At 66.8% G+C, this 101,738-nt stretch carries 94 protein-coding genes; 31 read left to right on the top strand and 63 right to left on the bottom strand.

All coding sequences use genetic code 11. The features are described from left to right. Window positions 1-273: 273 nt before the first annotated feature. Window positions 274-1,146 carry a 3-hydroxybutyryl-CoA dehydrogenase gene (locus tag ABZS43_RS27940; protein ID WP_355038950.1) on the top strand — a complete coding sequence of 291 codons (873 nt, stop codon included), beginning with the start codon at window positions 274-276 and terminating at the stop codon, window positions 1,144-1,146. 90 nt (window positions 1,147-1,236) lie between these two features. Further along, on the top strand, window positions 1,237-3,540 hold the full coding sequence (gene metE, locus ABZS43_RS27935; protein ID WP_355038949.1) for a 5-methyltetrahydropteroyltriglutamate--homocysteine S-methyltransferase: 2,304 nt from the start codon (window positions 1,237-1,239) through the stop codon (window positions 3,538-3,540). A gap of 70 nt (window positions 3,541-3,610) precedes the next feature. On the opposite strand, the gene ABZS43_RS27930 is transcribed toward metE, so the two are convergent. Beyond that, complete coding sequence (locus ABZS43_RS27930) at window positions 3,611-4,834, bottom strand: AI-2E family transporter (protein WP_355038948.1); 1,224 nt, start codon at window positions 4,832-4,834, stop codon at window positions 3,611-3,613. A 78-nt stretch (window positions 4,835-4,912) separates the two neighbouring features. After that, entirely contained in the window at window positions 4,913-5,965 is a 1,053-nt protein-coding gene (locus ABZS43_RS27925; protein WP_355038947.1) for an NAD(P)-dependent alcohol dehydrogenase, read from the bottom strand. Window positions 5,966-6,093: 128 nt separating this feature from the next. On the opposite strand from ABZS43_RS27925, the gene ABZS43_RS27920 reads away from it, so the two are divergent. Further along, complete coding sequence (locus tag ABZS43_RS27920) at window positions 6,094-7,224, top strand: trypsin-like peptidase domain-containing protein (protein ID WP_355038946.1); 1,131 nt, start codon at window positions 6,094-6,096, stop codon at window positions 7,222-7,224. Between the two features lie 6 nt (window positions 7,225-7,230). Here ABZS43_RS27920 and ABZS43_RS27915 read toward each other — a convergent pair whose 3' ends face one another. The 4 genes from ABZS43_RS27915 to ABZS43_RS27900 all read right to left on the bottom strand — a co-directional run bounded on the left by ABZS43_RS27915 (window position 7,231) and on the right by ABZS43_RS27900 (window position 9,915). Then, window positions 7,231-7,797: a vitamin K epoxide reductase family protein gene (locus ABZS43_RS27915; protein ID WP_355038945.1), complete on the bottom strand. Its 567-nt coding sequence runs from the start codon at window positions 7,795-7,797 to the stop codon at window positions 7,231-7,233. After that, window positions 7,794-8,552, bottom strand: coding sequence for a thioredoxin domain-containing protein (locus tag ABZS43_RS27910; protein WP_355038944.1), 759 nt, complete (start codon window positions 8,550-8,552; stop codon window positions 7,794-7,796). Before ABZS43_RS27910 ends, ABZS43_RS27915 begins: the two co-directional genes overlap by 4 nt. Before the next feature lie 300 nt (window positions 8,553-8,852). Then, window positions 8,853-9,077, bottom strand: a complete 225-nt coding sequence (locus ABZS43_RS27905) for a hypothetical protein (protein WP_355038943.1) — start codon at window positions 9,075-9,077, stop codon at window positions 8,853-8,855. A 106-nt stretch (window positions 9,078-9,183) separates the two neighbouring features. Then, complete coding sequence (locus tag ABZS43_RS27900) at window positions 9,184-9,915, bottom strand: GntR family transcriptional regulator (RefSeq protein WP_355038942.1); 732 nt, start codon at window positions 9,913-9,915, stop codon at window positions 9,184-9,186. Window positions 9,916-10,153: 238 nt separating this feature from the next. Here ABZS43_RS27900 and ABZS43_RS27895 point away from each other — a divergent pair, with 238 nt between their 5' ends. Genes ABZS43_RS27895 through ABZS43_RS27885 form a run of 3 tightly spaced genes read left to right on the top strand, consistent with a single transcriptional unit; the run spans window position 10,154 to window position 12,186 of the window. Beyond that, on the top strand, window positions 10,154-10,543 hold the full coding sequence (locus tag ABZS43_RS27895) for a hypothetical protein (protein WP_355038941.1): 390 nt from the start codon (window positions 10,154-10,156) through the stop codon (window positions 10,541-10,543). A gap of 50 nt (window positions 10,544-10,593) precedes the next feature. Further along, the gene (locus ABZS43_RS27890; protein ID WP_355038940.1) at window positions 10,594-11,319 is read left to right on the top strand and encodes an ESX secretion-associated protein EspG; all 726 of its coding nucleotides are present in this window, start codon (window positions 10,594-10,596) and stop codon (window positions 11,317-11,319) included. Between the two features lie 21 nt (window positions 11,320-11,340). Next, window positions 11,341-12,186, top strand: a complete 846-nt coding sequence (locus tag ABZS43_RS27885) for a PPK2 family polyphosphate kinase (RefSeq protein WP_355038939.1) — start codon at window positions 11,341-11,343, stop codon at window positions 12,184-12,186. Window positions 12,187-12,192: 6 nt separating this feature from the next. Here the strand turns inward: ABZS43_RS27885 and ABZS43_RS27880 are convergent, their stop codons facing one another. The 4 genes from ABZS43_RS27880 to ABZS43_RS27865 form a co-directional block, all read right to left on the bottom strand. After that, window positions 12,193-12,825, bottom strand: a complete 633-nt coding sequence (locus ABZS43_RS27880; protein ID WP_355038938.1) for a class I SAM-dependent methyltransferase — start codon at window positions 12,823-12,825, stop codon at window positions 12,193-12,195. A gap of 10 nt (window positions 12,826-12,835) precedes the next feature. Beyond that, window positions 12,836-14,086: a saccharopine dehydrogenase NADP-binding domain-containing protein gene (locus tag ABZS43_RS27875; RefSeq protein WP_355038937.1), complete on the bottom strand. Its 1,251-nt coding sequence runs from the start codon at window positions 14,084-14,086 to the stop codon at window positions 12,836-12,838. 37 nt (window positions 14,087-14,123) lie between these two features. Then, the gene (locus tag ABZS43_RS27870) at window positions 14,124-15,590 is read right to left on the bottom strand and encodes an AarF/ABC1/UbiB kinase family protein (protein ID WP_355038936.1); all 1,467 of its coding nucleotides are present in this window, start codon (window positions 15,588-15,590) and stop codon (window positions 14,124-14,126) included. 234 nt (window positions 15,591-15,824) lie between these two features. Then, the gene (locus ABZS43_RS27865) at window positions 15,825-16,388 is read right to left on the bottom strand and encodes a TetR/AcrR family transcriptional regulator (protein ID WP_355038935.1); all 564 of its coding nucleotides are present in this window, start codon (window positions 16,386-16,388) and stop codon (window positions 15,825-15,827) included. A 405-nt stretch (window positions 16,389-16,793) separates the two neighbouring features. On the opposite strand from ABZS43_RS27865, the gene ABZS43_RS27860 reads away from it, so the two are divergent. The 5 genes from ABZS43_RS27860 to ABZS43_RS27840 all read left to right on the top strand — a co-directional run bounded on the left by ABZS43_RS27860 (window position 16,794) and on the right by ABZS43_RS27840 (window position 21,129). Further along, window positions 16,794-18,161 (top strand): DUF445 family protein, encoded by a 1,368-nt coding sequence (locus ABZS43_RS27860; protein WP_355038934.1) that lies wholly within the window; start codon window positions 16,794-16,796, stop codon window positions 18,159-18,161. A 177-nt stretch (window positions 18,162-18,338) separates the two neighbouring features. Next, entirely contained in the window at window positions 18,339-18,839 is a 501-nt protein-coding gene (locus tag ABZS43_RS27855; protein WP_355038933.1) for a helix-turn-helix transcriptional regulator, read from the top strand. Beyond that, window positions 18,836-19,519 (top strand): heparin-binding hemagglutinin, encoded by a 684-nt coding sequence (locus ABZS43_RS27850; protein ID WP_355038932.1) that lies wholly within the window; start codon window positions 18,836-18,838, stop codon window positions 19,517-19,519. The genes ABZS43_RS27855 and ABZS43_RS27850 overlap by 4 nt, the downstream gene beginning before the upstream one ends. Window positions 19,520-19,588: 69 nt before the next feature. Further along, window positions 19,589-19,885, top strand: a complete 297-nt coding sequence (locus ABZS43_RS27845) for a DUF2516 family protein (protein ID WP_355038931.1) — start codon at window positions 19,589-19,591, stop codon at window positions 19,883-19,885. A 203-nt stretch (window positions 19,886-20,088) separates the two neighbouring features. Beyond that, the gene (locus tag ABZS43_RS27840) at window positions 20,089-21,129 is read left to right on the top strand and encodes an alpha/beta fold hydrolase (protein WP_355038930.1); all 1,041 of its coding nucleotides are present in this window, start codon (window positions 20,089-20,091) and stop codon (window positions 21,127-21,129) included. Window positions 21,130-21,185: 56 nt separating this feature from the next. Here the strand turns inward: ABZS43_RS27840 and purU are convergent, their stop codons facing one another. Further along, window positions 21,186-22,067, bottom strand: a complete 882-nt coding sequence (gene purU / locus ABZS43_RS27835) for a formyltetrahydrofolate deformylase (protein WP_355038929.1) — start codon at window positions 22,065-22,067, stop codon at window positions 21,186-21,188. 338 nt (window positions 22,068-22,405) lie between these two features. After that, complete coding sequence (locus tag ABZS43_RS27830; RefSeq protein WP_355038928.1) at window positions 22,406-22,951, bottom strand: N-acetyltransferase; 546 nt, start codon at window positions 22,949-22,951, stop codon at window positions 22,406-22,408. A gap of 156 nt (window positions 22,952-23,107) precedes the next feature. On the opposite strand from ABZS43_RS27830, the gene deoC reads away from it, so the two are divergent. Next, window positions 23,108-23,779, top strand: coding sequence for a deoxyribose-phosphate aldolase (gene deoC, locus ABZS43_RS27825; protein ID WP_355038927.1), 672 nt, complete (start codon window positions 23,108-23,110; stop codon window positions 23,777-23,779). Between the two features lie 69 nt (window positions 23,780-23,848). Here the strand turns inward: deoC and ABZS43_RS27820 are convergent, their stop codons facing one another. From ABZS43_RS27820 to ABZS43_RS27795, 6 genes are read right to left on the bottom strand one after another with little or no spacing between them, the layout of a single operon-like run. Then, on the bottom strand, window positions 23,849-25,084 hold the full coding sequence (locus tag ABZS43_RS27820) for an allantoate amidohydrolase (RefSeq protein WP_355038926.1): 1,236 nt from the start codon (window positions 25,082-25,084) through the stop codon (window positions 23,849-23,851). A 36-nt stretch (window positions 25,085-25,120) separates the two neighbouring features. Then, on the bottom strand, window positions 25,121-26,437 hold the full coding sequence (locus ABZS43_RS27815) for an FMN-binding glutamate synthase family protein (protein ID WP_355038925.1): 1,317 nt from the start codon (window positions 26,435-26,437) through the stop codon (window positions 25,121-25,123). Window positions 26,438-26,446: 9 nt separating this feature from the next. Beyond that, on the bottom strand, window positions 26,447-27,148 hold the full coding sequence (locus ABZS43_RS27810; RefSeq protein ID WP_355038924.1) for a protein glxC: 702 nt from the start codon (window positions 27,146-27,148) through the stop codon (window positions 26,447-26,449). Beyond that, the gene (locus tag ABZS43_RS27805; protein ID WP_355038923.1) at window positions 27,133-28,032 is read right to left on the bottom strand and encodes a glutamine amidotransferase family protein; all 900 of its coding nucleotides are present in this window, start codon (window positions 28,030-28,032) and stop codon (window positions 27,133-27,135) included. Before ABZS43_RS27805 ends, ABZS43_RS27810 begins: the two co-directional genes overlap by 16 nt. 55 nt (window positions 28,033-28,087) lie before the next feature. Then, complete coding sequence (gene glnT, locus ABZS43_RS27800) at window positions 28,088-29,443, bottom strand: type III glutamate--ammonia ligase (protein ID WP_355038922.1); 1,356 nt, start codon at window positions 29,441-29,443, stop codon at window positions 28,088-28,090. A gap of 46 nt (window positions 29,444-29,489) precedes the next feature. After that, window positions 29,490-30,680 carry an FAD-dependent oxidoreductase gene (locus ABZS43_RS27795; RefSeq protein ID WP_355038921.1) on the bottom strand — a complete coding sequence of 397 codons (1,191 nt, stop codon included), beginning with the start codon at window positions 30,678-30,680 and terminating at the stop codon, window positions 29,490-29,492. 489 nt (window positions 30,681-31,169) lie between these two features. On the opposite strand from ABZS43_RS27795, the gene ABZS43_RS27790 reads away from it, so the two are divergent. Beyond that, the gene (locus ABZS43_RS27790; RefSeq protein WP_355038920.1) at window positions 31,170-32,525 is read left to right on the top strand and encodes an ammonium transporter; all 1,356 of its coding nucleotides are present in this window, start codon (window positions 31,170-31,172) and stop codon (window positions 32,523-32,525) included. 69 nt (window positions 32,526-32,594) lie between these two features. On the opposite strand, the gene ABZS43_RS27785 is transcribed toward ABZS43_RS27790, so the two are convergent. Together ABZS43_RS27785 and ABZS43_RS27780 are read right to left on the bottom strand one after the other, a co-directional pair. Then, window positions 32,595-33,209, bottom strand: a complete 615-nt coding sequence (locus ABZS43_RS27785; protein ID WP_355038953.1) for an XRE family transcriptional regulator — start codon at window positions 33,207-33,209, stop codon at window positions 32,595-32,597. 108 nt (window positions 33,210-33,317) lie between these two features. Next, on the bottom strand, window positions 33,318-34,040 hold the full coding sequence (locus ABZS43_RS27780; protein WP_355038919.1) for a DUF2993 domain-containing protein: 723 nt from the start codon (window positions 34,038-34,040) through the stop codon (window positions 33,318-33,320). Between the two features lie 98 nt (window positions 34,041-34,138). Here ABZS43_RS27780 and ABZS43_RS27775 point away from each other — a divergent pair, with 98 nt between their 5' ends. Next, window positions 34,139-34,747: a hypothetical protein gene (locus tag ABZS43_RS27775; protein WP_355038918.1), complete on the top strand. Its 609-nt coding sequence runs from the start codon at window positions 34,139-34,141 to the stop codon at window positions 34,745-34,747. Window positions 34,748-34,756: 9 nt separating this feature from the next. Here ABZS43_RS27775 and ABZS43_RS27770 read toward each other — a convergent pair whose 3' ends face one another. From ABZS43_RS27770 to ABZS43_RS27760, 3 genes are all read right to left on the bottom strand, one after another. Beyond that, the gene (locus tag ABZS43_RS27770) at window positions 34,757-35,569 is read right to left on the bottom strand and encodes a class I SAM-dependent methyltransferase (protein WP_355038917.1); all 813 of its coding nucleotides are present in this window, start codon (window positions 35,567-35,569) and stop codon (window positions 34,757-34,759) included. Beyond that, on the bottom strand, window positions 35,539-36,060 hold the full coding sequence (locus ABZS43_RS27765) for a DUF2505 domain-containing protein (protein WP_355038916.1): 522 nt from the start codon (window positions 36,058-36,060) through the stop codon (window positions 35,539-35,541). The genes ABZS43_RS27770 and ABZS43_RS27765 overlap by 31 nt, the downstream gene beginning before the upstream one ends. 80 nt (window positions 36,061-36,140) lie before the next feature. Then, window positions 36,141-36,629 carry a DUF2505 domain-containing protein gene (locus ABZS43_RS27760; RefSeq protein WP_355038915.1) on the bottom strand — a complete coding sequence of 163 codons (489 nt, stop codon included), beginning with the start codon at window positions 36,627-36,629 and terminating at the stop codon, window positions 36,141-36,143. On the opposite strand from ABZS43_RS27760, the gene ABZS43_RS27755 reads away from it, so the two are divergent. Both ABZS43_RS27755 and ABZS43_RS27750 read left to right on the top strand, forming a co-directional pair. Then, window positions 36,628-37,761 carry a UDP-N-acetylmuramate dehydrogenase gene (locus ABZS43_RS27755; protein WP_355038914.1) on the top strand — a complete coding sequence of 378 codons (1,134 nt, stop codon included), beginning with the start codon at window positions 36,628-36,630 and terminating at the stop codon, window positions 37,759-37,761. The genes ABZS43_RS27760 and ABZS43_RS27755 overlap by 2 nt on opposite strands. Window positions 37,762-37,862: 101 nt before the next feature. Then, the gene (locus ABZS43_RS27750; RefSeq protein ID WP_355038913.1) at window positions 37,863-39,089 is read left to right on the top strand and encodes an Ig-like domain-containing protein; all 1,227 of its coding nucleotides are present in this window, start codon (window positions 37,863-37,865) and stop codon (window positions 39,087-39,089) included. A 5-nt stretch (window positions 39,090-39,094) separates the two neighbouring features. Here ABZS43_RS27750 and mscL read toward each other — a convergent pair whose 3' ends face one another. Together mscL and ABZS43_RS27740 are read right to left on the bottom strand one after the other, a co-directional pair. Beyond that, entirely contained in the window at window positions 39,095-39,640 is a 546-nt protein-coding gene (mscL, locus tag ABZS43_RS27745; protein WP_355038912.1) for a large conductance mechanosensitive channel protein MscL, read from the bottom strand. Between the two features lie 298 nt (window positions 39,641-39,938). Continuing rightward, on the bottom strand, window positions 39,939-40,418 hold the full coding sequence (locus ABZS43_RS27740) for a gamma-glutamylcyclotransferase (protein ID WP_355038911.1): 480 nt from the start codon (window positions 40,416-40,418) through the stop codon (window positions 39,939-39,941). A 196-nt stretch (window positions 40,419-40,614) separates the two neighbouring features. On the opposite strand from ABZS43_RS27740, the gene ABZS43_RS27735 reads away from it, so the two are divergent. The 4 genes from ABZS43_RS27735 (at window position 40,615) to ABZS43_RS27720 (ending at window position 45,987) form a co-directional block, all read left to right on the top strand. Further along, a complete protein-coding gene (locus ABZS43_RS27735; protein WP_355038910.1) occupies window positions 40,615-42,021 on the top strand; it encodes an NAD(P)H-quinone dehydrogenase in 1,407 nt (468 codons plus the stop codon). Between the two features lie 300 nt (window positions 42,022-42,321). Further along, the gene (locus ABZS43_RS27730) at window positions 42,322-43,335 is read left to right on the top strand and encodes a hypothetical protein (RefSeq protein ID WP_355038909.1); all 1,014 of its coding nucleotides are present in this window, start codon (window positions 42,322-42,324) and stop codon (window positions 43,333-43,335) included. A gap of 73 nt (window positions 43,336-43,408) precedes the next feature. After that, window positions 43,409-44,629 carry a hypothetical protein gene (locus ABZS43_RS27725; RefSeq protein WP_355038908.1) on the top strand — a complete coding sequence of 407 codons (1,221 nt, stop codon included), beginning with the start codon at window positions 43,409-43,411 and terminating at the stop codon, window positions 44,627-44,629. A gap of 143 nt (window positions 44,630-44,772) precedes the next feature. Next, window positions 44,773-45,987, top strand: coding sequence for a PLP-dependent aminotransferase family protein (locus ABZS43_RS27720; protein ID WP_355038907.1), 1,215 nt, complete (start codon window positions 44,773-44,775; stop codon window positions 45,985-45,987). On the opposite strand, the gene glpK is transcribed toward ABZS43_RS27720, so the two are convergent. Next, the gene (glpK, locus tag ABZS43_RS27715) at window positions 45,969-47,468 is read right to left on the bottom strand and encodes a glycerol kinase GlpK (protein WP_355038906.1); all 1,500 of its coding nucleotides are present in this window, start codon (window positions 47,466-47,468) and stop codon (window positions 45,969-45,971) included. The genes ABZS43_RS27720 and glpK overlap by 19 nt on opposite strands. A gap of 290 nt (window positions 47,469-47,758) precedes the next feature. On the opposite strand from glpK, the gene ABZS43_RS27710 reads away from it, so the two are divergent. Further along, window positions 47,759-49,492 carry a glycerol-3-phosphate dehydrogenase/oxidase gene (locus ABZS43_RS27710; RefSeq protein ID WP_355038905.1) on the top strand — a complete coding sequence of 578 codons (1,734 nt, stop codon included), beginning with the start codon at window positions 47,759-47,761 and terminating at the stop codon, window positions 49,490-49,492. Between the two features lie 7 nt (window positions 49,493-49,499). Here the strand turns inward: ABZS43_RS27710 and ABZS43_RS27705 are convergent, their stop codons facing one another. From ABZS43_RS27705 to ABZS43_RS27690, 4 genes are all read right to left on the bottom strand, one after another. Beyond that, a complete protein-coding gene (locus tag ABZS43_RS27705) occupies window positions 49,500-50,195 on the bottom strand; it encodes a TetR family transcriptional regulator (protein WP_355038952.1) in 696 nt (231 codons plus the stop codon). A 95-nt stretch (window positions 50,196-50,290) separates the two neighbouring features. After that, window positions 50,291-51,652 carry a hydroxysqualene dehydroxylase HpnE gene (gene hpnE / locus ABZS43_RS27700; RefSeq protein ID WP_355038904.1) on the bottom strand — a complete coding sequence of 454 codons (1,362 nt, stop codon included), beginning with the start codon at window positions 51,650-51,652 and terminating at the stop codon, window positions 50,291-50,293. A 72-nt stretch (window positions 51,653-51,724) separates the two neighbouring features. After that, window positions 51,725-52,558: an MBL fold metallo-hydrolase gene (locus tag ABZS43_RS27695; RefSeq protein WP_355038903.1), complete on the bottom strand. Its 834-nt coding sequence runs from the start codon at window positions 52,556-52,558 to the stop codon at window positions 51,725-51,727. Then, entirely contained in the window at window positions 52,558-53,121 is a 564-nt protein-coding gene (locus tag ABZS43_RS27690; RefSeq protein ID WP_355038902.1) for a TetR/AcrR family transcriptional regulator, read from the bottom strand. The genes ABZS43_RS27695 and ABZS43_RS27690 overlap by 1 nt, the downstream gene beginning before the upstream one ends. Window positions 53,122-53,205: 84 nt before the next feature. Here ABZS43_RS27690 and ABZS43_RS27685 point away from each other — a divergent pair, with 84 nt between their 5' ends. Beyond that, on the top strand, window positions 53,206-53,622 hold the full coding sequence (locus tag ABZS43_RS27685) for an SRPBCC family protein (protein ID WP_355038901.1): 417 nt from the start codon (window positions 53,206-53,208) through the stop codon (window positions 53,620-53,622). A gap of 24 nt (window positions 53,623-53,646) precedes the next feature. Here the strand turns inward: ABZS43_RS27685 and ABZS43_RS27680 are convergent, their stop codons facing one another. Together ABZS43_RS27680 and ABZS43_RS27675 are read right to left on the bottom strand one after the other, a co-directional pair. Beyond that, complete coding sequence (locus ABZS43_RS27680; RefSeq protein ID WP_355038900.1) at window positions 53,647-54,426, bottom strand: DNA-formamidopyrimidine glycosylase family protein; 780 nt, start codon at window positions 54,424-54,426, stop codon at window positions 53,647-53,649. 18 nt (window positions 54,427-54,444) lie between these two features. After that, complete coding sequence (locus ABZS43_RS27675) at window positions 54,445-59,160, bottom strand: ATP-dependent helicase (protein ID WP_355038951.1); 4,716 nt, start codon at window positions 59,158-59,160, stop codon at window positions 54,445-54,447. Between the two features lie 205 nt (window positions 59,161-59,365). Between ABZS43_RS27675 and ABZS43_RS27670 the strand changes: the two genes are divergently transcribed. The 4 genes from ABZS43_RS27670 to ABZS43_RS27655 all read left to right on the top strand — a co-directional run bounded on the left by ABZS43_RS27670 (window position 59,366) and on the right by ABZS43_RS27655 (window position 65,740). Further along, window positions 59,366-59,911 carry a histidine phosphatase family protein gene (locus ABZS43_RS27670; protein WP_355038899.1) on the top strand — a complete coding sequence of 182 codons (546 nt, stop codon included), beginning with the start codon at window positions 59,366-59,368 and terminating at the stop codon, window positions 59,909-59,911. A 240-nt stretch (window positions 59,912-60,151) separates the two neighbouring features. Further along, window positions 60,152-62,251, top strand: coding sequence for a glycosyltransferase family 39 protein (locus ABZS43_RS27665; RefSeq protein ID WP_355038898.1), 2,100 nt, complete (start codon window positions 60,152-60,154; stop codon window positions 62,249-62,251). Between the two features lie 96 nt (window positions 62,252-62,347). Beyond that, a complete protein-coding gene (locus tag ABZS43_RS27660) occupies window positions 62,348-63,583 on the top strand; it encodes a bifunctional glycosyltransferase family 2/GtrA family protein (RefSeq protein ID WP_355038897.1) in 1,236 nt (411 codons plus the stop codon). Window positions 63,584-63,787: 204 nt separating this feature from the next. Then, a complete protein-coding gene (locus ABZS43_RS27655; protein ID WP_355038896.1) occupies window positions 63,788-65,740 on the top strand; it encodes a GMC family oxidoreductase N-terminal domain-containing protein in 1,953 nt (650 codons plus the stop codon). A 39-nt stretch (window positions 65,741-65,779) separates the two neighbouring features. Here ABZS43_RS27655 and ABZS43_RS27650 read toward each other — a convergent pair whose 3' ends face one another. From ABZS43_RS27650 to ABZS43_RS27600, 11 genes are all read right to left on the bottom strand, one after another. Continuing rightward, entirely contained in the window at window positions 65,780-66,181 is a 402-nt protein-coding gene (locus ABZS43_RS27650; protein ID WP_355038895.1) for a DUF742 domain-containing protein, read from the bottom strand. Then, window positions 66,178-66,600: a roadblock/LC7 domain-containing protein gene (locus ABZS43_RS27645; RefSeq protein ID WP_355038894.1), complete on the bottom strand. Its 423-nt coding sequence runs from the start codon at window positions 66,598-66,600 to the stop codon at window positions 66,178-66,180. Before ABZS43_RS27645 ends, ABZS43_RS27650 begins: the two co-directional genes overlap by 4 nt. Further along, a complete protein-coding gene (locus ABZS43_RS27640) occupies window positions 66,578-68,977 on the bottom strand; it encodes a nitrate- and nitrite sensing domain-containing protein (RefSeq protein ID WP_355038893.1) in 2,400 nt (799 codons plus the stop codon). The genes ABZS43_RS27645 and ABZS43_RS27640 overlap by 23 nt, the downstream gene beginning before the upstream one ends. Window positions 68,978-69,256: 279 nt before the next feature. Next, window positions 69,257-71,347 carry a nitrate- and nitrite sensing domain-containing protein gene (locus ABZS43_RS27635; protein ID WP_355038892.1) on the bottom strand — a complete coding sequence of 697 codons (2,091 nt, stop codon included), beginning with the start codon at window positions 71,345-71,347 and terminating at the stop codon, window positions 69,257-69,259. Window positions 71,348-71,967: 620 nt separating this feature from the next. Then, complete coding sequence (locus ABZS43_RS27630; RefSeq protein WP_355038891.1) at window positions 71,968-74,298, bottom strand: N-6 DNA methylase; 2,331 nt, start codon at window positions 74,296-74,298, stop codon at window positions 71,968-71,970. Window positions 74,299-74,962: 664 nt separating this feature from the next. Continuing rightward, on the bottom strand, window positions 74,963-75,289 hold the full coding sequence (locus tag ABZS43_RS27625) for a hypothetical protein (protein WP_355038890.1): 327 nt from the start codon (window positions 75,287-75,289) through the stop codon (window positions 74,963-74,965). A gap of 55 nt (window positions 75,290-75,344) precedes the next feature. Continuing rightward, window positions 75,345-76,268 (bottom strand): MBL fold metallo-hydrolase, encoded by a 924-nt coding sequence (locus tag ABZS43_RS27620; RefSeq protein WP_355038889.1) that lies wholly within the window; start codon window positions 76,266-76,268, stop codon window positions 75,345-75,347. A gap of 65 nt (window positions 76,269-76,333) precedes the next feature. Next, window positions 76,334-77,131, bottom strand: a complete 798-nt coding sequence (locus ABZS43_RS27615; RefSeq protein WP_355038888.1) for a hypothetical protein — start codon at window positions 77,129-77,131, stop codon at window positions 76,334-76,336. Beyond that, entirely contained in the window at window positions 77,128-77,424 is a 297-nt protein-coding gene (locus ABZS43_RS27610; protein ID WP_355038887.1) for a hypothetical protein, read from the bottom strand. The genes ABZS43_RS27615 and ABZS43_RS27610 overlap by 4 nt, the downstream gene beginning before the upstream one ends. Next, window positions 77,421-78,818, bottom strand: a complete 1,398-nt coding sequence (locus tag ABZS43_RS27605; RefSeq protein WP_355038886.1) for a peptidoglycan DD-metalloendopeptidase family protein — start codon at window positions 78,816-78,818, stop codon at window positions 77,421-77,423. The genes ABZS43_RS27610 and ABZS43_RS27605 overlap by 4 nt, the downstream gene beginning before the upstream one ends. A 28-nt stretch (window positions 78,819-78,846) precedes the next feature. Beyond that, window positions 78,847-79,455, bottom strand: coding sequence for a DUF2744 domain-containing protein (locus tag ABZS43_RS27600; protein WP_355038885.1), 609 nt, complete (start codon window positions 79,453-79,455; stop codon window positions 78,847-78,849). Between the two features lie 255 nt (window positions 79,456-79,710). On the opposite strand from ABZS43_RS27600, the gene ABZS43_RS27595 reads away from it, so the two are divergent. Next, a complete protein-coding gene (locus tag ABZS43_RS27595; RefSeq protein WP_355038884.1) occupies window positions 79,711-80,373 on the top strand; it encodes a hypothetical protein in 663 nt (220 codons plus the stop codon). A gap of 47 nt (window positions 80,374-80,420) precedes the next feature. On the opposite strand, the gene ABZS43_RS27590 is transcribed toward ABZS43_RS27595, so the two are convergent. The 7 genes from ABZS43_RS27590 to ABZS43_RS27560 are packed head-to-tail and all read right to left on the bottom strand — an operon-like array spanning window position 80,421 to window position 88,238. After that, window positions 80,421-80,948, bottom strand: coding sequence for a hypothetical protein (locus tag ABZS43_RS27590; RefSeq protein WP_355038883.1), 528 nt, complete (start codon window positions 80,946-80,948; stop codon window positions 80,421-80,423). Beyond that, complete coding sequence (locus ABZS43_RS27585) at window positions 80,887-82,182, bottom strand: hypothetical protein (protein ID WP_355038882.1); 1,296 nt, start codon at window positions 82,180-82,182, stop codon at window positions 80,887-80,889. Before ABZS43_RS27585 ends, ABZS43_RS27590 begins: the two co-directional genes overlap by 62 nt. Beyond that, window positions 82,179-83,111, bottom strand: a complete 933-nt coding sequence (locus ABZS43_RS27580; protein WP_355038881.1) for a hypothetical protein — start codon at window positions 83,109-83,111, stop codon at window positions 82,179-82,181. Before ABZS43_RS27580 ends, ABZS43_RS27585 begins: the two co-directional genes overlap by 4 nt. Then, window positions 83,108-86,677 (bottom strand): hypothetical protein, encoded by a 3,570-nt coding sequence (locus tag ABZS43_RS27575; protein ID WP_355038880.1) that lies wholly within the window; start codon window positions 86,675-86,677, stop codon window positions 83,108-83,110. Before ABZS43_RS27575 ends, ABZS43_RS27580 begins: the two co-directional genes overlap by 4 nt. A 22-nt stretch (window positions 86,678-86,699) precedes the next feature. Next, the gene (locus ABZS43_RS27570; RefSeq protein ID WP_355038879.1) at window positions 86,700-87,143 is read right to left on the bottom strand and encodes a hypothetical protein; all 444 of its coding nucleotides are present in this window, start codon (window positions 87,141-87,143) and stop codon (window positions 86,700-86,702) included. An 8-nt stretch (window positions 87,144-87,151) separates the two neighbouring features. After that, the gene (locus ABZS43_RS27565) at window positions 87,152-87,559 is read right to left on the bottom strand and encodes a hypothetical protein (protein WP_355038878.1); all 408 of its coding nucleotides are present in this window, start codon (window positions 87,557-87,559) and stop codon (window positions 87,152-87,154) included. A gap of 1 nt (window position 87,560) precedes the next feature. Then, the gene (locus tag ABZS43_RS27560; RefSeq protein ID WP_355038877.1) at window positions 87,561-88,238 is read right to left on the bottom strand and encodes a hypothetical protein; all 678 of its coding nucleotides are present in this window, start codon (window positions 88,236-88,238) and stop codon (window positions 87,561-87,563) included. Window positions 88,239-88,557: 319 nt separating this feature from the next. Between ABZS43_RS27560 and ABZS43_RS27555 the strand changes: the two genes are divergently transcribed. Further along, complete coding sequence (locus tag ABZS43_RS27555) at window positions 88,558-89,373, top strand: hypothetical protein (RefSeq protein WP_355038876.1); 816 nt, start codon at window positions 88,558-88,560, stop codon at window positions 89,371-89,373. On the opposite strand, the gene ABZS43_RS27550 is transcribed toward ABZS43_RS27555, so the two are convergent. Next, window positions 89,363-90,193 carry a DNA adenine methylase gene (locus ABZS43_RS27550; RefSeq protein ID WP_355038875.1) on the bottom strand — a complete coding sequence of 277 codons (831 nt, stop codon included), beginning with the start codon at window positions 90,191-90,193 and terminating at the stop codon, window positions 89,363-89,365. The genes ABZS43_RS27555 and ABZS43_RS27550 overlap by 11 nt on opposite strands. A gap of 196 nt (window positions 90,194-90,389) precedes the next feature. Between ABZS43_RS27550 and ABZS43_RS27545 the strand changes: the two genes are divergently transcribed. Further along, the gene (locus tag ABZS43_RS27545) at window positions 90,390-90,623 is read left to right on the top strand and encodes a hypothetical protein (protein ID WP_355038874.1); all 234 of its coding nucleotides are present in this window, start codon (window positions 90,390-90,392) and stop codon (window positions 90,621-90,623) included. 94 nt (window positions 90,624-90,717) lie between these two features. Here ABZS43_RS27545 and ABZS43_RS27540 read toward each other — a convergent pair whose 3' ends face one another. The 12 genes from ABZS43_RS27540 to ABZS43_RS27485 form a co-directional block, all read right to left on the bottom strand. Further along, on the bottom strand, window positions 90,718-91,083 hold the full coding sequence (locus ABZS43_RS27540) for a hypothetical protein (RefSeq protein ID WP_355038873.1): 366 nt from the start codon (window positions 91,081-91,083) through the stop codon (window positions 90,718-90,720). Continuing rightward, on the bottom strand, window positions 91,083-91,382 hold the full coding sequence (locus ABZS43_RS27535; protein WP_355038872.1) for a hypothetical protein: 300 nt from the start codon (window positions 91,380-91,382) through the stop codon (window positions 91,083-91,085). The genes ABZS43_RS27540 and ABZS43_RS27535 overlap by 1 nt, the downstream gene beginning before the upstream one ends. Window positions 91,383-91,401: 19 nt before the next feature. Beyond that, window positions 91,402-91,761 carry a hypothetical protein gene (locus ABZS43_RS27530; RefSeq protein ID WP_355038871.1) on the bottom strand — a complete coding sequence of 120 codons (360 nt, stop codon included), beginning with the start codon at window positions 91,759-91,761 and terminating at the stop codon, window positions 91,402-91,404. After that, window positions 91,761-92,165, bottom strand: coding sequence for a hypothetical protein (locus ABZS43_RS27525; RefSeq protein ID WP_355038870.1), 405 nt, complete (start codon window positions 92,163-92,165; stop codon window positions 91,761-91,763). Before ABZS43_RS27525 ends, ABZS43_RS27530 begins: the two co-directional genes overlap by 1 nt. Next, window positions 92,162-93,196 carry a P22 phage major capsid protein family protein gene (locus tag ABZS43_RS27520; RefSeq protein WP_355038869.1) on the bottom strand — a complete coding sequence of 345 codons (1,035 nt, stop codon included), beginning with the start codon at window positions 93,194-93,196 and terminating at the stop codon, window positions 92,162-92,164. The genes ABZS43_RS27525 and ABZS43_RS27520 overlap by 4 nt, the downstream gene beginning before the upstream one ends. Window positions 93,197-93,226: 30 nt before the next feature. Next, window positions 93,227-93,919 (bottom strand): hypothetical protein, encoded by a 693-nt coding sequence (locus tag ABZS43_RS27515; protein ID WP_355038868.1) that lies wholly within the window; start codon window positions 93,917-93,919, stop codon window positions 93,227-93,229. A 64-nt stretch (window positions 93,920-93,983) separates the two neighbouring features. Then, entirely contained in the window at window positions 93,984-95,549 is a 1,566-nt protein-coding gene (locus ABZS43_RS27510; protein WP_355038867.1) for a phage portal protein, read from the bottom strand. Next, window positions 95,539-96,846 carry a PBSX family phage terminase large subunit gene (locus ABZS43_RS27505; protein ID WP_355038866.1) on the bottom strand — a complete coding sequence of 436 codons (1,308 nt, stop codon included), beginning with the start codon at window positions 96,844-96,846 and terminating at the stop codon, window positions 95,539-95,541. The genes ABZS43_RS27510 and ABZS43_RS27505 overlap by 11 nt, the downstream gene beginning before the upstream one ends. Next, window positions 96,843-97,466 carry a hypothetical protein gene (locus ABZS43_RS27500; RefSeq protein WP_355038865.1) on the bottom strand — a complete coding sequence of 208 codons (624 nt, stop codon included), beginning with the start codon at window positions 97,464-97,466 and terminating at the stop codon, window positions 96,843-96,845. Before ABZS43_RS27500 ends, ABZS43_RS27505 begins: the two co-directional genes overlap by 4 nt. A gap of 5 nt (window positions 97,467-97,471) precedes the next feature. After that, on the bottom strand, window positions 97,472-97,810 hold the full coding sequence (locus ABZS43_RS27495) for a P27 family phage terminase small subunit (RefSeq protein ID WP_355038864.1): 339 nt from the start codon (window positions 97,808-97,810) through the stop codon (window positions 97,472-97,474). 303 nt (window positions 97,811-98,113) lie between these two features. Then, window positions 98,114-98,500 carry a hypothetical protein gene (locus tag ABZS43_RS27490; RefSeq protein WP_355038863.1) on the bottom strand — a complete coding sequence of 129 codons (387 nt, stop codon included), beginning with the start codon at window positions 98,498-98,500 and terminating at the stop codon, window positions 98,114-98,116. Next, window positions 98,484-99,197, bottom strand: coding sequence for a hypothetical protein (locus ABZS43_RS27485; RefSeq protein ID WP_355038862.1), 714 nt, complete (start codon window positions 99,195-99,197; stop codon window positions 98,484-98,486). Before ABZS43_RS27485 ends, ABZS43_RS27490 begins: the two co-directional genes overlap by 17 nt. 625 nt (window positions 99,198-99,822) lie before the next feature. On the opposite strand from ABZS43_RS27485, the gene ABZS43_RS27480 reads away from it, so the two are divergent. Continuing rightward, window positions 99,823-100,692, top strand: a complete 870-nt coding sequence (locus tag ABZS43_RS27480) for a hypothetical protein (protein WP_355038861.1) — start codon at window positions 99,823-99,825, stop codon at window positions 100,690-100,692. Between the two features lie 104 nt (window positions 100,693-100,796). Further along, on the top strand, window positions 100,797-101,528 hold the full coding sequence (locus ABZS43_RS27475) for a DUF2786 domain-containing protein (protein WP_355038860.1): 732 nt from the start codon (window positions 100,797-100,799) through the stop codon (window positions 101,526-101,528). Window positions 101,529-101,738 lie beyond the last annotated feature (210 nt).

Raw genomic sequence — 101,738 nt, 5'->3', positions numbered from 1 at the left:
TGGTCGAGACTCGCGCCTTCGGCGCATGCGCTTCGACCACTCGGACGCGAGACGGGCCGCGAACGGGTCGCTCGTCGGGCTCACGCCGATAAGGCGAGAGTCGACGAGCGCACAATCCTCTACTCCGGTAGGGGTGTACTGCCCTCCCCGCTGAACAGCCCCGGCGGGGAGGGCATCCTTATACCTTTGACCATCGAAGGCGATGCTTCTACACCGAGCGCCCTTCACCACAAGCCAACCCGACTAGCCAGACCAAACCAGCAGGAGCGGGACGTGAGCAGCGAGAAGATTCAGCGCGTCGGCATCATCGGCGCCGGACAAATGGGTGCCGGAATCGCGGAGGTGTGCGCCCGTGCGCATGTCGACGTGCTCGTCTACGAACAGACCAGGGAACTAGCCGCCGCGGGTCGCGCTCGCATCCTGCGCTCGCTCGATCGCGGCGTCTCCAGCGGCAAGATCACCGAGCGGGAGCGGGAGCAGGCGGCCTGGCGGCTGCGGTTCACCTCCGACCTCGGCGATTTCGCCGACCGCCAGTTGGTCGTCGAAGCGGTGCTGGAGAGCGAAGAGGTCAAGACCTCGATCTTCGCCGCACTGGACAAGGTCGTCACCGACCCCGATGCCGTGCTCGCCTCCAACACCTCCTCCATCCCGATCATGAAGATCGCGGTCGCCACCGCCAATCCCGAGCGCGTGGTCGGCATGCACTTCTTCAACCCGGTGCCGGTGCTGCCGCTGGTCGAGCTGGTCACCACCCTCAAGACCAGTGAATCGGTCGCCAAGCGCGCCGAGGCCTTCGCGGGCGACGTGCTGGGCAAGCAGGTCGTGCGTTCGGCCGATCGTTCCGGTTTCGTCGTGAACGCGCTGCTGGTGCCGTATCTGCTCTCGTCCATCCGGATGGTCGAATCCGGTTTCGCCACCAAGGAAGACGTCGACAAGGCCATGGTGCTCGGCTGCGCCCACCCGATGGGCCCGCTGGCGCTGACCGACCTCGTCGGTCTCGACACCGTGAAGTCGATCGCCGATTCCATGTACGCCGAATTCAAGGAGCCGCTGTACTCGGCCCCGCCGCTGCTGATGCGTATGGTCGAAGCCGGGTTGCTCGGCAAGAAGACAGGCGCGGGCTTCTACCAGTACAACCGGGCCTGAGGGTCCGCCACAGCGAACCAGGCGCAATTATGTGCGGCGTCCATTCTCGGTAGTGGGCGCCGCGCAGGCATCGAAGGGAGCGGCGCGCTCATGGTGAATGTGACCGACGGCTACGGGTCGAGCATTCTCGGGTATCCGAGGATCGGCCCGCACCGAGAACTCAAGCGGGCACTCGAGGCCTACTGGCGCGGTGGGATCACCCGTGACGAACTCCTCGAGGTCGGCCGCGATATCCAGGATCGCCAGTTCAGCGAGCTGGCCGCCACCGGCCTGACCCAGGTACCCGGTAACACCTTCTCCTTCTACGACCACGTCCTCGACAACGCGCTGCTGTTCGGCGCCGTGCCCGAGCGTTTCCAGGAATTCCGCGATGCGATGGATCCGCTGGATTTCTATTTCCTGATGGCGCGCGGTCGGCCGGATCTGCCCCCGCTCGAGCTGGTTCGCTATTTCAGCACCAATTACCACTACCGTCAGCCCGAACTCGACGCCGACACCGAATTCTCGCTGCATCCCGAGGCGCTGCTGGACGAGTTCGACCGCGCCATGGCGCGCGATATCGAACTGCGCCCGGTGGTGCTCGGCCCGGTGTCGCTGTTGCTGCTCTCGAAAGCGGGACAGGTGCCGGGGCAGACCGAATTCGACACCATCGGGCTGCTGGACAAACTGCTCCCGGTGTACGAGGAGCTGTTCGAGATCCTGGCCAAACGTGGCGCGACCTGCGTGCAGCTGGACGAGCCCGCGTTCACCAGCGAGCGCAGTCCGGCCGAGTTGGCCGCGTTCGAGGCGGCCTACCAGCGACTATCGAAGGCGCCGCTGCGTCCGCGGATCCTGGTGACGGGTCAATACGGCGATTTCGGTGAGGCGCTGACGATTCTGGCCGCGTCCAATGTCGAGGCCATCGGCCTCGATCTCGCGAGCCACCGCATCAGCCCCGATGATCTCGCCCGGATTCCCGGCATCCGGCGTAAACGTCTGTACGCCGGTGTCATCAACGGTCGCAATGTGTGGCGCGCCGATCGTTTCGTGACGCTCGAGTACCTGAACGCGCTCGCGAAGGTGTGCCCGGATCTGGTGGTCTCCACCGGAACCACGCTGCTGCACGTGCCCTACGACGTGCTCACCGAATACGATATCGACGGTAATGTCGCCGACCGCCTCGCCTTCGCGAAACAGAAGGTGGGCGAAGTGGTCGCGCTCGCCAAGGCGTTGACCGACGGACCCTCCGACACCTGGCGCAAGCGGCCGACCGAGGTGCATTTCAAGCAGAAGCACGCGGTGCGGCAACGGGTGTACGCGGTCACGCCGGATATGCGTGAACGCGAGCCGTACGAGGTCCGCAGGCAGGCGCAGCAGGCGAAGCTGAACCTGCCGCTTGTGCCCGCGACGACCCTCGGCTCCTTCCCGCAGACCGACCGGATCCGCCAGGCCCGTTACGAATTGGGCGAAGGCCGGTTGTCCTACGAGGAGTACCGCAAGCGGATCGAGGCCGAGATCGAGGCCACCATCCGGTTGCAGGAGGACATCGGACTCGACGTGTTCGTGCACGGCGAGCACGAGCGCAACGACATGATCCAGTACTTCGCCGAACTGCTCGACGGTTTCGCGACGACGCGTTTCGGCTGGGTCCAGGTGTACGGATCCCGTTGTGTGCGACCACCGATCCTCTACGGCGACGTGTCGCGTCCCGCCCCGATGTCGGTGGAGTGGATCACCTACGCCCAGTCGCTGACCGATAAGCCGGTCAAAGGGATGGTCACCGGTCCGGTCACCATGATCGCGCGTTCCTTCGTGCGCCAGGATCAGCCGTTGCACGAAACCGCCGACCAGGTGGCGCTTGCCATTCGCGACGAGGTGGTCGATCTGGAGAAGGCGGGTATCGCCATCATCCAGGTCGACGAACCCGCCCTGCGCGAACTGTTGCCCGCTCGTCCGCTCGGTCGCGCCGAATACCTGCGGTGGGCGGTGGCCGCGTTCCGCCTCGCCACCTCCGGTGTCTCGGCCTCGACCCAGATCCATACCCATATCGGCTATTCCGGCCGCGCCGAGGTGGTTGAGGCGATCGAGGAACTCGACGCCGATGTCACCGCGATCGTGGCGACCCGGTCCATCGAGTGGGTGCTCAAGGCGCTGACCGAGGATTACGCCTCCGGTCACGGACTCAGTCACGGCGTCGGCCCCGGCGTGTACGAAAGTCGTTCGGCGCGCATCCCCGATATCGATGAACTCGACGAATTGCTCACCGCCGCCGCCGAAGCCGTAACCCCGCAGCGGCTGTGGGCGAATCCGGACGGCGGACTGAAGACCCGCCACTACTGGCAGTTGGAGCCGTCGCTGCGCAATCTCGTCGCGGCGGCGCGCCGCGTGCGTCGCCGCGCGACAGCCGCCGAATAGCCCGATACCCGAAGGCCGCCTCGACATCTCAGCGATCGCGGGGCGGCCTTCGCGGTGCCCGGTGCCGCGCCTAGTGCCCCTGATCGACGGGAGGATCGCTCGAACCGGTGCGACGCGCGGTCAGTCGGCGGATCCACTTTCCGGTTCGATTCTTCGGGGGATCCTGGGCCGTGCTGTTCGGATCCACCTCGTAGCGGCGGATATACGCGCCCGCGAAGGCCTGCATCGTCGCGGTGACCGGGATGGCGAGCAGTGCGCCGGTCGCGCCGAGTAACGCCGCGCCCGCGATGACCGCGCCGAAGGCGACCGCGGGATGCATATCCAGTGTGGTCGCGGTGATACGCGGTTGCAGCACGTAGTTCTCGAATTGCTGGTACAGGACGATGAATCCGAGAATCCACAGCGCGGGGACCGGACTGTCCACCAGGGCGACGATCACCGGAAGCGCACCCGCCAGATAGGTGCCGACGGTGGGGATGAACTGGGACACCACGCCCACCCAGAGTGCGAGCGCGAACGCCGAGGGCACACCGAGCACGCGCAACGCGGCATAATGCGCGACGGTCGAACACAGCGCGAGCAGACCGCGCGAATAGATATATCCGCCGGTCTTGTCCACCGCGATATCCCACGCGCGCAACACATGTCGCTGTTTGCTCGGCGGCAGCAGCGAACAGACGGCATTGCGGAAACGCGGGCCGTCGGCCGCGAAGTAGTAGGTGAACAGCAGCACGCCGAGTGCCTGGAACAGCGCGCCGACCGCGGCGGTGCCGATGCCCCAGGCGTTTCCGGCCAACCCGACCAGATAACCCTCGAGTTTGTCGCTCCACTCGGTCGCGTATTTCTGGATGTCGGTGCCCGAAATATCTTGGTTGAACGTCTGATTGAACCAGTCCACGACGTGATCGACGTATTCCGGCGCGTTCTGCACCAGGGTCGTGACCTGGTCGACCAGTAGCGCGCCCAACGTCCACACGAACGCGACCATGATGAGCAGCAGACCGAGGAACACCACGCCGGTGGCCGGTCCGCGCCGCATACCGCGCGCGGCGAGCCAGTTCACCGCCGGTTCGATCGCGAAGGCGAGGAACAGCGAAACCAGCAGCACGGTCAGCAATCCCTGCAACCGTTGCAGGATCCAGAATCCGGCGACCAGCCCCGCGACCGTGGCCGCCGCGAGCAGGAACGCGCGCAGCAGCCACGGCGGTGGACCCGACGTCAGGTCGGCTGTATGGGTCGACGTCGTCGGCTCGGTAGATCCGGCGGGCGGTGGGAGGTCTTCTTCCGCGGGCACACGGCCAAACTACCCATCCCCGAACTCGATTGCTCGCACGGTTCCCGGCTTGCCCAGCGCCCCGACGGCGCGGGTCGCTCAGATCGTCGCGGCGTCGATGACGAAGCGATACCGCACGTCGCTGGCGACGACCCGGTCGTAGGCGCTGTCGATCTCGTCCGCCGAGATCAATTCGATTTCCGCGCCGATCCCGTGCTGGGCGCAGAAATCGAGCATCTCCTGGGTCTGGGCGATCCCGCCGATCATCGATCCGGACAGCGAGCGCCGGTAACTCGCGAGCGAGAACGGTCGGACATTCAGCGGATTCTCGGGCAGGCCGAGGATGACCAGGGTGCCGTCGAGTTTCAGCAGGCGCATGTATATGTCGATCGGCAGATCGGCCGAGACCGTATTGATGATGAGATCGAAATGCCCGCGCAGGTCGCGGAAGGTCTGCTTATCGCCTGTCGCGAAATAGTGGTCCGCGCCGAAACGCCTGCCGTCCTCCTGCTTGCTCAGCGAATGGCTGAGGACGGTGACCTCCGCGCCCATCGCCGAGGCGATTTTCACCGCCACATGTCCGAGTCCGCCCATGCCGATGATCGCCACGCGTTTACCGGGGCCCGCGTTCCAGTGTCGCAACGGTGAGAACACCGTGATGCCCGCGCACAGCAGCGGCGCCGCGATATCGAGTCCGATACCTTCCGGGATCGACACCACGAAATTCTCGGTCACCACGACCTGGGTCGAATAACCGCCCATCGTGTAGCCCTCCGGCTGTACCGACGGGTCGACCGTCGTGTTGTAGGTCATGACGCTGCCCTTGGCGCAGTACTGCTCCTCGTCGGCCAGGCAGGGCCCGCAGACGCCGCAGGAATCGACCATGCAGCCGACGCCGACCCGGTCTCCGACCCGATGCCTGGTCACCGCACTGCCGACGGCGGCGACCAGGCCCGCGATCTCGTGCCCCGGCACGCAGGGGTATGCCGTGCCGCCCCATTCGTCGCGGGCGGTGTGGATATCGGAATGGCAGATACCCGCGTATTTGACGTCGATCAGCACATCGTGCGGGCCGAGTTCCCTGCGTGCGATGGTGACTTTCTCGAAGGCTCCGTCGGGCGAAGAGACGGCGTACGCGGCGGCATTACTCATGGGTCAATGCCTACCGTCGTGCGACCGGGTTTGCCAATCGGTCCGCTGGGGGATGACTGAATCAGTCAGATTCCGGCCACAATGGAATGGTCAGGGGAATGGTCAGGCCAGTCGACGGTGGGAGAGCGATGGACGACGAACGGCGCAGCCCGGCCGGCCACCGCCGGTCCGAAACCTCCCGTGGTGGTGGACGTGTGCTGGCCCTGATCGTGGCCGTGGTGCTCGCCGCGACGGGCTTCCTCGGATATCGCGGCGAACTGCCGGGCTGGACGCCGTTCTCCGAGTCGGGTGACGCCGTCGTATCGATGAGCAGACAACGGCTGCCGCTCGATCCGATCGCGGTCGCGTGGGCGGTCGAGCCCGCGCTGGTGAATATCAGCACCACGTCGCATCCGATGGGGCTGGGTGCGGCCGGCACCGGCATCGTGCTGAGCGCGGAAGGCCAGGTACTGACCAGCCACCACGTGGTGAAAGGCGCGGATACGGTGACGGTCACCGATGTGGGCAATGGCGAGGTGTACAACGCCACCGTGCTCGGTTACGACTCGAACGCCGATATCGCGTTGCTCGCGCTCGACGGCGCGGCCGATCTCGCGGTGGCCCGCGTCGGCAGTTCGTCCACGGTGCGCATACGTGACGAGGTGCTCGCCATCGGTAACGCGGGCGGCGTCGGCGGCACCCCGACCGCCATCGCGGGCAGTATCACCGACGTGGACAGCACCATCGTCGCTCTCAACGCGGCCGACCTGTCGCGTAAGTCGTTGTCGGGAATGCTCGAGGTCGCCGCGGCGGTGAGTTCGGGCCAGTCCGGCGGCGCCCTGGCGGATCGGTGGGGCGCGGTGATCGGCGTGGTCACCGCGGCGTCGGGGGAGCCGCCCGCCGACGAGGGCCTGCAGCCGAACGGTTACGCGGTGCCGATCGATACCGCGATGCGGGTCGTCGCGCAGATACGTTCGGGAACTCCGACCGAAACCGTGCATATCGGGCCGACCGCGACCCTGGGGGTGCTGATCTCGGATGCGAAACCGAGCGGTGCGCGCATCGACATGGCGATCTACGGCATGCCCGCCCGCGCCGTCGGCCTGGCCGAGGGCGAGGTGATCACCGCACTCGACGGCGACGTCATCACCACGGCGCGAGCCCTGCGAGCGGCCATCAACGTCCGCAAACCCCGGGAGATCGTGCGTCTCGGCGTCACCGGCGTCGACGGGGATCAGCGCACCGTCGACGTGGCGCTGGCACTCGGCACCCCGAATTAGCCCGAATCAGACGAGCGAGAGCCAGTAGTCCTGGAACCGCAGGAATACGAGCAGCAACACCACCGCGTAGAACAGCGCGACGATCGTCCACCGCCATTCGGCCAGTATGCCGAGAGGTCCGCTTCTCCCGCCCCACAATTGCTCGGTGCAGACCGCGAGCAGCGGGGTGATGATGGCCCAGACCACCATGCAGTACGGGCACAGTGCGTTGATCCGGTAGAGGCTCTGGAAGATGAGCCAGCAGATGAACACGGTCCCGAGCAGGCAGCCCAGCCACAATCCGACCCAGATCCAGCGCGGAAAACCGACTGCCGCGACGCTGAGCACGCCGAGGGTGACCACCACCGAGAAGCCGACGACGCCGATGAGCGGATTGGGGAATCCGAAGATCGCGGCCTGGTGGGTCACCATCACCGATCCGCAGGACAGGATCGGGTTGATACTGCACGTAGGCCGGTAGCCGGGGTCGGTGAACAGTTTGATCCGCTCGACGGTCAACGCTCCCGAGGCCAGCCAGCCCGCCAAGCCGCCGAGCAGGACCAGCCAGGCCGCCCGGGGGGATGTGGTGATCATCGGCCCGCTGCGGTGTTGATCGCCTGGGCGAGACCGCTGGGGTTGACCTGCTGACCGTTGACGAAGACCGACGGGGTCGACTGGATACCGCCGTCGAAGGCTTCCTGGGTCTTGGCCTTGACGAATTTGTCGTACGTGCGGTCGTTGACGCAACCGGCCACGTCGCCGGTGTAGCCGACGGATTTCGCGATCTCGATCAGCTGGTCGTTGCTGAGACCGGAACTGCCCTCCGCGGGTTGCTGTTCGTACATGGTGGACAACCAGGTCTGGTATTTGGCCGGATCGGCCTCGGCGACGCAGTAGGAGGCGTTGGCCGCGCGGCTGGAGTATTCGGCGCCGGAGGAGGCGCGGTCGAGGAAGGAGATGATGTTGTATTCGACCGCGGCGGTGCCGCTGTTCACAGCGTCCTCGAGCACCTGGCCGTTGGCCGCCTCGAAGGCCTTGCAGGCCGGGCACTGCAGGTCGGCGACGACGCGCACGGTGACCTTGGCGTCGGGTTTGCCGACGCGAATCGAACCGTTGTCGGTGATGCTGCCGGTGATGCCGTTCGGGCTCGCGGTCGCCGCGATCGTCGGTGTGGCGCCCGGATCGTCCTTATCGGCCTTCTTGACCGCGATACCGATTCCGATCGCCGCGATCAGCCCGATCAGGACTACGGCCACGCCCACCTGGATCAGGATATTGCGGTTCCGATCGGCGTTCTGCGCCTTCGTCAGCGCACTGGGGGTTTTACGTCCAGCCGGGTTCTTGCTCACCGTGCGTTCACCACGCCTTTCGTTCGCCTGCCGGTTTCTTCCGCCGCCACGATGGTAGTTCCGAGTCCGGGCAGGTCGGGCACGGCCCACATCATCCTGGGTGAACCTGAGAGATTCCGAACATCACCGCGGCAATAGCACCACCCCAATGTCGCCACCCCAATATCGCCACCACAATGTCGCCTCGGCGCGATAGGTGGGGATCCGCCGGGAGCGCCTCACCTCGATCAGCCTCGGTTCGTCGCCACCCCCTGCCGAGGGGTGGGCGGTGCACGGGGCATCCTACGGTGGCAGTGCGTTTCACCGTCCCCGCTGATCCGACGCGGGCGCGGGCTGTGCGCCGAGTTCAACCATTTTGCGCAGCATGGCGGGAGTCATGGCGATTTCGAATTCGATTCCGCCGCTTTCGAATATGAAGGTCAGATAGTCGTCTCGGCGGAGCGGGGCGCGGCGGACCGAGCAGTGCTCGCCGATGATCACCCAACTCCCGATGGTCAATTGATCGAACACCGCATGATCGAACATCGCACCTCCCACCCTGTGGCCTATGCCATTCCGATAAGTGGACTATGCCACTCGCTGGATGCGCTGTCAACGGAGATCGAGATCGGCGCCCGAGCCGCGACACGGGTCAGGCTCTGAGCGAGTACTCCTGCTGAAATGTCCAGTGGCCCGAGGGATATACGAGTTCGTCGAATTGCAGCGCGGTGTGGTCGGCCGCGTGCAACGTGAGGTGGTAGACGAGCACCGCGGCCGGACGTGCCACCCCGAGCAGTCGTCGCTCCTGCGCCGACGCCAGTCGCGCGCCGACCCGTTCACGCGCGTACGCGACTTCGGCCCCCGTCGTCCGCTCGACGTATTCGGCGACGCCGCCGGGGATCCGCCTGGTGACCAGCAGGAGTTGCGCCGCGGTGGCGAATTCGCCGGGAAACCAGGAGGTCGATATCTCGGCGATACCGGAGTCGGTGGTGACCAGTCGCTTTCGCGCGATGACAGGGGCGCCGTGCGGCAGATCCAGTGCGGCGGTGACCTCTTCCGGTCCGGCGACGATCTCGGCGGAAACTATCGTCACGGATTCGTGCTCGGCATAGCGCGCCCCGTATCGCCGCGACTCGCGCATCCTGGCGGGCGCTCGCGTGTCGGTGACGTAGGTTCCCGAACCTCGTCGCGATTCCACCAACCCTTGCTGCCGCAACGTATTCAGCGCTTTGGCTGCGGTCGGTCTGGCGACTTTCCAGCTCGCGGCCAATTCCCGCTCCGACGGCACCTCGGCACCCGGGGCGAGTTCGCCGCGATGGATCAGGTCACGGATGTATCCCGAAATCTGCAGGTATTTCGGTAATACCTCTTCTATTTCGGGCACCGAGGGCCTTTCCGTTCGCGCGACCGCCATAGACCACTGGCCAGTGTAGCAATCGGCGCGCATCCGGAAATGTGGGGCCGTTCGGCGTTCGGATGCGGACTTTTGCGATGTTGCGAATCCAATCGTGCGCCACATCACAGCGTTGCGCGGAGGTGAAGCGGGGTGGAATAGACGTTACCTACCGGTAGAGTGCCGACCAGTATGGCGGTGGGTGGACCGAGCAGAGGGGATTACCCAGATGGCGGTACCCGATACCGGGCAGGGGATGGCCCGCCAGCTGTACGCGGCGGCCACCGGGGTCGGCGATGGTCGATTCGAACTGGCCGAAGAGGTCGCCGAGAAACTGGCCGCGGCATGTGATCGGCTGGTCGAGGATCTGCAAAAGGCCGTTGCCGCCGGATATCTCGTCACCGATGTGTCCGGATTCCCCGATCTGCCCTCGGGACACGGCCTCGCGGAGGGTTTCGCGGCGAAGGGGTATCAGTATCTCGACACCTTGACGGCGTTCCAGGAGACGGCGCTGCTGTTCAAGGCGGCGTATCTGGCCGCAGGCCAGCGACTTTCGGACGCAGAGGCCGCCAATCACGCGGCGTTGCGACTGGTCGCCGCATATCTGGAGCCGCGATGACCGCCGGTACTTCCGACGCCGCCCGCCTCGACCGGCGGGAGTAACGCACGGTGAGATGGGTTTTCACTCCCGACGAATTCACCCACGTCTGGGAGAGCGAGACGAGCCTGGACCGGCGACCGTATCCGATCAATATGATGCCCGCCGCCACCGCGCGCACCGAAACCGAATACGCGGCACTACGTCTGCCTCAGCGTTTCGCCCGGCAGGCCGATCCGGACCTGTCCGCCGCGCTCACGCTCTGCGCGCGCGGCGACGCCACCACCATCACGATCTCGGGTGAGCGCAGCAAGTCCGCGGGGGCGCGAGCCGGTTCGAACGATCACCGCATCCTCGCGTTCGCCGCGGTGGTGCACAATCACGCCGGCGTCCTCGTCGCCACGCCCGACCGGGTGATCGTCCAGATATGCCATGCCCGCGGCGTCGGTCAGCGACTGGTCCAGATCATCGGCCCCGGTAAGCCGGGCCGGCTCGGCGCCATGCGGGAACCGCATACCGAGGTGCTGAACCCCGACGCCGACGCGGCCTCGGCCAACGGCCACGGCGGTGCGACCCGCTTCCGGAATACGCTGCGCAAGCCGGTCGACTGCCGTGGCTTCATCACGGTCACCGTGGAACCGGACAATCCGATGTCCCCGCCGACCAGGCACCGGACCTGGCTGGATTTCACCGGCGACGGCCGCTACCTGCTCACCACCGCGCACGATCTGATCCTCACCCCGATCTCCGACGACGATTTCGCCGCACAGCTGCTTCGTCTGGCCCAGATCCGCTGAAGACCGTGGTAGGCATGGGGGATGGCAATGAAATGGTCTATTCCGGCCGTCGAGGCCTTGAAAGCCGATGGGTTGCGGATCACCGATCTGGACACCTCCGGCACCCCCGGCTTCACCGGCGACAAGTCCGAGGGGCTGGTATCGCTGGCCGAACGCGCCACGGTGCTCTCGGGGTTGCAGGAAAAGCTCTATGCCAACGGACGATCCGGTGACAAGCGCAGCGTGCTGCTTGTCCTGCAAGGGATGGATACCGCGGGCAAGGGCGGAATAGTCCGGTATGTCATCGGCTCGGTCGATCCGCAGGGCGTCGACCACGCCGCCTTCGGGGTGCCGACCGAGAAGGAACTCCGCCACCATTTCCTGTGGCGTATCCGCAGGGAACTGCCGGGCGGCGGACAACTCGGCGTATTCGATCGTTCGCATTACGAGGATGTGCTGGTGGTACGGGTGCACGATCTCGTTCCCCCCGAGGAATGGGAACCGCGCTACGACGAGATCAACGCCTTCGAGGAGGAGTTGGTCTACGAGGGCACGACACTGGTGAAGGTCGCGATGTTCGTCTCGCTCGACGAGCAGAAGAGGCGGCTGAGCGAACGCCTCGAACGTCGGGACAAACACTGGAAGTTCAATCCCGCCGATATCGATGAGCGCGCGCACTGGCCCGCTTACCAGCAGGCTTACCAGGCCATGCTGGATCGCACCTCCTCCGGGCACGCGCCGTGGTACGTGATTCCGGCCGATCGCAAATGGTTCGCGCGACTGGCTGTCACGGAATTACTGATCGACGCGCTGGAGCGACTGGAGCTGGACTGGCCGCCGCCGCAATTCGATATCGAGGAGCAGAAACGCAGGCTGGCCCAGATCTGACGCGGCCTACGCCGGACGGGTGGCGCTGACGTATTGCAGCAGGCGGTGCACCCGCTGATCGATGTCGACGAGACCCAACTCGGTGAAAAGGTCCGGGAAAGTGTCGTCATCGAAAACCCGCAGGCCACTCCAGCCGCCGACAACGCGGCTGGCGTGACCGAACAGGGTGTCCGCGCGGTGACTCGTCGTGATGGCGATGCGCCCGCCGGGGGCGAGTACCCGCACCATCTCCGCGGTGGCGACGAGCGGATCGGGAATCAGATAGAGCGCGCCGAAACAGCAGACCGCGTCGAAAGTTCCGTCCGCGAAGGGCAGTCGCCTGGCGTCGCCGCGGACGTAGCCGACTCGCGGCCCGGCATTGTCGACCACGGCGCGCGCGAGCATCGGTTCGGAATAGTCCACGCCGACCACACGGCCGGAGCCGGTGAGCCGCTTACTCAGGTAGCGCGTGAAATTACCTGGTCCGCAGGCGATGTCGAGCACCTTCTGCGCACCGCCGAGGCGTAGCGCGGCGACCGCGTAGCGGCGGTCGGCCGCGGTGGTGCGCCCGCTGGCGAGGTAGAACAGCGTCGGGCGCCAGGCCCGTTCGTAGACCGCGGCGAGCGCGGGGGCATTCATCGCCCGCCGAGCGAGATTCATCCGGCCGACCTCACCCGCGTTCGACGTCGATGGTCATCCCGGCTGCCCGCAGCCGGGCGGTGAGCGCGTCGCCCATGGCCGCGGCCGGCGTGAGAATGCCCGCCGCCTCCGGCTGTTGATCGGTGTCGAAGGCCAGCGACAATCCGCTCTCGCCGAGCAGTACCGCCGTCGCCTGATAGCCGGGGTCGCCCTGACCGGCGAAGGTCGCCACATATCTCGCGCCGGAGGTGGTGCGGGTGTAGGTCTTCATCGTGAACCACCCGTTGGCGCGGGTCTGTTCGCTCGGTCCGGTACCCGGTTCGGGAAGCACCCGATCCAGCAGTTTGCGCCCGGCCGAGACGCGGGACAGGAGCGCGCCCGTCGCCACCGCCGCGACAACGCCGCCCGCGATACCCGCCGCGACCACCGGCGCGAACGCCGATCTGCCCGCGCTCATCACCTCGCGGTAGCGGAAGTTCTTGCCGTACACCCAGCCGAGCAGGCCGTTGCTGCGCCGCACGATCTTCGTATTGTGGGCGGCCATGACGAAGGTGCTCACCCAGCCGTCCAGGCTGGGGTCGATGGCGCTTGCCCGCTGCCATGCCTGATCGGATTGGCGTCCGACATCGGGATCCATCGACTTGTCCGGGCTCAGCGAATACGGGTGCGACAGCACCGCGCCCTTGGAGGAATCGGCGGCGATGGCCTCCATCATGGCCCGCCCGGAATCGATGGTTCCGCCGCTCACGCCGCCCTTGAAGGCGGCGATCAGCGTGGTGTCGGTGAGTTCGCCGGTATTGTCCTCGACCGAGCGCCGGTACAGCTGGTACACGCTCAAATCGGACGGAACCGAGTCGAAGCCACAGGAATTCACGATTTTCGCGCCGGTCGCGACAGCCCGGTCGTGATAGCGGTCGATGGCTTCGCGGATGAACAACGCCTCGCCGGTGAGGTCGGCGTAGTGGGTGCCCGCCTCGGCGCAGGCCGCGACGAGGGGCAGACCGTAGCGCAGGTACGGACCGACCGTGGTGACGATCACCTTCGTCCGCGCGGCCAGTTCATCCAACGTCGTCTGGTCCGTCGAGTCCGCCACGATCAGGGCCCAATCCGCGGCCTCGGGACCGAGGTCGGTACGCACCGAGGTCAATTTGTCGAGCGAACGTCCGGCCAGCGCGATGCGGGCATCCGCGGGCGCGGCGCCGAGCAAATATTGCGCGGTGAGTTTGCCGACGAATCCGGTCGCGCCGAACAGGACGAGGTCGAATTCTCGATTATTTACCATGGGCTATCTTCCGTTCGTCGAATAGTGCTCGGCGTGTTCAGGATTCGCTGGGTATGCCACGGGCGCTACGCGCGGCCTTCTCGGGGGCCGCTCTGCGCGCGTTGGTCTTCGGCGCCGGTTTCGCGATGACGGGGGGATTGTCGGCGAGCCACCCGTGGTGGATCTTGCCGAGTTCGGTGACCGGCGGCTCGTCATAGATCCATTCCCGAGCGATCCGGTGCCAGTTCGCGGTGACGTCGAGTTGGCCGAGCATGCCGAAGGTGAGGAAATCGGCGCGGCGCGAGAACAGGTGCTCGGGCGGCAGATTCTGCTGCTTCATCCCGGCGAATTCGCTCGCCCTCGGATCGACGGCGAGCAGGAAGGCGCCGCTGGCCAGTTCGGGGGTGATGGTCAGTTCCTCATCGATCAGACACCATTCCGAGGCGGCCAGGACATATTCGAGGCATTCCTCGGCGCCGATCTCCTCGGGCGAATCGATCACCCCGCGCTGGATCATCAACTCCCGCAGGTCTTCCGCGCGATCCTCCGCGGCCGCGCGCAGACAGATCGTCTCGAAACGCACATGGTCGGCATCCATCCGGTTGAACAGACCGAAATCCAGGAAGCCCACCTTCCCGTCCTCGGCGAGCAGCACGTTGCCCGGATGCGGATCGCCGCAGAATTCGTGGAAGGTGAACAGCGATCCGACGTAGAAGCGGTAGATGATCTCGCCGATCCGAGCGCGTTCGGCCTGCGGCAACTGCCGGATCTCCTCGAAACCCTTGCCCGGCAGATATTCGCTGACCAGCACCCTGGTGGTGGAGAGTTCGGGCAGCGAGCGCGGCACCGCGATGAACGGATGACCCGCGTAGAGTTCGGCGATCTGCGACTGGGTGGCGGCCTCGGCGTGGTAGTCGAGTTCGCTTTCCATGTTCAGCCGCAGTTCGTCGAGTACGGCCGGTGTCACCCACGGCATCGCCGACTGCAACACCTTGCGAAACATGTTGAGGTTCTTCAGATCCGCGCGCACCGCCGCGTCGATGCCGGGGTACTGGACCTTCACCGCGACGACACGACCGTCACGCAGCCGGGCCCGGTACACCTGCCCGATCGATGCCGCGGCGATCGGCTCCGGTTCGAATTCGGCGAAGACCTCATCGAGCGGTCTGCCGAAATCCTCCTCGATCACCCGGCGCATGGATTCGAACGACACCGTCGGCGCGGCATTGCGCAGCACGGCCAGCCGCTTCTGGAAACGTTCGCGATGCGCGTCCGGCACCAGATCCAGATCGAGTACCGACATCATCTGACCCAACTTCATGGCCACGCCCTTCATGGTGCCGAGCACCATGACCACCTGTTCGGTGGTGCGGATCATGGATTCCTCGGCCATCTTCGCGCGGACCGCTTCCGACCTGCCCCGCATCGAGAGCCTGGTGCGCTGGGTCCGCAGCACCGAACCGGCTGCCACCGCCCCCAGCTTGGTGCCACGAGCAAGCCGGGACGTCGGCATTTGCTTCGCCATCGAGGTACCTCCGTTGGTGCCGCGCTCGGAGCGGCGGGTGCGCGGGCGCGGGCCCACGAAACCGCATTGCGTTTCGCGCGGACGACCAGCGGTCACCGCGCGGGCAGTGACCTGCCCCACTGTGGCGGCACCGCTCGGTTTCAGACTAACAACGCGCCGGCGGTGTCGAGTCGGCCGTCACATCCCGGCGGACGGCCCACCCGGATGAGCCGCGTCACGAGAGCTGAGGCCCGGTCAGGCGAAGGTACCGTCGGATTTCGGGTCCGGCAGGACATGCGATCGGGCGTTGAAGATCTCCCTGGAGCCGCCCGCCCGCATCATGCCTTCGATGGCGCTCCACGCCATCATGGTCAGGTAGTCGATGACTTCCTCGCGCGACATCGTCTTATCGGTGGTCCACCAGTGGGTGGCCAGCTGGATGCCGCCGACCAGCACATAGGACCAGAGCATCGCGCCCTCGGTCTTCGCGCCGCGCTCACGGCCCTTGTCGACGATGACCGTGGAGACGACCTCGGCGAACAGCTTCTCGAATTCCGCCAGCGAGGACTGGCCGGAGCCGTTGCCCATGATGAACCGGTAGACCTCGGGATCCTCGTCGACGGTGCCGACGTAGGCGGCCATGGCCGAGCGCACCAGCTCGTATTCCGCCGCGTCCAAGCTGATCGCCTCGTACACCCTCGGCATCAGGGTGAGTTCGATGAAGCGCTGCATGGTGGCGCGGATCAGGTCGTTCTTATCGGAGAAATACCGGTAGAGCACGGTTTTGGAGACGCCGATCTCCGCGGCGATCTCATCCATGCCCGCGTTCGAACCGCGACTGCGGACGGCGGCAAGGGTGCCGTCGACCAGTTCTTCGCGGCGATCGATCTTGTGCTGGCGCCACCGGCGTTTGCGACCGTCCGTGCGCCCGGTGCGGACCGCCGCCGGTCGCTCGTCGACGTCGACCGTGTTCGATGCGCGGCCGTCGCGGGGTTCTACCTGGTCACGCTCTGCTACCGCCTCCGGGCAGACTCGTGCCGCAAGGTCTTCGGTGGACAGCGTGGGCTCCCTCGTTAGTAAGTGGTGTGCTGTCCTCCCAGCTTAGGTGCAGCCTGCCTCGCATCGTCGCGTTTGGGTCGCCGATGCGGCAGGAACCACACTTCTGTGCCCGGATGGGCGGCGCGAGAGCCTGGCATGTGCTCGCGGCACAGCAGAATGGAAGGTATGGAGATAGCTCCCGGCAACACAGCGGCGCCCCAGCGAGAACTCGGCAGGCGCTCCCGATCCGTCGCGGCGGTACTCGACGCGCCCACCCCGGCGGGGCCGAACGGTTTCTTCGTCGACGAGGCGAGCAAACGGCGGGATCTTTTCCGGATGAAGGCGCTGGCCACCGGGTTGCTTGCTTTCGCGACCCTGGTCTATCTGTTCTGCCGCTGGCTCGAATCGCGTGGGCAGGGCGGCGAGTGGATCGGCTATCTGCGCGCGGCCTCGGAGGCGGGCATGGTCGGCGCGCTGGCGGACTGGTTCGCGGTGACCGCGCTGTTCCGGCATCCGCTCGGCCTGCCCATTCCGCATACCGCGATCATCCGCAAGAAGAAGGATCAACTCGGCGCGAGTCTCGGCAGTTTCGTCGGGACCAACTTCCTCGCGCCCGATGTGGTGTCGGCCAAGGTCGCCTCCGCGCAGGTCTCCCTTCGGGTCGGCCGCTGGATGGCCGACCAGGGGCATGCCGCGCGGGTGGCCGAGGAGAGTTCGACGCTGCTGCGCGCGGTCGTCGGGGTGCTGCGTGACGAGGACGTCGAGCAGATCATCGACAACACCATCGTCAAGCGGATCGCCGAGCCGCTGTGGGGGCCGCCGATCGGCCGGGTGCTAGCGGAGCTGCTAGCGGACAACCGCCAGCTGGCGCTGCTGGATATGTTGGCCGAGCGTGCGCACCAGTGGGCGCTCGGCAGTCAGGAGACAATCGACAGGATCGTTTTGCGCGACGCACCGCAATGGGCGCCGAAATTCGCGAATATTCTGCTGTCGGAAAAGATCTACCGTGAACTCGTCGAGTTCACCTGGAAGGTGCGATCCAATCCGGAGCACGAGGTCAGGCTGGCTGCGAATCGTTTTCTGGAGGAATTCGCCTACGATTTGCAGTACGACGACGCCATGATCAAGAAAGCCGAGCGGATCAAGACCCAGGTGATGGGTCGCGACGAGATCACCGGTATGGCCGAGGCCACGTGGCGGGCGGCCAAACGGCTGATTCTGGAGTCGGCCGACGATCCGAACAGTACGCTGCGGCGCAAGGTGGCCGAGAATGTGCGACAACTCGGGGAGCGGCTTCGTGACGACGACGAGATGCGGGGCAGGGTCGACAACTGGATCGACCGCGGCGCGCGATATCTCGTGGGGAACTACGCGGGGGAGATCACCACATTGGTCACCGATACGGTTGCCAAGTGGGATGCCGAGGAGGCGAGTAAGAAGATCGAATTGCAGGTCGGGCGTGACCTGCAATTCATTCGCATCAATGGAACGGTGGTCGGTTCGCTCGCCGGACTGGCGATCTACTCGATTTCGCAGTTGCTGTTCCACGGCTGAACAACTCGACAGAATTGTCCGGTTCAACGACATATCGTTGTTTCCGCACGTAGAGCTAGGAACATCGCGATCAAACGTAGAACGCCACATGTTTGCTGAAAGAGTGCTAACAGAGTGCTTGCAAGAGTTAGCACCCTGGCCTACTATTGAACCCGTACAACCGCCAGAAGGTGAGTGATGGCAGACCAGCCCGAGGTTTCCGCCGAGTACGCCGACAATCGACCCGAACATTCGGACGAAGTCGGAGAACGAGGGGGGCGTGTTGCCACCGCGGCACACGATATCGGTGGTTTCATCAGGTCACAGCGAGAAGCTGCGCAAGTCTCGCTGCGTCAACTCGCCGCATTGGCGGGGGTGAGCAATCCGTATCTCAGCCAGATCGAGCGCGGGTTGCGCAATCCCTCCGCCGAAGTGCTCGCGCAGATCGCCAAGGCGCTGCGGGTGTCCTCGGAGGTGTTGTACGTCAAGGCCGGCTATCTGGAGCAGCGGCCGCACAGCCCGCTCCGGGATGCCCTGCTCGCCGATACGTCGATCAGCGAACGGCAGAAGCAGGTGCTTCTGGAGATATACGAGTCGTTTCGCCGCGAAAACGGAGGGAACGAGCCAGGGGGGGAGTGGGACAGCGACGTTCCGCGCACGACAACCGACACTCCGCGACGCCAGGAGAACGAAGAATGACCGAAAAGAACGCCACCGTCACCAAGCCCCTTTTCGCCGCGGTCGGCGCCGGGGACGCCGTCTACGCCGCCGCGCTGGATGTCGTCACCCAGGTGCGTGAGCGCGCGACCTCGACCGATGTCACCGGCCGGGTGGAGGGGGCGCGCGAGCGCTTCGCCAACGTGCCCGCCGATGTGCAGGCTCAGTTCGAGACGCTGCGCGAGCGCCTGTCCGGACTGCCCTCGGAACTGCCGGAGGACCTCGCCGAGTTGCGCGAGAAGTTCACCGCGGAGGAATTGCGCACCCTCGCCGAGAAGTACTACAGGCAGGTTCTCGACGTCTACGCCGACCTGGCCGTTCGCGGTGAGGAAACCGTCGACCGGCTGCGCGCCAACCATCTGGTCGAGGATCAGATCGAGCGCGTCGAAGGTCTGTACAAGGACGCGGCCGTGCGCGCCGAGGATGTGCTCGATCGGGTGAACGGCCTGCTCGGTCGTCCGGCCAAGGATGAGGACGAGATCGCCGAGCCGGTCGTCGCCGCTGTCGTGGATCCGGTCGTCGAAGCCGAGATCGTCGCCATCTCCACCGAGACCGAGCCGGTCGCCGATGATATCGCTCCGGCGAAGCCCGCCCCGGCGAAGAAGGCGCCCGCCGCGAAGAAGGCTCCCGCCAAGAAGGTCACCGCGCCGAAGAAGATCTGACCTTCCGGCAACCAGCACGCGGCCCCCGTACACCCCGGTGTACGGGGGCCGCGCTCGTATGATGGTGGCGTGAACACCGTGAACGGGTTGACCGGAATCATCATGCTGGTGCTGTGGCTCGCGGCGCTCGGTGCGACGATCTTCTCGCTGATTCATGCCATCAGGCAGCGGCCCGACGCGTTTACCGCCGTGGATAAGCAGACCAAGACGATCTGGCTGGCCATCCTCGGTGTCGCATTGCTGCTCCTGCTGCTCTTTCCCGCCGGACTTGGGCTCCTGTCCTTCATCGCCATCATCGCGACGGGTGTCTATCTGGCCGATGTGCGGCCGAAGGTGGACGAGATCCAGCGCGGTCCGCGCTGGTAGCGACCGATAGGCCGTTTCGCGGCCGGTGAGAATCATGGCCGAGTCATCGGGGTCGCCCGGAGTCCGGCCATCGCCGTCTCCGGAGGTGTTCCGGGTCGGAACGCCTGCGGTCCGACGGCCGCGCGTCGCGAATCGGTGGCGTGCACTGGCGGATGGACGTGATCGGAGTTACTGTATCAACCAGTAACACAAAGGAGTGTCCGATGCGTGCCAAGCGGAGGGTGGGCCTCTCGGCAAAGATTCGGGGGCGGCTCGACAGACACCGCGCCAACCTGCGGTCGCGCACTTACGCGACCACGGCCGTGAATCCGCCGACAGCGCCGCGCAGCGACCACGTGGTGACCGCCGTGGACGGGGCCCGGCTGCGAGTCCACAGCTATGGGCCCGCCGACGCGACGGCGATCGTGCTCGTCCACGGCTGGACCTGCGCCATCGAATACTGGAACGCGCAGATCAACGCCTTCGCTGGCGAATATCGCGTGATCGCCTACGACCAGCGCGGACACGGTCAGAGTGAAGTCGGCACCGCCGCGCTCACGATGGATCTGCTCGCCGACGATCTGGTCGCGGTACTCGACGCCACCCTTTCCCCGAGGGAACGCGCCGTGCTGGTCGGCCACAGCCTCGGCGGCATGACCCTGCAGGCGTGGGCGGGCCGCTACCCGGAGCAGGTGGCCACGCGCGCCCACGCGGTCCTGCTGACCAATACCGCGGCGGACAGGCTGGTCGCCGAAACCACGGTCGTCCCCTTCTTCAACCGTCCGCTCGCGTTCCTGCGAGGCCGGGCGATCCCGCTGCCCTTCTTCATCGGCAGACTCGGACTCGGCACCCCGATCTTCTTCCCGCCGCTGGCTCCGGTGCGATGGCTGTTCGCCCGCCAGATCATGAGTCTGGCGGCCCGTCGCGACCTGGTCGACCACAGCATGGCGATCGTCCGTTCCTGCCGGGCCTGGGTGCGCGCGCGATTCGGATTCGTGCTGGCGGATATGAACCTCGGTGACGCGGCGAAGAATCTGGTGGTTCCCACCACCATCCTGTCCGGTTCCGCCGACGATATGACACCGCCGGTGCATTCGGAGCGCATCGCCGCGATGCTGGCCGAGACCGGCGCCCTGGTGCGCCACGAGGTGCTCGCCACCGGCCACCTCGGCAATATCGAAATGTACGAGCGGTTCAACGAAGAACTCGCCCGTGTGCTCGATGCCGTGGCAGCCACCGAAGAACCCGTAAAAGCCGTCGGCTGAGACCGGGCCCGCCGAGAGGCCGCACCGCCACCCGGTGCGGCCTCACCGGGTCGGAATCAGGAGAAGACCACTGTGCGGCGGCCGTGCACGAGGACGCGACCCTCCAGGTGCCAGCGCAGACCTCGTGCCAGCACGACCCGTTCGATATCGCGGCCCTGGCGGACCATATCGCGCACGTCGTCGGCGTGGTCGATTCGGCTGACGTCCTGCTCGATGATCGGGCCCGCGTCCAATTCCGCCGTTACGTAATGGCAGGTCGCGCCGATCAATTTGACGCCACGGGCGAATGCCTGGTGGTACGGGCGGGCGCCGACGAACGACGGCAGGAAGCTGTGGTGGATATTGATCGCCCGGCCCGCCCAGTGCGCGCACAACTCGGGCGGCAGCACCTGCATGAAACGCGCCAGCACCACCGCGTGCGGGTCATGCGCGTCGACGAGGGCCCTGACCTCTTCGAAAGCGGGGCCACGCTCGGCCGGATCCTTCGGGAACGGCACGTAGTGGAATTTCACCCCGTGCGCCTCGGTCATCGCCGCGAGATCAGGATGGTTGCCGATCACCGCCTCGATCGTCGCGGGCAGTTCGCCGCTCACCGTCCTGCCCAGCAGATCGTGCAGGCAGTGCCCATCCCGGCTGACCAGCAGCACCGCGCGCCTGCGCGCCCCCGAATCGTGCACCCGCCACTCCGTCTCCGGTCCCAGATCCTCCGCGACCCCCGAGAACCGGTCACGCAACTCGTCCAACTCGAACGGCACCGTCGAGGCCGCGATGGCCTGACGAGTGAAGAACCAGCCGGTATCGGGATCGGAGTGGTAACCGGCCTCGACGATGGAACCGCCGAACTCGGCGATGAACGAGGTGATCCGGGCGATGATGCCGGGGCGGTCCGGGCAGCCCAGAGTCAGCACGTAGCGGCGATCGTACGAGGTGGAACCCATAAGGTGATCGTAGATATCGGCCGCGCCCGCGACGCGAACCGGTCGGTCGTAAGACTCGCCGGGACACAATGGCGCGGCGCGGATGACGGATGGATTCGGTGAGCGCAGTCCCGTTTCCGGTCCCACACCCGAACGAGTCCGACGAGCGAGGTTCGTCCCCGACCCGACCCACCAGGGCGCAACCCCGACGAGCGAGGTACATCCGACCCGACCCCCAGGGCGCAACCCCGACGAGCGACGTTCATCCTCGACGGACCCCAACGGAGCGAGTCCGACGAGCGACCCGTTCGCGGCGAGACATAAGGGCCGCGAACACGCCGCGCCCGCGCGGCCGAATTTCAGTAAAATGGTTCCGCGTAATGGAATTCGCCGGTGATCTGGGATTCGTAGGCGGTGAGGGGCCGGACCTGGAAATGGGCGATCCAGGACGGGTTGTCGGGGGTGATGCCGACGCGAGTGGCGGGGACGAAGCCGAAGCGCGGGTAGTAGTCGAGGCTGCCGGCCAGGGCTACCAGGGGTTCGTCCAGGGCGTCGGCGGCGCCGATGGCCGCGTGCATGAGGGCGGAGCCGACGCCGCGGCCCTGGTGTTCGGCGAGGACGCCGAGCGGGCCGAGGCCGAGTACGGGGAAGGGGCCTACCGAGGCGCGGGTGAGGCAGACGTGGCCTATGACGGCGTCGAATTCCATAGCGACCAGGGAGAGGGTCGGGATCCAGCCCGCGTCGCCGCGCAGCCGTGCCACCAGATCGACCTCGGGTGGGTCGGCGTCGTCGTCGATGCCGTTCGTGGCTTCGGCACCGGTGTCCGCGTGACGCGGGGCGAACGCACTGCGGTGCACCGCGGCGACAGCGGCGGCGTCATCGGCGCGTTCGCGACGGATCAGCACGGTGTGGTCTCCTCCCGAACCGATGTGACATCCGCATACCCCCGTATCCGGCGGGCCGGGCACCGGGTGCCCGTCGTGCGCCGATATCTACGAGTGTGCGGGAAGCGGCGGAGGCGCGCAATGGAATTCGCCGAGGATATGCCAGACTCTCACCTCATGGCAGACTCCGCGCCACCTACCAGAGCCGATGTGGCGGCACTCATCGATCACACGCTGCTCGCGCCGGAAGCGACATCTGCCGACGTGGACGCGTTGGTGACCGAGGCGCGCGCCCTCGGGGTGTACGCGATCTGCGTATCGCCGTCGATGCTCCCGGTACGGGCGCCGGGTTTGGTGGTCGCCACGGTTGCCGGTTTCCCGTCCGGCAAACACCATTCGCTGGTGAAGGGGGCCGAGGCCAGGCTCGCGGTGGATCAGGGTGCGGCGGAGGTCGATATGGTGATCGACGTGGGGGCGGCGGTGGCGGGGGAGTACTCCGCCGTGCTGTCCGATATCGTCACCGTCCGCGAAGCCGTCGCCGATCGCGCGGTCCTCAAGGTGATCATCGAATCGGCCGTGCTCTCGGACGAGGCGATCGTGCAGGTCTGCCTGGCGGCCGAGCGCGCGGGCGCTGATTTCGTCAAGACTTCCACCGGTTTTCACCCGGCGGGCGGTGCGAGCGTGCACGCGGTCCGGTTGATGGCGGAGGCGGTCGGCGGGCGACTCGGGGTCAAGGCCAGCGGCGGGATCCGCACCGCGCAGGCCGCCGCGGATCTGCTCGCCGCGGGAGCGACGCGACTCGGATTGTCCAAGTCGCGCGCGGTGCTCGACGGTTTTCCGGACGCCTGACCGCGCCGCCTTTCGGTCGTGCCCCTTTCGGTCGTGCCCCTTTCGGTCGTGCCGCCGCGACGATCGGCCTCAGGTGTATTCGGGTGAGGTGACCCACTCGGCCATGACGTCGGCGAGCGCCTCGGCTCCGGCGCGGCAGTCGTCCGGCAGTGCGAATTCGGCCGGGGAATGTGAGACGCCGGTCGGGTTGCGCACGAACAGCATTGCGGTGGGCACGACGGCCGAGAGGATTCCGGCGTCGTGGCCCGCGGCGGTCGGCAGTACGGGAATATCGCCGAGATGTCCGAGCGCGCGGGCGATGCGATCACGTGGTCCAGGAGGGAATTCCACGATGGGGGTGAGGGATTCGGCCTCGATCCGCAGTCCTACCCCCTCGCAGGCGGCGTGATGACCGGCGTCCGCGCTGATCCGGTCGACAAGTCTGGTCAGGGTGTCCTCGTCGGCGGCGCGGGCGTCGAGCCAGGCCACTATCTCCGAGGGAATCGCGTTGGCTCCGTTGGGTAGTACTCGGATCTTGCCGAATGTGGCGACCGCTTCGTGTAATTCGGCCGCGTGACGGGCGGTGTGCACCGACGAGGCGTAGGCGAGCATCGGGTCGCGGCGGTCCACCAACCGGGTCGCTCCCGCGTGGTTGGCCTCACCGGTGAAGGTGAACAGCCAGCGCCCGTGCGGCCAGATGGACGACGCCACGGCCAGCGGCTTGTCGACCAGATCGAGGGCACGCCCCTGTTCGACGTGCAGTTCGACGTACACGCCGACACGGTCGGTGAGCGCGGGATCGGGACCCAGATGCCGGGGGTCGCGTCCCGCTTTCGTCATGGCTTCGCCGAGGGCGATGCCATCGCCGTCGCGCAGCGCGAGCGCACGTTCGGGTTTCAGCGCGCCTGTACTGAGTTGCGAACCGACACAGGCGACTCCGAAGCGGGCGCCTTCCTCGTCGGAGAACGCCGCGACCGCGATCGGCCGGTTCGGGACGATGCCGCGCGCCCGCACCGCGTCGACCGCCGCGAAGGCGGAGACCACCCCGAGCGGTCCGTCGTAGGCGCCGCCGTCGGGCACCGAATCCAGATGGGATCCGGTGACGAAGGCGTCCTCGGGGTCTCCCGACCATCCCGGTGGCATCCACCAGGCCCACAGGTTGCCGTTGCGGTCTTCTTCGACGGTCATACCGCGTTGCTCGGCGCAGCCGGTGAACCATTCGCGCAGGGTCAGGTCGGCGTCGTTCCAGGCGAATCGACGGTAGCCGCCGGTGCCGGCTTCGCGGCCGACGTCGAGGATCGAATCCCACAGGGCGTCGAAGGTCATGGGTGGAATGTCCTGACTCGTGAGAAGGGCGGCGGCTCAGTACCGTCCTGGAATCCAATTCGTTCCGGCCAGCGGCACCCTGGCCATGGCCGATGCCTCGACCGTCAGCGCGACCAGATCCTCCGGTTCGAGATTGCGCAGATGCGATTTGCCGCAGGCGCGGGCCAGGGTCTGGGCCTCCATGGTCAGCACCCGCAGGTAGTTCGCCAGCCGCCGTCCTGCGGCCACCGGGTCGAGGTTACGTGCCAATTCCGGGTCCTGGGTGGTGATTCCGGCCGGGTCGCGGCCTTCCTGAAAATCGTCGTAGAACCCGGCGGCCGATCCGAGCGCCCTGTACTGCTCGGCATAACGCGGGCTGTTGTCGCCGAGCGCGATCAGGGCGGCGGTGCCGATGGCGACGGCGTCGGCGCCGAGCGCCATGGCCTTGGCCACATCCGCTCCGCTGCGAATGCCGCCGGAGACGATGAGCTGCACCTTGCGGTGTACACCGAGTTCCTGGAGCGCCTGCACGGCCTGGGGGATGGCGGCGAGGGTGGGGATGCCGACATGTTCGATGAAAACCTCCTGGGTGGCGGCGGTACCGCCCTGCATGCCGTCAACCACGACCACATCCGCGCCCGCCTTGACGGCCAGTTTGACGTCGTAATAGGTGCGGGTGGCGCCGACCTTGATGTAGATCGGCTTGTCCCAGTCGGTGATCTCGCGCAGCTCGATGATCTTGATCGCCAGATCGTCCGGGCCGGTCCAGTCCGGATGCCGGCATGCCGAGCGCTGGTCGACACCCTGCGGGAGGGTGCGCATCCGCGCCACCCGCTCGGTGATCTTCTGCCCGAGCAGCATGCCGCCGCCGCCGGGTTTCGCGCCCTGCCCGAGCACGATCTCGATGGCGTCGGCCTTGCGCAGATCATCCGGATTCATCCCATAGCGGGACGGAAGATACTGGTAGACCAAATTCTTGGACTGCCCGCGCTCCTCGGAGGTCATACCGCCGTCGCCGGTGGTCGTCGATGTGCCGACCTCGCTCGCGCCGCGTCCGAGCGCCTCCTTGGCCGGTCCGGACAGCGCGCCGAAGCTCATCCCGGCGATGGTGATCGGAATATCCAGGTGCAGGGGGAATTTCGCGTGCCGATCGCCGAGAATCACATCGGTATCGCAGCGTTCCCGGTAACCCTCCAGCGGATACCTGGACATCGACGCGCCGAGGAACAGTAGATCATCGAAATGCGGGAGCGCGCGTTTGGCGCCCCAGCCGCGGATGTCGTAGATACCTGTCTCGGCGGCCCGCTGGATCTCGGCGATGACACCGCGGGGGAAGGTCGCCGATTCGCGGAGTACGGGATCGGTGGTGTGCACGGTGGCCTCCTAGTAGGCGCCGACATTGTCGACGTGGAAGTTGTAGAGTTCGCGGGCCGAGCCGTAGCGGGTGAATTCGGCCGGGTCGGCGTCGAATCCGGCCGCCGACAGCAGTTCCGCGAGTTCGGCGAGATGTTCGGCGCGCATAGGCTTGGCGACGCAATCCGCGCCGAGGGACGCGACCGTTCCACGCACGTAGATCCGCGCCTCGTACAGTGAATCGCCCAGTGCCTCACCGGCATCGCCGCAGACCACCAGGCGTCCCGCCTGCCCCATGAAGGCGCTCATATGCCCGATATCGCCGCCGACGACGATATCGACGCCCTTCATCGAAATACCGCAGCGCGCCGCGGCATTGCCTTCGACCACCAGCAGTCCGCCGTGCGCGGTCGCCCCCGCCGACTGCGAGGCGTCCCCGGTGATCCGCACCGTGCCCGACATCATGTTCTCCGCGACCCCGACCCCGGCATTGCCGCGCACGGTCACGGTGGCGCGCTGGTTCATTCCGGCGCAGTAGTAGCCGACGTGGCCTTCGATGACGACGTCGAGATCGTCGTCGAGGCCGCAGGCGAGCGCGTGCGCGCCGCGCGGATCGGTGAGGGTGACCCGCCGCGGAGCGCCGGGGGCGTGCAGCAGCGCGTTGACCTCGCGAACGCTGTGTTCGCGCAGATCGAGATGAACGGTTTCCACGGTGGTCACTGCCGATGCCATACGTACACCTCTTCCGGTTCGGGTTCGAAGATTCGGGCGTCCGCCACACCGGGCAGATTCGCCAGCGCGCGGTATTCGGAGGCCATCGCGACCCAGCGCGGGGTTTCGGCGATGACGGCCGGTTTGCAGGCGATCGGATCACGTACCACCGCGAAGGATTCCCGGTTGGCGACCAGCAGGGTGTAGAAGCCGTCGAATCGTTCGTTGAGCAGCAGCAGCGCCTTCTCCAGATCGACGCCGTCGGCCAGCTGTCCGGCGATGAACCGCGCGCCGACCTCGGTGTCGTTCTCACTGTCGAACACCACGCCGTCGCGTTCCAGTTCGTGTTTGACGCTCATATGGTTGGAGAACGATCCGTTGTGCACCAGGCATTGATCGGGGCCCACCGAGAACGGGTGGGAGCCGGCCGCGGTCACCGCGGACTCGGTCGCCATTCTGGTGTGCGCGACGCCCTGCCAGCCCGAGGCCGCGGGCAGTCCGAAGCGATGCGCCAGTTCGGTCGGATTGCCGATGCCCTTGATGACGGCCAGGTCCTCGCCGAAACCGATGACGCGCGCCCCCGGTGCGATCCGGCGCACGGCGGCGACGAGTTCGCCGGTCGCGACGGACGCGTGCAGCACCGTGGTCGGCGTCAGATCGATGGCGGTCACCTCGACGGCGAGATCGGCGCTCAGTCGCGCGCCGAGCTCGTCGGCGGGGACCTCGGCGTCCAGGAGCGAGACGGTCGATTCACCCGCGGGTGACCAGACCGGATCGCCGTAGACGGCCATACCCGCCGAATCCGGACCTCGGTCGCAGAGTTGGTCGAGCATATCGGTGAGTAGCGATCCGAGCTGCGGATACAGCGCGGGATCGCGCAGGTGCAGCCCGACAATTCCGCACATGGGAACTCCTTCGGGAATGTGAGGGCCAGGGGTGGGGTCTCGTGGTCGGACGCCGTCAGAACGCCGTCAGGTACTGGTCGATCTCCCAGGCGGAGACCGTGTTGTGCCAGGCGAAGAATTCGTCGCGTTTGAGGCGGGTGAAGTACTCGCTGACGCCGGGGCCCGCGGTATCGAGCGCGCCGGTGAGGACAGGATCGGCTTCCAGCGCGTCCATGGCGTGCAGCAGGGTCATCGGGAGCATGTCGCCGCGACGTTGCGCGCTGCCAGGCGCGCCCGGATCGAGGGCGCGTTCGATGCCGTCGAGTCCGGCGGCGACCGTCGCGGCGATGGCGAGGTAGGGGTTGGCCGACCCGTCGCCGCCGCGCAATTCCACCCGGTGCTGGTCGGGCACCCGCAGGTAGTGGGTGCGGTCGTTACCGCCGTAGGTGGCGTAGCGCGGTGACCAGGTTGCGCCGCTGCTGGTCGAGGTCGCGCCGATCCGCTTGTAGGAGTTGACCGTCGGCGCGATCACGCCCTGTAGCGCGCAGGCGTGTTCCAGGATGCCCGCGATGAAGGAGTAGGCGGTGGGGGAGAGTCCGAGTCCGCGTTCGTCGTCGGTGTCGGGGAAGGCGGAGCCCTCGGAATTCCACAGCGACAGGTGCAGGTGCATGCCCGAACCGGTCCGGTCGGCGAAGGGTTTGGGCATAAAGGTGGCGCGCATGCCGCGCTTCTCGGCGATCACCGAGAGCAGGTAGCGCGCGGTGATGACCCGGTCCGCGGTGGTCATGGCCTCGGCGTAGGCGAAGTTCTGTTCGAACTGGCCGTTGGCGTCCTCGTGATCGCTGGCGTAATTGCCCCAGCCGAGGGTGTTCATGGCCGAGGAGATCTCGGTGAGATGGTCATACATCCGGGTGACGTCGCGCGCGTCGTAACACGGTTGCCTGCTGGTGTCGGCGGCGTCCGCGGTACGAAGAGCCCCATCCGGATCGCGGTTGACCAGGAAGTATTCGATCTCCGCTCCGACATTGACGGTGAGTCCGGCCGCCGCGGCCTTGCGCAGTGTGCCCGCCAGGATGTTGCGCGGCGCGAACGGCCACGGCCTGCCCTCGACGTGCGGATCACAGTGCACCAGCGCCAATCCCGGCCGCACGAACGGGATCGGGGTGAACGAGGCCGGGTCGGGGACGGCGATGAGGTCGGGATCCTTCGGCTGCTGTCCCATGGTGCCCGCGGCGTAACCGGCGAAACCCGCGCCGCCGGAGACCAATTGGTCGACGGCCTCGACCGGCACGAGTTTCGCGCACGGTTTTCCCGACAGCGTGACGAATAGCGCGAGAATGTAGCGGGTGCCGGTGGCCTGCGCCATCGCGGCGAGATCACGGGGGGCGGCGGTGGTGTCGGGGACGGACGCGGCGGCGGTGTCTATGGCCATGGCGGGCTCCAGAGTCGGTCGATCGGTAAACGGAAGAGATAGGGATTCAACGCATTTCAGCCGCGCCGTGATAGGGATGCGGGCTGACGAGCGGATCGCCCTCGGCGAAGCGGGAGTAGCGGAAATCGTGGGGATCGACATTGGGCATATCGGTTTTGCCGTCGGTGACCAGATCGGCGACGAGTCGGCCGACGGCGGGGGAGATCTTGTAGCCGTGCCCGGAGAATCCGGCCGCGAGGAAGAGTCCGTCGACAGGGGCCGGGCCGATCACCGGGTTGAAATCGGGGGTGACGTCGTAGGCCCCGACGTAGGAACCGGTGATGCGCGGATCGGGCATATCGGGTAGCCGGTGTCCGAGTTTGCGGATCGCGGTGTCGACGGTGCCTTCATCGGCCCGGTTCACGTAATTGTCGGGGTCGATGTACTGCGGTGCGCTGTGGTCGGAATTGCCGAACAGCATCTCGCCGTTCGGTTCGCGGCACAGGTAGGACAGCCCGGCCAGATCCGAGAGGACCGGGACGACGGGGGTCGGCTCGCCCTGATCCACCAGCACCAATTGGGCGCGCTGGGCCCGGATGTCGAGGTCGACGCCGACTCCAGCGGCCAGCGCGGACGTCCACGGGCCTGCGGCGAGAATGACGGTACTGGCGTGTATTTCGGAGCCGTCGGCCAGTTCGACGCCGTAGACGACATCGCCCGCCCGTCGCAGCAGCGCGCGCACCGGGGTGGATTGGCGGATCCGGACGCCGAGGGTGCGCGCCGAGGCCGCGAAGGCCATGCCCGCCAGGTACGCTTCTCCGCGCCCGCCCAGCGGCTCGTAGGCGAAAGCGGCGAAATCGTCGAGATACAGTCCCGGCCACAGCGAGCCCATCGCGTCGTGGTCGATGAGCCGCACGTCGATGCCGAGGTCGCGCATCATCGCCACATTGGCGTGCAGCGGTTCGAGATTGTCCGCCCCGACCCCGACCACGTAGCCGCACTGCTGGAAACCCATATCGTCGCCGAAGATCTCGGCGGCCCGCGTGAAGATGTCGACGCCGTACCACGCCATAGCGGCCAGGGAGGGTACGCCGTAGTGGCAGCGCACCACGCCGCTGGATTTGCCGGTCATTCCGGAACAGAGGGTGTCGCGCTCCAGGACGACGATATCGGTCTCGCCCCGGTCGGCCAGGGACCAGGCGATGGCCAGGCCCTCCAGTCCGCCGCCGACGATCACATAACTGTGGGTTTCGATCACGTGCCGTCCTCGCTGCGGTGTTTCATGAGGTGATTCAAAGTCATTTCTCATGAAACGCGCGCGATATGACGCGGGAGTTACGCGCGGGTCAGCGCTCGATGACGTGAACTTCTGGATTACCGCCTGTGGAGCCGGTGTATGGGCGAGTGATCGCCCGGTCGGGCGTGTCCGGGGTCGATCTGTGCGTAACCCAGCCCGTTGTTTCCTGGCGTTATCCTCCGTTTCATATCGAGCGCGACGCTGCTGGGACGTCGTTGCTGTTCATCCTGTGGGAGTTGGTCGCCGACCATCCCGGATGGATGCGGAGTTCCTGGAGATATCCGGTCCCGTCCCGCGAATCCCTCGGGAGCGGTATCGGGTCCTTCGGCCTTAACAGAAATGTCACCGGCTGACCGCTATCGGCAACTTGGCGAGTCCTTTACTTGTATCCAGCCGTTCACTATCAAGAGACATCGATTCTCGACGGCAGACACAACGATGAGGGAAGCTATGACTGAAGCGATCGCCGCGGCGAATACCGCGTGGATATTGGCGGCCTTCGCCGCCGTGAGCCTGATGGTGCCGGGTCTGGCCATGTTCTACGGCGGCATGGTCAGCATCAAGAACACCCTGAATATGGCGATGATGACCTTCGGCGCTTTCGCCGTGGTCGGCGTGCTGTGGATCATCTTCGGATACTCGGCCGTACTCGGTGATTCGCTGGGCGGAAAGGGTCTGCTCGGCGATCCGCTCGAATTCTTCGGATCGAGTCAACTGCTCACCGCGCCTGCCGAACCGGCGCTGCCACCCGCGCTGGTTTCCGGATTCCAGATGCTGTTCGCGTGTATCACGGTGGCGCTCATCTCCGGCGCCGTAGCGGACCGGATGAAATTCGGCGCGTGGATGCTGTTCGCCGGGGTGTGGGGCACGCTGGTGTACTTCCCGGTCGCGCACTGGGTCTTCGCGTTCGACTCCGCCGACGGATCGGTCACGGGCGGTTGGATCGCCAATACCCTGAAGGCCATCGACTTCGCGGGCGGCACGGCGGTGCATATCAACGCGGGTATCGCGGCGCTGGCCCTGGTGTTGGTCCTCGGCAAACGCTCCACCTTCCCGAATGTCCCGCGTCCGCACAATCTTCCGCTCACCGTGCTCGGCTCGGGCATTCTGCTGTTCGGCTGGTTCGGATTCAACGGCGGTTCGGCGCTCGCGGCCAACAACAGCGCCTCGGTCGTCATCCTCAACACCGTCGCCGCGGCCTGCGCCGGTATCTGCGGTTGGCTGATCGTGGAGAAGATCCGCGAGGGCCGCGCCACCTCGCTCGGCGCGAGTTCGGGTCTTATCGCCGCCCTTGTCGGCATCACCCCCGCCTGCGGTGCGGTCGCGCCGATCGGCGCGCTGATCATCGGGGTGGTGTGCGGCGCGGTCTGCTGCTTCGCGGTGTCGCTGAAATACCGCTTCGGCGTGGATGATTCGCTCGATGTGGTCGGCATCCACCTGGTCGGCGGCATCCTCGGCACCGTGCTGATCGGTTTCCTCGCCGATCCGGACGCGCCCAACGGGGTGGCCGGACTGTTCTACGGCGGCGGTGTCGACTCGCTGTGGCGCCAGGTGGTCGCGGTGCTGGCCGTACTCACCTACACCTTCGTGCTGACACTGGTGATCGCGAAGGTCATCGACAAGGTCATGGGACTGCGGGTCACCGAGGAACACGAGTCGACCGGCCTCGACGCCGCGACCCACGGTGAGACCGCCTACGTCATGGAGATGATCACGGTGACGGGTCCCGTCGCCGACATCGCGGAGGCCGTCGAGGCCGCGGAGACCATCACCGCAGACGCGGCGCGTGCCGGAGTCGCCGAATAACGCTGCGGGACCGATGGAAGGGCCGGCCGACCGGGACGCCACCCCCGGTCGGCCGGCTTTGTCGCGTCCTCAGTGCTCGTCGTGATTGTCGGGGTACGCGGTGACCGCGAGGAATCGGATGGGCAGTCGCACCAGCTCGTTCGGACCGTGGATCCCCTCGCCGTCCAGCAGCAGCGAATCGCCGGGCCGCAGCGTGTATTCCGCGTCACCGTGCCCGTAGACCATGACGCCCTCCAGCATGTACAGCAATTCGGTGCCCGCGTGCTGGAACCGGGGGAACACCTCGCTGGCGTTGGTCAGCGTGACGAGCACCGGTTCGAGCCGTTTATGTTGTCCGCGAAGCGAACCAAGCAGTTCGTAGTGATGTCCTACCCGAGTGCCACGCCCCACGATGACCGCGCCGTTGCCCGCGGGCACGTACACCGCCTCGCGCGCGGTATCGGCGCCGCGGAACAGCGACGTCACCGGAACATCCAGTCCAGCGGCAAGTCTGGCCAGGGTGGAGAGGCTGCACGAGGTCTGCGCGTTCTCGATCTTGGACAACATGGCCTTGGAGATGCCGACCCTGGTGGCCATCTCGCCGACAGAGAGCCCGCTGGCCCGGCGCAGTGTGCGCACCTGGCGGGCGATGGCCGCCTCGAGATCACCCGCGGTCGGCGGTTCTCCGATCACCTCGCGCTGCACCGGCGCGGGATCGCCGGTGTCGCGGTGGATCTGCGGGGCGGCGGGTACGGAATCGGGCACTGCCCGATTCTAGCCGGTGTTTCCTGTCAGTAGACATCGCGCGGCGTGTCAGCAGCTGACGTCCTTGGTGCCGCTCGCGGGCAATTCGGTGCGTCCGCCCGCGAGCCGCACATCGATTCCGTTATCGGTCACCGTGATCGCGGTCGGCTTCAGGCCCATGGGGTAGCTCTGCAGACTCTGGGAGAAGATGTCGACGATGCCCTGGACGAGATCGGTCGGCATACCGACCCCGAGCAGCCGGGCGGATTTGGTTTCCACCTCGACCACGCCGTTGCGTACCTGCGGCTGAACCTGCAACTGCGCCAATCCACCGAGGACGTCGAGGGTCAGCATGTGAGTCGAGGACGAGGAGCGTACACCGGTGACCAAATCACCGAGCGTTTCCCGAATGCCCGCGTTACTCCAGGTGACATCGGCCGACGAACTGCCGACCGTGCCGCCGCCGCGACCGTTGTCGGTGACCTCGAGATCGTGGAATTTCGCGTGCACGACCATGCCGACGGCAGGACCGAACTTATCGCCCTCGCTGTCGACGGTGACCGTGGACAGATTGCCGTCGATCCAGCTGACGAGCAGGGGTTTGAATCCGAAGCCGACATCGATCTTCGAACCCATCTCCTGTTCGAACTGTGTGCTGATGCAGCCGGCCAGCTGATGTCTGGCGTATGCCTCGCCCCCGACGAGGACCGCGGCGAGCAGGGTCACTACCAGGGTGATCGCTATCACCAGGGTTCGGCGGCTGACGCTCGCGAAGGCGGAAGGCTTACTCATGGGGTCGATTCTTCCCGATATTCCTGTGTCTGCTCTGTGGGCTCGATGAGGGCATCATTTGTGATATGAGACACATGATCGGGGCGTAGCCTGATCTCATGGCTGGCGATGCGGCGGGCCGCGCACCCGAAACCGTTGACCACGGTTGGCGCGTGCTGCGGCGGCTGGCCGGGCGCCACGCCGGATTCTTCACCACAAGACAAGTGCTGCGCACCGGATGCGAGACGCGGGTCCGCCACGGCCTCGGTGACGGGACGGTGACCAGGGCCGGTGTCGGCCTGCTGCGCCTGTCGGAATGGCCCCGGGGACCGCTCGACGAATACGCCATGTGGGCGGCCTGGTTCGACGGCGCCGCGGCCGTCTCCCATCAGAGCGCCGCGGAATTACACGGCGTCGGCCGACTACGTCCGCGTTTCCTGCACCTGTCGGTTGGCAAGGGGCGTCCGCCGGTGACGCCTCGACTCGTCGTGCTGCGCAGGCCGCTGGCCGGTATCGATGTGGAATCCGCCGGTCCCTTTCTCGTGACGACCCCGGTGCGGACCGTCCTGGATCTGGCCGAGGCCGATATCGGGCAAGCCGCGCTGGACGAGGTGGTCGGCGACGCCATGGCCATTCACCGCTGTGACCGCGACGAAATCCGCTCCGCCAGTGTGCGGTTGTCGCCGAGGGCGTCCGCGCGGGTGCGTCGCGCGCTCACCGGTGTGTAAAGCATCCCGCTACCGTGCCGAGGACGAATCCGGGGCGACGGTCGACCAGGGGACCGACAGGACGCAGTCGCGCATCCGCCTGCGGTATAGGCGAATCGGATAACCCTGTGCGCGTAGGTATTCCGTCGCGGTGCGCCACCTGACGCGCGGGCCGAACGGGGCAAGGGGAGCGGCGCGGGCCCATGCGTGGTCCGCGGCGCTCAGCAGCGAGTGGATCGGCTCGCCCGCGATATTGCGATGGATCAACACCTTGGGAAGACGTTCGGCGATATCCGACGGGCGTTCGACGGTGAAGGGATCCCACGCCAGCGTCAGCGACAGCGGCCCCGTGCGATCGAGCAGAACCCAGGCACACCGGCGGCCCAATTCATCGCACGTGCCGTCGACCAGCAGGCCGTCGGGCGCGAGGCCGGAGCGGATCGTCGCCCACGCCTCGGCGACGGCGGATTCCGGATACTGCCGCAGCACATTGAAGGCGCGCACGAGAACCGGTCGAAGCCCGGCCAATTCGAAGCCGCCGCGTGCGAAGGTGACGCCGTCGCGGCCGGGAACCACGCGCTGCGGGTCGATCTCGAGTCCGACCACCCGAACGTCGGCGCGCACGGCGCGTAGCCGGGTGGCCAACTCGAACGTGGTCCACGGACTCGCCCCGTAACCGAGGTCGACGACGAGTGGGTCGGGGGCTTCGCGCAGCCGCGTGCGCACCAGATCGTCGTGGACGAGCCACCGATCACTGCGGCGCAACCGGTTGACTCCGGTCGTCCCACGGGTAATCGCGCCGACCGGTTTGGTCAGCTGGTCGGGTTTCGCGCTTCCAGCCACTTCGTCGTCTCTTCGGCCTCCGCACGGAACAGATCGACCAGGTTCACCAGCATGAGCTGTTCCAGGCGCGGGCCGACCATCGGGATGTACACCTTCGCCTCGGGGGAGAAACGCATGGTGCATCCGGTTTCGGTGGGGAACAGCCGTATGGTGCCGCCGAGGCTGCCCGGCCCGGCTGGAATGGAGGCGGCGAATTTGCCGACGATTTCCTTCTCGTCGAACGGGCCCCAGCTCTCCTTGCGGGTGATGATCATGTCCTTACGCATCACCGTCTGCGCGATCTCCGGCAGCATCTCCCTTGGCAGGGTGTGGCTCAGCAGGACCTCGATGCCGGAATCGTCGACGTCGACGCTCACCACTTCATTGCCCGGGGTGTATTTGCTCATCTCGGCGACCCGGGCCTCCCAATACTTCCGAGTCGACAGCGCCTCGTACAGCTCCTCGATGGTGTGGAGCGGGTAGCGGGCGGAGTAGTCCAATCGGCGTGCCATGGCGAACAGATTACTGGGGCATCGCCCGCGCGGGCGATGCGTGGTTCGGGGCCGATTTCGCTAGCGGCCCCGGGGGCCGACTATCCCTTGGCCGCGAGCCAGTTGTTGGAGAATTCTTCTTCCGACTGGAACAGCTCGGTCAGGCGTTCCTGGATCGCGGCTTCGATCTTGCCGCCGAAAAGGGGGATCTTGACCTCGATGGTGCCCTGGACGATGGCGGTCGCGGCGGTATCGTCGCCGGTCAGCTCGACGGTGCCGCGAACCTCGGCGGGGGCGCCGTCGACGCGGGCCTCGAAGGTGGCGGAATAGCCGGTCCAGCTCTCCACGCGCGGGATGATCAGGTCACCGGGGCGCACCGAGGTGATCGCCGATGGCAGCAATTCGGCGGCGATGGCCTGTACCATTTCGACGCGCACCCGATCGACCTCGACGATGATCGAATCCAGTCGTGCGTTGGGACCACCGACCTCGGCGATGCGGTCCATCCAGTACTGCTCTTCGGCGATAGCCGCGCGCACCGTACTGACCGGATAGGGGTATCGGGCCGTGTACGCCAAGGGTGTAGCCATGTTCGGACACGCTACCGTCTGGGGCGTGCGAACTTCTCGGGTGGTGTCGTCGGACATCCTGCGTGAATTGCTGGTCGATACCGGTGCGCGTGTACGTGCTGCCGTGCCCCTGGCCGAGCTGACCACATTGCGGGTCGGCGGTCCGGCGACGGTCGCCGAATGCGCGTCGACCGACTCACTGGTGGCGACGGTGCGCGCGCTGGACGCCGCGGGTGTTCCCGTGCTGCTGATCGCGGGTGGTTCCAACCTGTTGATCAGCGACGACGGATTCGACGGCGTGGCAGTGCACGTGGCGAACGGCGGTATCGACCTCGGTGTGGACGGGGTGGTCGCCGAGGCGGGCGCCTCGTGGGACGCGGTGGTCGAGGCCACGGTGGCGGCCGGATCGGGCGGTCTCGAATGCCTGTCGGGCATCCCGGGGTCCGCGGGCGCGACGCCGGTGCAGAATGTCGGCGCCTACGGCGTCGAGGTGGCGAATCTGCTGCGCCGGGTGCGATTGCTCGATCGCGCGAGCGGCGATATTCGCTGGGCCGAACCGGCCGAACTCGGATTCGGCTACCGGACGAGTGTGCTCAAACATCGCGATGATGCCGTGGTGCTCGCGGTCGAATTCGCGCTCGATCCTTCCGGGCTCAGCGCGCCCCTGCGTTACGGAGAACTCGCGAAGGTCCTCGGGGCCGTCGAGGGGGAATCCCGCCCGGTCGAGGAGGTGCGCGTGGCGGTGCTGCGATTGCGCGCCGGTAAGGGCATGGTGCTCGACCCCGACGATCACGACACCTGGAGCGCGGGATCGTTCTTCACCAACCCGGTGGTCGCGCCGGACCGGGAGGCCGAGGTTCGCGCCGCGATCGCCGCCCATGTGGGTGATGTCACGGTCCCCACCTATCCGGCGGCGGACGGGATCAAATTCTCCGCGGGCTGGCTCATCGAACGCGCGGGTTTCGTCAAGGGGTTCCCCGGGGCGGACGCTCCCGCGAGGCTGTCGACGAAACATACGTTGGCGCTGACGAACCGGGGCGCGGCCACCGCCGCGGATCTGGTGGCGCTGGCTCGGACGGTGCGTGACGGCGTGGCCGAGCGCTTCGGCATCGTGCTGGAACCGGAACCGGTGACCGTCGGCGTCACCGTATAGCCGAATTCGCGGCCGATCCGGGCGAAAGGGACGACACGGACTTCGCCACTGCCCGCACCGATTTCGTAACGCGTAGATTCGAAGAAGTGAACTGCCGCGCAGTGATTCGGACACCGGTCGCCGTCGTCTCGGCCATTGTGCTCGTCGTGGTCGCGCTGGTAGCCGGGTGCACCATCGACGGAGGAAACGACGACAAGGCCGGGGAACCCGGCCCGGTCGCGAAGGTGACGATGGTGCCGGCCGACGGCGCCGACGGCGTCGTCCCCGTCGCACCGGTATCGGTCACCGTCAGCACGGGGAGCATCGATCAGATCGCCTTGACCAATGCCAACGGCAAACAGGTCGCGGGCGAGCTGAGCCAGGACCGGCAGTCCTACCGGATCACCGAGCCGCTCGGCTACGACGCCTCCTACACCTGGTCCGGCACGGCCGTCGGCACCGATAGCAAGCCGGTCCCGATCGACGGAACCTTCACCACGCTGGCCCCGAAGGCCACCGTCCCGGCGACCCTCAATATCGGCGACGGCCAGGAAGTCGGCATCGCCGCGCCGATCATCGTGCAGTTCAAGGGTTCGGTGTCGAACAAGCAGGCGGTAGAGAAGGCGCTGACCGTCACCACCGACCCGCCGACCAAGGGCGGATGGGCCTGGTTCCCCGACGACAACGGCGGGTCACGGCTGCACTGGCGGCCCGAACAGTACTGGACACCGGGTACCGCGGTACATGTCGGCGCCAAATTCTACGGTCTCGACTTCGGCGGCGGTAAGTACGGCGATTCCGATCTGACCTCGGATTTCCGCATCGGTCGCAGCCAGATCGTGAATGCCAACGCGCCGAGCCATCGCATGCAGGTGGTCCGCGACGGCCAGACCATTTTCGACTTCGCCGTCAGCTACGGCGAGGGCAACGAGGCGCGCAATGTGACACGTTCGGGGGTGCACGTCGTCACCGAGAAGTACGAGGACTTCATGATGTCGAATCCGCCGTTCTACGAGAATGTGCGGGAGCGCTGGGCCGTGCGCATCTCCAACAACGGCGAATTCATCCATGCCAACCCGGAATCGCTGTCGGCCCAGGGGTCGGCGAATGTGACGAACGGCTGTATCAACCTCTCACCCGGTGATGCCCAGGCGTATTTCCCGACCGCGCTCTACGGCGACCCGGTCGAGGTGACCGGAACCTCGATCGCGCTCTCGGCCGCAGACGGTGATCTCTACGACTGGAGTATCGACTGGAACACGTGGCAGTCGATGTCGGCCGTCGACGGATCCTCCGCGCCGGTCGTCTCCGCGACGCCCATGCCGCCGCGGGCGCCGGGCGGTCGCTGAATCCGCTAGCCGCGGGTGCGGGAATCCGCCGTGCGCGCGTCGTGCCTACGCGCGTCCGAATCCCCGTTGTCGGCCACCCGGTTCTTCTCGGTGAGTGAATCCCCGATCGACGAATCGAGGTCATCGTCGAGCTGGGACAGGGTGTCCGCATCGTTCTGCGCGGGCGTGTCGGCGTTCTGCGCGGCCATCAGATCGCGGATCTGGATGAGCAGTTCGATTTCGGTGGGCTCGCTCGCCTTGGGGGTGCCGAAGCGATTGGTCAGCGTCTTCATCGGAAGGATCAGCACGAAATAGAGGACGGCGGCGATCAGCACGAAGTTGAGCAAAGCCGTGATCAAGGGCCCGACCTCGACGAAGGTCGCCGGTTTGCTCGATACGATATGGAAGCCGAGGCCGAGGTCACCGGTGGTGCCGAAGACCGCTAGCAAGGGGTTGATGATGCCCTTGGTCACCGAGGTGACCACGGCGGTGAAGGCGGTGCCGATGACCACCGCGACCGCGAGGTCGATGACATTGCCCCGCATCAGGAAATCTTTGAAACCCTTGAACATGCGCCGTACAACTCCAATCAGATGAATCCGGACCACACAAACCATCCGATGCTAACCATGAGCGCGCAAGTCGGCGAATTCTCAGCAAACAAATCGACCCTCGCGGATTGAGTCGTCCGCCGCGACCGACAAAGTGATCGCCCGGCCATCCCAGCCCCGCCCGGAGCGAGTCTTACGAGCGACCGTTCGCGGCCGTCTCGCGTCCGAGTGGTCGAAGCGCATGCGCCGAAGGCGCGAGTCTCGACCACTCGGACGCGAGACAAAGGGGGCCGCGAACCCGCGGCCCCCGGGCCGCCGACTACACGGAGAAGTTGCCGGGACCGACGTTGCGGCTGTTCCTGGTTCGCAGCGCGTGCACGTACTCCTCTGGCGCGCCCGACTTTTCGGCCGCGTCGGCCATCACGCCGATGTAGCGGGCCGAGGGTAGTCCGCCTTCGTAGGCGTCGAGAACGTAGAGCCAGGCGAGTCGCGGTTCGGTGCCGCTGCCGGGGCTGGGGGTGACGCGCAGTCGGATTTTCTTGTGGATCCCGAAGTCCGAACCCTCCCAGCGGTCCAAGCGCTGTTCGTCTTCCGGCGAGACGTCGTAGAGCACGACGAAGACTCGGGATCCTGGTTCCTCGACGACCGTCGCCAGCGGTCCTTCCCACCCGATGTCGTCGCCGGCGAAGGTGAGTCGCCAGCCCTCCAACCAGCCCGTTCCGGACATGGGGGAGTGCGGACAGCGCTCGAGCATCTGGGACGAGTCCATGTTCGACCCGTAGGCGGCGTAGATCGGCACGGTGAAAGGGTAGCCAATAAGATTGGCGGATCGCTCATATCCCGCCCAGAGTGCTCCGCGCGAGTGTCATCCGGGGGTGGACGGGAGGGTTGCGCTCGTCTCATGGCGTCGAGTCGATGGGGGTTGCCGGACGCTCGCCCGATAACGTTGTAGGCACCGCCGGAGATCCCGGTCGACAGCCCTAGCGGAGGTAGCGATGACCCGCATTGCCATCATCGGTGGTGGTCCCGCCGGTTACGAGGCCGCACTGGTCGCGGCGCAGCACGGTGCGGAGGTAACCCTCGTCGACCGTGACGGCATCGGCGGTGCGTGCGTGCTGTGGGACTGTGTGCCCTCGAAGACTTTCATCGCCTCGACCGGCGTGCGCACCGATCTGCGCCGCGCGAAGGATCTCGGGATCACACTGGATCCGAGTCAGGCTGCCGTGGAATTGCCCGAGGTGAACTCGCGCGTGAAAGCGCTGGCGCTCGCGCAGTCCTCCGATATCAGATCCAAATTACAGTCGGCCGGTGTGACCGTGGTCTCCGGTCGCGCGCAGATGACCGAACCCGCGGTCGGGCTGTCGACCACGCACCGGGTGCTCGTGACGCAGGACGACGGCGCCGAGCTGGTGTTGGAGGCCGAGGTCGTGCTGATCGCCACCGGGGCGAGTCCCCGGGTGCTGCCGGGCGCCGAACCCGACGGCGAGCGCATCCTGAACTGGCGTCAGCTCTACGACCTGCTCGAACTCCCGGAAACCCTGGTGGTGGTCGGTTCCGGTGTCACCGGCGCCGAATTCGTCTCCGCCTATACGGAATTGGGCGTGCGAGTGAGATTGGTCTCCAGCCGGGACCGGGTGCTGCCGGGCGAGGACGCCGACGCGGCGCTGGTGCTGGAGGAGGCGCTGGCCGAACGCGGTGTGGAATTGGTCAAACACGCGCGTGCCGATGCGGTCGAGCGCACCGCCGAGGGCGTTGTGGTGAAACTCTCCGACGGGCGCACCGTGACGGGGACGCACGCGCTGATGACCGTCGGTTCCACGCCCAATACCGATGATCTCGGCCTGGATCGGGTCGGCATCGAACTCGACCGGGGCGGCTACCTGCGGGTTGACCGGGTTTCGCGCACTGCGGTTCCCGGTATCTACGCCGCGGGCGACTGCACCGGTCTGCTGCCGTTGGCCTCGGTGGCCGCCATGCAGGGCCGTATCGCGATGTATCACGCGCTCGGCGAGGGAGTCAGCCCGATCCGGTTGAAGACGGTCTCCTCCGCGGTGTTCACCCGCCCCGAGATCGCCACCGTCGGGGTGAGCCAGACCGCCATCGATAACGGCGAGACCCCGGCCCGCACGGTGATGCTGCCGTTGAACACCAATCCGCGCGCCAAGATGTCCGGGCTGCGCAGGGGTTTCGTCAAGATCTTCTGCCGTCCCGCGACGGGTGTGGTGATCGGCGGTGTGGTCGTCGCGCCGATCGCCTCCGAATTGATCCTGCCGATCGCGCTCGCGGTGCAGAACAATCTCACCGTCAACGATCTGGCCCAGACCTTCTCGGTGTACCCGTCGTTGTCCGGCTCGGTGATCGAGGCGGCGCGTCTGTTGATGCGCCATGACGACTTGGATTGACCCCGGTCCGATCCGTCGACCGTGGCAGCGCGAGTGTGGTTGCTGTCGGCTGGGTTTCACGCGTTGCCTGTGGGCCGAACATATGGTTGACTCCGGGCAGGGATGCGATCGGGCGGCGGTCGCTCGTTCTGTTGTGGGGGGAAGCTTCTTTCCAGACGGGAACCAGCGAACGGCTCGACGGTCGTGCTACGACGACCACGCGTCCACCAGGGACAACTGAGTGCGACCGCTTTCGGTCGCACCCGAACAGGGGATTTGCGAAAAGTGAAACATCGTAAGCCGAGTCGGGCGCAGCGAACGATGGCGGGGACGTCGTTGCCGCTGGCCGCCGCGGCAGCCGTGGCTACTCTTCTCGCGGCGCCCGCGGGGGCAGTTCCGAACGATCCGACCACGCCGACCACTCCCGCCCCGGCCCAGCCGGGCGCCGAGTCTCCCACGGAGACCGCGCCGGGGACCGCCAAGCCCGATCCTGCCAAGCCCGATCCTGCCAAGCCGGATCCTGCCAAGCCGGAGAGCAAGCCGACCCCGAGCCAGCCGGGTATCACCACCCCGGATCCGGATCAGGTCATGCCGGATCCGAAGAAGGATCCGAAGCTGGCCGCTCCGACCCAGCCGGGTGTCACCACCCCGCGTGTGGCACCGCTGCCGGTGCCGGGTCAGCCCGCCCAGCCCGCGACCGCGGAGGATCCGAAGGCTCCCGCCACCGGGGCGACGCCGACCGCGCCGGGTGCGACGCAGCCGAGCGCTCCCGGTACCGCGACGCCGGGTTCGGGCACGAATACCCCTGCGGCGCAGCCGGAGTCGGAAACCCTGGTGCAGCAGCCGCCGCGCTGGGAGGCTCCGCGTCTCGAGTCCGCGCCCGCCGCGCCGGTCGTCGAGATGACCGGTCCGCGTACCGAAGTCGGTGCGAACATCGACGGCGGCAACCTGCTGCCGGGATTCGTCGCCAACACCCACCACTTCAGCAATGCGGCGGGTTACGTCGGCACCGTCGGGTACCGCACGCCGACCGGAGCGGGCGAAGCCGGTGTCTCGGTGGAGTTCGTCAGCGCCAACACCATTCAGATCACCAGCTACACCGGTGGTGAAGGTCTCGCGGACAACAAGAGCACCACCGTCCTCGACACCACCCAGGTGAATCTGGCCAAGGCGGCCGTCGAGCAGTGGATCGCCGCTCAGCCCGGTGGAACCGCCGCGCTCGAAGCGGCGGCGCAGGCTAAACTGCCCCCGCTGGTCGCGCCTGGCGATATCGTTCCGCAGACGGTCGATGTCGCTGGTATCACCACCCAGTGGGGTGGTTCGGTCCAGTACTGACACGAGCTGAATCGATGGGTGGGGCGGTCGTTCGCGACCGCCCCACTCGTATGTCACGGGGAAAGGATTGGGCGTGGGTTCCGAAGGTGACGCGAAGGACGACGAATCCGGCCGGCCCCGGGCGGAATTCGGTCCCCCGGTAAGTGACTTCGGTCCTCCCGTGGGCGGTTTCGGTCCGCCGTTGAAGGACAGTGGTCCGCCGACGGGTGATTTCGGTCCCCCGGTAGGTGATTTCGGTCCCCCTGTGGGCGGTTTCGGTCCGCCGTTGAAGGACAGTGGTCCGCCGACGGGTGATTTCGGTCCTCCCGTGGGCGGTTTCGGTCCGCCGCTGAGGGACAGTGGTCCGCCGACGGGTGATTTCGGTCCCCCCGTCAGCGATTTCGGTGGCCCGCCGTTGGCCGAATCCGGCCCGAAGTGGACCGTCCCGCAGCCGCCGGGCGACCATCCGGAACTGGGGTGGCGACCGGCTGCCGACGTGTCGGCGCCGCCGCCCGACGCGCGATACCGCGCCCCCGATTCCACCGAACTCCAGGCCCCCGCGCCCGCGGCATCGCAGCCGGAATTCGATCCCGAGGCGACCACGCGCCACCAGAGCCCGGCGCCCGTGTCGGACCGGGACCGCTGGTGGAACCCGACCGACACCGGTGATGTGCCCAAGCCGCCGGCGGAATCGGCTCGACGCGAGTCCGGACTGTCCTGGGCCGATGATCCGATCGCCAAGCGGCTCGCGCCGGGTGCGCCCGCGGCCGAGACGGGCGGTTCCGGCGGTTCCGGGGCCAGCGGGCGATGGGTGGTGCTCGGCGTCGCCGGTGCGCTCGCGGTGCTGATCGGCCTGGTCGTGACGATCGTCGCGATGAGCCGTGGCAGCGGAGACGACGAGGCGGCGGTCGCGGTGTCGCCGTCGACGACGACGGCGGCGTTGAGTTGCCCCGCGAGCCGGGACGGCAAGGTGTCGGTGGGCAACGGGCCCGGTGACACGTCGAGCGGTCCCTCGGCGATTCTCGGATTCCAGTACGCGTTCTACGTCGAGCGCAGCGGGGAGAGGGTGCGCCATTTCGTCGCGCCCGACGCCGAGAACATCTCCACGGCCGATGTCATCCAGGGCGCGATCACCGAGCAGATTCCGGCCGGGACCACGCATTGTCTGCGGATCACCGAGCGGGCCACCGATACCTACGAGGTCGACCTGACCGAGCATCGTCCGGACGGCACGACGACGGTGTACCGCCAGACCGTCATCACCGTCGAACGGGACGGCAAGACCTCGATCTTCGCCATCAGGGAGCGCGGCTGACCGGTACCTCCCCGAACCCTTTTTCACTGGTAGGGCGTGTTTTCTGACACAAATCTCCCAAATCATGGGATGTATATTTCAGATTCTGGTCACACTGTGCGATCGTGGATGGTGTACATATCGGGCGTCTCCCGGAGGTCTCCATGTCGTCGAACCAACCGCCGCTATCCGCCAAATTGGACGGGCTGCAGAGTTCGGCGATTCGCGACCTGCTGAAACTGACCTCCCGTGCCGAGATCATCAGCCTGGCGGGCGGCCTGCCCGACGCCGCGCTGATGCCACGCGAGCGGATCGCCGAGGCCGCCGAGCACGCGCTCGGTGACGCCGCGGTGCTGCAGTACACCGAATCCCCCGGTTGGGCGCCGCTGCGCGCGGTGCTGGTGGAGCGTGAATCGCGGCAACTCGGCCGCGCGGTCGCGCTCGACGAGGTGTTCGTGACACACGGCTCGCAGCAGGCGCTGTCGCTGCTCGCGGAGGTGCTGCTCGATCCCGGCGCACTGGTCGTGGTCGAAGATCCGGCATATGTCGGTGCGCTGCAGGTCTTCCGGGCCGCGGGGGCGCGGATCGTCGCGGTGCCGCTCGATGCCGAGGGGATGCGCGTCGACGTGCTCCGGACGATGCTTGCCGGGGGCGAGCGGCCCGCGGTGGTACACACCGTCAGTAATTTCCACAATCCCGGCGGGGTCACCATGAGCCCGCGTCGTCGCGCGGAACTCGCCGAACTCGCCGACGCACACGGGTTCTGGGTGATCGAGGACGATCCCTACGGCGAGCTGTGGTTCGACAGTCCCGCCCCCGCGCCCGTCGCGACCTACTCCCGCAACGTGATTCGCCTTTCGAGCGCTTCCAAGATCATCGCGCCGACCCTGCGCGTCGGCTGGATGATCGCGCCGGACGGCGTCTGCCGCGCGGTCGAACTCCTCAAACAGGGCGCTGATTTGTGCGGTTCGGCCCTGACCCAGCAGATCACCGCCGAACTGCTGGCCGACGACAGCTGGTTCCCCGCTCACCTCGACACCGTCCGCGCGACCTACCGCACCCGCGCCGAGGCCCTTGTCCGCGCCGTGCGCACCACCTTCGGCGATCGTCTCACCTGTACCGACGCCTCCGGCGGCATGTTCGTCTGGGCGTCGTTCACCGACGGCACCGACACCGCCGCGCTCTTGCCGCACGCGCTCGAACAGGGCGTCGCCTATGTTCCCGGCGCCGCTTTCGCGGTCGACACCGCCTACCCGCACTCGATGCGCATGTGCTTCACCACCTCCGACGCGCAGACGCTGGAGCAGGCCGTCGAGCGTCTGGCGCGCGCGCACGCCGCCGGACAGCGTGCGAATTCCGCTCATTCCATCCAGTCGTAGGTGCGCTCGACGGCCTTGTTCCAGGCTGCCAGGTGCGCGTCGCGGTCGGTGGCCGACATTCTCGGCTCCCAGGTCGTGTGCGCGGTCCAGTTCGCCTTGATGTCGTCGGTGCTCGGCCAGTAGCCGACCGCAAGGCCCGCAGCGTAGGCCGCGCCGAGCGCGGTGGTCTCGTTGACGACGGGCCGCACGACGGGAACGTCGAGGATATCGGACTGGAACTGCATGAGCAGGTCGTTGCCGACCATGCCGCCGTCCACCTTGAGGGTGGTCAGTTCGAGTCCGAGACGCTGAGCTTCGGCGTCGGCGCGCATGGCGTCGACCACCTCCCTGGTCTGGAAGGCGGTGGATTCCAGGACGGCGCGCGCCAGGTGGGCCTTGGTGACGAATCGGGTGAGTCCCGCGATGACGCCGCGGGCGTCCGGCCGCCAGCGCGGCGCGAACAGGCCCGAGAAGGCGGGGACGATATACGCCCCGCCGTTGTCGACGACACTGCGGGCCAGCGGTTCGATCTCCTCGGCGGAGGAGATGAGGCCGAGATTGTCGCGCAGCCACTGCACCAGTGAGCCCGTCACCGCGATGGAACCTTCGAGCGCGTAGACGGCGGGCTGATCGCCGAGCCGGTAGCAGACGGTGGTGAGCAGCCCGTGTTTGCTGGGAACCGGGGTGGTTCCGGTATTGAGCAGCATGAAATTGCCGGTGCCGTAGGTGTTCTTGGCTTCGCCGGGGGACAGGCAGGCCTGCCCGAAGGTGGCCGCCTGCTGATCGCCGAGGATGCCGGCGACCGGAACGCCTGTCAGCGGACCCGAGGTGATCTCCCCGTACACCTCCGACGAACTGCGGATCTCGGGCAGCATCGCCTCCGGCACGCCGAATTCCGCGCAGATCTGCGGATCCCATCGCAACGTCCGCAGATCCATGAGCATGGTGCGGGAGGCATTGGTGACATCGGTGATATGCCTGCCGGTGAGATTCCACAGCACCCAGCTGTCGATGGTGCCGAAGCACAGTTCGCCCGCCTCGGCCCGCTCGCGCGCGCCCTCGACCCGGTCCAGAATCCAGCGCAGTTTCGGGCCTGCGAAATAGGTGGACAGCGGCAGGCCGGTGCGGTCCTGGTAGCGGGTCGGGCCGAGTTCGCCGCCCAATTCGGTGACGAGTCGATCGGTGCGGGTGTCCTGCCAGACGATGGCGTTGTGGATCGGCACGCCGGTGGCGCGGTCCCACACCACGGTGGTCTCGCGCTGGTTGGTCACCCCGACGGCGGCGATATCGTCGGCGGTCAGGTCCAGCTGTTCGAGTACCGCGCCGAGGACGTATTCGGTGTCGCGCCGGATGGTTTCCGGATCGTGCTCGACCCAGCCCGGACGCGGGAAGATCTGTTCGTGCTCCCGCTTGGCCACCCCGACGACGCGGCCATGCCGGTCGAAGACGATGCACCTGCTGGAGGTCGTGCCCTGATCGATGGCGGCCACATAGCGACGCATGCGAGCAGGCTACTAAACCTGGCGGGCACGGGGTCCGAATGCGGAATCGGATTCCGCCGGGACTGACGGCGGTGTGCGCCGGTCACGGTCGAGGCACGCCGAGCGCGCAGGCGTCGGCGGCACTAGGGTGGGCTGTGTTACCAGCGAGTAGAGCGCGGCGACACGGGGTCCGGTCGCCAGCGCTGGACGCACGCCCAGTCGCATAGCCTGTAGCGGAACAGCCCGACCGTGCGTCCGTGCCACACCAACATCGACAGCCGCCGACCCGCCGTCGGCTGCAGGAGGCGAGCATGACCAGGAAACCGGATTCACAGTTTCTCGGGCCCGAGCAGCGCCGTACGGCGTGGGAGCGGTTCGGTCGCGACCACTTCGACGTGGTGGTGGTCGGCGGGGGCGTGGTCGGCGCGGGAATAGCCCTCGATGCCGCGACGCGCGGGCTGCGGGTCGCGCTGATCGAGGCGCGCGACCTGGCCTCCGGCACATCGAGTCGCTCGTCGAAGATGTTCCACGGCGGCCTGCGCTACCTCGAACAGCTGGAATTCGGACTGGTGCGCGAGGCGCTGCGCGAACGCGAATTGGCGCTGTCCACGCTGGCCCCGCACCTGGTGAAACCGCTGCGCTTCCTCTATCCGCTGACCCGCCGGTTCTGGGAGCGGCCATACGTCGCCTCCGGACTTGTGCTCTACGACACCATGGGCGGGTCGAAATCGGTTCCAGGACAGCATCATCTATCCCGTCACGGCGCGTTGCGGCTGGCACCGGGACTCAAGGACGACGCGCTGATCGGCGGTGTCACCTACTACGACACCGTCGTCGACGACGCCAGGCACACCATGACGGTCGCGCGCACCGCCGCGCATTACGGCGCGGTGATCCGCACATCCACCCAGGTCGTCGGCTTCTTGCGGGAAGCCGACCGGGTGGTGGGGGTGCGGGTGCGCGACAGCGAGGACGGCCGCACCGGTGAAGTGCGCGCGCACGTCGTCATCAACGCGACCGGCGTCTGGACCGACGAGGTGCAGGCACTCTCGCGCAACAGGGGCCGGTTCCACGTCCGCGCCTCCAAGGGCGTGCATATCGTGGTGCCGCGCGATCGCATCGTCAGCGACGCGGCGATGATCCTGCGTACCGCGACCTCGGTGCTGTTCATCATCCCGTGGGGTGCGCACTGGATCATCGGGACGACCGATACCGACTGGAATCTCGATCTCGCGCATCCGGCGGCCACCAAGGCCGATATCGATTATCTGCTCGACCGCGTGAACGAGGTGCTCGTCACCCCGCTCACCCACGCGGATATCGACGGCGTCTACGCGGGCCTGCGTCCGCTGCTCGCCGGGGAGAGCGATTCCACCTCCACACTGTCGCGCGAACACGCGGTCGCGCGGGTCGCGCCCGGATTGGTCGCCATCGCGGGCGGCAAGTACACCACCTATCGCGTGATGGCCTACGACGCGGTGGACGAAGCGGCGCAGGATATTCCGGCCCGCGTATCGCCGTCGATCACCGAGAAGGTGCCGCTGCTCGGCGCCGACGGCTATTTCGCCCTCGTCAACCAGACGTTGCAATTGGCCGAATCCTACGGCGTGCACCCGTACCGGGTGACACATCTGCTCGATCGCTACGGCTCCCTGGTCGACGAGGTGATCGCCATGGCCGAGGGCAAACCCGAACTGCTGCAACCGATTACCGACGCTCCGTCCTATCTCCAGGTGGAGGCGGTCTACGCGGCGGCGGCAGAAGGCGCACTGCACCTCGACGATATCCTCGCCCGCCGCACCAGGATCTCCATCGAATATGCGCATCGCGGCGCCAACTGCGCCGAACAGGTCGCCGAGTTGGTCGCCCCGGTACTCGGCTGGGACGCCTCCGATGTCGAGCACGAGGTGAAAACGTATCTGGCCAGGGTGGAGGCGGAGATCCATTCGCAGACCCAGCCCGACGACACCTCCGCCGACGCCCTACGTGCCGCGGCCCCCGAACCGCGCCCGGAAATCCTCGAACCGGTACCGCTGGACAGCTGAGGCCGGTTCAGTCCCGTACGTGCGGGGATTCCAGCCCGGTTGCCCAGTCCACCAGGGAACGCAGGTAGCGCAGCACCATCTCGTCCGGGTAGGTCCGAGGGTCGGCCAGGTGCAGGCGGGCCAATTCCTCGATCGCCACCAGCATCAGGCGTTCGGTCGGGCCGTCCGGGTCGACGGTGACCCCGGTGTAGCGCGACAGGTGTCGCGCGCCGATCGTCCTGGCGTAGGCCCGTCCCAATTCGAGGCGCTCGCGCAGGTCGGGTGGTCCGCCGTCGGGTGGGCTGAGCATGATCTGCCAACTGGTCGGTGCGGCGTGCAGGTAGGCGAGAATTCCGGCGCCGACACGGTCCACGTCGGCGTGGGCGCCTGCCCGGTTACCGGCGTCGTCCGGGCCCACGCGGTCGACCTCGTCGTCCGGGACTGTCGTCCGGTTGGGGGAGTCGTCCGTGTCCGCCGCGTCGATGTCCGCCGCGTCGATGTCCGCCACGTCGATACTGCTCACCCCGGCCAGCGCGATCTCGCTCTCGCGTTCCAGCAACGCCGCCATCAGCCCGGACAGATCGTCGAACTGCTGGTAGACCAGCGCTCGCGCGACGTGCGCCGCGCGAGCCACCCGGTCGATACTCGCCGCGGCGAATCCTTCGGCCGCGACGATATCGCGGGCGATATCCAGCAGTTGGGTGCGCCGATCTGCGGCGGACATGCGCCGCCTCGGGGCGCGCGAGGGCACGGGATCGACCTCGGGGATGCCGGGCGCCGAGGTCGCCCGCGTCGCGGCGGCGGTGCGGCGCTCGGTGCTCACGACACCGACGGTAGCGCGAGCAGCAGATCCACCGCCCGCGCCGCGCTCTGTACAGCGCTCTCCATGGTGGCCGACCAGTCGGTGGCGGTCCAGTCACCGGCCAGCGCCAGTGTCGGCACCGAGGTGCGCTGGGCGGGGCGCAGCCCCTGGGTGCCGAGGACTTGCGAGAAGGTGGCCTTCGGCATCCGGACCACCTGCGCCTGCACCACATTCGCCGTCGCGGCGGCCGGGTAGTAGCGGCGCAGCAACTCCAGTTGCTCGGCGACGATCTCCTCGTTGGTCTTGTGGATCTGCTCGTACGCGCCGCTCGTCGTCAGGCAGTACAGCCAGGCCTTCTCGGTGCTGCGCCCGGTCATCAGCTGCCGGTCGAAGACCTCATCGATGATGCCGGTGCCGCCGATCAGCGCCTCGAATTCGCTGTCGGTGCCGAGCGGGCGGTCCAGGTACAGATTGGTGCTGACGATCGGGGTGTGGCCGAGTTTGTCGGCGGCGGCATAGATTTCGGCGTGCTCGGGCAGTTCGTCCAGCAGGCCGCCGATATTCGAGTTGGGAACCGCGCAGATCACCGCGTCGGCCGCGATGACCGAACCGTCGGCGAGCGCGACCCCGGTCACCTTCCCGTCGGCGATGTGGATACGCCGCGCCACCGCGCGGTGGCGCACCTCGACCCCGTGCCGTTGGAAAACCTCCAGCGCGCCGGTGACATAGAGCGTGTCGAGATCGGTGGTGGGGTATCCGATATTGACCGCTCGGCGGTGTTTGATCCCCAGCCGGATTCCGGTCGCGAGCACGTCGGCGAACACCTTGGCGGATTCCTGGTGCACCGGTTCCGCCGCGATGCCGAGCGCCAGCCAATCCCATACGGCCTCGCGCGCTTTCGCGGGCATGCCGATCCGGTCGAACCACTGCTCGGTGGTGAGGTCGGCCAGATCGGCGGGCTGACGCAGCGCCTGCCAGCACAGCCGAGCGGTGGCGACGGACGTGCGGACGCGGTCCAGCGCGGTGGAATCGGGATGCGGGCCGGTGAGGGTGCCCAGCGCGCGGATGCCGGTGGTGTGCATCGCCGCCTTGCGGCCGTCGGGCCACCGCAATGTGCCGCCCTGGGGGAAGGCGACGAAGCGGCGGGTGCCGACACTGGTCAGATACCGGAACAGGTGCTCGTAACCGCTGGCGATCACATGCTGGCCGTTGTCGGGGAGATCGTCGGCGGCTTCGGCCTTCATGGCGTGCGCGCGCCCGCCCAGCCTGCCTCGGCGCTCGAGCAGGGTGACCTGTTTACCGGCCTCGGCCAGCCAGACGGCCGAGGCCAGCCCCGCCAGGCCGCCGCCGATCACCACGTATCGCCGTGGATCGCTCATCGCCGCACTCCCATCGCTTAACTGACAATTTGTAAGTTAAGCGTCCGGTGCGATGAGGTCAAGGGCGGTGCGTCACGCGGGCACCGACTGCATCGCGCGCAATTCCTCGGCGTTGTGCGCGGAGAAGATCCGCACCCGCGATCGGTGGTCGCGGACCAATTCGCGCAGGCGTTGCTGATTCTCGCGGCGTGGGCCGCCGAGCGTCTGCACGCGGCGCTCGAACAGGGTGATACCGAGCGGCTGGCGCGGACGCACCGGGTCGAGCTGACCGGGGTGGAAATAGGCGTCGCCCGCCGAGAGCAGCCAGCCGTCGCCGGTGTCGACCGCGACACCCGCGTGGCCGCGGGTATGACCCGCCAGCGGGACGAGCAGGATTTCCGGTGGCAGGCCGGATAATTCGCGGACCGCGTCGAATCCGAACCAGCTCGCGCCGAGATCGGTGTAGGCGGACCAGCGCGGACCGTGGGCGAATTGCACGGCGCGGTAACGGAATCGCTCCCGCGCGGTATGCGCGCCCTCGAACGCGCGCAGTTCCTCGGCGTAGATGTGCACGGTGGCGTGCGGGAAATCGGCCAGTCCGCCCGCGTGATCCAGGTCGAGGTGGGTGAGCACGATATCGCGGACGTCCTCGCGGCGGAAGCCGAGCGCCTCCACCTGCCGCACCGCGGTCTGCTCGATATCGAAGACCGGCCGGGTCAACTCGATGAATCGGCGGCCGAGCCATTCGCGCGGGCGCAGCACGCTCTGTTCGCCCATCCCGGTCTCCACCAGCACCAGACGATCGTCGAGTTCGATGAGCAGGCAGTGGCAGACCATGTCGGCGCGGCGCAGCGGGCCGCCGACGCCGTCGATCAGCCGGCCGCCGAGGGGGTGCATGGTGCCGCAGTCGAGGTGGTGGATACGCATCAGGACAGCTCCCGTTCCAGGGTGGTGCGGAGGTGGTCGGCGACGGCGCGCAGCGGGGCGATATCGCGTCGGGTGCGGGCGAGCAGGAGTCCGCCCTCGATCATGGCGAGTGCGACGGTGGCCAGCTCGGCGGCCCGTGGCTCACCGATTCCCTTGTCGCGCAGGAATTCCTCGATCGCGACGCGCCAGGATTCGAAGCCGTCGGCGCAGGCCTGCCGGATCGGCTCGCTCGCGGCGGACGCGTCGAGTGCGACGGTGGCAAGCGGGCAGCCGCGCTGGAAGTCGGAATCGGTGAGGGTGGCGGCGAGCGCGTCGACGACGGCGTCGATATCGCCCGCGATGAGCACGGCGCGCAGGGTGTCGCGCAACCGGGCGCTGGATTGGCTCAGCGCTTCGGCGGCGAGTTGTTCCTTCCCGCCGGGGAAGTGGAAGTAGAGCGAACCTTTCGGCGCACCGCCCGCGCCGACGAGCTGGTTCAGTCCGGTGGCGTGATAGCCCTGGGTGTGGAAGAGGTCGGCCGCGGCGTCGAGGAAACGCTGGCGGGAATCCGTTCGCGGTGTCACGATGCCTACCGTATCGCTATTATGACGACCGGTCTAGTTATTGAGATTCGCGCTCGCCGATCGTCACCGTCGTAGGGTCGAGAAGTGACCAGACCCGTGCGCCACATCAGCGTGAATATCGAACGGCCGTTCGCGACCGTCGCCGCCTTCCTCGGCGATCCGGGGAACTACCCGTCCTGGGCGAGCGGCCTGTCCAGCGGCCTCGTACCCGCGGGCGCGGATTCGGCGGCAGAGGCGGGTGAATGGCTCGCCGACGCCCCCGAGGGGACCGCCTACGTCCGCTTCAGTCCGCCCAACGACTTCGGCATCGCCGACCACCGGGTGCGCTTTCCGGACGGACTGATCCTGGATATCCCGCTGCGCGCCATCGCCAACGGGGAAGGAACCACCGTTGTCCTGACCCTGTTCCGTCGCCCCGAGGTGGACGACGAACATTTCGCGGCCGACGCCGAGTGGGTGCGCCGCGACCTCGACGCCTTGCGGAGCCTGCTAGAGAACTGAGGGCGGATGCCGCGCTCGCGCGATTCACTCGGGTGGCGGCTGACAGCGCGGGCAGTAGTAGATGCCGCGCTCGCGCTGGGTGATCCGATCGGAGGCGGGGGTGGTGTCGCCGAGGGGGCGGACGGTGAGCGGGGTGCCGCACCGCTGGCAGGGACGGCGCTGGCGGCCGTAGGCGAGGGGGCGGTACGGGGGTGCGTGCGCGGCCTCGGACAGGATGCGGTGGGCCTCGTTCACCAGGGCGAGCAGATCGGGGACATCGCGGACGGGCGTGGCGGGGTGGACGCGGCGCAGGAAGCAGACCTCGCTGCGGAAGATATTGCCGATACCCGCGAGATTGCGCTGGTCGAGCAGGGCGATGCCGATCGCCTGGTCCGGGTAGCGCCGCAGGCGCTCGACCGCAACGGCCGGATCCCAATTCGGGCCGAGCAGATCCGGGCCGAGATGGTCGATCACGGTGTGCTCCTCCGAGCGGCGCATGGCTTCGACCTTGCCGAGGGAGAAGCCGACGGCCTCGGTGTCGTCGGTGGCGAGGACGAGTCGCGCGGTCACTCGCGGACGGGTCCAGCGTTCGCCGACACAGTAGGTGCGCCACACGCCTTCCATCTTCAGATGGGTGTGGATGCTGATCTCGGGCGTCCGGATGAACAGGTGCTTGCCGTAGCTGCCGACCTCGTCGACCCGTTCGCCCACCAGATCCAGCGTCGCGAACCTCGGTACCCGGAAATCGCTGCGGACCAGGGTTTTCCCGACCAGGGCCCGCCGCAGCCGCGCCGCGGTCAAGAACACCGTGTCGCCTTCAGGCATGGCATGACCGTAGTGGAATCACGGATGTCCCCGCATGCGCAGTCCCCGTGGCGTCGCCGAGAAACCCACGGTGGTGAGGAATTCCGCGAAGGTGTTGCCGTGCACCGATTCTCCGTCGACCCGATCGATGACGAGCGCGTCGACGCGACGGGTGCGCACCAGATCGGCGAGGGCGGAGGCGGCGGCCCGGCGCGCGTCCGGGTCCTCGGTGAAGGTGAGCAGCGTTTTGCCGCCCCGTTCCAGGTACAGCACCAATTCGCCGTCGTGCAGCACCACTATCGCGCCCGCCTTGCGGCCCGGCCGGTGTCCGCTGTCGCCCTCGCTTTTCGGCCATGGCAGCGCGGCCCCGTACGGGTTGGCCGGATCACACGCGGCCAGGGCCGCTGTCGTGATCGCGCGCCGGGTACCCGGCCGGGTACGGTCGGTGTCGAACGAGCGGAGCCGGTCGACCACATCGGTGGTGGAGAATTGCGCGCCGCCCAGCGAGTCGACGAAATAGCCGCGACGGCACCGTCCCCTGTCCTCGAATTCGGTGAGCACCCGATACATCAGCGCGAAACCGCCGGGCACCCCCTCGCTCTGGACCGATCCGCGGGTGAGCACACCGTAGCGTTCCAGCAGGGTGTCGGCCGTCGCGTGCGCGCGAACGGTGTTGTCCGACACTCGTTCCGGCAGCAGCGACCAGCGCCCGGCGACCGATGGAGGTCCTGACCTGCTCGGCATACTCGGGCGCGGCAGATAGGCGCGGCCACGCGGGGCGCGCCGTGGCGTGCGATGCGCGGTGGTGGTGCGCGTCGTGCCCGAGAGCAGCGCCCGCACCGGCGCGAACGTATCGCCCGAAACGACCCCCGCCCATACCAATTCCCACAGTGCCGCCGCGACCGCGGTGTCGTCCAGCAGTCCGGTGGCATCGGACAACTGTCGGAAGAAGTACGCGCCGCCGCCCCGTGGCACGGGCGGCAGACGCGCGGGCCGGTAGCCGTCGCCCGCCGCATCGTCCAATTCGACCACCGGCGCGGTGGCGGATTCGGGGGACGGCGCTGCCGCGATCGACGCGCCGAGGGCATCGAGGAGGCGCAGATGGGTCTCGGAGAGTTCGACATCGTCGGGGGGAGCGAGGGTGAAGGGGGCCTGATCGGCCGGATGCAGAGCGATCCAGCCGTCTTTCGCGGTGATGGCGCCGTGCCCGGACCAGATCACCTCGCCGGTGGCCATGAGTTCGTCCAGCATCGCGGGGGAGTAGTCGCCGACGCGGGCGGGCAGGATCAGCGATTCCCAGGCCGAGGCCGGAATCGGTACGCCCGCGAGTTGTTCGACCACGGTGGCAACACCGTCCACCCCACGCAACTCGCGGGTGCCGATATGTTGCCACGACGGAAGGAAACGTCCGAAGGCCGCGGTGGCGACCGGTTCCACCTCGTGCCTGGCCGCGGCAAGCGAGCGGCGGCGCAGGCGGCGCAGAACCTGGGTGTCGCACCATTCCGAACCGGTCGACGACGGCGTGAATTCGCCTTCGACGACACGTTTCTCGGTGACGAGCCGATGCAGGGCGGTGGCCGCGACGGCGATGCCGAGGCCGAAGCGTTCGGCGACGGCCTCGGTGCTGAACGGCGCGTGAGTGCGTGCGTAGCGCCCGACCAGATCGCCGAGCGGGTCGGCGACCGGTTCGATGAAGGCCGCCGGTGTGCCGATGGGCAGTGGAACACCGAGGGCGTCGCGCAGCCTGGCCGCGTCCTCGACCGCCACCCACCAGGTGCGGCCGGCGAACGTGACCTGCAGCGCGCGTTTGGTTTTCCGCAGCTCGGCGAACCATTCGAGGTGGCGCTCGGATCGCGCGGTCACGGAATCGTCGGCGTCCACGCACCGTCGGCCTGCCTCCGCGGGTGTCAACGGTCCGAGCAGACGCAGCAGATCGGCCAGACCCTCGGCATCCCTGGCCCGGCGCTCCGGCGTCAGCCGTTGCAGTTCTCGCTCGGTCTGCTCCAGAATCGCCGCGTCCAGCAGCTCCCGCAGTTCGACCCGGCCGAGTAGTTCCGCGAGCAGACCGGAATCGAGCGACAGCGCGGCGGCGCGCCGCTCGGCCAGCGGACTGTCGCCCTCGTACATGAACTGCCCGATGTAATCGAACAGCAGCGAACTCGCGAACGGTGAGGGCGTGGCGGTTTCGACCTCGATCAGCCGCAGCTGACGTCTGGCCACCCGGCCGAGCAGATCGCGCAGCGACGGCAGATCGTAGACATCGCGCAGACATTCGCGCACCGTCTCGAGCAGAATCGGGAAATCGGGGAATTTGCGCGCCACATCGAGCAGTTGCGCCGAGCGCTGCCGCTGCTGCCACAGCGGTGCGCGTTTGCCGGGATCGCGACGGGGCAGCAGTAACGCCCGCGCGGCGCATTCGCGGAAGCGGGACGCGAAAAGCGCCGAGCCGCCGACCTGTTCGGTGACGATCTCGTCGATCTCATCGGGTTCGAAGACGAACAGATCAGCCCCTGGCGGATCGTCGGTGGTGTCGGGCAGCCGCACCACGATGCCGTCGTCGGAGGCGTTCGGGGCCACGTCGACGCCGAAACGCTCCCGCAGCCGTGACCCCACCGCCAGTGCCCACGGCGCGTGCACCGGCAGGCCGTAGGGGGAGTGCAGTACCAGCCGCCAATCGCCGAGCTCGTCCCGGAACCGCTCCACCACCAGCGTTCTGTCGGTCGGCAATCGACCTGTCGCGGTGCGCTGTTCGTCCAGGAGCGTGACCAGATTCGTCGTCGCGTTGAGATCGAGACCAGCCGCGCGGACAATTGCCAGCGTACTGTCGGAGATCAAGCCGCTCGACCGGAGCTGCTCGAATTCGTCGGCGGAATCCTCTGCCGCATTGTGTATTTCGCGCCCGGTGGCACCTTCCTGTCCCGCCTTGCGGATGAATTCACCCAGTGCCGCCCCGAGTTCGGCGGGTCTGCCCAATCCGTCGCCGTGCCAGAACGGCAGCCGCCCGGGTTGGCCGAAGGCGGGGGTCACCAGCACTCGGTCGAAGGTGATCTCCTCGATGCGCCAACTGGTCGCGCCGAGGGCGAAAACGTCGCCGACGCGGGATTCGTAGACCATTTCCTCGTCGAGTTCACCCACCCGCGAATTCTTCTCCCCCACCATGTACACCGCGAACATGCCTCGGTCCGGGATCGCGCCGCCGGAGGTCACCGCCAGCCGCTGGGCCCCCGGCCGTCCGGTGAGTGTGCCCGCGTCCCGGTCCCAGACCAGCCGTGGCCGCAATTCGGCGAATTCGTCGGAGGGATAACGCCCGGCGAGCAGATCCAGCACCGATTCGTAGGCCGAACGCGGCAGTGTGCTGTAGCTGCCGGTGCTACGCACGGTGTCGAACCAGGCGTCGACATCGATCTGTTCGAGAGCGCAGGCGGCGACGGTCTGCTGGGCCAGGATATCCAGCGGATGCGCCGGAATGCGGAGCTCCTCGATCTGTCCGCCGAGCATGCGCTGCGCGGTGACGGCGCAATGGATCACATCGGTGCGGTGTTTGGGAAACAGCACACCTTTGGAGATCTCGCCGACCTGATGTCCGGCCCGCCCGATCCGCTGCAATCCGCTGGCGACCGAGGGCGGCGCTTCCACCTGCACGACCAGATCCACCGCACCCATGTCGATGCCGAGTTCCAGACTGCTCGTGGCGACGACGCAACGCAGCCGCCCGCTCTTGAGATCGTCCTCGATGATCGCGCGCTGTTCCTTGCTCACCGATCCGTGGTGCGCGCGGGCCAGCAACTGCTCGGCGCCGTGCACCACCTCGGTGGACGGGCCCAACTGGGCGGGCGGGCCATGGTCGGTGTCGACCGGCTCGCCCACCCTGGCGGCGTAGGACTCGTTGAGTCGTGCCGTGAGCCGCTCGGCGAGGCGGCGGGAATTGGCGAAGACGATCGAGGACCGGTGCTCGAGCACCAGATCCACGATGGCCTCGTCCACGTGCGGCCAGATCGAGCCCGGCTGATCCGAGCCGCCGATTTCGGTCATATCGGTGACCGGAACCCGTACCGACAGGTCGAAGGTCTTCGGCGCGGGCGGGGCGACGATGGTGATCGGCGCGTCGCCGACCAGGAATCGGCCCACCTCCCGAGGGGGACGCACCGTCGCGGAGAGTCCGATGCGCTGAGCGGGCCGTTCGGTCAGCAGGTCCAACCGCGCCAGCGACAGCGCCAGATGCGAGCCGCGTTTGGAGCCGGCGATGGCGTGCACCTCGTCCACGATGACCGTGCCGACCCCGGCGAGAGTTTCCCGCGCCGCCGAGGTGAGCATCAGGAACAGCGATTCCGGGGTGGTGATGAGGATGTCGGGAGGTTTGCGCAGCATGGCCCGGCGATCGGCGGGGCTGGTATCGCCGGAACGGACGCCGACCGTGATATCCGGCGGCGCGGAACCGAGCCGTTTGGCCGTCTGCGTCACCCCCACCAGCGGCGCGCGCAGATTCCGCTCGACGTCGACGGCCAGCGCCTTGAGCGGTGACACATACAGCACCGAGGTGGTGCGCGGCTCGTCCGACGGTTCCCGGCCCGCCAGCCGGTCGATCGCCCACAGGAACGCCGACAGCGTCTTGCCCGACCCGGTCGGTGCGACGACCAGGGTGTGTTCCCCGGCCGCGATGGACTGCCACGCGCCGAGTTGAGCGGCGGTCGGCGCGGGGAACGCGCCGTCGAACCACTCCCGCGTCGCCTTGGAGAACATGGCCTTGGAGAACATGGCCTTGGAGAACATGGCCTTGGAGAACATGGCGGGGGAGGACTCTGCGGGGGAGGACTCTGCGGTGGAGGACTCTGCGGTGGAGGACTCTGCGGGGGAGGACTCTGTGGGGGAGTGCTCGGCCATCTCACCAGTCTGCACCCGGGCACCGACAGACAACGGCAATCGGCAACCCCGGCGCATGAGGCCCCCGTACGCTTCCACCGTGCAGAAGGTGCTCAAACTCGACCTGGTCAGCCATGGCATGACCGAGGCGATTCGCAAGGCACGCTTCCCCGTGGACGAGTCGCTGACCGAGGCCGGGCGCCGAGCGATCACCGCGTGGGGCCGACCGGCCGCGGCTCGGGTGCTGACCGGTCCGGAACGCCGGACCGTGGAGACGGCGGCCCTGATGGGCCTATCCGGCGAGCCCGACGAGCGGCTGCGCGATCTGGACGCGGGCGCCTGGCGGGGCGAGGAGTTGACGGCGGTTCCGCAGGACGCGCTCTACACGTGGCTCACCGACCCGCGGTTCCGGGGACACGGCGGCGAATCCGTCACCGATGTGATCGAGCGGACCAGGTACTGGATGGCCGAGATCGCCTCGGAAGGGGCGTCAACGGTCGCCGTCACACACCCCGCTGTCGTCAGGGCCGCGCTGCTGGTGACATTGGACGCCCCACCGAAATCCTTCTGGCGCATGGATATTCCCCCGGGCAGTGTGACGCGCCTGCACTTTCGCGCGGAGTGGAGTCTGCATTTCGCCGCGTGAGTTGTCATCGCTCGTACGCACCGACCGGGCCGCGATGACGACGAGTCGACGGCGAGCCGGCCCGCAGGTCCCGCGGGCGGCGATTCACAGCCGGTTCGCAGGAACTTCGGAGCCTGCCGGGAGGCGTCGCGCATAGGTTCGACGAGTCGGCGCGGCGAAAGGCGGAGGATGAGCGGTTCGGCGCGATCGGATATCGGTGCGATCGGATATCGGTGCGACGATCACGGGGAAGGGCAGACGATGACGACGACCGCGAGTGCCCCGGCGGAGACCACGCGACCACGGTCCGTACGGCCGCGTATCGGTCACCGGTGGTACGTATCGGCGGACCGGTTGGTCTTCGGCCCGGTCACCCAGCCGAGGTGGGCCCGCCCGGCGCTGTTCGCGCTGCTCGGCGCGACCGCTCTGCTGTACCTGTGGAATCTGACCGTATCCGGCTGGGGCAACGAGTATTACGCCGCGGCAGCGCAGGCGGGCGCGCGGAGTTGGCGTGCCCTGCTCTTCGGCGCGCACGACGCAGGTAACGCGATCACCGTCGACAAACCGCCCGCCTCACTGTGGCTCATGGGATTGTCCGGGCGGCTGTTCGGGTTCGGCGAATGGTCGGTGCTCGTGCCGCAGGCGCTGCTCGGCGTCGGTTCGGTCGCGCTGCTCCACGCGACGGTGCGGCGCTGGGGCGGACCGGGCGCTGGCCTGCTCGCGGGCGCGGCGCTCGCGGCGACACCGGTGGCGGCCTTGATGTTTCGTTACGACAATCCGGATGCCCTGCTCACCTTCGTGCTCATCGCCGCCGCCTATTGCACGGTGCGCGCGGTCGACACGGACGGCACGGACGGCACGCGGTGGTGGTCGGGGAGCACAGGCTGGCTGGTCCTGGCCGGGGTGGGCATCGGGTTCGGATTCCTGACCAAGATGTTGCAGGCGCTGCTCGTCGTACCCGGTCTCGGACTCGCGTTCCTCGTCGCGGCGGCGGGCGGATTCTGGTCCCGCGTCGGCAAACTCGTGACCGCCTGCGTCGCGCTGATCGTGGCGAGCGGCTGGTACGTCCTGCTCGTCGAGTGGTGGCCCGCCGCCGACCGGCCCTATATCGGCGGCTCGACCAATAACAGCCTGTGGGAACTGGCCATCGGCTACAACGGGCTCGGCCGGTTGCTCGGTGGCCGTGGCAATCCGGGCGGGCAGTCCGGCGCGCCCCCGGCGGGCGCGCAGATGGGCGGCGCGTTCGGTGGTGACATCGGAATCACCAGGCTGTTCCGCGATCTGATGGCGACCGAGGTGTCCTGGCTGCTGCCCGCGGCGCTGATCGGTCTGCTCGCGGGACTGTGGGCCACCGCACGCGCACCGCGCACCGATCGCACGCGCGCTGCCCTGATCCTGTGGGGCGGTTGGCTCGCGGGCACCGGTCTGGTCTTCAGCTATATGAGCGGTGTCATCCACCCGTACTACACGGTGGCCCTCGCGCCGGGGGTCGCCGCGCTCGCCGCGCTGTCGGTGACACGACTGTGGCAGCGCAGGCAACGTTTCGCGGCGCGGGCGATCCTGGCTGTGCTGGCCTGCGTCACCGGGATCTGGGCGTTCGTCCTGCTGAACCGTACGCCCGAGTGGCTCCCGTGGTTGCGATGGGCGATCGTGGTCGGTTCCTGCGCCGCCGCGGTGGGACTGCTGCTCGGGACCCGGCGATCCCGCGCCCTCGCGGTGGTCGCCGCCGCCGTCGGATTGATCGCCGGACTCGCGGGCACCACCGCGTACGCGGTCGTCACCGCCTCCGCGCCACACAGCGGCGGCATCCCGTCCTCGGGGCCGAGGGGTGACGGAATGACCGGTGGCCCACCGCCGGGGGGCGCCCCGGCGGCCGGAGGGCGGCGCGCCGGTATGCCCGACCCCGCCGATACGCCGATCGCCGGACAGCGGATGTCTCGGGACGCGATACCCGGCGTGCCGGGACCCGCGCGGCCGGGTCCGGGCGGACATCCAGGAATCGAGCCGAACGCCGAACTCGAGGCGATGCTGAGCGCTTCGGACCGGCGGTGGGCGGCGGCGACCGTCGGATCCTTCGGCGCCTCGGGACTGGAATTGCGCAGCGGCGCATCGGTGATGGCGATCGGCGGTTTCAGCGGCAGGGACGACGCACCGACGCTGGAGGAATTCCGCGCCGCCGTCGCGGCCGGGGATATCGGCTATTTCGTCACCGTCGGACACGCGGGTCCACGCCCGCCGCGACCCGACGGGGATACGGAAAAGACTGCGGGACAGCAGATCGCGGAATGGGTGAGCGCCCGTTACGCTGCGCGGCAGATCGGCACGGCCACGGTCTACGATTTGGCCGCCTCCGCGTCATGATCCGCCCGATGCCCGACCTGTCCGGGCGACCCCATACACAGGAAACTCCCAGCCGGCCCGCAGGATACGGGGAGCTCGGTCGGCGAAGCTGACGATATGAGCGCCACCGCCGCCGAACCGCGCACGGCGATCGCCGCCGTGACCGCGCCGCCTGTCCTCGATATCGTGATCCCGGTCCACAACGAGGAGAACGATCTCGGCGACTGCGTGCGCCGCCTGTCGGCGCATCTGGCCGATGGCTTCCCCTTCTCCACTCGAATCACCATCGCCGACAACGCGAGTAGCGACGGCACCCTCGACATCGCACGGGCGCTGGAGGCCGCGTATCCGGAGGTGCGGGTGCTGCGGCTCGAGGCGAAAGGCCGCGGCCGGGCGCTGCGCACCGCGTGGCTGGCCTCCGATGCCGAGGTCGTCTCCTATATGGATGTCGACCTGTCGACCGATCTCAACGGCCTGCTGCCGCTGGTCGCGCCGCTGATCTCCGGCCATTCCGATCTGGCCGTCGGCACTCGGCTCAGCCCGAGAGCAAGGGTGGTGCGCGGACCGAAGCGTGAATTCATCTCGCGCGCTTACAACCTGATCCTGAAAGCCGCACTGCGGGCGCGGTTCTCGGACGCCCAGTGCGGGTTCAAGGCGATCCGCGCCGATATCGCCCGTCAGTTGCTGCCGCTGGTGCAGGACGGCGAATGGTTCTTCGACACCGAACTGCTCGTCCTGGCCGAACGGGCGGGACTGCGTGTGCACGAGGTGCCCGTGGACTGGATCGACGATCCGGACAGCCGGGTCGATATCGTCGACACCGCGCGCAAGGATCTGCGGGGTATCCGGCGGCTCGTGCGTGCCACGGCGACCGGGGCGCTGCCGTTGCACGACCTGCGTCGCGCGATCGGTCGAGAACCGCTGGTCGAGGGGGTCCCGCTCGGCATGGTCGGTCAGGCGGTGCGGTTCGCGATCGTCGGGGTGATGTCAACGGTGGCCTACGCCGCGCTGTATCTGTTGTGGCAGCCTGTCGCGGGCTCGCAGCCCGCGAACTTCGCCGCGTTGCTGATCACCGCGATCGCCAATACCGCGGCCAACCGGGCGTTCACCTTCGGCGTGCGCGGGTCGACCCGCGCTGTCGCCCATCATTTCCAGGGTTTGCTGATCTTCGGCTTCGGCCTACTGGTCACCAGCGGCACGCTGTTCGCACTGCACCGCTGGGCGCCGGGCGTGCCGGTGCAGTGGCAATTGCTCGCGCTGGTTTCGGCCAATCTGGTCGCGACCCTGCTCCGCTTCGTCGGACTGCGCTGGGTGTTTCGCGACAGCGGTGCGGCGACCGCCCGCACGGTGTGAAACGACGGCGCTTTACGGCGCCGGATGACCGGGGTAGTGTTCCAGCACACCTATTATGTGAACCAGTATTCTTGCATATCCGAGGATATGTCCGGCCGGTGGAGAACTGCGGTCCCACGGTGGCGACCCGGTCAGGAAATCGACAGGTACAGCCCCTGTCCAGTGCTTCCCGCGTCGCCCCACCGAACGGATGGAGAGGAACCCATGGAACTCACCGCGCGGCAGCGAACCGCACTCGAGTTGATCTGCGATACGTTCGCACCCGGTGACGGACTCGGTCTGCCGGGGGCGGGTGAGTTGCAGGTCGCCGATGTGGTGGTCCGGCTGCTCGCTCGTAATCCGAGGGTCGCCGAGCTGAAGCAGGTCGCCACCTTGCTCGGCATCTGGGATACGCCGTTGATGGCCCTGGTCGCCGGTGCGGGCCTACGCCGATTCTCCGCGCGGTCGCAGGCCGAGCGGGAACGCTTCCTGCTCGCGCTCGGCGAATCACGACTGCCCGCCAAACGGGCGGTCTTCCAGGCACTGAAATCCGCTGCGCTGCTGTCGTATTACACGACGCCGGGACCGAATGGCACCAATCCGCTGTGGAAGGAGATGGGCTATCCGGCGCCGCCCGGACCGCTGTCGTCCGCACCGAAGCCCGCGCTCGCACCGCTGCGACCGACCGAGGCGACCACCTTCGACTGCGACGTCGTCGTCATCGGCTCCGGCGCGGGCGGCAGCACCGCCGCCGCGGTGCTCGCCGAGGGCGGTCTCGATGTCGTCGTCCTCGAACGCGGCGGCTACTACGACGACGCCGATTTCGGCACCGGCGAACTCGACGGCCTGCTGAATCTGTACGCGCCGGGGCCGACGGCCACCGCGGAGGGCCAGCTGACCCTCGTCGCCGGCGGCTGCCTCGGCGGCGGCACGGTCGTCAACTGGAGTACCTCGCTGCGTACACCGGACGATGTCCGCGCCGAATGGGCAGGTTTCGGCGCCGCCCAATTCGCCGACACCGAATACGGCGACGCACTCGACGCCGTGGAACGGCGACTCGGCGTCACCTACGACAAGTCGCCGCTGTCGGCCCGAGACGGCGTGCTGGAACGCGGACTGAACGCGCTCGGCTGGGATGTCGCCGAACTGCCGCGCAATGTCACCGATGCCTGCGACGCCGGAGTGGAATGCGGGCGTTGCGGTTACGGGTGCAGGCTCGGCGCGAAACAATCGGTGACCAAGACCTGGCTCGCCGACGCGGCCGAGCACGGGGCGCGGCTCGTCGTCGGCGTCGACGTCCGCACGGTCGAGGTGCGCAACGGGCGCGCCGAAAGTGTGCGGGCGGTGACCGCCGACGGTGCCGAGATCAAGGTCCGCGCCCGCGCGGTGGTCGTCGCCGCGGGTGCGATCCAGACGCCAGCGCTGCTGCGCCGCTCCGGTCTGCGCAACAAGAACATCGGCAACTACCTGCGCCTGCACCCCGCCTCCGCGGTGTTCGGCACCTTCGACGAGGAGGTGCGGCCGTGGGAAGGTGGACTCCAGACCAGGATCTCGCGCAAACACAGCAATCTGAACGACGGTTACGGCGTCATCTACGAAACCGGGCCGCTGCATCCTGGTCTGTTGGTCGGATTCATGAATTGGCGCGGGGCGGCCGAACATCGTTCGGCCATGCTGAATCTGGCGCGCACCGCCGCGGTCGGCGTCATCACCCGTGATCGCGACCACGGCACCGTCACCGTGGACGGCAGTGGCGAGCCGATCGTCAAGTACACGATGTCGGCGCGCGACGGCGCCCATATGCACGCCGGAATCGTCGGCGCGGCACAGATTCTGGAGGCGGCGGGGGCGAAACGGATCTTCTCCGGTCATCAGGCCGGAGCGGAATACGAACCGGGAGTGCGCGGTTCGCACGCGGAATTCGCCGCCGCCGCCCACGCCGCCGGATACGGTCCGGCGCAGTGCGGGATGGGCGCGCTGCACATCATGGGTTCGGCGCGCATGGGCGGTTCCCGCGACGATTGCGCGGTCGACCCCGACGGCGCCACCTGGGAGGTGCCCAATATGGTCGTCGCCGACGCGTCCTGCTTCCCGACCTCGAGCGGGGTCAACCCGATGGTATCGATCGAGGCGATCGCTCACATGAACGCGAAACGTCTTCTCGCCCGCCTGAAGTGAGTGATGATCCGGCGCCGTCGCACCACGGCGGCGCCGGATTCAGATCGCTTGGATACCCCTCAGCACCGCGCGCAACAGGTCGGGATTGCGCGCCGCCGCCGCCGGTGCGGGATCGGGGGAGCGGTATTTGAGGTGCCCATCATCGATCAGGTCGCCGACCAGGATTTTCGTCGAGGTCAGCGGTAGGTTGAGTTGAGCGGCGATCTCGGCGACCGATAGCGCGGTGCGGCTGAGCCGAAGGATTTCCGCGTACTCCGGTTCGGGACGCCGAGGCTGCACACCCGCACTCGCGTTGACCACAAGCGTGAGCATGTCCAGTTCGGGCCGCGCGTTGTCGGACCGCCCGTGCGTGACGGCATACAGGCGTACTAGGGGTCCCGCCTCTTCGTCATACCAGGACTCACGCTCGTCGTCGTACCAGGACTGCTCGTCGTCGTTCATGGCTGTCTCGAGCCGGCCTCATCGAGCGTCGGACGCGGATCGACCGAGAGGTGGGCGCCGACGCGCTGAACGGTCTGGTTCATCTCGTAGGCCACCATTCCCATATTCGCCGTCTCCACCGTCAACAGGGCCAGGCAGGCATTCTCGCCCGCCGCCGTGATGAACAGCACGGCCTCGTCGAGTTCCACCACGGTCTGGCAGACACCGCCGACGTCGAAATGCGCGCCCGCGCTGCGTGCCACGCCGTGCAGGGTCGACGCCATCGCGCCGAAGCGCTCGGCGTCGGGCTGTTCCATCGTCGTGCAATGGCCTAGCAATAGTCCGTCGGTGGACAGCACGACGGCGAAACGGACATCGGGCAGTCGCTCGATGAGATCGTCGAGCAACCAGTCGAGGCTACGGGGCTTGGAGGTTGTCACCGGCACCTTCTTGTCGATCGGACTGCTTTGCGGAAATGTCGATATCGACGCGGTTCAGGCGGCCCTGCCGAGTTCCGCTCTCGATCGCGGACATCAGGTTGCGCGCTTCGTCGGCGGAGCGGGGCCGTGGCATCGTCACGGACCTGGTGTTCTTGGCCGCCGAATCGGCGGCGGCCTCCGCGGCGGCCCGGCGGCGGCGCGGCAGTTCTGGTTTCTCCCCGCCGCTCGGCGGCATGGCTACGGTCCGTTCCGCGCCCGCGGTGACCGTCGAGACCGACGCGGGCGCGAAGGTGGGCTGCGGAGAAGGTGGCAGGGCAACGGATCGGCGTTCGACGGGTTCGTCTCCGGCGCCGGCGCCGGTCGCGACCAGCGTGGTCGGCACCAGCACGATCGCCTTGACGCCGCCGTAGTCGGATTCGGCCAGCCGCACTGAAATACCTTGGCGTGCCGCCAGTTTCGCGACGACGAAAAGTCCGAGGCGGGCGTCGGTGGACAGCGCGGCGACGCTGAAGTCCGGCGGCTGGCTCAGCAGCGCGTTGCGTTCGGCGAGTTCGGCCGCCGACATCCCGAGTCCCTGGTCGGCGATCTCGATGGCGATACCTCTGCCGACCTGGTTGCCGGAGATCTCGACCCGCGACTGCGGCGGCGAGAAAGCGGTGGCGTTATCGGTGAGTTCGGCGATCAAGTGGATGAGGTCGGCCACGGCGCCGCCGGTGATTCGCAGCTCGGGCAGTTTGCCGGTCTGAATCCGGGTGTAGTCCAGACTCTCCGCCACGGCACTGCGGACCACATCGATCAGCGGGACCGGATTGCGCCAGCGTCTGCCAGGCTTCTCGCCGCCGAGGATGATCAGGTTCTCGGCGTTGCGGCGCGACCGGGTGGCCAGGTGGTCGAGCTGGAACAGGACCTCGAGCTTGCCGGGATTCTCTTCCTCGCGCTCGGCCCGGTCCAGCAGCGCGAGCTGGCGGTGCACCATGACCTGGCTGCGGTGGGCGATATTGAGGAAGACCGCGTTCACGCCCTCCCTGGTCTTCGATTCGGCGACGGCGGCGACGACGGCCGCGGCGTGGGCGCGGTTGAACGCGTCGGCGACCTGGCCGATTTCGTCGGCGCCGAAGTCCAGCGGAGCGAGATCGGCTTCCTCGTCGAGCTCCTGGCCCGAGCTGAGTCTCTTGATGGCGTCGGGCAGGCGCTGGTCGGCCAGTTCCAGGGTTTCGCGGCGCAGCCTGCGCATCCGGCGGATGAGCCGATTGGCGAGGAAGAGCGCCGCGAGGAAGGCCAGCAGGGTGACCAGGCCGACCCCGATGCCGCCGTAGAGGGAGTTGGACGCGGTTTGCTCACCGGTGGCCATGGCGCTGCGGTGCGCGTCGCGGCTCTGGGCTTCCCAGAGCTTGAGCAGATCCGAACGCACATGCGCGGCGACGGTTCCCCACTCGGTGAAGCCGAGCGGCAACGCGGCGGCCTGTGCGCCGCGCCCGGTTGTACCGCTGGTCGAGGTCCGGCTGTTCGTCGAGCCGCTGCTCGGGGAATCGTCGTCCGGCGTGACGATACCGCGACGGATGACGGCATCCTCCATGGCGGTGAGCTGCCGCCAGCTCTCACCGTCGATGATGGCCTTCAGCTGCGCTTTTCGCTCACCGGTCAGCACACCGTTGGCGAAGGTGATCTCACCGCGGGCATCACCGACGTAGCGGATGAACTCGGTGAGCTGTTGTGCGGAGAACTGATTGGTGAGCAGGCCCTGCGCACCGATCGAGCCCGCGCGCGAGACCGCCTCGGCCGCCCGCAGCGGGTGGATCGCCTTGTACAGGTCGACCGCGATCTTGGCGTCCGGCGCGACCTCCGCCGCGAGCAGCGACCCTTGCACGATGGTGTCGATGACGGCACTGAACGCGGCCAAGACCTGCTCGGTGGGCAGTGCGCGCGCATCGATTCCGGCGCGAAGGATCGGAAGTTGTTCGTACAGCTTCGTGTAACCCTGAAGCTCGCTGACCAGGTCGGGGCGCAGTTCGCCTGCCGCTTCGCCCTGCAGTTGCAGGGCGGACAGCGCGTTGTCGGAGTTCTTCCTGGTCGCGGCGAGATTATCGCCCACCGTCGGGTCACCGGCGAGATAAAGGATCGAGGCGCCGCGCTCCAGCTGGAAGGCCTCGATCATCAGGACCGACGGCCCGGTGGTCGTGCTGGCCAGGTTCGCCCAGTTCTGGGCGTCCTTGCCGTTGTTCACCAGATAGACGGAGGCGCCGATGCCGATGCTCAGTAGGGCGACACTGGGGATGAGCGCGATCGCGAGTAGTCGCGCACGCACGCCGATCGGGCCGCGCAATTTCCCACGCTTGATGGCAGTGGTCAATCTATGGAGGAACTTGCTGTCAAACACCGGTGATCGAGCCTACCTCTGGGCGCTCCCGCCCTCTTGCGACCGGTCGACGGGGACCGGAAACCGGTGCGGCACCGGTTGTGTCCCGAGCCACCCTAACTAGTGAGATCATGGTCACGCAACAAAATGGAAGAGTCAGGTTTAGTTTCCTCCCAGATCGCCGCACGTCATCCGTCGGCTTGTCGGTGCGGCCACCACGACGCCGAAAGGCGTGGACTCCCATCGCTGATCGTCCACCTCCTCCGACCTGCCCGTGCGCGCACGGGGCGATTTTCTCGTTCACGAGTTGTACCCGTACTCGCTCGCTTCTGTGCGCCCCGATGTCTCGGGGCCGGCGTCCGGCACCGATCGCTGTGGTGTCCTGTCGGCCCTGATGGGTGTGCGCAGGGGAATCGCGGTGAGTTCGCGACCCTCGTCACCGCCGGTGACCAGGGTCGTCGGGATGAGAACGATCGCTCTCACGCCGCCGTAGTCGGATTTGCCGAGCCGTACCGAAATGCCGTGGCGTGTCGCCAACATGGCGATGACGAAGAGGCCGAGGTGTGCGTCGCTCGACAGCGTGGCCAGCCCGAAATCCGGGGGATCGGCCAGCATCGCGTTCCGCTCGGCGAATTCGGCATCCGACATGCCGAGCCCCTGATCGGCGATCTCGAGGACGACGCCCTTGCCCACCGTTTGCCCCGACACATCCACCCGTGTCTCGGCCGGTGAGAACGCGGTCGCGTTATCGGTGAGTTCGGCGATGAGGTGGATGAGGTCGGCCACGGCGTTGCCCACGATGCGAATATCGGGTACCCGTCCGGTACGGATCCGGGGATAGTCGAGACTTTCCGCCACCGCGCCGCGCACCACGTCGATGAGGGGGACCGGGGTACGCCAGCGTCTGCCCGGCTGCTCGCCGCCGAGGATGATGAGGTTCTCGGCGTTGCGGCGGGCGCGGGTGGCGAGGTGGTCGAGCTGGAACAGGATGTCGAGTTTGCTCGGATCTTCTTCCTTGTGCTCGGCGCGGTCGAGCAGTGCCAGTTGGCGGTGCACCATGACCTGGCTGCGGTGGGCGATATTGAGGAACACGGCCTTGACACCCGCGCGCGTCTTGGATTCGGCGACGGCCGCGGCGATGGCCGCGCTGTGCGCGCGGTTGAACGCGTCGGCGACATGGCCGATCTCGTCGTCGCCGAAATCCAGCGGCGTGAGGACGGCCTCCCTGTCGATGCCGCGACCATCGCTGAGCGCGCGGATGGTTTCGGGCAACCGTTCCTCGGCGAGTACGAGGGTTTCCTGACGTAGTCGGCGCATCCGGCCGATCAGGCGGTTGGCCAGGAACGACGCGGCGATGAAGACCAGCGCGGTGATGGCGAGAATCGCCGCGCCGCCGTAGGCGGAGTTGGCCGCGCGGTTCTCCCCGGCGGTCGTCGCGTTGGACTGGCTGTCACGGCACAGATCGACCCACAACTGTGCCAGAGCCGCGCTCACCGAAGCGGCGGCCGTCTGCCATCCGATGGCGGAGGTGCCCTCCGGCATATCCTCGGCATCCGTGACGCCACGACGGATCAGCGCGTCCTCCATCGCGACGATCTGGCGTCGATCCTGCCCTGCGGTGATCGCCTCGAACTGCGCTGCCCGTTGACCGGAGAGAGCCGAGGCCAACGTGGCAAGCTGAGCGCGCGAATCGCCCACGTAGCGAGTCAGATCCACGAGTTGTTCGGGGGTGAGCCGATCGGTGACCCGTGCCACGGCGCCGATCACGGCTGCGCGCGAGATGGATTCGCTCGCGCGAAGTAGGAGCATGGCCTGATATAGGCGCGCCCCGACACCGGAATCCGGTGCGACCTCGGCGGCGAGCAGAGTCGCGCCGACGATGGTGTCGATGACCGTCGAATAGGCGGTGAACACCTGATCGGCGGGCACGGCTCGCGCGTCGATTCCCGAGCGCAGCACGGGTAGCTGGCTGTAGAGCTGGTTGTAGCCGTCGATATCGTGCGACAGATCCGGCCGCAGCGCCGAGGCCGCGTCACCCTGTGCCTGTACCGCCGCCAACGCGGTATCGGAATTCTTCCTGGTCACCGTGAGTGTGGCGGTGGCGGTCCGGTCTCCGGCCAGATGCAGGATCGACGCGCCGCGTTCGGCCTGGAACGCCTCGACCATCTGGCGCGCCGGATCGGTGGTCGCGCTGGCGAGGTCGGCCCATTCCCCGGCTTTGCGGCCGTCCTTGATCAGGTAGATGGTCGCGCCGATACCGATGCCGAGTAGGGCCAGGCTCGGAATGAGGACGATGGCGAGTAGTTGGGCCCGCACGCCGACGGTGCCGCGCGAACGCCGGCTCTCGGTGACCCGAGCTGAATCACCGCGGATGAAGTTGTTGACAAACACCGATGATTGATCCCTGCCTCTGGGGAATGCTCGTCCACTTAGCGCCGGACGTCCAACTGCTTACCGGCTGCGCCGCCGGTTGTGTTCGACGTCACTCTAGCCAGAGAAAGTTCAGTTCACCAATGGAATTGAGCATCGGATACATCGAGATAACAGATCTTCCCTCAGCCACCGCGCGCAACAATGTCGTTGTCGAAAGTAAGAATGATGACTTAGTTGGCGGAGACGTGACCATGTAGCTCGCGGTGGTCGGCATGTGCGTCCCGTCCGGGCTCACGGGTTCGTATTCGGAGTCGTGAAGACAGGGAGGGGTGCGAACGCAAAAAAATCCGGGTTCGAGAGGCATACTCTCGAACCCGGATGTAGTAGCGGGGACAGGATTTGAACCTGCGACCTCTGGGTTATGACAGACCACGATGCACCTACGTTCGCCTAGCTTCGGATCTATACCTCTACCAGCCTAGATGTCTCTTGCGGCCATGCGGGGGGATGCGTCCGCATTCGGGTGTATTCGGGATAAAAGGGCGACTTAAAGACCACTCGAGAAATTGTGCCCGTGGTTCCCCACCGAGCGGACAGCAAATCATGACAGTGTCAAACGTTCGCGCAGGCGGAGCTTTTTATGACTGGGCTACGGGCAGGTCGCGCATTGCCTTATCCATGTAGTCCCAGTCGGGGTTCCCGTTGGCGTCGACCGGCAGCCGGATCACACTCTTGGTCATTCGGGCCATGTTCCACTTGTAGCCGTAGGTGAACCGGACCCGCTCAAACCGAATGACTGACGCAACGAACAGGAGCGCCTTACGGGTCACCTCGGCTTTCGGGACCAGGACCTGGACGTCGTCGGACGCGAAGAAGGGTTGGTCCTGGTAAAAGGCGACTCCCACGGAGTTGCCATTGTATGGGACAGTGAGGCAGTGCGCCTCGAAGATGGGCTTCAGGTCACACAGGTCAGTGATCCCGTTGTTGTACTCAGAGGCACCGATGAACCGGGTGTTCCCTGGCACCCTATCGGCGGACGTGACACGTTTGCCCTTGCGGATGTCGAACAGTTCGCCCAGGACGAACTCGCCCCATTGCGCGGTGTTACGCAGCTTAACGCCCTTTACGTCGCTGGCTGAGAGGCTCTTGAGCGTCAACATCGCGTCATCGAGGATGACCTCCTCCATCACGAGTGGGGAGAACCCGTCGTAGTTGGTCTCGATGTACGCCTCGGCGAGCCACTCGTCGTTGGCGTCGACGGCCTTCAGGACTGACTCGCCCGGGTGGACCTCCCGGTTTCTGAAGATCTCGACCCAGCGGTCGCGGATCTCGGGCCAGCGGTGGTCGCGGTCGACGCGGCCATAGTTCTTGACCTTCTGGAAGCCGTCCTCGCGCCAGAACCCGAACCAAGTCTTGCGGTTCGATGTGGCGTGCGGGACCCCCGTTTTGAACACCATGATGCAGGTGATTACGCCGACCGGGTGGAACAGCTCGGGCGGCATCGACATGACGGCTTCGAGCGTGTGCTTCTTCAGGAGATTGTGTTTGTGGACGCTGTTCGTCGTCGCGCAGGAGACCGGCACGATCGCGATTCCGGTGCCGCCCTTGGCGAGGCTGTCGAGCATGTGCTCGACGAAGCGGAGCTCGTGGAGATCCTCTTTCGACTTCGCGTACGGCGGGTTGATCATCCCGACGTTTGCCCTGTGGCGCTTGACGCCGGTAGTGATCGCGGGGTCGAAGCATGACCCTTGGTGGAGGTTGGCCTTGCCGTCGCCCCGAAGGATCATATTGGAGGCCGCCAGAGCGTACATCGACGGGTTCTGCTCGATGCCAATCAGCTGCTTCTTCTTGATCGACTCAATCTCGGCCTCGGTGGTGGCGGACTTCATCATCTGCGACATGGCTGAAATGAGGAATCCGCCTGTGCCAGCGCAGATATCGAGGACGGTGTCGTTCTTGGTCACGTTCGCGATCAGGCCGAACAGTTCGGTGGCGTGCTTGGGGGTCAGTACGATCCCGAGGCCCTTGCCGTCGCCGCCGGTGTACTTGAGGAACTCGCCGTAAAATGCGCCCACTACGTCAAAGTCGTGGTAGACCGTGAGGAAGGGCATGACCTTCTCGGCCAGGAGCGTGACTATCTCGTTGAGCAGCCCCTTGGGGTAGCCCTTGGTGGGCTTGCGCAGCTCGGGGTGGACCTGGATGTTGGTGAACGGCTGTGTGATGTTGTCGATCTTCGAGACGGGGAGATTGGCACCCCTGATCACCTTCTTGATCGACTGAATCCAGAATTCCGGCAATTCGGTCGCTGGGTACTCGTGGTAGGTCTTGGCGAATATCGGGTCGTTGAGGGCAATCAGGGTGCCTGCGACCGCCAGGGGCTTTTCCTTTTCCTCCAGCTCTGCCTCGTCGCGCATGAACTCATGCATGTCCATCGAGAACGCTATGAGGTCCTTCTCGCGGCGCTGCTGGACTTTGGGGTCGAAAGACGCTGCGGCGATTAGGTCAGTGAGCCCGATCATGTCGGTGATCGGCGCTCCGGTCGGAGAGACGAGGTCACGCGGCTCGGTGGTCCCCTTGGGCATCACGAAGAACGACCACTGATTCGCCTTGGGCGTACCGGAGACCGCTATGCAGATGACGGTGTAGTTCTGCGTCAGATGCCGCGCATAGTGAAGAACACCGTCGACCGCGTAGTCCTTCGGGAGATCGCGGTTGCGCGACTCGTGAGCCTTTAGCTGGGCCTTGCACTCCACGAGCACCACCATGTCGGGGGTTCCAGGCGAGGTGATGATGAACTCCGGGTAGCCGATGCCGCCCGTGCCGCTTTTCGACGCCTTCGACAGGCCCTTGCGGATGTCCTGCACGACCGACTGCTGCTTCTCGACGACGATCTCCTCCTCGTCGTCGTAGTACTCGAGCGACCGGAGTTCCGCTTCGACGAGGTCTTCGGTAACGCGCTCGTTGGCCATCGCGGGCTCCTTCTTGTGCAGGACCTTGACTCAGCCCGGGTCGGCAACTGAGGCTTACAACGTACCGAGGGCTGCCAAGGGCCTGCACAAGGAGGGTCCGCACGCCGATAGCCAACAGCCTTTCTAGCGGGAGAACGTCACACGGAGATGCGTTGCCATGCTTGCATATTCGGATACGTGCGGAGAGAGGACAACTGAAAGACCGCTAAAGATGTTGTTTCCGTGGCCCTCCCGTCAGGAGGGCAGCAAACCGTACTTGTCGCGGTGATGTGGAGGTTGGCGTGCCGAACAGGTCGGTATCTCCGGAGCGACCGCAATGGCGACTGGCGGTTGGGGTGCCTGTGCTCGCGCGGTTCGGCGCGGCTGGCGCGGTTCGGTCATCAACAGCCCTATCGATGTCGAGTCGGCCCGAGACGTGGCGTAGTGCACTGGCGAAGACCCGTTTGCGCTTGCCAGCAAACACATAGGTGCAGGCAGCAAAGATTGCCGTTGAAGCATTGTCCATTCGGTGATGCCCGGGAACCTAGGGCTGGACCGGGATACGACAGTGGTACTCGCAGTGGGCCCTATGAGGTTCCGCCACCGGATGGCGTTCGGTGGCGCTCGCAGGAGTCGAACTGGCGTCGACACGGCTGTCGACCTTGCTTCGTTGGGGTCGGTGGTGTCAGTCGTCGCGGATAACCGGTCCCCGGAACCAGCAGTACGGGAGGCGGCTGCCGGGATAATTGAGGTAGAGGTTGTAGGCGGCGCGTGTGCGGTGGCCGATCTCGGAGGTATGGCCCGGTTCGATCAGGAATTCGACAGCGGACGGGCCGGTGGTTGTGGGGTGCCATGTGGTGAGGAGTTCGTCGTCGGTGTCGTAGATGTCGAGCCAGGAGGTCGTGCCCTCGGGCAGTGGTTCGCCTACGACCTCGAATCGTTGGACGAACGCGGCACCGCGGGTGAGCAGGATGGTGTACCGGTTCGGCCGGTATCCGAGGTAGTCGACCATGTGGTCCCTCCCGGCAGGCCGAGCGCCGGTTCGCGGCGCTCGGCCCGCACAGATTTCAGTCGGCGGGTACCCATGTGGTGCGGCCGGTGGTCCGGTCGCGGTGCACACGCCCGAAGGGCACGTCCGCGAAGTGGATGCCGAAGGCCAGATCCCCGCTGGAGGCGAGGTCCTTCACCAGTGCCTGACGGTGGGCGATGGCTTCGGCCTGGTCGTAGTCGGCCCCGACCGCCCATTCCGGATGGGTGATCTGGATCGGAGAGTGGAACACATCCCCGAACACCAGCATCCGCTTGCCGCAGGAGCGCAACTCGTACCCTGTGTGACCGGTGGTGTGACCCGGAATGGTCACCGCGCGCACGCCGGGAAAGAGCCGCGTGCCGTGATGGACCACCTTTACCCGCGAGGCGATGGTGTCCAGGATCGGCCGAGTCAGCACGCTCGGTTTCGCCCAGCCGGGCAGGGTGTCGATCATTGCGGGTGTGAGGGAGCGCCACCAGGCCCATTCGACCTCGCCGAGGTAGATCGGCGCGGTCGCGAACGGCGTGAACCCTGGTACGGGGGTGAGGGTCCAGCCGAGGTGGTCGAAGTGCAGGTGGGTGATGGCGATGGCTTCGATGCGGTCCAGGCCGTCGATCTGGGCGAGGCTGTCCAGCAGCGCCCCGGAGCGCATTTCGCCGGTCATCGGGTTCTCGTGCACGTCGGGTAGGACGACGGGTCCGGCTCCGGCGTCGATGAGCATGGCGCGTCGGCCGCGTTGGACGAGCAGGCCGCCGAGTCCGGCGACGAGGCAGCCGTGGGTGTCGAAGTATTCGGAGTGGCTGTTCCAGTCGGCTTCGGTGGCGTCGGGTACCCAGCCGCGGGGTTTGAGTTCGACGTAGCCGTCCGGGATGTAGGTGAGGCGGAAACGCCCGAACCGGATGGTGCGCAGGCGGGGAGGGGTGCGTAGGCGCTCGCTGAGCGTCGCGGATGTTGCGGGCATGACGAATGAAGACCTTTCGCGGGGTGGAGTGAAATGCCGACGCGGCGCGTCAGCAGGACGTGGTGTCAGCCGAGGAGGAACCAGGGCCACCAGTGGTTGGTGCCGACGTGATCGGCACGCAGATACGACGGCGGTGTCGGGAAGCCGGGGCCTTTCCCGGCCCCGTCGCCGCCGCGGCTCCAGTAGTAGGGCTGCCGCGGTTGGGTGCCGCCGGGTTGTTCGATCACCCAGCGGGGGACAGTGGCGAGTTTGTAGCCGATGCCCAGGTAGTTCGACAGGAACCCGACCCCGTACACATCGCCCTGGCGGGCGTCGATGGTCGGCAGGTCGAACCGGTATTGGGTGCTCGCGTTGGTGAGCACGGGTCGGATGTCGCCGGTGTCCCAGATCAGATGCAGGTCACCGGTGTCCTCCTCGAACCGGAACACCATGACGAAGGCGTTGTTCACCCGCGACCACCCTGCCGGGCCGATCAACAGCCCGACTTGGCGGTATTCGCGGTCGCGCAGGGTGCGGATCATGCCGATTTCGACGGCCCCGGAGGCGGGTTGGTAGAACGGGGCCTGGGTGAGCGAGCCGTTCGCGTCCGGCTGGCGCGCCAGCATCGCCAGGGGGAACGTGGTGTCGTCGGTGGCGGTGAGGTTGGCCCACAACGGGATATCGGTGGGCACCTGTTCGTAGGTGGGGCGTTGGTAGATGGGTTGGCGGACCTCGCGGCGGTGCGCGTTCTGCGCACCGGTGTAGGCACCGATCACCCCGGACCGGATGGCGGCTTTGGCGTCCTCGACCGACTGGTTCTGGAAGTGACGGAACGCACCCAGGTTCCAGGACCCGTCCGGGGTCTCCCGGTTCGGGGAGGTCACAGATCACCAGCGAGCCAATCCGGAACCGTAGGAGCCTCGGGAACCTTCACGGTCGGGTCGACGCGGCCGACGGTGAGGGCGAGGTCGTCGCGCTGGCGCTGGAACTGCCGCACCAGTCGCACGAGGGTGCGATACCGGTCGGCATCGGTGAGGTCCTGACTCTCCAGTTCGGTGACGCGCGCTTGAAGTTGGCGGACCTGTCCGGCCTGGCGCGCGGTGACCGCGCCGATGACCGTGGCCAGGGCGACGCCGAAGGCTTGGACGATGTCGGCGTTGAGCCACCCGAGGTTCACTGGTCTTCGACCTTCCGGTGCCGACCCGTCGAGGCGTCGTTGACCAGGTGTTCCAGGATGAGCTGGATCTTGTCCAGGACCCCGGCGAGGGTCGCGGTCACTGTGTCGATCTTCTGGTGGGCCGAGGCCACCGAGTCCACGACGGATTGGTCGTCGAGCTGGGGCCAGCCGGTGGGGTCCAGGGCGGGGCCGGGCTGGTGGCGGGAGTCGGGTCCGGCGAGTTGGTCGACGACCCAGGAGGCGTGCATGTCGATGGAGGCGAGTAGGTCGGCGAGGGTGACGGGGTTGCCGTCTTTGTTGATGACGATGTCGGTGAGCTGCATATCGTTCCTTCCGAACAGTGCGGCGACGGTGTCTCGGCCGCCGCGGATGGCGTTGACGTCGATGAGTTGGCCGCCGATCGCGGCCTTGTCGGAGAACTGGAGAATCGCGATCTCTTTCCCGCCGAACGGTTCCCAGCCCCGATAGCCGTCACCGGGATAGAGCTGCGGTGCGCCGCCGAGGCCGGGGACGTAGGAGCTGTTCCACAGCGACACCGGCAGCCCGGACAGGTCCGGGGAGCCCATGAAGTCGCGCCAGTACCAGCGCGGCAGATAGATCGGCAACAAGTCGAATCCGCGTGCGGTGATCGCGTTCACCCGCGCCCACAGATCCCTGATCGACGGGCGCCCGCGCAAGTCCTCGTAGTCGATCTGGATCGGGATGCTCGGGTCGGCGAACCGCGCGAGCGCGTCGGCTTCGATGTCGGGGTGGGTGAACAGGTCGCAGTAGACGTAGCCGCCCCAGAACTCGTAGAACTCGCCCATCTGCTCGCGGGCCCGCGGCCACTGCGGGTCCTGCCAGCTCCCCTGACTCACCTTGTGGGTCACGAAGGTCATGCCTTCGTCGGCGGCGCGCGCGAAGTCGAACGCGCCCTGGTGGTTACTGACGTCGATGCCGAATTCGGGCATAGCGGATCCTCCTTCCGGGAACACCGCGCCATCCAGGAGCGGCAGCGGGTCGAGACGGTCCGGGCCGGGCGGGCTATAGACCGCGCGGTGCCACTCCAAATGCAGATGCGGGGCCACGCCCGCGTTACGGACGCGGTCGGATTCGATGACCGCGATCCGCTGCCCAGCCTCCACCCGTTGCCCCACAGCGACTTCCAGGCGGATGTGCCCGTAGACGGTCGTCCCGCCGCCGTCGCCGTCAGGGTGATCGATCACGACCCAGGAGCCGAACCCTTGGGCGGGTCCGGCGCGGGTGACGGTGCCGCTCTGGCAGGCGTGCACTGGGCGGTTCCCCGCGCCGCCGGGGTAGCCGAAGTCGACCCCGAAGTGCCAGCCGTCCTCGCGCGGGCCGAATGGTGAGGTGATCCAGAACCCGGCCGGGACCGGCCAGAAACGTGCAGGCATGACGAGCCCTCCTTTCCGATAGCGGTTTTCAGGACTGGGCGTCCTCGTAGCGCGACAGGATCGCCGGACGGGCCTTGCCGAAATGGCGTTCGATCGCCAGGACCCGTTGCCGCTCAGCCGGATCGGCGCGACGCAGGTACGCCAGGACGGCTTTGACCCCGCGCCGGGTCGGGTCGAACTGCGGGGCCGGGTCGTTGGTGGCGCGGGCCTCGACACTGACCGGGGTGGTGACCGGCAGCATCGGGGCCGGTGGCTCGGCGGGCTGGTCAGGCACGGTGCCGGTTAGGCCGAGCGCGGCTGCCAACTGCTGACGCTGGCGCAACGGCAGGTCTGCGACGAACTTGCGGACATCGAAGACTTCCTCGGGCTCGGGTTCGTCAGCGTCGGACCATGTTCCGGGCGAGAGCAGCCAGTGCGGGTCACCGGCGCGTGGAGGCCGGTACTTGATGACTGGCTCCTCGGTCGGGCGCGCGCCGCAGTCCCACAACCGGCGCGAGACCGCCCGCAGGTGCTGGATCGGCAGCAACAGCGGCGCGCCCTTGAGCCCCGGTAGCCCGACGAGCATCCACAGGAACGCTTCCTCGGGGTCGGTGGGGTCGCAGTTGTCACGGATGGGGAACTGGCTGTCGGAGGACATCTGCACCTCCTCAGCCAGCAAATCCGTAGCTCAGTGTCGGTACCGCAGCGCATACTCTTGTGCGCACGCACTGGCCGTTCTCGAGAGGACTCAACAGCAGTGACTGGTTGGCAGCGGCTCTCCGCACGCACAGGCAACCGTGTATCCGACGAGCTACACGAAGGCGTTCCGGCGCATCTTCGCCATCCACTCGAGGAATGGATACGTACTCGCTTCGGCTGGTACATCCCCGGTGGAGACATGAGGCACCAGTTCATGGCAACGGTCGCCTCGACGCTGAGAATCCCAGTTAAGCGCTCATACGACATAGGCGGGATCAGCGGTCAGATCATCGCTGCAATCAACCAGGACGATTCGCTCTATCTTGACTGCGTCGATGTCTGTCTGCACCTGGCTAAGAGCGGCGACCGAGAGCTCGAGGCCATCTTGGAGACGGGCGGGTCGGTGTGGACTGTGAATACGGCGCGCGACGGCTTGGAGAGGCGTGTGGATGCCACCACCAAGGCTGCATCTCTGCACGCCACCAGTGCTGCGGACCAGGCGAGTGGGGAACTCGCGCAGGCGTGGTCGGCGGTCTACGGTCGCAATCCTGATCCGTCCGATGGCTGGGATCACTCCATCAAGGCAGTGGAGGCGCTCCTCATTCCGCTGGTAGTGCCGCTTCAGTCGAAGGCCAATTTGGGACATGTGGCAGGACAACTGAAGGCGAACCCGTCCAAGTGGTCATTCGGCGTTCCGGCCAATGATGCTCGCGGCAATGGCGAAACACTGGAGGGGTTGATTCGCCACATCTGGCCGAATCCGGATCGTCACGGAGCCTCCCTACGTACGCCAACTCAGCAGGAAGCCGAATCCGTACTACAGATCGCAATCGCGATCGTGGAGTTGTGCCGCGGGAAGTTGGTCAAACTCCCCTGATACGGCCAGTCCTATCGAACGAATCGGACGGGACTGGGCGTCAAGCTCTACGCAAGCACACCCAGTTCCTGCACTCCGGACACGAGGTCGGAGACCATGTCCAACGTGTGTTGCGCGCGGTCGCGGTTGCTGGCCGGATCACCGATCACGGGTTGCCACTCCGGAAACTGATCCCGATCCCAAGCCAGGGTCAGTTCGCGGACACGGTCGATGCGGATGGTGTAGGTGTCATCGCCCGGCGCGGTCGCCCCTATACGGTCACCGAGCCACCAATGCCCGTCCTCCCCAATAACGAACGGTGCGCCGTCGCGGACGGTGACGGTGTGGGTGAACCAACTCCTGGTGTCGTGGAAGCCCTTGCGTAGGGCCGCCATCGCCGAGACGGTGTAGGCGCGTCCTGGTGAGTCGGCGAAGTACTCGAACAGCCGTGACCAGCCCGAGTTATGTTCTCGGGCTTGTGATTTGATGGCGTGCCAGGCCAGCAGCGTCCCCTGGTAGAGGGGGCGGATGAGGCTATCGGCGACCCCACCGAGCGGGGGGACGCCCACGATGGCGGCTGCCAGGTCGCCGGCCATCTGGACACCGGCCGAGAGGCTTTCGTCGGCGGGTTCGGGTCGCGGGTGCCCCACCCGTGTGATGGGGTGGGGCACCCGCAACCCCCGGCATCGAGGCCCCTCCGGTCACGATCTGCACTGCCGTGGAAGCGGTCTCGGTGAACTTCGAGGTCTCCACTCCGGATGTCGGGCTGTCGAAGTACACCGCGAACGGGGTACTGACCTGGGTGCGGCGCTGACCGACTTCCAGGTATTCCGCAGGGGTGACCGGGTCGATGATGGCTTCTTCGACGCTGTCGATGAAGTCCTCGGAGAACCGCGCCACCGTGCGCACGAGACCGTCGAAGGGGTTGCCGCCGTTGCTGGTGTCGCTGTAGTAGCCGCTGGTGTTGACGATGTCGATGACGAGGGTTCCGTGGCGTAGTTTCGGGGCGCCGGGCCACGGTGGTGGGTCGCCCTCGAGCCAGCGTCGGCACCGCACCGACAGTTCCGCGTCTTCGAGGATGTCGCGGGCCATGTCGTACCAGTATTTGAACCGTGAATGCGGTGTCGCCCAGAGTGTTCCGGCAGCGAGGTCTTCAGCGAAGCTCGTCGGGGCGACGACCACCGACCACTGCGACATATCCAAACCGACCGCACCCAGCCACGACGCTGGATCTAGCGGATCGTCGGGGAGCTGCCAGCCGTGGGCTTGGGACTGCTCACGCATGACGTTCAGGAACAACGGCAGCTTCAACGCCCACCGCGCCGGACCGGGGACCGGTCCGAAGGTGCGCGGTATCTGGACCGAGGCGTCGAAGAACGGGTTCGACCAGATCAGATACGACTTGCAGTGCTGGAAATCATCGACGAACCGCAGCGTCAAAACCTGGGTGCCGTCAGCGCGGCGCTCGATACTGTGGTCGATCAACCGTCCCGACCAGCGCGAGCCGGGGGCTTTGTCGCAGGTGATGTGGACGTTGCGGCCTTCACCCGCTTGCACGCGGGCGCGGGTCTGCCACACCCACTTCGACAACGGATCATCCAGCGGCAACTCAATGAGGGCGGTGCCGGTGTCGTTGTCGATCCAGGTGAACTCCGCCCGGTACTCCGAGCACACCAACCCGGCGAGCCGCCAGTAGCCGTCCCATAGCCGGATGAGGGGTTCGGCCCGGCGGTCCTGGTCGTCGGCGACGTCCGCGGCGAGGGTGGCGTCCCAGATCGCCTCGCACTGCTCCGCGAGGGACATGCTGTCGAGATCGAGGGGCGCAGTCATCGCAACCCCCACGCTCTCGACCACAACCGAGGCTGCCGAAGTTCGGCCCGCGCTCCCCCGGAGGGTGCCTCGATGACGCTGATCGGCAACAACGTGGGCGGGGTGCGGGGCGGAATCCGGTGCATGAAGTGCAGGCCGCCGAGGCGTCCGATGAGGTTGGTGCCGTTGAGATCGCGGACGTAGAGCCGGTCGGGGTCGAGGCTGATGCGTGCGCCGCCTTCGCGGTCGCCGAGCATGGGCAGGTCGATCATTCGGTTGCCGTAGCGTCCGCCGGGGGTGCGCCGGTACTTCTTGCCGGTCCATGACACGTCAGGGACACGCCATTTGCCGCGGGTGAGCAGCCACTTCTGGGCCATCTCGAGATCGGTGGGGTTGGAGACCTCGATGAACCCTTCGCTCGCCCCGGCGCCGGTCTCCCAGAAGGTGGTCTTGGTGGGTTCTTCCCACATCGGTTGCGCGGCGGTGACCGCCATCGGCACCAACGATTTCCGCAGTAGATGCGGGTCGCGTTCGGACTCGAACTCGACGGACTTGTCCAACGCGAGCCACAGCCACCGGGTGGAGCGGTCCGTGCTGATCTGGAGTTTGGTGAGGGTGGCGTCGGGGTCCCAGGCATCCAGCTCGTAGTCCCAAGCATTGCGCCAGTCCGAATCTCGCTTCTCCCACTCCTCCTCGTCGCGACCGTGGATGTTGACCCCGAAGGTGATATCGCGCTTCATATAGCGTTTGCCCTGATAGGTCGCGCCGCGTTGATAGACCGAGGACTTGTAGGTGGTGGTGACCGGCGCGTCCCCGATCCCCTTCGGACTGGTGGCGAGAGTGATGACGTCACGGTCGGCCTTGGGGCCGTTGATGATCCAATACGAGTCATCGACGCCGTAGACCTCGATGGTGACCGACTCCGGGTTCACATACACGAGCGCGCTCACCTCTTCCTCGCGGTGAACTGCAACGCCCGCAGATCAGCGATCTGCAACGCGCGCCTATACCCCTCGTCCACATCCCTGGTCTGCACGGTGATGTGGGTGGAGTTGTCCACAGTTGTCACAGGCCCACCCGGTGCCGTGGGTGTCGGCAGGGGCGGGGGTGCGATCTGGTTCATCAGGGACTGGTAGTCGGCGTTCCCGGCGGTGTGGGCGGCCTTGGTCGCCTCGAACACCTGAAGGGCTTTGCCGTAGTCCTGCATCGACCGCACCCGATCGGAGTTCAGTAGGTTCGGCGCACCGACCACCGACAGCGCGTCATCGAGCTGCCCGCTCAGGAAGTCCTGTCCGGCGCTGGTGAACCGGTCGGAGAACGACTTCCCCAGCGACTCCCAGGTATCCAGGCCCAAGCCCTTACGTGCCGGATCAGCCAGGCCCGGTTTCTCCTGGCCGGGGACCGGGACCGAGATGGCATCGACGAGGTCGCGCAGCCACCGGAATTCCTCGCCGGTGAGGACCGCTTCGGGCTTGCCCGAGGTGTTCCACCCCAGGGTGCCCGGCTCCCATACCCCGCCCTGGTCATAGCCGTGGCCCTTACCCCACATCTCCGAGAGGTCCAGGCCGTAGCGGGATTTGTAGTAGCGCAAACTCGCGACCATGTTCGCGAAGGGATCACGGCGATCGTTCGGGAGCGTCGGGTCGCGATGGGCGGCGAAGGTGCCCGGAATGATCTGCAACAACCCAACTCCGGCGGCTTCGCCGGTGCCGTTGATATCGGTGATCTGCTGGGCGATATCAGGATTGCCGCCGGACTCGGACTGGATCTGCGACAACATGATCTCGACCTGCGCCGGATCGAACCCTTCGCGCTTCAACGCCTCGATCGCGAGGTCGCGCCACCGCTGCACCGCCTCCCCCGCAGGCACGCTGGCGGTGCGGGCCACAGCCTGCCCCGAGATCACCTGCGCGGCGGATTCGCTGACCTGTTTCAGCACGGCCGCGGGCACCAGGCCGATGCCGCCGCCGAAGTCGGGGATCTGATCGGCCAGCGCCTGGACCGGTGTCAGGAACAACTCGGCGATCCGGCCGCGCAGCCCGCTGGTGACGGCCCGGAACTTGTCTTCGGCCCAGTCTGTGATCGACCCGAACAGTCCGCCGCCGTCGCGGAAGCGCGGGAGGTGTCCGGCGCGGGCGGCGCGACGCAACCGCGCGACGGCATTGTGGCCGCCCGCGCCGTCGACTTCGGCGCCGGTCCAGACGTGCTCATCCCGCGACAGCAGGGCGGGCACGGAATCGGAGATCCGCGAGCCGGGGCCGGTGACCCGCCCTGTGGTTGTCCCGGTGTCGGCGGGGCCGCCGGTGGCGCGGCGGGTGAGTGGGATCAGGGCGACGTCGCCCGACCATTCGGGCAGGACCGGCAGGACCGAGCGGATGGAGTTCCAGATGTTGCGGAACCCGCCGTTCACGACCGACTCGATCACCCAGTTGATCGGGGCCGCGAGCCGGTCCCGGAGTCCGTCCCAGGCGTCCCCGATGCCGTTGACCAGTGTCGATACTCGGGTGCCGAGGCCGTCGAGGGCGTCACCGAACCCGCCCAGGTCCAGGATGCCCATGGTCAGGGCGTCGGGTAGGCGTTCACGCAGCCATTCGCGGACCTTGTCGAAGGCTTCGGGGACCTGTCGGATCGCGTCGATCAGGGTGAACAGGTTGCCCTGAAAGATATTGAGGCCGGTCAGGTCTCGGAAGGCGTCGAACAGCTCGTACAGTTTGGTAGCGGCTTGTCCGATCCAGACGGCGAGTTGTCCAAGGTTGGTGACGGTGGTACGGACGTCTTCCCAGAAATCCTTCATGGCTTGCTGGCCCTCGGGTGAGTTCAACCACGCCGAGAACCGATCCAGATTCCGCACCAGCGAGTCGAGCATCGACTCACCCGTGGGTTCGGCGGAGGTGACCAGGCCGCCCAGGGCTGTGCCGACCGACTTCGCCAGCTCCCAAATCCTGCCCAACGCATCGAGGGAATCGCGCAGGAAGTCGCGGAACTTGTTCTGCCCGTCCGGGCTTTCGGCCCAGGCCCGGAAGTTGGCCATCGAGTCGGCGAAACTTTGCGAGGCACCGGGCAGGAAATCTGACCCGACCCCAGCCAGCGACAGCAGGCCCTGCATGAGGTCGTTCACCCCGGCAAGCAGAGGCCCGATCGCGGCTTTGGCGTTGACGAAGACCTTCTCGAGTTTGGCCCCGGTCTCCGGGGTCGACAGGTCAGCGAGAATGTCACGAACCCCGGTGTTGATGACCTCGGCGATCCCCGACAACCCATCACGCACCCGGTCGAGCTGGGCGTCCGCCAGGCCGACGACCGAGTCCCCGAGCCCGGTGAACAACGGCTCCTGAACCGCCATGCGGAAGGCGCTCCAGCGCTCGCCCATGCCCCGGACGGTGTTGACGAACTCCCGCGCCGAGGGCGAGAGCTTCGCCATCGCCCGCTCGAAAGCCTCAGCCGCGGAGGATTGCTGCGACGCCGCCTCCGAGACCGCGGTGCGGGCGTCGGCGAGCGCCTGTTCAGCGTCGGCGAGGCGCTCACGTGCCGCGACCACGGCATCGGCGTTGTCGATGCCCTTGGCTTCGGCGTCGGCGGCCTCCTCATCGATGTCGGCGCGGCGGGCGCGGGCCTCGGCCAGAGACTGTTCGGCGTCGACCACGCGCTTGTTCGCGCGCACGTAATCGAGGGGGTCGGTGGACTTCAGCGCGGCGAGATCACGGCGGGCCTCCGCGAGGGAGATCACCGCATCGGCCTCCGACAGCGCCGCACCACGCGCCTGCAACGCCAGATCGCGTAGTCGCTTCGAGGCTTCGGAGTAGGCGGTGTTGAGGTCTTTGCGGGCCTGGGTCAGACTCGCCACGGCCTGCTGCTCGCTGCGCTGGGCGGCGGCGATGGCGCGGGCCTGGGTGGCGGCGTCGCGGCTGGCCGATTCCGACATCGCCTTCGCCGCGGTGAACGCCGCGCTCACCCCGGACACACCGACAACGAGGGTCGCGATCCCGGCGGCCGCGGTGGCAGCGGCGGCGGGGAGCAGTCCGAGAACACCGGCCGCTTGGGCGGCGACCGAGATCAGCGGGAACAGCGACCCCGCGACCAGAGCCATCACCGCGACCTTGAGCGCGGTCGCCGCCGCCGAGGCCAGGCTCATCGCCATGTTGAACCCGCCCATATTCGGACCGATCGACCCGAACTGATTGCGCAACTGGGCGAGTAGCGCGAGGAGTAGGAGGAGTTGGGCGTGGTCGAAGGTGATCCGGATGTGGATGGAGATGTTGCGGTAGGGCGCCAGCGCGGTGAACAGCGCCGACCCGAACCCGGACATGTCCGGGCGGATCTTCACCCCGAGCGACAGATCCCGCCGCCACGACAGGCGCGTGCGCAGCAGCTCGTTGAACTCGCTCAAATCAGGGACGATCCGCAGACCGTGGGTGATCTGTACGCGCTGGAGCTGGATGCGGATCTGGTTGACGAAGTTGCGCGCCAGCTCCGGGTTGACGGTGAGCCGGGAGGAGCCCGCCGAATACGCCTGCGCCACAGCTCACCCCCTGAGCCTGGTGCTAGGTGTCGACCCCCAACCGGTGCAGCACGCCGAGGACTTGGTCCCGGTCCGCGCGGGCGCGGGCCTGGGCTTCGGCGGTCATCGGGCGCGGTTCGGGCGGGATCGGGGCGGCCGGGGTCTCGGAGAACAGCGACGCGACGACCCGGATGAGCTCCTTGGTGACGTCGATATGGCGCAGCGTCAACAGGGTCGGCAGGTCGTAGTACAGCGGTGAGATCGGCGCGGGTGGCGCGTTCTCGTCGATCTCCTCGCGGGCGCGCAGTTCCGCGAGGTCTGGGTCCATGAGCAGGGCGGCTTGGTAGTGCGACCACATCGGCAACCGGCGCGCCAACCGGATCAGCTGGGGCCAGGGGCGTTCGCCGCGCATGTAATCGAGAAGGTCCCAGCCGCGGTGGAACAGGTCGGCCTCGATGTCCTCACCGTGGCGGTCGATGAGGAGCACGAGGCCGCTCAGCCCCCCGGCAACTCACCAACCTGCTCCAGAGCCGGGAGCGCGTTGAAGTGTTTGTTGATGGCGTCGAACAGCGGCCACAGCACCTCGATGTACTCGTCCTTGACCACCGCCCACACCCGCTCGAAACCGTCCCCGCACATCGCCTCGAACAACTCCTTGATCCGACCCACCTCCACGTCCTGGCCGTCCAAGACCGCGGCCAAGGTGAGTACCTGCCAGACGCTGTCGGGCTCGTTGATCGGCGTGGGCGGTATTGTGCCGTCGAACATGTAGGGCGGCTTGCGTTTGCGGTCGCGGGTGGCGCGGGCCTCGTCGCGCATCTGCATCCAGGTCGACCCCGCCGACGCCGTGGTGGTCGTGGTGTGGTTCTTGCGGCGGTTCTTCCTGCGTCGTGAGTTGGGCATATCAGGCGACCTTTCCGGGAGCGGCGACGGTGAAGCCCATCGGGACCACTAGGTCCCCGATACCGGGACCACACAGGACGTTGCGCATCGAGTAACCGAGCTTGTCGTCCACCGTGGCTTTGACCGTGATGGGCCAGGAGGCGATGTTCTCGGCGTTCCACTGCTGCTGACCGACCTCGGACACCGATGCGCGCGGCATCACCCGCAGCACCCACTTCTCGCGCGGGCCGACGCCGTCGACAAACAGGAAAATGACGCGGTAGTGGATGGTGTCGGGTGAGGTCGGCTCGTTCCACGACAGTTCCTTGGTCACCGGATCGGCCTGCACATCGGCGAGGCTGCGACCCGAGACCAGTTCCAGGACAGCGCGTTTGAACTCCTGTGCGGTGAAGGCGGCGGACATGTCGCGTTTGACGATGTCAGAACGGGTGGGTTCGAGCCATCCCCAGCTCTCGGTCTCGGAGAGTTGCTGCTCGGGGCGGAACTGTGGACCGCCAGACTTGTCGATCAGCCCTAGCGACGAGAATCCCTGGAGTGACTGAAATTTGGCTTCCGCACCGGAAGTGAATGCGATAGGCACAGGCACTGACATGGGTGCCAAGAGCACCGCGCCCTTGAGTGGTTTCAGGAGCAGATCCTTGTTGGCCTCTACGATCTGCTCGAATGTGGCTATTGCCATGCGTTATCTCCTCTCGAGGTAGTTTGCAATCTGATCGACAACCTGCCGACTCATCTGAGCGAGTCGCCTGTATCTGATCGAGTTGTGCCACAACATGTTCGAGAGAGACTGGCAGCTCTGTACACCACTGTTTGACGGGATCAGCAGACGTGCAGTCGAAACGTAGCCAGTGGGTCGCTGCAGGCTCCTCGACTGGCGCCTGTCCTTGGCCGGGCTGAGTGATGGCCCAGGTACTGCGCGACGAGGAGTCAGTGGTGCCACCTATCCGTACGGCGGACCCACTTTCACCGACAACCCAAACGGCGCTAATGTCTCGTGAGTGACCATTTTGCAGGCAGTCCGCGACCGGCCGTTCACTCCTGTCGAAACCGAGCAGATGCGTCTGTTGCTGAGCACGTTCCGGGACGGCTCTGGGCAACGTTTGAAGAAGATCGGCTTCATGCCCGACTTCCTGTCGTTCGAGCGAGTCACCGCGTCTGTGCTCGGCGGCGAAACCAACGAAGACAAGGGCATCTTTGATGTAGCGGTCCCAGGCCGCGCTGGCCGCATGCAGTGGGGTGTCTCATGCAAGATGGCAAAGACCCAGCCCGTCAAGAACCGTTGCTGGTTCATGGAGTTGTCTAACTCGGCCGCGTTTCTGACTGACGCGCTGGACAGGGACGGGATTCACTGGCAGACAAACCCCGAGGCAGCCGGTCCGATTCTGTTGGCGACCGTAAACTCGTGGCACGTGCGGGTCCGCGGAGACTACGATGTCGACGCGAGCAAATACCTTCTACTGACGCATGATTTGCGCTGGCGCAATTTTGAGATGGCGAGTTTCGAAATCGACATTCTCGCTCGCGTCGCTGCCAGTGACATTAAGTGGGTTGTGGAGGGCAAGAAGGCATCCGAAGGCAAGCCATCGTCTGTGGCTGGCTACATTCATGCTGATCACGGACCGCATCGTCTGTGGCAGTGGTTCGCAAACTCAGGCGGTCAACTGAAGTTCTATCCGCCGATCGGTTGGGAGGAATGGCGAACAGGCGAATTCAAACTCGCCGAACCGCCCGTTCATGATCTGAGGGACAAGGTGGATGCCTACTGGCCCGGCGCGTGGCCCGGCCCAGTAGGCCTCGGTATCGTCAACCCTTAACCCAAAGCACTTCCATCCGCTCTGCGGCCTTCTCAACCTTCGGCGGCTTGATCAGAACTCTCTTCCAACCGACCAAAGCCTCGTCGTAGAGATGGTTGGTGTAACCCGAAATCACCACCGGACCGGGGTGTGCGACCAGGGCCTCGAGCATCTCGACGTGTTCATCGATACTCATCTCGGACGCATACATCTTCTGGGTGCGGGTCTCCATCAAGTATGGCGGATCGGCGTAGATCAGTGTGTCCTGGGTGGCGAAGCGACTGATTACCTCAAGAGCCGGGCGATTCTCGATCTCGGCATCTTTTAGCCGCACCGCCAGTTCGGCCAGTTCACTCGGGACTCGCTGCCAACGCAGCGACATCCCTCCCGCGCGCTGTCGTGAACCCCTGTTCTTCCAGCCGGTCTTCTTAGCAAGATCAGATGCGTGAGCCTGCCAGATCCGCGTCACGAATCGTCGTGCGTCCTCAAGTTCATCACCCGTCACTACATGGCTGTCGTCGTACTCCTCACGACTCCAGGGCGTGGCCTCAAGCGCGAACTGCAAGTCCTCAGTTCGAGTACGCAGCACTCGGAAGAAGTTGATGACAACGCTGTGCAAGTCGTTGACCAGTTCATGCCCACTTGGCTCTTTTGTAAAGAAGACAGCGCCGGATCCGAAGTATGGCTCGATGTAGTGATAGTGGTCACCGAAGTGGCTCACGATCTCTGTAGCAAGCGACCATTTGCTGCCCGGGTACCGCAACGCTGCGGATCGACGCTTCGGGGCTGGCACCACCTTGTCGGCAGTGAACAACGCATCCAGGGGCACGGTGGTCGTCATGCCGCTCAAGGTACCCTGCCCTCCTGCTTGTGTCCCAGCGCCGTGCCGGGTCATGTGGTCGGTCCGCTGTATAAACACAGCCCGTGAGCGGTTACCGCCAACAAGATTGAGGGGGTGTCTATGTCCATGATTAATGTATAGCGCGCTACACATTTTTGTGTCAAGTGCGTTATACATTCTGCGGTAGGATGATCGCATGGATCTGCGGGCAGAGCTCCATCGCGTTGAGCGATTGACGGACGCGAACGAGCGCCTACGACGCCTCATCGCCCTGCTGGGCGAGATCGACAAAGCCCAGTCCGACGTCATGACTGCCCGCGACTGTGCCATTCGCGATCTTCGAGCCTCCGGTATCAGAGTGGTCGATCTCGTGCACCTCACTGGTCTAACCCGTGCCAGGGTGAACCAGATTCTTGCCGACACCCGCTGATACAACCCTGAGGCCCGTTGTGTGCGTCGCGAATGCTCTGAACTGGCGAAAGCGAGTCGTGACGGATCGCTCCGGTCTGGCCTTGGCCGTCGGCCTACATCGCCCGGAAGGACAACTGGTAGACCGCCGTGAGTTTGCGGTCACTGGGATCAAGGGCGGGTGCATCTTGGCCGCCGGTAATCTCACTCGCGGTGTCGATCAGCACGTCCCCGGCCAGCGTCCCGCCGGATTCGGTGATCGCCTGGCGGCAGGCTTCCTTGATCCGTTCGGCTTGTTCGTCGGTGTCGGCGTAGGTGTCCACGCGCACGATCGGCCGGTCGGTGATGCCGTCCTCGGCACCACCGACTCGGCGAACCACGGTGTAGGGGGGACGTAGTCCGGGTCGGCGGCTCTTGACCGTGGGGGCGATCGGCGACAGCAGGGTGATGAGGACTTCGTGCACGTTCGGGTAGCTCGGCATCACCACATCCCGTCGAGGCTGTGCAGGAATTCGGCCATCACGTGCTCGGCCGGGTCGTCGCGGGTGCCTTCCTCGCGGTAGCGGGCGTAGGTGGCGTAGGCGTAGACGACTCCGTACTGGTGTCCGCCGCCGGGGTCGACGTAGCCGACCACGCTGATGGCATTGCGGCCGGTGTGACGGTGGGAACGGGCGCGCCAGTAGTCCGCGCCCAGGTCCACGATGTGTTGCAGGAGTTGGCGGGTGTCGCTGCCGGTGCCGACCGCGAGGTCGAGGGCGTTGCCGGTGGGGTCGTAGTCCACAGCTGTCCTCCAGGGTGATTCAGAATCCGCGGGCGATGCGGAAGCGGTGGCCGGGTGACCATCCGGTGATCGGATTGGTCGGGGTGAGGATCGCGCCGACGATCCGGAACGGTTGGCCGTCGACCTTCACTCGGTCGGTCGCGAGGATGTCGGAGCCGAGGGGTGCGGTGAGTTGTGCGGCGACGGTGATGATTTCGCCGTCGACGTATTCCTCGCCGGTGGTCCAAGAGATCGGGCACGGGCCGATGGGGTGGCTGGGGTGGGCGTAGCGGTCCAGGAGTTGCCCGTCTGCGTCGCGTAGGTCGCCGTAGGCGTCGGCGTCGCCTTCGCGGTAGACCTCGACCATCACCCCGAACGGATATTCGGGCGGCTCGTCCATCAGCAGATGAGCGGTCGCCCGGAGGCGAGTCCGGCGTTGCGTAGCACGAGAACCGCTTCGTGGCACAGGCGTTGCGCGGCCTGCTGGATGGCGGCGGGTTCGGGTAGCCGGTAGGCGACCGACCCGCCGTCCACGGTTTGGCTGGTGACCTCGGCGCGCAGCCCGCCCGCCGCTGGGGTGATCCGTGCCTTGGTCCAGGCGGTGACCTGGAGGCAGGTCGCCTCGCGCACGGCCTCGCGCTGGTCGGGATTGGACGGGAGCCCGGCGGGGGTGATGGCGTAGAGGTCGTTGACAGTGTGGTCGCGGACCAGGATCGAGGCCGACTCGATCAGCGCCGTCGCGTCGTTGGGGATCGGGTCGAGTCGGCCGGTGAGGTCGGCGGGTGTGGCGTAGACGAGCATCACGCGGCGTCCTTGGTGGTGCGCTTCGGGGCGGGCGGCTTCGCTCCCTCGGGGTTGCTGCCTTCGGGGGTGCCGCTGGTGGGGGCCGGGGCACTGGCCGGGGCGGGGACACCAGCGTGGGGGCCTTGGAGTAGGACGGCGCGGTCGGGGTCGAGGCAGGTGACGCCGTAGAGGGTGTCCACGGAGATGACGGTGGTCTTGTGGCGGATGTCGTAGTCCATCGCGACCCGCATCGACAGGCCCTTGTACTGCACGGTGTAGACCTCGGCACCGGGCGGCAGTTCCATCGGCGCGGACGCGAACGCGAACGCCGTCGCATGGAACGCGACCCCGACCTCGGTGGTCGGATCACCCGGCCGCGGGACAGGATTGGGCTGGCCGACGTTCTGCGACCAGAACGTGTCGAACCCGACGATCTGCTGACCGATGCTGCCCTGGCGTAGGGCGGCGGTGGAATCGCTCTTGTCCGCGTGCAGCAGCAGCGGCTTGCCCAGCCAGCGGGCCTTGGTGGTCGGGCCGATCACCGCGCGCCGCCCCGGTGCGGGCACGGACTGGATATCCAGGAGTCGTCCGGCCTCGATCAGGTTTTCCGGGTTCTCCCAGAGCAGGTCGGTGCCGGTGCCGTAGGGGTCGGTTCCGGCCTGTTGAGTGATCGCCGCGCGTAGTGCGAGGAGGTCGCGGTCGACTTTCTGGCTGATGGCTTCCATGGCGGGGCGCAGGATTTGTTCGTCGAAGTTTTCGATGTCGAGGGAGAGTTCTTCGCTGGTGACTTCGACGGAGACGTCGGCGATGGTGTCGAGGACGACGGGGATTTTGGATTCGGTGGTGTCTTGGATGACGATGCCGCGTTCGCGGTCGAAGGTGGTGGCTTCGAAGCGGGGTGGGCGTTTGACGTTGACGGTGTTGCCGACCTTTTGGGGGCCGAAGTCGCTGGAGATGTCGCGGTAGACCAGCGGCAACATCACCGTCAGCTCGTAGAGGTTGGCGAGACTGCGGCGGGCGAGGACGTCGGGGGTGAGGAATATGTTGGGCACGAGCGTCTTTCACGGTGGGTCGGTGGGCGGTTAGGTGCGGGTGTCGGCGATGGAGGCGCGGACCTTGCGGCGGATGGCGTCGATGTCCTCCTCCTGCTCGGGGGCGGGTGGGGTGGCGTTGCCCGCCGTGAAGTCCCCGCCGGACCGCGGGGCGGTCTGGGTGGCGGCGAGTTTCGGGTTCGCGGCCAGCGCGTCGGTGACGAGGGTGTCGAGGCGGGTGGTGAAGTCGGCGGTTTCGGGGTCGAGGTCGTCGAGGGCGCCTGTGCCGCGCAAGTAGGGCATGAGCAGGGCGTGGTCGGCCTTCTGTGTGGTGGCGGCGGTGAGGAGGGCGTCTTTGATGCGGTAGTCGCGGAGTTTGCGGTCCGCGGCGCTGGCGCGGTCGGTGAGTTCGGCGATCACCTGTTCCGGGTCGGTGGTTTCGTCGGCGACCAGGCCGATGGCGCGTCCGATCTCCTGGACCAGGTCCTCGCGTGCCTGCTGAGCGGCACGGTCGCGCGCGGTATCGGCACCGGTGCGGGCCTGTTCGAGTTCACGACGCAGGTCTGCGACCAGTGTCGAGAGGGTGACCGGGTCCTGGTCGGGGGCCGGGGCCGGTGGCTGCTCGACCGGAGTAGGTGCAGGCGGTGGCGGATTGGCGGGTTCGGGGGCCGGGGCGGGCTCGGGTACGGGTGCCGGTGGCGTGGGATCGGTGGGTTCGGCCGGTGGCGTGGGATCTCCGGACATGGGCGAATGCCCTCCTCGAGTTGATGAAGTGGAACGGGTGCGGTGTGGTCCGTGCCGAATCGGGTCAGAGGCCGGTGGCGGTGCGGTTCGCGAAGGGGTCGGCGCGTGCTGCGGCGGCACGCAGGCGTTGCGCGGCCTCGGTGCGGATGCGGCCGACTTCGTCGTTGACGTCGTCGCCGGACCAGTTCGGATTGCGTTCGCGCACAGCCTGTTCGGTCGAGATCAGGTCCGATCCCTTCAACTTCGCCAACCGGGTCGCGGTCTCCAGCGGCGGTGATTGGGCGCGGACGGGCCAGCGGACTTCGGGGTTGGTCTTCAACTCGATCCGGGACCCGAACTGGACACGATCGAGTTCGGTGAGGGTACGGGCGAAGGGGCCGAGTTCGGCCTTCCAATAGTTGATCTTCTGGTCACGGGTGGCCTCCGACAGCTTGTCGCGGGAGTTGACCCCGGTCGCGGTGACCATCCCCGCACTGCGGTCGTCACCGAACGCCGAAGGGGACAGTCCGGCGCTGCGGAGGATGAGTTCGGTGATCTCGGCCGCGGTCTGCTGATGTTCTTCCCACCGGATCGTGAACTGCTGCGGGATGATCGGCGGCTGACCGTCCTTGAGACTGCCGAGACCTGCGCCGGGCAGGGTGGTGTAGATGGCCTGCTCGGAGTCGAACACCGCACCCGAACCAGGTCCGCGGGCCTGGGTCACCGCTTTGTCCACGAACAGGCGAGCACGGCCGAGGTCGATGTCCCGCATCCACGCCGACCACGTCTCATCCAGCGCATCCAGGAGGGGTTCCTGGCCTTCAAGGTCGGAACGCCCGAGCTGCGCGAGTCCTGGTGTGTGCCGCCACGTTCGGTTGGGGCGCACGTTCGGGACGTAGCGGGCGGTGAGCGTGTTCACCCCGGTCGCGATCGCCGCCTCGTTGTCGACCACGGGTGCGGCCCAGGCGGTGGCGGGGTGTTCGAGCAGGTTGCGGCGTTGCCCGAGTCGGTCGCGACTACCTCGATAAAGTCCGTGGTGGATCCGGCCGGGCGCGTGGTGTTCGAGGTGTCGCCACACGACACCACTGCTGGTGTCTTCGGCGACGGCCTGCCAAAAGGTCACCGCGGCGAGCCGGTCGTAGCGCCACACCGGCACCGCCGCATCAGCCGACATCGTGCCCAGGTTCACCCGGTCACTGATCGAATGGTCCCACCAGCCACGCAGATACACCCCACCCAGCACCGAGGCCAGCTCCCCGGCCTCCAGCAGGGTGGAGGCGGTGTCCGCCCCGCCGAGGAGCAGTTCGAGGCGGGCTTGGGCGGTTTTGCGGTCCCCTCGGGCGTCGGTCTCGCCGATCACGAACCGCGGTGGCTGGGAGAACAACAGCGCCGACGAACCCCGTGCGAGGTCGGCGGCGAGGGGAACGTGCAGGCGTTTGGTCGCCTGCGGGTTCGGGCGGCCCCAGAAGAACCGCGCGATCCGCCCCACCAGCCCGCCCGCGAACTGCGACGGCCGGAAAGCCGGGTAACGCTGGTAGTGCTCAGCTAGACGGTCGGTGTCCCCGGCGTACCAGGCGTCCCACACCCGCATGGCTTTCTGTGCCTGGTCGAACGGTGGTGGCGGCCAGGCGATGTCGGTGTCAGGCAGCATCGGGGACCTCGTCGAATCCGATGATCGGCCGCCAGAGTCGTTCGGTGGTGATGAGCGCGTAGCGGAGGGCGTCGATGCCGTGGTCGTTGACCTTGATGGGTGCGTCCTCGCCTTCTTCGGTGGCCGTGGTCGACCAGGAGTAGGCGGGCAACTCGAGCAACAGGGCAGGACACCGCGACGACACCTTGAGCAGGCCGCGGGCGAAGAGCATCGCCATCACCCGCAGCCCGTAGAGAACGTCGTTGTCGGCGACACTGGTCTCGAGGCCGTCGGTGTCGAGCTGCACCCGCAGCGACGCCGCCGACGGATCGGCGATCACGAACTCCGGACGCATCCGCGCCTGCCGAAGATCCGGTAGATGCCCCTGGGCGAGCCAGGCCCGGATCTCGTTCGAGAGTTCGGCGTCGGTCTTGCGCTGACTCATCGTGGAGGGCTCGTACCGGTATTCATCGACGGCGTAGAGGACTCCGTCGACGCCGATCCCGAGGAGCACGGCATGGGTGGGGTTGGTGGTGCCGTAGTCGATACCGACCGCGATCAACTTCGACATCAACGGCAGCGCGGCCCAGTCGATGACGTGGCCGTCGTCCCAGGAGTCGAACACCGACCCGTCGGCAGCGACCCAGTGCCCGAGGATGAAGCGGCGGTACCAGAGTCCGGAGTACTCGCGCTTGTACTGGAGTTTGCGTTTCTCCGACAGGGCCGGGTTGTCGTCGAGTTCGAAATGCCATGTCCGCCACTCCGGCAACAACGGTTCCCCCTCGGCGTCGGTCTTGTCGATGCGGTCGAGGAACTCGCGCTTGAGCCAGTGCACGGGGTTGTCGGGGTTGGTCGACCCGAACAGGCGCGCGTCGTCGAGGGACATGCGGCCGAGGAGCTGGCGGAAGAAGTCCGGACGAATGACCGTGATCTCGTCGACGTAGGCCCCCGCCACCGTGAGCCCGCGCAACGACATCTCCGCCTTGGCGTCCGATGCGCCGAGCATGTAGACCCGGCGGCCGAGAATGGTCGCGGTGGGTGCGCCGAGGGTGTAGGAGACCCGTCCCGCGAGATGCCCGAACAGAGCGGGGTCGCGCATGGGTTCGATGACATTGCGGGCCAATGACTCTCGCGTCCGGCCGACCATGACGAACTGTCCGCCCGAGGGTGGATCGGACAGGAAGATCAACCAGCACAGAATGGAGGCGATGGTCTTGCCGGAGCGGATCGCGCCTTCCCAGATATTGCAACGCACCACCGCCTGCACGATCGAGACCGCCTGCTTGCGCGAGATCGGGAGTTCGTCCAAGACGCTCACGACACCGCGCCGTCGTCGGCCTCGTCGGGCGCGGCGGTGAGATCAGCGTCCAAGCCCTGGGCCTGCTCGACATGGTCCTGTTCGACCGCAGCCTTGAGCTTGCCGAACAAATCGCCCAACATGCTGCGGTCGGAGGCCACGGTTTCGTTGCTCTGGTTCGCGATCAACTCCGACAGACTCCGCAGAGCGAGGGACAGCGCGGTATAGCCGTCGCGCACATCGCGCAGCGGCGGCAACGGCAGCGTGACCGGGATCAGGGTGTCGAGGCCGCGTTCGTAGCTGGTGACCGGACTCCACAGTCGTTCGTGCAGGGCCGGGATTTGAGCTTCGAGCATTTCAGCGAAATCCAGCCGCCGCCGTTTCAACTGCTCGAGACGCGCCGCGCTGGCCTCGGCGGTCTGGGACTGGTCGAACCGTATTCCGAGCCGACGCGCCCAGTAGGTGATGGCGGCGGGGTCCACGCCGAGGATCGTGGCGATTTCGTTGCGGCCGCGGCCTTCGGCGTGCAGCTCCACGATGCGGTCGCGGTCGGCTTCGGTGAGCTTGCCCGGCCGTCGTCCCGCCGCGCGCCGTGCCTCGGCGGCGGGGTCGGGGGCGGTGCTGTCGTCGGTGTCGTTCATGTCGTTCAGGTGCGGAACCGCGCGGCCCAGGCCGCGATCTTGCGGTCCGCGCGGTCGCGTACCGCCGACATCGGGTTCGGGACCGGGGCGCCCGAGGCGGCGTCGATGACCAGTAGGCCGGTTTCGGCGAGGATCACCGTGGCCTCCTGAAACTCGGCCAAGGCTTCGCAGTAGGCCGCGAACTCGAAGACGTTGGCCGGGGTGAGTTCGGTGTGCGGGGCCAGGCGCTCCCACATGGCGCGGGCCTCGGCCGTCAGCCACTCGGGCGGTTCGGCCTTCCACGCCAGCAGCGACACCGGCGGGGTACGCCGCAGCGGGATGACTGGGTAGTCCGCAGCACTCACAGCTCACACCTCGATTCACAGGAGAGGTTCGGGGTGCCAGCGACACCGCAGGGTCGGGTAGTTGTGTCGCTGGCGCACGGCCGAATACGGGTCAGGAGCCGGAGGTCGAGGCTCCGCCCCGCGATCCGGCGATACGGCTGCGGGCGCGTTGTCCGGCAGCGCGTAGCACGGTGCCCAGGCGTCGGCCTGCGGATGCGAATCGGTTCATCGGTGATTTCCTCCTTCCCGGTCTGGTCGGTGTTCGGGCATGAGAAAACCCCGGCAGGAAAGCCCTGCCGGGGCTTGCGGAACAGCGGGGTCGCGCTATCTCTCGTCGAGGTCGATGCCGAGGATCTCGGCTACCTTCTCGCCGTCAAGGTATTTGTCTCCGAGTTCGACCAATTCCAGTTTGCGCAGGAATTCATCCTTCTGCGCACGCGAACGGAAGCAGACCGCGACCCAGAATTCCGAGTCGTTCATGGCCGCGAATTTCTCGGCCCACTGTTTACTCGCCCCCGACAACCCTTTACCGAGGGCGTCGAGTTCGGCTTTCACATCGGCTTCGAGATCGCCGGTCGAATCTCCTCGCACGTCGGCGAGCGGGTCGGGGTGGGGTTGGCGTCGCAGCGCTGACGCGATGTCCTCGCGGGAGGCTTTCACTTTGGATTTGCCTGCTTTGAGCATGGCGAGGACGTCATCGGGGAGCGGCATTCATCACCTCCGCGCGAAAGATTTCGAGATCGGCCAGGGGGAACCAGGACAGGATCGTCTGGTAGTCGTCGGGGAAATGGGTGCGGATCTTGCCGAGGTAGTCGTAGCGGATACCGTCCAGCGAGCGTTTGAACAGCGGGTAGTCCGGGCCGACCTCGATCCCAGCTCGTTTGATCCGTGCCCAGACTTCCTTGGTCTCCCAGTCCCAGAGCGGGGATTGACGTCGGGTGCGGGGTTTGACCGGTCCCCACCGTTTGATCGCCAGCATCCGGGTCGCGGAGTCGGCGGCGCGGACGCCGTCGAGGATCCAGGTGTCGGGGGCGGCGAACGCTTCGCGCATCAGCTGGTCCCATTCCTCGCGGGTGGGTACCCACAGGTCGGCGGCCTCGATGATCGCGCACCGCTGCGGCGGTTGAAAGACCAGGTTGGACAGCATCCGCCAGAACGCATCCGCCGGGAGATCGATGATCCGCGTTTGGAAGTGCTGTTCGTAGCGGTCCAGGTCAGCGCGCACGAACCGCAGGCCCGGCACGATGGACTTGTGGATCGGGATGACCTCGATACCGCGGTCTGCCAGCTCGAGCCAGACCGCGATGGAGTCCTTGCCGCGGGAGAAGTTCAGGATCACGGGTTTGGCGGTCTCGGCGATCCCGTCCAGCAGTTGTATCGAGGACGGGTATCCGGGTAGTCGGATCACGGCGTCTCCCCTGGCCTGACGGGTCGGCCGGCACTGGGCCTGCCTCTGTCAGTTTCCATCATGAAATCCTCACTCTGTGAATTTCTTTCATGCCCTGAGATAGGGCACACCAGGGAGGCTAGAGGGCAGCCTCACACCATTTCCCCACCCCCAAACAAGGCTTGAGAGCCATTCTCAAGCCCTGAAGTAATCCAGGGGTACCCCAACTCACCCCAGAGTCATTCTGAGGCCCACAACCTCAATTCAGGCCCATTTTGCAGGGATTATAGATTCTCTACTTGCACACCTTTTCCTATTGTGGTTTTGTGGGTTGTGGAAGTGCTTTACAGGCTTCAATTCACCACTGGGTACCTGCCTTTCGACTGATGGCAGGGTCGCCCCAACAATTCCGCCTATTGGTACGGCGACGCTCATATCGTCTTCTGGGTGAATTTCGGCAGTTTCCGGTGACAGCGGAGCTATGCCAATTTTCGCGGGGGAAGTCGCACCGAGTTTTACCCGCTCGGTGGCTCCCGCATGTCGTTTGAGAACTCCACAGTGTGAACCATGCCAGGACAGAGATCTTTCTGTCCGTCCGTTCCTGCCACTCCATTTCAGGGTGGCAGTCGTTCACTGGGAGAATTTCATGTCCACTCGCACCAGCACACGCAACGGCTCCACCGGACCGCGCAAAGCGACGCCGTCGAAGGCGAAACCGCAGGCCAAGCCCGCGGCCGAACCGAAGAAGGCCGAGCCGAGCCCGGATCCGGAAGCCAAGGCGCAGAAACCCTTCTGCGGCACGTGTGGTTCCCGGATCGCCCCGGAAGAGACCGACCCGTTCCTGGGATCGCCTCTGCTGTATGACGATTCGGGTTTCGCGAACCTGTCGGGTGCCTTGTTCCTGTGTGGTTGGCAGTCGCAGACCTTGCAGAAGGTCGTCGACGGCCGACCGACCGTCACGCTCGTCGGTACTCCCGTCGACGCTGCCGGTAAGGCGTTGCCGAACCGCAAGATCGTCACCGCGACGTGGCATCACCGCACCGATATCGGATGGGTGCAGATGGCCGAACTGTGCGGTTACAGCCGCTCCGACGGCCAGGGATTCCAGAACCGGACCGCCGAGCAGTTGGTGGAATACGTCGGCCGCAACATCGCCGAATGGGTCCTCGCACCCATCGACGAAGCGGCCGAGCCCAAGCCGGAAAGCAAGGGCAAGACCAGCGGCGGTGGGGGCAAGGCCGGGGTGAAAGCCTCGGCCGCGCCGAAACCCGACCCGGAGCCCGAGGCCCCCGACGATTCGGAGGCCCCCGAGCCCACGGTCGCCCCGGAATCCAAGGGCCTGCCCGCAGGCTCCACACCACCCGCTCCCGAGCCCGAGCCGGAAACGGCCACGGAGCCCGAACCCGATTCCGTTGCGGTGCAGGCCGATCCCGGCGACGGTGATTCCTCCCTGGTGGAGGATGCCGCCGGGATCGGGGTGGAGGAAGAAGTGATCGCCGAAGGCGCAGCCGTCTGAACGACCGGCTGTCGCCGGACACCGAGAGGCCCGGACCGAGCCAGTGGATAGCTGGCTCGGGACGGGCCTCGCTTCATCCAACCATCCCAGGAAAGGCAACACCGATGGATTCGGAGAAGGAAACCTCCACCGAGCAGTTGATGCGTCGGGTTCGGGGGCTTTTCGCCAAGGCCGAGGGCACCGACAACGAGCGTGAGGCCGAGACGTTCCGGGCCAAAGCCTACGAACTGCTCGCCAAACACAACCTCGACGAGATGGCTGTGCGGGCGTCCGGGCAGCACACCGCTGCCTCGGCGCGTGACAACGAGATCGTCGTGGTGCGTTTCGATGTCCCGTCGCTCTACCGCACCGAACGGATCCTGCTGCTGGCGTCGGTCATGGTGCCGTTGTACTGCAAGTCGATCGACTGCGGTGACGGTGTCGTGCGCTGTCTCGGGGTGCGCGCCCAACTGGATCGGGCCCGGTTCCTCTACAGCCTGCTGATGCCGCAAATGATCTCGGCCACCAGCAAATACGTGCCCGACGATCCGTTCGACCGCGCGGCCGTGGTCCAGGAGCGCCGCTCCCATATGGCCGGGTTCGCCGACACCGTCTACAAGCGGCTGCTCAAAGCCGCCGCCGACGCGATCGGTGATTCCGGCTCGAATGCCGCCGAGGTGGTGCGGGAATTGATCAAACGGGTCGATGCCGCGTTCGACGCGAAATACCCGCACCGCACCAGCGGGACCGGAAACCGCTACGGCGGTGCCGGATTCGCGGCCGGAGCTCGCAGCGGCAACGCCGCCGATGTCGGGCACACGCGGATGGGCGGGAGCCGTAAAGCCCTGGGCTCCTGACATGTCCCCGTAGGCCCGGGCATCTCTGACCAGGTGGCCGGGTCTTCGGCCATTCCGACAGTACTGACCCGGCGGCGGTCTCCCGGCCCTCCTCAGCCGGGGCCGGGGTACCGCCGCCGCTTGACCCCTGCTGCACCGCAGCAGGTTCGGTGACCGGGCTTTGCCCGGTCACCCGCCGCGTCCCGACCCGCTAGCAGATCGGAAGAGCGG

The sequence above is a fragment of the Nocardia sp. NPDC005366 genome (assembly GCF_040606855.1).
Classification (GTDB): domain Bacteria; phylum Actinomycetota; class Actinomycetes; order Mycobacteriales; family Mycobacteriaceae; genus Nocardia.
This window is presented reverse-complemented; position numbering and strand designations above follow the sequence as displayed.

Bases quoted from the DNA above. Each gene is read 5' to 3' on its own strand.
- metE (WP_355038949.1), top strand. From the start codon at position 1,237: ATGGTGAATGTGACCGACGGCTACGGGTCGAGCATTCTCGGGTATCCG.
- ABZS43_RS27925 (WP_355038947.1), bottom strand. From the start codon at position 5,965: ATGAGTAATGCCGCCGCGTACGCCGTCTCTTCGCCCGACGGAGCCTTC.
- ABZS43_RS27920 (WP_355038946.1), top strand. From the start codon at position 6,094: ATGGACGACGAACGGCGCAGCCCGGCCGGCCACCGCCGGTCCGAAACC.
- ABZS43_RS27915 (WP_355038945.1), bottom strand. From the start codon at position 7,797: ATGATCACCACATCCCCCCGGGCGGCCTGGCTGGTCCTGCTCGGCGGC.
- ABZS43_RS27905 (WP_355038943.1), bottom strand. From the start codon at position 9,077: ATGTTCGATCATGCGGTGTTCGATCAATTGACCATCGGGAGTTGGGTG.
- ABZS43_RS27895 (WP_355038941.1), top strand. From the start codon at position 10,154: ATGGCGGTACCCGATACCGGGCAGGGGATGGCCCGCCAGCTGTACGCG.
- ABZS43_RS27885 (WP_355038939.1), top strand. From the start codon at position 11,341: ATGGCAATGAAATGGTCTATTCCGGCCGTCGAGGCCTTGAAAGCCGAT.
- ABZS43_RS27880 (WP_355038938.1), bottom strand. From the start codon at position 12,825: ATGAATCTCGCTCGGCGGGCGATGAATGCCCCCGCGCTCGCCGCGGTC.
- ABZS43_RS27875 (WP_355038937.1), bottom strand. From the start codon at position 14,086: ATGGTAAATAATCGAGAATTCGACCTCGTCCTGTTCGGCGCGACCGGA.
- ABZS43_RS27870 (WP_355038936.1), bottom strand. From the start codon at position 15,590: ATGGCGAAGCAAATGCCGACGTCCCGGCTTGCTCGTGGCACCAAGCTG.
- ABZS43_RS27865 (WP_355038935.1), bottom strand. From the start codon at position 16,388: ATGGATGAGATCGCCGCGGAGATCGGCGTCTCCAAAACCGTGCTCTAC.
- ABZS43_RS27860 (WP_355038934.1), top strand. From the start codon at position 16,794: ATGGAGATAGCTCCCGGCAACACAGCGGCGCCCCAGCGAGAACTCGGC.
- ABZS43_RS27855 (WP_355038933.1), top strand. From the start codon at position 18,339: ATGGCAGACCAGCCCGAGGTTTCCGCCGAGTACGCCGACAATCGACCC.
- ABZS43_RS27850 (WP_355038932.1), top strand. From the start codon at position 18,836: ATGACCGAAAAGAACGCCACCGTCACCAAGCCCCTTTTCGCCGCGGTC.
- ABZS43_RS27840 (WP_355038930.1), top strand. From the start codon at position 20,089: ATGCGTGCCAAGCGGAGGGTGGGCCTCTCGGCAAAGATTCGGGGGCGG.
- purU (WP_355038929.1), bottom strand. From the start codon at position 22,067: ATGGGTTCCACCTCGTACGATCGCCGCTACGTGCTGACTCTGGGCTGC.
- deoC (WP_355038927.1), top strand. From the start codon at position 23,108: ATGGCAGACTCCGCGCCACCTACCAGAGCCGATGTGGCGGCACTCATC.
- ABZS43_RS27820 (WP_355038926.1), bottom strand. From the start codon at position 25,084: ATGACCTTCGACGCCCTGTGGGATTCGATCCTCGACGTCGGCCGCGAA.
- ABZS43_RS27810 (WP_355038924.1), bottom strand. From the start codon at position 27,148: ATGGCATCGGCAGTGACCACCGTGGAAACCGTTCATCTCGATCTGCGC.
- ABZS43_RS27805 (WP_355038923.1), bottom strand. From the start codon at position 28,032: ATGTGCGGAATTGTCGGGCTGCACCTGCGCGATCCCGCGCTGTATCCG.
- glnT (WP_355038922.1), bottom strand. From the start codon at position 29,443: ATGGCCATAGACACCGCCGCCGCGTCCGTCCCCGACACCACCGCCGCC.
- ABZS43_RS27790 (WP_355038920.1), top strand. From the start codon at position 31,170: ATGACTGAAGCGATCGCCGCGGCGAATACCGCGTGGATATTGGCGGCC.
- ABZS43_RS27780 (WP_355038919.1), bottom strand. From the start codon at position 34,040: ATGAGTAAGCCTTCCGCCTTCGCGAGCGTCAGCCGCCGAACCCTGGTG.
- ABZS43_RS27775 (WP_355038918.1), top strand. From the start codon at position 34,139: ATGGCTGGCGATGCGGCGGGCCGCGCACCCGAAACCGTTGACCACGGT.
- ABZS43_RS27765 (WP_355038916.1), bottom strand. From the start codon at position 36,060: ATGGCACGCCGATTGGACTACTCCGCCCGCTACCCGCTCCACACCATC.
- ABZS43_RS27755 (WP_355038914.1), top strand. From the start codon at position 36,628: ATGTTCGGACACGCTACCGTCTGGGGCGTGCGAACTTCTCGGGTGGTG.
- ABZS43_RS27760 (WP_355038915.1), bottom strand. From the start codon at position 36,629: ATGGCTACACCCTTGGCGTACACGGCCCGATACCCCTATCCGGTCAGT.
- mscL (WP_355038912.1), bottom strand. From the start codon at position 39,640: ATGTTCAAGGGTTTCAAAGATTTCCTGATGCGGGGCAATGTCATCGAC.
- ABZS43_RS27735 (WP_355038910.1), top strand. From the start codon at position 40,615: ATGACCCGCATTGCCATCATCGGTGGTGGTCCCGCCGGTTACGAGGCC.
- ABZS43_RS27730 (WP_355038909.1), top strand. From the start codon at position 42,322: ATGGCGGGGACGTCGTTGCCGCTGGCCGCCGCGGCAGCCGTGGCTACT.
- ABZS43_RS27720 (WP_355038907.1), top strand. From the start codon at position 44,773: ATGTCGTCGAACCAACCGCCGCTATCCGCCAAATTGGACGGGCTGCAG.
- glpK (WP_355038906.1), bottom strand. From the start codon at position 47,468: ATGCGTCGCTATGTGGCCGCCATCGATCAGGGCACGACCTCCAGCAGG.
- ABZS43_RS27710 (WP_355038905.1), top strand. From the start codon at position 47,759: ATGACCAGGAAACCGGATTCACAGTTTCTCGGGCCCGAGCAGCGCCGT.
- ABZS43_RS27705 (WP_355038952.1), bottom strand. From the start codon at position 50,195: ATGTCCGCCGCAGATCGGCGCACCCAACTGCTGGATATCGCCCGCGAT.
- hpnE (WP_355038904.1), bottom strand. From the start codon at position 51,652: ATGAGCGATCCACGGCGATACGTGGTGATCGGCGGCGGCCTGGCGGGG.
- ABZS43_RS27695 (WP_355038903.1), bottom strand. From the start codon at position 52,558: ATGCGTATCCACCACCTCGACTGCGGCACCATGCACCCCCTCGGCGGC.
- ABZS43_RS27680 (WP_355038900.1), bottom strand. From the start codon at position 54,426: ATGCCTGAAGGCGACACGGTGTTCTTGACCGCGGCGCGGCTGCGGCGG.
- ABZS43_RS27675 (WP_355038951.1), bottom strand. From the start codon at position 59,160: ATGTTCTCCAAGGCCATGTTCTCCAAGGCGACGCGGGAGTGGTTCGAC.
- ABZS43_RS27665 (WP_355038898.1), top strand. From the start codon at position 60,152: ATGACGACGACCGCGAGTGCCCCGGCGGAGACCACGCGACCACGGTCC.
- ABZS43_RS27660 (WP_355038897.1), top strand. From the start codon at position 62,348: ATGAGCGCCACCGCCGCCGAACCGCGCACGGCGATCGCCGCCGTGACC.
- ABZS43_RS27655 (WP_355038896.1), top strand. From the start codon at position 63,788: ATGGAACTCACCGCGCGGCAGCGAACCGCACTCGAGTTGATCTGCGAT.
- ABZS43_RS27650 (WP_355038895.1), bottom strand. From the start codon at position 66,181: ATGAACGACGACGAGCAGTCCTGGTACGACGACGAGCGTGAGTCCTGG.
- ABZS43_RS27630 (WP_355038891.1), bottom strand. From the start codon at position 74,298: ATGGCCAACGAGCGCGTTACCGAAGACCTCGTCGAAGCGGAACTCCGG.
- ABZS43_RS27625 (WP_355038890.1), bottom strand. From the start codon at position 75,289: ATGGTCGACTACCTCGGATACCGGCCGAACCGGTACACCATCCTGCTC.
- ABZS43_RS27620 (WP_355038889.1), bottom strand. From the start codon at position 76,268: ATGCCCGCAACATCCGCGACGCTCAGCGAGCGCCTACGCACCCCTCCC.
- ABZS43_RS27605 (WP_355038886.1), bottom strand. From the start codon at position 78,818: ATGCCTGCACGTTTCTGGCCGGTCCCGGCCGGGTTCTGGATCACCTCA.
- ABZS43_RS27600 (WP_355038885.1), bottom strand. From the start codon at position 79,455: ATGTCCTCCGACAGCCAGTTCCCCATCCGTGACAACTGCGACCCCACC.
- ABZS43_RS27595 (WP_355038884.1), top strand. From the start codon at position 79,711: ATGGCAACGGTCGCCTCGACGCTGAGAATCCCAGTTAAGCGCTCATAC.
- ABZS43_RS27590 (WP_355038883.1), bottom strand. From the start codon at position 80,948: ATGGCCGGCGACCTGGCAGCCGCCATCGTGGGCGTCCCCCCGCTCGGT.
- ABZS43_RS27585 (WP_355038882.1), bottom strand. From the start codon at position 82,182: ATGACTGCGCCCCTCGATCTCGACAGCATGTCCCTCGCGGAGCAGTGC.
- ABZS43_RS27565 (WP_355038878.1), bottom strand. From the start codon at position 87,559: ATGCCCAACTCACGACGCAGGAAGAACCGCCGCAAGAACCACACCACG.
- ABZS43_RS27560 (WP_355038877.1), bottom strand. From the start codon at position 88,238: ATGGCAATAGCCACATTCGAGCAGATCGTAGAGGCCAACAAGGATCTG.
- ABZS43_RS27550 (WP_355038875.1), bottom strand. From the start codon at position 90,193: ATGACGACCACCGTGCCCCTGGATGCGTTGTTCACTGCCGACAAGGTG.
- ABZS43_RS27545 (WP_355038874.1), top strand. From the start codon at position 90,390: ATGGATCTGCGGGCAGAGCTCCATCGCGTTGAGCGATTGACGGACGCG.
- ABZS43_RS27540 (WP_355038873.1), bottom strand. From the start codon at position 91,083: ATGCCGAGCTACCCGAACGTGCACGAAGTCCTCATCACCCTGCTGTCG.
- ABZS43_RS27530 (WP_355038871.1), bottom strand. From the start codon at position 91,761: ATGGACGAGCCGCCCGAATATCCGTTCGGGGTGATGGTCGAGGTCTAC.
- ABZS43_RS27515 (WP_355038868.1), bottom strand. From the start codon at position 93,919: ATGTCCGGAGATCCCACGCCACCGGCCGAACCCACCGATCCCACGCCA.
- ABZS43_RS27510 (WP_355038867.1), bottom strand. From the start codon at position 95,549: ATGCTGCCTGACACCGACATCGCCTGGCCGCCACCACCGTTCGACCAG.
- ABZS43_RS27500 (WP_355038865.1), bottom strand. From the start codon at position 97,466: ATGAACGACACCGACGACAGCACCGCCCCCGACCCCGCCGCCGAGGCA.
- ABZS43_RS27490 (WP_355038863.1), bottom strand. From the start codon at position 98,500: ATGCCGCTCCCCGATGACGTCCTCGCCATGCTCAAAGCAGGCAAATCC.
- ABZS43_RS27480 (WP_355038861.1), top strand. From the start codon at position 99,823: ATGTCCACTCGCACCAGCACACGCAACGGCTCCACCGGACCGCGCAAA.
- ABZS43_RS27475 (WP_355038860.1), top strand. From the start codon at position 100,797: ATGGATTCGGAGAAGGAAACCTCCACCGAGCAGTTGATGCGTCGGGTT.